Source organism: Verrucomicrobia bacterium S94 (assembly GCA_004299845.1).
Classification (GTDB): domain Bacteria; phylum Verrucomicrobiota; class Kiritimatiellia; order Kiritimatiellales; family Pontiellaceae; genus Pontiella.
Genome location: CP036201.1, coordinates 3,226,583 through 3,341,925 on the forward strand (window position 1 = coordinate 3,226,583; position 115,343 = coordinate 3,341,925).

Sequence of the window (115,343 nt, forward strand, 5' to 3'; positions counted from 1 at the left end):
CTTCCGTGTACCCGTGTTCTTCGGTATGCAGATCGAGCATAAACTGAATCAGCGCCCGCTCCAGCTTCGCCCCTTTTCCGGTAAACAGCGGGAAACCGGAACCGGAAAGTTTCGCCCCGCGCTCCAGATCGAAAAGCCCGAGTTCCGCCCCGAGATCCCAGTGCGGCTTCGGCTCAAATCCCAGTTCCTTTTTTTCGCCCCAGGTGCGAATCACCGGATTATCCTCTTCGGATTCGCCAATCGGCGTGGTGTCGGACGGCATATTGGGAATATAGAGCAGGCCCTCTCTGAGCTTCGCTTCAACATCCCGCAGTTCTTCGTCGAACGCGGAAATTTTATCCCCCATTTCCCGGACCTGTGTTTTGACCGCTTCGGGATCTTTGCCCTCTTTGATCATCAGCCCGATGCTTTTGGAAATTTTGTTGCGTTCCGCTTTCAGCGCTTCAACCTCGCCCACAATCTCGCGCCGGCGGGCATCCAGCGCCAGCACCGCATCAATATCCACATCGGCTTTACGGTTTTTCATGGCCGTTTTCACAGCATCGGCATTTTCACGAATAAATCGAATATCCAGCATTTTACATCCCCGGTTCGGTTGAAAAAAGAGCCCGTATTATTCGCCTAATCCTTCAGCGTTTGGAATGAAAAAGGCGGGGAAATTTCCCCGCCTCATACACAGCCTTTTTGTTTCGGAAACTAAAACCAGCCTTTTTTGCCGCTCACATAGGTGCTGACAAATTCCTCATCACTTTTGGTCAGATACAGAATACCTTCAATCAGACCGATAATCCCCATCACCCAGGCACCGAAACCGAGGGTCAGGAGGCTGACCAACAGCATAATGACGCCCTCTTTCGTGTAACCCAGAATGAATTTATGAATACCGAGACTTCCCAGAAGAATACCCAGAATTCCGGCCGGTATTTTTTTACTCGCATCTGCACTCATTTGAATTCCTTTATTTTGCGCCGGGAACACCCCCGACTGACTGAGGGAATGAAATGATTTTATTTTAAAGATTGTCAAGAATCGATTCCCCGGCCGCTTTAGCGGGATTTAGGAATTCATGTTTCCATACGGCCGTGCTAGCTTCTGAAGCATTTGAAAAGACAGGAAATCGAGCATGAATATTGATCAGGTTTACAGGCAGGTGGTGGAAAAAGTCCTGCGTGAGGGCAAACGGAAAACCAACCGCACAGGAACGGATACGATTTCCGTCAGCGGCTGTATGATTGATTATGACATGGCCAATGGATTTCCACTGCTCACCACCAAAAAAATGGCTTGGAAAACCCTGCGGGTCGAATTGGAGGGCTTTATCAAAGGCGTCACCGACAAAGCCTGGTTTCAGGAACGCGGCTGTAAAATCTGGAACGAATGGTGCACCCCCGCCAAAGTTCCCTACGGCCACGATGAAGCAACCCTGAAGGCGATGGCCGCCGAAAAAGACCTCGGTCCGATCTACGGCTTCCAGTGGCGCAATTTTAACGGACACTATGAATTCGGGTCCGCCGACTTTACCGGCGGGATTGATCAGCTGGCCAAGGCCATTGAAACCCTCAAAACCGATCCCGACAGCCGCCGCATTCTGGTGAACGCCTGGAACCCGCAGCAGCTCGATCAGATGGCGCTCGTGCCCTGCCACTATTCCTATCAGCTGCTCTGCAACGACGGCATCCTCGACCTGCTCTGGAATCAGCGTTCCTGCGATATCTTTCTCGGCATCCCCTTCAATATCGCGTCCTACGGACTGCTGCTCGAACTCATCGCCAGAGAATGCGGCCTGCAAGCCGGTAAACTGATCGGCTTCCTCGGCGACGCCCATATTTATGTCAACCACCTCGATCAGCTTAACGAACAGATGAAACGCAAACCCTTTGCCCCGCCGACGCTGAGACTCGAGGGATATGATTCCATTTTCGACTGGGAGTGGCGGCACGCCTCACTCGACGGCTACGAATGTCACCCGGCAATCAAAGGCGAGGTGGCGGTTTAATGAAAGCAATTGTTGCCCGCTCACAAAACGGCGTCATCGGAAAAGACGGCGGCCTGCCCTGGCACTGCAAAGGCGATCTGCAGTTTTTTAAACGCACGACCATGAACCGTAAAATCGTCGTCGGCCGCACCACCTTCGAAGGCCTGCCGCCGCTGAAAGGACGGGAAATTTTCGTCCTCACCCGTAACCCCGATGCCGCATTCAAAAACGCAACCGCCATTCATTCCGCCGATGAAATTCCGGCAGACGCCATCCTCTGCGGCGGCGCGGCTGTTTATGATTTAACCCTGGAACTTTGCGACGAAATCCTCGTTACCACCGTCAAACAGGACGTCGAAGGCGACACATTTTTCAATGACGCCTGGCTCGATGGGTTTTCCCGGCACGAAATCCTCGAAGAAACCGCCGAATATTCCATCGTTTCCTACCGCCGCATATCCTGAGCAACGTCCCGAACAGGTTCGGAATCGTTTGCACACCGGATAGCCACGACCTGTAGGCCGGGTGCCCCTCCCGGCGCACCGTTTATTCGATCCTTAAAAACCGGCCACGCGTTCGATCACCCAGAACATCGCCACGGTGCCAATGGCATAAGGCGGGATCCAGGAAGACCATGCCGGTATCGGCAGCCTGAATTTCTGTGCCACCCCGAGAAAAGAAAGGACCGCTGCAACAAACAGCAACTGACCGGCCTCAACACCGACATTAAAAAAGAGCAGCGCTGCGGGAATGGCGTGCTGCGGCAGGCCGATCTCGGAAAGGGCTCCGGCAAAACCCAGCCCGTGCAGCAGACCGAAGGAAAGCGTCACCAGCCAGGGCGATTTTTCGGTAATGCCGGGGCGCCCCTGTCGCCCATGGATAATTTCACACGCCACAAATACAATACTCAGCGCAATAATGGCCTCCACCGGCGGGGCGGGCACATGTACAAATCCTAATGAAGCCAAAGCCAACGTAATGCTGTGTGCCACGGTAAACGTCGTAATCGCTCCGGTCAGTTTTTTCCAGCCTTTCACCAGAATCAGCAGCGCCAGCACAAACAGAAGATGGTCCGTTCCTTCAAGAATATGCTCAAGACCAAGCACAAAATAGGTTCCGGCCACAGCCGCCTGCGACGGTGCCCCCGTAATGGAAAACTTCTGATCATCCGGCGTCAGTCGCAACGTCTGTTCGGAACCGTCTTTAAGCTGGATGCGGACGAGCAGATCATTGGTTTCCAGCTCCTGAATACCGATAGACTTATTCATCAAACCGTCAGGAATGGAAATACGCCACGTTTTAACGGTTCCGCCTTCGATAATCCGGGTGATGGGTTCGGAGCGTTCAACCGCGCCCTCGGGAAACACAATGGAGAAGGGTTTTCCGAACTCCGGAATACGCACCAGCACCCCGACATCGCTTTCGTGTTCGCGCAGCTCCAGATAGGCTGTATTCATTTCGTGGGCTGATGATGTGAAAACAATCAGCCATAATGAGCACAGGAAAGCATAAACCCCCATGCGTCTGATTCGATGAGGCCTTTGGGTATTGTTTGCCGCCATATTATTGCTCAATCTGCACGCCGTATTTGGATTCCAGGTCGTTGTAAAACCGATCAAGCTGTTGGAGTCGGATCTGGTTTTCCCATTCAAAAATAACGAGATTGCGGATTTGGTCCAGTTCCGGAAGCACTCCGTTTTCATCGCAGAACAGATCGGCGTTTTCGCAGAGATAAACGGCCAGCTCTTCATCGGTCGGCTCACGGACAACCGCCTCCTCTTCAACCATCAGCTCCAGTTTCTGGCGGATGCGCTGCCGGATAACCGGATCATTCTGATCAAGCCCCAGCGCCAGCCCTTCACGCACGGCAAGCTCTTCGCGGATGTGGTCGTGCAGAAGTTCCTGCAGTTCTTCAGCGGTCGGATCGCGGTTCCAGTCACGGGAAAACTCTTCCGTCAGCTGACGGACCGCGGACTCGGTAATCACCAGGCGTTCAGCCCGGTCCGGCCGGTTCAGCCAGGCATAGGCCCCGAAAAAGAGCGCGCCAAGCAGTACAAAATGAAGCAGAGGTTCTTTAAACAGTTGCATGCGGTCTTTAAACACCAAAGTGGGCGGATTTGCGATAGAATATCGCGGCTGAAAAGGATTGTATGCACCTGCATGCCACTTCATTCTAAACGGCTGAAACGGAGAGATGACCTATGAAAGCTATGGTGTTATATGCCAATGCGGGCAACGGCCACCGGCGGGCGGCCGAAGCACTGGCGGCGGTCTGTGAACAGGACCCTCGCTTTTCAGACGTCCGGCTGATTGATGCGCTGGAATATACCAACAAGGTTTTCCAGGAACTCTATGCCAACCTCTATATCGAAACCGTTAAAAAGGCGCCGGCACTCTGGAAATATATATTCAACGACACCGATCAGCCCTGGGTGAAGGAAAAGGGGCGGATGCTGATGCACCGCATGCAGAGCCTGCCGCTGGTGAAGGAAATCAGAAAATACCAGCCGGATCTCTGCTTCAGCACCCATTTTATGCCGTCCGACATTATTTCCACCATGATCCGGAAACACGGTCTGGCTACCGATCTGAATGTGGTTGTGACGGATTACTATGTGCACGCCTCCTGGCTGGAGTCGTACATCAGCCGGATTTATGTGGCCAAGGAGGAGAGCCGGGAACAGCTGCGCGTACTGAAATATCCTCCCAAGAGAATCGAGGTGCTCGGCATCCCGATTGATCCGAAATTTGAAACCCTTGGCGACCCCGCACCCTTTTTCCAAAAACATAACGTCGATCCCGGACTTCCGCTGATTCTCCTCAGCGCCGGCGCATTCGGCGTGATGTCCGGTGAAGATATGGCGCATATGCTCAGCGGCATCCGGCAGCCGTGCAACCTGGCGATCATCTGCGGCAACAATAAAAAACTGAAGGCCGCGATTGAAAAATATATCGGGGAAAATCCGGCGGAAAATATCAACTACCACGTCCTCGGCTTTACCACGGAAATGCATGAATGGATGGCCATGGCGTCGCTCTTCATCGGAAAACCCGGAGGACTGAGCACTGCTGAATGTCTGGCCTGCGGCCTGCCGATGCTGATCTGGAACCCGATTCCCGGGCAGGAGGTGTTCAACTCGGTGTATCTGCTCGAAAACGGCGCGGCATTTAGTCCTGATAACATCACCACACTGCCCTACCGCATTGACGAGCTGCTGAAAAATCCGGAAAAACTGGAGCGTATGCGCGCCAATGCGCGGGCCCTCGGCCGGCCTTCCGCCGCCCGCGATATTGTCAACAACGCGGTCGAACACATGAACGAAGGCATCATTCTCATCCCCAGAACATAATATTGCTGATGATAACATAGAGAACATTAACCGCCGGAAAGCGCAGTAAACGCGAAACTGAAAACAAACCCGGAAAAACCTTACATTCCCTTCGTTTTTTCACGGTTAAAACATGCTTATGAACACGTGTTTAAAATTTCCGGAAAACTTTGTCTGGGGCAGCGCGGCGTCCGGCCATCAGATCGAAGGTAACAACCGGCACTCTAACTGGTGGCACTGGGAACTGGCCTCCGAAACCCGGCCCAGTTCCGGAAGAGCGGTGGATTACTGGAACCGCTTCGAGGAAGACCACGCCCTGATGAAACAGATGGGCCTTCAGGCCTTTCGTGTCGGCATCGAATGGGCACGGGTGGAGCCCGAAGAGGGCCGGTTCGATGAAGCCGCCATTGCGCATTACCGCAGCATTTTCGAGTCATTGAAAAAACACGGCCTGAAAATCTGCCTGACCCTTCACCACTGGGTCGTCCCCGAATGGGCCGCGAAAAAAGGCGACTGGCGGAATCCGGAAATGGTGGATTGGTTCCTGCGCTATGTAGAGCGCATGGTTCAGGAATTCGGTTCTTTTCCGTATCAATGGATTACCCTGAATGAACCGATGGTGGCGGCGCTGGCCGGTTATTTTTCGGCCGACTTTCCGCCGGGCCGCCGGAATTATTTTGAATTGCGCCGGGTGGTTCGTCATATGCTCCAGGCCCATGCCGGAGCCTATCAGATTATCCATCGATACGACCCCGATGCGGAGGTAGGCTATGCCATGGCCTATCCGGATCTGCAAACGTGGGGATCCCGCGGGCCGGCCGGAGGGTACGAGCGGCTGGCCGCAGCCATCGGCCGGCGTTTTGTGAACGATGCCTGGGACTATTCCGTTAAAACCGGAAAAATGCATCCGGTTTACGGAAGAGGAAAAATCCCGGGCCTGAAAAATTCCATCGATTTCTGCGGGGTGAATTATTATTTCCGGATGACACTGCGCTTTTCTCTGAAACATTGGCGCACCGGTTTTATTGATCCCGAAGCCACGCCGGAGGGCATTGAAAAAAATGATTACGGCTGGCAGATCTGGCCGCCCGGCATCCGCACCGTTATTTCCCGCGTCTGGCAAACCTTTGGAAAACCGATTGTCATCACCGAAAACGGTATTGCCGACCGGACCGATGAAAAACGCGCCGCCTACATCATTGAACATTTAAAACAGGTTTACCAATGTCTGGAAGCGGGCATTCCGGTGCTGGGATATTACCACTGGTCGTTCATCGATAATTTTGAGTGGAAAGAGGGTTTTGATATGTGTTTCGGTCTGGTGGATGTTGACCCCGACGATCCTGAGCTGAAACGGAAACCCCGCAGAAGTGCCGAAATATACAGCGAAATCATCAAAAACAACGGCATCTGCTGTTAAGGTGTACAGGAGATAAATTATGACGGTCTGGATTCTTTTGGCAGGGCTGTTTCAGGTACTCGGAATTGTTTCGACCATCCATGTGCTGATGACCGGCCGTACCTCGCAGGGGACTATTGCCTGGGGCGTTTCGCTGAATACTTTTCCGCTGCTGGCCGTGCCGGCCTACTGGATTCTCGGGCGCAGTAAATTTGAGGGCTATGTGACCGCCAAACGGATGATCGGCTCCGATTTCGAGAAGGAATACAAAGGGCTGATCGACCGCCTGTCGAACTACCGGATTCCTGCGGAGGAACTGCCCGCCGGACTAAAGGCCGGTGAACTGCTGGCGGATCTGCCCCTTTTAACAGGCAATCACATCGAACTGCTCATCAACGGAGAAAAAACCTTTGAAAGCATATTGTCGGGAATTGAACTGGCTGAACACTATATCCTTTTCCAGTTTTTCATTGTGCATGACGACGAAATCGGACGGCGGATCGGAAAGGCCCTGGCGGAAAAAGCGCAACAGGGTCTTACGGTCTATTTTCTCTATGATGAAATCGGGAGCCATGATCTGCCGGCCGGATATCTCAGCAACCTGAAAAACGCCGGTGTTGCCGTACATGCCTTTAATACGCGGAAGGGCCCGCGCAACCGGTTTCAGATCAACTTCCGGAATCACCGCAAAGTGGTTGTGGCCGATGGAAAAACCGCCTGGGTTGGCGGACACAACGTCGGGGATGAATATCTGGGAAAACATCCGAAATTCGGAAACTGGCGGGACACGCATATTCGGATAACCGGTCCGGCCGCCCTTTCCGCCCAGCTCTCCTTCTGCACCGACTGGCACTGGGCCTCCGACGATCCCCTGCTTCACCTGAACTGGAAACCGGAACCCGCAGCAGAGGCGGACATACCCGCTCTTCTGGTTCCATCGGGCCCGGCCGATGAACTTGAAGCCGCGTCACTGATGTTTCTGCAGGCCATTAATTCGGCCACTAAACGCATCTGGATTCAGAGCCCTTATTTTGTGCCCGACGATGCCATCATCTCGGCCCTGCAGCTGGCCGCTCTGCGCGGCGTGGATGTGCGCATTCTGATTCCGGACAGCATCGATCATCTCGCGGTCTGGCTCTGCGCCTTTTCCTATTTCGACCGCGCCACGGAAACCGGTGCCCGGATTTATCGTTATACCCGCGGCTTTCTCCATGCCAAAACCATTCTGGTCGACGACAAAATCGCCGCCGTCGGAACCGCGAATCTCGATAACCGCTCCCTCCGCCTCAATTTTGAAATCACGGCGTGGATTTTCGACTCCGCCTTCGCTGCCGAAATGGAAGCCATGTATCTGACGGATTTTGAGGACTCCCGCCTCATGACCGCCGATGATCTGGACTGCCGCCCGTGGTGGTTCAAGCTGGCCGTGCGTTTCGCCCGCCTTACGGCCCCCATTCAATAATTCCGACATCGCGCATTCAACGCCGTACCGGAAACCCGGTCTAAACGTGCGAGAAAGTGCCGGGGGCTAAACGTATGTACCTGTTTGAAATCGATAAACCGAATAACAGTATGCACATCATGCTGGCGGATCATTTTACCGAAGAAGAAGCCCTCGAACTGCTCGAAAAATGCAAAGCCCGCATTGAAGAAGTGAACCCCGAGTACAAAATTCTGTGCGACCTGACGGCACTCGAAACCTTTGAGCACCCCGCAAAAATGATCTACCGCAACATCATGGATCTCTTTAATGCCACCGGTGCCAAAAAGATTATCCGTCTGTTTTCCGATCCGAGACAGACCTTCGGGATGAATATTATGTCGACCTTCCACTATACCGACGATGTCGAAATTGTGAGCACCGATTCGCTGCTCCACGCACTCAAGCATTTGAAATAAACGGCATCCTGTTTGTATTTCCGTCGGTCACTCTCAGGAAAACATGTAGTTCCAACCCATCTTTTCATTCTTTTCAAGTTTCCCTTTCATTCGTAATATCAATGACTTAAGGTCCTCGCCATTTTTAAGGGAGAGCTGACCATGAATGTACATTCCGCCATACAGAGCCACCGCTCCGTGCGGCATTTCGATCCGGACCACACCATGAGTGACCAGGAAATTGAAAAACTCCTGTCGCTCGCACTGCATTCCCCCTCCGCATTCAACATACAGAACTGGCGCTTTGTGATAATGCAGAATGCAGAACTGCGCAGGCAGTTGCGAAAAGTATCCTGGAACCAGCAGCAGGTCACCGACGCCTCCCTGCTGATCATTATCTGCGCCGACCTCAAAGCCTGGAAAAAGGAACCGATCCGCTACTGGAACTCCGCCCCGCTACCCGTGCAGGAATACATCGCCCCCGCAATCCGGCAATATTATTACCAGGAACTTGATCCGGTCCAGCGCGATGAAACCATGCGTTCCTGCGGTATCGCCGCCCAGACCATTATGCTTGCAGCAAAATCAATGGGCTACGATTCCTGCCCCATGGACGGATTCAGTTTTGAAGAAGTCGCTGAAATCATCAACCTGCCCGACGACCACGCCATCTGCATGTTCGTCGCCATCGGCAAAGCCCTGAAAAACCCTGCCCCGAAAAAAAGGATGTCCCTCTCCGAATTCGTCATGAGGAACAGCTTTTGACAAAATCGCACCACCAGCCCTTTCCATCTTCGGAAACGTTCTGCTATGTTGCGCCGATGCAGTCAAAACCCGTCATACAGATGCTTCCGGATCAGGTGATCAATAAGATTGCCGCTGGTGAAGTGGTCGAACGCCCGGCCTCGGTCATGAAGGAATTATTTGAAAATTCGCTCGATGCCGGAGCCACACAGATTGATGTGGAAGTGATTCGCGGCGGGCGGCAGTTAATCTCGATTACAGACAACGGTTGCGGGATGACCCGCGATCAGGCACTGCTATCGATTGAGCGGCACGCCACCAGCAAAATCCGGTCGGAAGCGGATATTGAAAACATCCGGACCATGGGATTCCGCGGTGAGGCCCTCGCGGCGATTTCCTCGGTTTCCCGTTTTACGCTCATTACCCGCCCGGAAGAGGAGCTGGCCGGAACCGAAATTCAGATTGCCGGCGGAAAATTTCTAAGCTGCGAGGATATCGGCTGCCCGGTCGGTACACGCATCGAAATCCGCAATCTTTTCTTTAATGTGCCGGCCCGCCGGAAATTTCTGCGGGCGGAACAGACCGAGCTTTCCCACATTCGTCAACTCTTTCTGGTCATGGCGCTTGCCCATCCGGATATCGGTATGTCGCTGAAGGTGGATGAGCGCATGGTCCATAACCTGCCCATGTCCGGAAAAATGGAAGACCGTATTTCGGAACTCTATAACCATGGATTTTTCGAGCAGCTGCGCGAAATCAGCCATTCGGATTCCGATTATAAAATCTCAGGCTATGCCGGCCTGCCGCAGACCGGACGGAAGGACCGGCAGGATCAGTATATTTTTGTAAACGGGCGCCCGGCTTCGGCGCCGGTGGTTTTCCATGCCCTGAACGAGGCCTACCATGCGCTCGTCACGAAGGGCCGTTATCCCGCCGTCTTTCTTTTCATCGAAATGGAACCTTCGCTGGTTGATGTTAATGTGCACCCTACTAAAAAAGAGGTCCGCTTCCGTAAACCCAATCAGCTGCGCGATGCCATTGTTGAAGCGCTTTCGAAGGCGCTGCGTGTTCAGCATGAAGAATTCAGGGTTCAGGATACGGGATCCCTTATTCCTTCGGACGATGAAAGGATCGATCTTCCTCCCCCTCGCCCCCCACCCCCACTCCCCCTCCGGCTGCCGTTCGCCCGAAGATTGAAACGCAGAAGCAGATGGAGGATATCCTCAGAAAACCGGAACCGCTGCTGGAGCGTAAGGCCGATCGAGTCAGGAGACTGGAAAAACAACGTCCCCGTTGTCCGGGCACGGAGAACCGTGTTCCTCCGGAAAAAACCGCCCCGCTTCCCCTCGCCGGCTGTCGAGGACAAACCTAAATCCCCATGGGGATGGTGTCGGATTGTCGGACAGATCGGCGGAAGTTATGTCGTATTGGAAACGGAAGAAGGCTATGTGCTGATGGAGCCGCGGGCGGCACATGAACGGGTACTGTTTGAAAAGTTTATTCACGCCGCACGTGCCCACGCGGTTCAGAAACAGGGTCTGCTTGCACCCGAAACCGTGGAACTGCTGCCCGCCGATGCGCAGATCGTCCGCTCACATATCGACATTCTGAACGAACTGGGTTTCGGGGTTTCCGATTTCGGCGGCGATACTTTCATGGTGGATGCGCTGCCGGTGTATGTGCAGGATAATCCGGTGGAATCAATGCTGATTGAAATTGCGCGGGCACTGGAAAAAGCCGGTAAAAAACGGGGTGCCCGGGAACTGCTGCAGGAACAGATTGCACAGACCGCCTGCCAGATGGCGGTACGGACTTCGGACCAGCTTTCCGATGCCGCCATTGAAAAACTCGTTGCCGATCTGGCCGGAACTGAAATGCCCTATACATCTCCACGCGGCCGACCCACGCTGATTTTTACCAGTTTTTCGGAACTGGACCGAAAGTTCAGCCGGAATTAATGTTTCCCGAGCTGCCGGAAATTTTTTGCGATTTTATAGCGGTGACGCCCCTCTTCGATCAGGCGTGTAAAATGCTTCCGTGCTTTGGCATAGCGTTCGCGCTCTTCCGGCGTAAAAGCATCGGCATTTTCGATCTTCAGCAGTTCGAACGGATCCTCCGCCATACGAAGCGTGTTGTGCAGCGACCGGATAATGTCATTCGCACGGCGCTGGTACTCTTCGGCCTGCAGAGCAAGCGAAGCCTGGTTTGCCCCGAGAAAACCGAAGAATGAATCGGACGAGTTTGCCGTCATGGTGCGCAGGTTCAACATGGAGAGTACAGCTTTGACGTTTCCCGCCAGAATGTTGAGAAACCGCCCGAATTGTTCGTCGGTATCATTTTCACCGGCTGTACGCCGGATGGAATAGCCGGCATGCTGCCGCGCCACACGCAGCAGAAAGAGAATCTCCTCGTAATCCTCCAGTCTGATTTCCGGACCTGTCGACTGCGGGGCACGCAGCATTTTCGCAGCGTGTTCAAAGTAGACATCGCGCCGTGCCAGGTGCACCGGGCGGTTCTGCTGGAAATGATCGATTGGTTTCACAGTGAAAATCTACCAGAAATCAGCAAAGGTTCGAGGTTAGATTAAGAATTTATCCCATCGGGGTATTTACAGCGGGCACCGCCCGGGCTGTGCCATTGATGATGGCGGCGTAGCAATAAGGCCATCAGCGGCGTCTTTTTTTCTGTTTTCCGTAACGATCATGCCAGAGGTGTTTAAACCACATACGACCGGTGGCCACAATAAGCAGAAGACCGGATATAATGATGGATATCGCAAAAATCAGATTGGCACGGCTGTGTGCGGGCAGATCCCCCGGATCGCGGTGGCCCTCCAGCCAGAACAGCAGTCCCAGAATGAAAACCACAATGGCTCCGATCATCGGAGCCGGTTCAGGCTTCATTTTGAACATCGGTACTTTTCCGCGACTGGGTATCATGAGGCTCTTTCGTTTTACTTAAATTCATCTATTAAGATACGTGAATGGCGAAAAAACAGACAGAATAATAACAAAAAATAGAAACCGCTGATTCTTTTCACCGCGAAGTTCCCGCAAACTGCTTTATTATTTCCACCAGATCCTGCTGTCGAATGGGTTTCGAAATATACGCATCCATACCCTGTTCCATGAATTTCTCGCGATCCCCCTTCATGGCGTGCGCGGTAATGGCCACAATCGGGGTTCTCCGGTCGTCGCCCTCCTGAGCTCGAATCATACCGGTGGCTTTGAGCCCGTCGAGAACCGGCATCTGAATATCCATCAGAATGAGGTCAAACCGGGGGCGCTCTTCAATGGGCATGACCAACCTGAGAAGATCAAGGGCTTCTTTCCCATTTTCAGCCAGCACAATCCGGCATCCCAGTTTCTCGAGCATTGTTTTGAGAACCCGCTGATTAAGTTTATTATCTTCCACCACAAGCACATCGAGATTCAGCCGCTCAGCGGCTTCCGCACGGTCGGCCGCGGCTCCGGATTTCTCCGGCGAAAACTGATCGATATGAGCGGTTATCGTGAAACTGAATTCCGATCCTTCGCCTTTAGCACTGCGCACTGTCAGGCGCCCGCCCAGCTGTTCGACCATCTTCCGGGAAATGGCGAGTCCCAGCCCTGTACCGCCGTAGGCACGTGCATGCGACCCGTCCACCTGAGTAAATTTTCTGAAAATCAGTTGCTGTTCCTCTTCCGATATTCCAATACCCGTATCCGAAACAGAAAACCGAATGGAGCATTCATTCCCGTGGCATTCAACCGGTTCGACCGTGAGTTTTACATGCCCTTCCGAAGTAAACTTGATGGCGTTCCCCAGCAGATTAATCAGAATCTGGCGGATCAATCCCTCGTCGGTGCAGACGTGGTGCAACGATTCTGAACACCTTACAATCAGTTCCAGGCCCTTTTCAGTTGCGGACGGGATAAACAGGGTCTGCAGCTCGCCGATCATTCTGCGGATATCAACGCTGCCGATCATCAGATCAAGCCCTCCCATCTCCACGCGCGACAGATCAAGTATCGAATTGATAATGCGCAGCAGATTGTTGGCGGAGGAAACAATCGTTTCCACATACTCTTTCTGCTCGGAGTTAAGTTCTGTATTCCGAATAAGCTGCGCCATCCCCAGCACACCGTTCATCGGTGTACGGATTTCATGGCTCATATTAGCCAGAAATTCACTCTTGGTCCGATTGGCATTTTCTGCATTTTTCCTGGCCGCTTCAAGTGCTTCAAGCAGACGCTCCTGTTCCGCCCGCTGCCCGGCAAGTTTGGTAACCATCTTATTCATTCCGCGACCGAGAATACCCAACTCATCGGTACTGCGGACGCGCTTGACCCTCGAACTGAGATCACCCTGCTCAATGGCTTCGAGGCATTCCGTAATGCACCGCAGCCGGGGACGCAGTATCCAGTGAGCCAGACCCGCACCCATTACAGAAATAAGCAGAATACTCGCCGTAAAACCGCTGAGAAAAAGGCGCACTACCCACTGTTTACGCCTGTGATTTCGTGCCCCGTCCAATGTGAGATACCAGGTCTTCGCCTGCTCCCCCGGCAGATGCAGAGGAACGGTAATGAAAATCCGGCGCCGGCCATGCTCTTCAGCAATTGCCAGCGTTGAATCATTTTCCCAACGGATCAGTCCCGGATAATTCGTAAACGCAGTGGCGTTTCCCGCTGTAGTCCCCTCCATATCACGGTCATCACTGTAAAGCACATTCCCCTCTTCAGTGGTGATGAAAGACTGAATGACCGAACTTGGAATCATACTGTTCAGCGCCTTCAGATCACGCGCCACTTCAATCGGCAGTTTTCCGGAACGCACAAGCTGCACAGGTACACGGGCATCTTCGAGCAGCTCATTATCGATAAGCATTGAAACCCGCTGAATATAGTAAATACCCAGCCCGAAAAGCAGAGTGGAGGCAGAAAGAAATAGAACCAGACTCTGTTTAAATGCGAGCGATTGAAAGAAATGAAACCGCTTTTCAAGCTGACTGTCTTTAGACATGCTCTCACATTAAATAAAAAACACTTATGCTCAATGTCTAAAACGTCAGATTTTACTGTAAATTTCAGTCCCGAATTTTATCCCAGCCACAGTATTCCGAGCAGAATTCCGCCAACTGTTCCGGCTTAAGGTCTTCCGGATTCCAGCGTTGCGAATCCGCGATATGTTTCCAATCGCTGGAAAGAACATACACAAAAGCCGTATCATCGCCTATGTCTGCTTCAATCCGGTCATATTGATCTCCTTCAAAATCGTCCAGTAATCGGAACTCCTGCATCGTAAGCCCGCAGTAAAGTACCCCCTCTACACAGTCCGCAGACGACGGGACAACCACCGGATAATGCTCTCCCTTCACGCGCAGCCGTCGATAGCCCCTTAGCACCGCCGCTGTTCCGGCTATCCGCCGCCCCGTCACCGACTCCAGAACCTCCGGCCACATCAATGTTCCATAGGCAAACAGATTCATATAGCTCATCCTTAATTGTTAATCGCTGAAAACCCATGTACGTTGATGCGGCCTTTTTAGCAATCCAATTAAGCTTTAACGAATCACGAACGAACAGAACAATGAAAGAGCGTAACCTTCAACCCGACTGCTGGAAATATGAACTGTCCGGAGGTTTTCAGGCCTGGGCGGGAAAAACCGATCGCGACAACGATCTGCTGAGTCTGAAAACCGCTCGCCCGGAAGAACTCTGGTTTCATGTTCACGGCGTACCCGGAAGCCACGTCATTCTCCGCCACCCCGCCGGAGAAAAACCCGGCAATGCCCTTATCCGCCAGGCCGCCGCCATCGCAGCCTGGCACTCCAAAGCCCGCAACGCCGGCAATGTACCCGTAAAATACACCGAAGCCAAACATGTCGGAAAACCCCGCGGCGCCAGACCCGGCAGCGTCACCGTCAAGCGCGAAAAAACCATCAAAGTCCGCCCCGCCCTTCCCCGCGAATAAAGTATATCATCCGTCTTCCACGATCGTGGGAATTGGATGATATACTTTATTCGCGGGCGCCGTCAGACCGCCTTGCCTAAGGTGCCAGCTCGACCTTGATCATGTAGAAACCGTTGGTGTAGCCCGCGCCGGCGGTATCCTCAAAGTTTCCCTCGGTCAGGCCGTTGGTCAGCTCAACAAACGGGGTGCCAGCCAGATCGTCAGTCCAGTAGACCGAGTAGAGGCGGTTACTGACGGCATCCCAGCTCAGGATGGTACCTGAGGCAAAATTGGATGCACTGGAGATGTGGAAATAGTCGAGGGGATCGTTGATGTCTGTGCCGGCAATCAGCTCATCCGCATCGTCCACACCATCTCCATCCGTATCAGAAGAAACGGCATACTCGTAGGCACCCATATCAACAGATGTGCCAACGATTCGGGAGTTGCCGTTCAGATCAACTGCAACCATCACATAAGCATTGCTTCCGACATCAATGCAGGGCGATCCTGCCGATAAACGGTAGTCTCCGGCCGCTGGGTTGATAAAGACCGGAGTATTGGTGATGTTACCGTCCGAACCATGCGTGACATCCGGTGAACAGGTGTTGTATGCGGATACGGAAGTCAGATCATCCGGCGTGATCGTGTTGTAGAAGTTACCGTATACAATACTGTTTCTTACGGTTGCGTCGTACACCCCTCCTCCAGAATAGGAGGAGGTCGTCCGGTTGGAAACTATCGTACAATTGTAGTATTCACCGCGGAAGCCGCCGCCCCCCTGCTGACCGGACACATTGTTCACAATGCGCCGAAACTATTTTATCTTAAAGTATTTTCATGCTGAATGTTATAGAAACCGCATTCATCCATTCATCTGATTCTGCTTACTGTTGATCCAGAGCCGGAAAAACCGGTCAGGAATCACGATGCCGCTTTCCTCTTTGTCGATGATATCCTTTTTCAGCAGCACATCCACCGCCCGCTGGGCATTGGACGAAGACCCGAGCTGATATTTCCGAATAAAATCCGAGGAAAAAACCTGCGTTCCGGCACCTTCAGCCGCCACACCTTTCAGCAGACGGCGGGCATTCCGGGTAAGCGAATCCCAGAGGTTCATAAACGCATAACTTTCACGCTGAAGCAGCAGTTCCGTGGCCTGGGCGATCATCTCTTCACGCACTTCACAGCCCACTTCACAGAGTTCCCACAGCGGATGGCAGAGATGCTGGGTATAAAAGGGATGGCCTTCGGTCAGTTGGCAGATCGCGGAAATCACTTCGGGACTGATCCGCTTGCCGGTCTCGGCAAACTTTCCGGCGATAAAATCCTGCCAGTGATCCTCAGCAATCAAACCGAGCGGATAGTGCGAACCCGAGCGGTACATCGGACGCTGTGAGTCCATGAACATCTGCCGGATCAGGTGTTTGCGGCTGCCGCAGAAAATATAGGCGACATCGGCCTGGTGCTGGATGGAACTGCGCAGCAGCCGTTCCACCGCATCACTTTCATATTCCAGAATCTGCTGAAATTCATCGAAAACAATTACCACACGTCGGCCTGTTTTTTCGGCAGATTTCACCGGCATCGCCAATACCTCTTCAATCAGGGGCATATCCGGACGTTTCTGGTCAAAACTGAAAGTTACCACAGGCTTTCCGTCGTCGTTGGCAGATACCGACGGCACCAGCCGGCTGAAAAAGGTTTTCGCGGTGTGCAGCAGTTTATCCGTCGTCGTGGCCATCGATTCCGAAAAGGCTTTGGCGCAGGTGAGTACAAACGAGGTCTCTCCGTCGGTTGGCCAAAGGTCGATATAAACCGTCAGGTATTTCTCTTCCGGCAGTTCCTTCAGCACCTTCCGGATCAGCGAAGTTTTACCAAGCCGCCGCTCCGAATAGACAAACAGCTTTTCGGCATTTTCCACCGACCGCCGCAAATCGGCGGTCTCCCGGGTCCGGTTACAGAATGATTCGCCGGACACCACACCGCCGTATTGAAAGGGATTTCTCATAGTACGCCTCCTGCGTTACGCAATGTGCGTAATAATGACAACAAAGTCAATTCAGCTTTTCGATGACCGGTGCTGCGCGGAATGACTGTTTTATGATTCCGGATTCTGACTACGCGTTATGCGTTACGCAAATTGCGTATCACACTCGTTTTTTATAATTTCCGATTTAACAGCATCCTCTCCCAGACGGTCCAGCATATGCCCGAGCCGCTCGCGGGGCCGCCCGTTCTCCTTGTAGAACTGCAGGGTTTTATCCACCAGCGCCAATGCCTGCTCTTCGGTTGGAAGGTGCGCGGCAAGCGGAATTCCGAGTCGCGGCCGTTTGCCGAGTGTACCGCCGATCAATACCGTATAGCCCCGGGAAACCGTCTGCCAGGATGCTTTCGGACAACGGACCGCACAGGCGCTGCAGTTGATACACTTTTCTGCGTCGCGAACATACTGTCCCTTTTCGTTGCGGATCGCATCGGCCACACAGAATGCAATACAGGCATCACACCCAACACAGTCCGCGCCGGCCCAGCGGGGAATACGCGTACCCATAATTCCGATATCCGCTTCGCGTGCTTTGCCGCAGTTGTTCGGACAGCCCGTAACGCCGAATTTCACTTTATAAGGCATTTCCATCCGGAAATAGCGTTCATCCAGTTTCGCGGCCACCGATTGGGTATCGATGGATCCAAAACGGCACGATGCCTGCCCCGGACAGGCAATGATAATGCGGACCCGGTTCCCTTCCGCCCCCATTTTCAATCCGGCGGCTTCCAGCACCGCCTGCGCCGCGTCGAGATCTGCACCTTGAACATGATGGATTTCAATCCCCTGCCGCGTGGTCAGATGAACGCCTCCGGTTCCGTATTTTTCCGCAACAACGGAAACCGCCTGCAGCTGCGCCGCAGTCAGATTTCCGCCAACCGCCCGTAACCGAAGCGCAAAGATCCCCTTCTGTTTCTGCCGAATAGCGCAGCGGTATTTCTTTTCCATCGTCATTTCCTTTCGCAAAGCCGGAGGTTGTAGACCCGATACACCGGCTTTTCCAGTAAACAGCCAGCCATTTGCTCATTTTATATTTTATTTCAATTGCAGGGTTGACTTTAGTTCGGCGTCGAACTATTAATACGCCTCATGACAGAGAAACCACATATCAATGGAATTATGGCGCAGATCGGCCGCATTCGGGAGCACGCCGCCCTGTTTATTGAACAGGGCCTGAAAGAAGAGAACATCAAAGGCATTCTCTCCGCGCACGGCATCGTCCTCTTTTTTCTCTTCCAGCAGCAGCACCCCGTTGCCATGAAGGAGATTGTCGAAAAAACCGGCCGCGTAAAATCCACCGTCACGGGCATGATCAATACACTGGAACACCACGGTTATGTGGAAAAATTCCGAAGTCCGGAAGACAGGCGCGTAATACTGGTTCAGCTCACGGAAAAAGGCCGGGAAATCCGCCCCGCCTTTGAACGCATATCAACCGGAATGCTGGAAAAACTCTATGGCGATATGCCGCAGACCGACCGGGAAAAGCTGATCGAACTGCTCTCACAGATTCTGGATAATCTGAAAAATACCTGAAAAACACGTCACATCCCCGAGCATAAACCAATACTAATTGTTCGGCCACGAACTTTTTAAACCAAACAGAACAGGAGCAAAAAAATGAAGATACTCGTTACAGGAGCAACCGGAAACCTCGGTCGTGCAGTTGTTGAAGCACTGAAATCCGAAAATATCACCGTCAAAGCCGGAGCGCGGAATCCCGAAAAGCTGAATACCGGAACGGAAACCGTCCGCTTCGATTTTAATGATTCGGAAACCTTCGCCCCGGCACTCGAAAGCGTCGATGCCGTTTTCCTACAGGCTCCACCGATGGATCCGGCGTCGCCCGAACTGCTTAAACCCTTTATCGAACGGGCCGCTGCATACGGCATAAAGCATATCGTATTCAACTCCGCTCTCGGCGCAGATGCAAACGAAGAATCTCCGTTGCGCCGTGTGGAACGCATCCTTATGGATTCCGGTGTGCCTTACACAATTACCCGCCCTAATTTCTTCATGGAAAACTTTTCCACCGGATTTATTGCGCCGATGATCGTACAGGCCAGTGCCTTTTTCCTGGCAGCGGACGATGCAAAAACCAGTTTTATTTCCGTAGAGGACATTGCCGCCGTCGCTGCCTCCGCTTTTGCACAGGGACTGACCGACCAAGCCTACAATCTGACCGGCCCGCGCGCCCTTGACCGCACCGAAGCGGCGGCACTCATCAGCGAAGCCGCCGGAAAAACGATTACCTATAAGGCCATTACGGAAGAAACGATGCTGCAGGGGGCACGTGATAACGGCATGCCCGAAGGTCATGTACAGTTTCTTGCTGCACTCTATCAGGCGGTCCGCAACGGCTGGACCGAACCGACGACGTCCGACGTGGAACAGGTCCTTGGCCGACCGCCGGTCAGCTTCGAGGAATTCGTCCGGAAAAATTCCAATGCCTGGAAATGATCAGACCGCACCGGAGACGGCGGCCTCGCTGTACGGACGCCGTCTCTCCGCTCAGGAAAGGAGATCTGAAATGACAAATAAATTAAAACAGGGAACCCTGCTGTCCGTTTTTATACTGTCTGCCTATGCCGCATTCGGAGGCACCCAGGTCGACCCTCAGATGGCACGGGATCTGTTGCATAGTCAGAACAAACAATTCGAGCAGCAGATTGTGAAGGTGGCCGACAACGTATTTACAGCCGTTGGATTCCACGGCGCCAACACTTCAATGATTGTCGGCAACGACGGGGTGATTATCATCGACACCCTCAAAGGACCGGCCAGCGCGGCGAAAGCCCTGAAAGCGTTCCGGGCATACAGCGATAAACCGGTCAAGGCCATTATCTATACCCATAGTCATGGTGACCATATCGGCGGGGCAGCCGCTTTTATGAAAAACGGCACGCCGGATATCTATGCCACCGCAGGTTTCGGTTCCGCCGAGGGCGGCATCAACAAAGATGTGAATCCGGTCAAGGGTAAACGGAATATCCGCCAGTTTGGGCGCAACTTGCCGCCGAAAGAACAGACCAACCGCGGTGTGGCCCCGGCCGGCACGGAAGATCACGACGGCGGCGAAGGTTTTGTGCCCCCAACCGTTCGGATTTCCGAGGATGGCTATAAAACGGTGATCGCAGGCGTTGAACTCGAGTTCTACCTCAGCCCGGGCGAGACCGACGATGCGCTGTTTGTCTGGATGCCGAACGAGAAAGTACTTTTTGCGGGTGATAATTTTTACCACTCCTTCCCCAACCTGTATGCCATTCGCGGCACCGTTTACCGGGATGTGCTGGACTGGTCCGACAGCGTTGCAAAAATGGCGACATTTAAACCGCAGCGTTTGGTTCCGGGGCACACCATGCCGATGCTTGATCCGGTTGCCGCAACTGCTGCATTGAAAAATTACAGTGAAGCCATCCGCAGTGTGTATGACCAGACGGTAGAAGGGATCAATGCGGGCAAAAGTCCTGATCAAATTGCGCATGAAGTAAAACTGCCGGCGCATTTGAAAGATCAATCCTATCTCATCGAGTTCTACGGTACCGTGCCGCATGCCGTTCGTGCCATTTATGCCGGCCTGCTCGGTTGGTTTGATGGCAATCCGACCACGCTCAATCCGCTCGAACCTCGTATTAAAGCCCGAAAAACGGCCGATCTTGCCGGTGGTACGCAATCGCTTACCAAACAGATGGAAGCCGCGCTGACGGCGGGCGATTACCAATGGGCACTCGAACTTTCCGACCATTTAAAATGGCTGGAGGATGGCGACCGGCAACTTGCCCGGAAAACAAAAATAACGGCACTGCGTGCGCTGGCGGAGAGGGAATACAACGCCCCAAACCGGAACTATTACCTGAGCTACGCCAATGAACTCGAATCCGGCGAACTGAGCGGAATCTGGTTTTAAACCCAAACCGTGTTCACCACACCTCCGCCCGGTGAGGGCACCGGGCCTACAACCGAACCCTTCGTGCCGGCTTCACCATTCCGGCAATCCCCCAAACCAAACCCGCCAACGCTGTAGGGGCGCCTGCACACACGACCCCAACAAACTTGAATCCGGCGAACAGAGCAAAGTATGGTTTTAATTTCGAACGGATCGGGTAATACCGCGTCTGAAGAAACTCGCCTGATGCAGTAAGATGCGGATTCTGTTCTGCAGGGATAAAATGGAGAAGGATATATGAAATCAAGAGCGCTGGTATCACTGTTTATTGCACTGATGTTTATCGGGATGGCCGTAACCGGCGTGTTGAGCTATATATGGAAATATAACCAGCGCCTCTCCGCCTTCCACGTGATCTTCAGTTTTTCATTTCTGGTGCTGGCGCTCTTTCATATTTTCAACAACTTCAAACCCCTGAAAAACTACGCCACCAAAAAGAAAACCCGATTTCTGCTACCGGTGCTGCTGGGCGTGGTCGCCGTTTATATCGTCGGGATCGCCTATTCCCTCTTCCCCTTTAAACAGATTGTAGGCTTCGGAAAATCATTGCGGAAGCAGGATGAAATCCGGAAAAAAACGGAATATGTCATCACCACAAAATCAGAGACCGACGGCCGTACTATAACCATCGACTTCCGGGCCGGACCGGAATACCGCTCGCAAACCACACGCCCCGACGGCGTAGTCATCACCTCCATTCCACAAGTCGCCGTCTGGCTGGAGGATGCCGACGGCACCTATCTGGAAACCCTGTATGTCTCCGGAAAATCAGCCACCGGAAACTACAGCGGCGGCAAAAACCGCCGGCCTGGTGCCCTGCCGGTCTGGAGCCATGCGCGCGGGATAAAATCGGCCGACGGCCTTTATATGCCCGATGCCGGCTCCGCCGTGGTCGACGGCCTCTCCGCCGCCACTCCCCTCACCAGTTTTTCGCTGCATTCCAAATATCCCGAAAAAAAGAACCTGAAACTGCTGGTTGAAGTGAACAAATCCTTTGACGACAACGAGTACTTCAATAAAGAAAACATCACTGATGACCCCGTTTACCTGAAAAATCCGAACGGACAGCCCTCTCTCGTCTATACCGCCGAACTGAACACAGAACCCTCCGTAGTACTCGCCAAACTCGTAGGGCACGGCCATATCTCGGGTGCTGACGGCGAAATCAACCCCGACCTTTCCAACATCACCACCGCCCGCCACATGTTCAAAGGCATCGTTATCGAAACCGAATAACCGGCGCCGGCACCGGGCCTGCAGCACGGCATCGTCATCGAAACCGGTTGACCGGGAAGGGCATAAGGAATTACCCTTCACCTTTATTTTCATGGAGGATGCATCATGGTCGTTTCATTTAAGCTTATTCGGAAAATCGGTAAAATGCTGCGCGGCGGCGCGGGGAAACGGGAAATTTTTCTCGGGGCGTTTCTGGGCGTGCTGATCGGGTTCAATCCGACGTTCAGCCTGACGCTGCTGCTGGCGGTTCTGATTACGTTGCTGTTAAACGCCAATGTAGGTTTTGCGCTGCTCGGTGTGGCCGTGGGTAAAATTCTGGGCTTTTCACTTTCTGTCATCACCTTCCACACCGGCTTTTTCATGATCCACAGCATGGGGCTCGAAGGCCTTTTCACCAAACTGGCCAATACGCCGGTGCTGGCCCTGATGGATCTGAATGTCTATTCCATGATCGGCAGTCTTCCCTTTGCACTGATTACCGGGATTGTTTTCGGTAAATTCATGGCGGCCACGGTCACAAAAATCCGTGAACAGATGGTGAAAGCCGCCGAACATGAAAAGGTCGGCAAAGCGGTCGGTAATAAATTTTCCCGTTTCCTGATGTGGCTCGCTTTCGGCAAACAGAAGGTTGCCATGTCGGATGTTCTGGCCAAGGAATCCCCGCTCTTCCGCAAATCCGGTATCATTCTGGTGGCGGTGGTGCTGGTCGTCAGTCTGCTGATGGATCTGCTGTTCGCCAATATGCTTGTTAAAAAAGCAATCCGGACGGCCATCGTGAAACAGACCGGTGCGCAGGTGGATATTGAAAAGGCGCACTTCAGTCTCGGCAGCGGTAAAGTCGGCATCGAAAACCTGCAGGTAACCGATCCGGAAAAACCGACGCACAACCTTGTTCAAATCCATCAGATGGTTGCCGATCTCAGCGTCAGCGATCTGCTGCGCCGCACCTATACCGTTGATCTGCTCGCCGGCTCAATCCTTAAATTCGACGTAGAACGCGAATCACCCGGCAGAGTTTTTGACATTCCGGGGGATCAGCCGACCGAAGAGGAGGAACCCCGGGAAGAGGAGCAGGTGGACGGCAAAACCCTCGACGACTATCTGGCTCAGGCCGAAAAGTGGAAGGGATACGGCGAAAAGGTATATGAATACCTGAAAAAAGCCGGTGAGCTCTATTCCGGCGAAACCGAAAAAAAAGCAGCAAAGGCCGACAAACGTGCCGCAGTGGACGAAGCCCGGAAAATCGGCTATCTGAAAGCGGCAGCCGACCTCGTGACCGACCACCCCAAACTGACGATCCGTAAAATCGAGATCGATCAGGTTGAACTCGGACCCGGCTATCCGCTCCAGAAGCTGGAAGGTACCGAAGTCTCCAGCCATCCGGGACTCAATGCCAAACCGACCATGCTGCGGCTGGTTCCCGAAGACGGCTCCGAACCCATGGCCGAAGTGACCCTGCATTTCGAAGCCCCGAACCTGATGCATACGCTCATGGCCCATGTGAAAAACATCGATATTGCCGACGTGGTGAAAACCGGGGATAAACTGAATATTGAAGAAGGGAAAGCCGATCTGTCGCTTAATGGTGAATTCTCAGCCGCAAATCTCGACCTTCCGTTCAGCCTGACGGTTCACGATCTGAAAACGGACAACGACATCCTCAACAGCCTCGGCAAACTGGAAATCCCCGGCAAGCTCTACGGCTCCCTGCTCCTGCCGCGGGTGAAGGTTGAATTCGACGAAAACCTGAAAGAGGCCGCTGTCGACGCCGCCAAGGAAAAGGCTAAAGCCGAGGTGAAAAAAGAGGCTGAAAAGCAACTCAACAAAGCCCTCGAATCCGACGGAGCCAAAGAGTTTAAGGATAAATTAAAAGGCATCTTCTAATGGCCGACTCCGTCTATCGCCACCAGTCTGTACTGGTTATATTACCGGACCGGATGGCGAACTGGATTGGTTGATGAATTTTACGAATCCTGAAAAATCGGATTTCGGCTTTGCTAAATTCATCCAATAGATCGATGCGTTGCATCCAGAGAAAGAAAACCTAACCCGGAAGGACTCTCACTAGATTCTATCCAACGTATGGGGACAGGTCAGGTATTCGAGCTCGTTAAAAATGAAGATTTAAAAAAAAACAGCATCATCGAAACAACCTATAAAGGACGAAACATGGACATTAATCCCGAACAACTCATCGTCTTACTTCTCATCGGAGGTTCCGCCGGATGGCTGGCCGGTCTGATTCTGAAGGGCCGCGGCCTGGGCCTGATCGGCAATATCATTGTCGGCGTAATCGGCGCATTCCTCGGCACCTGGCTGTTCAACGTGATCGGCATCCATATTGACGGGAAGTGGCTTGAGCCGCTCGTCGCATCGCTGGTGGGCTCATTAATTCTTCTTTTTACCGCAAGCCTGATTTCAAAAAAGTAAGCCGTGACGACGCTGCCTAAAAGTGTTCGGGCCTGGGACTCCTGCGATTTTGATACCATCTTCAAAGCCGAACTTCCAACACTTGAAAACGCGTTGCCGCTGCAGCAGGGACTGAGCTCGGGCAGTTTCGCGGTTGCGGATTCGGTCGAAGTGATGATCATCAGCCAGTCGTCGGATGAAGAGTTTATTCAGGTGAAGGTGGGATTATTTTATGAATCATTAACGCCGGGTTGCGCGTGCGCCGGCGACCCCACGATGGAAAGCGAACAAAACGAGCACGTCACCGTGCTCGTTTCGATTAACCGGAAAACCGCCGAAGCGGTTTTCCAATGTCTGGAAGATTAGGCTAAAGCCCGCAGGTTTTCAGGGCATCGGCATGATGCGCCACCCGAATGACGGCAATCGGTTCATTCAACTTCGTCGACACCGAAAATTCCGGTCGGCGCATATTCGTGTGTTTCGAAAAATGGCCGACATTCGGATCGACTCTGATTGCTTTCTGCAGTTCGCCGTCTGCATTCATGAATTCAATGTCCACGTGCCCCGCTAAACGGACTGTACTGCGCGCCGGGCGCAGGGTTCCGGTCACGGTTATTCCGGATGCGGTATTCGATACACGGACGTTGGTAATGCGAACCTCGCTGCTGGATTTCACTTCCAGCGCGGTTTCACCTGTTTTCATGGTGCTGCATCCACACAGGATCAGCGTTGCTGCGGTAACAGCGGAAAATACCGTTTTCATAATTTCTCTCCTGATTCAATTTCGGTTTCTGATGGCGGGATTCCGGAATCCGGAAATCAGGTCAGCAGCCGCACGGTTTTGAGTTCCGAGAGCACGTCATGAAGAACCGGCCGGCACGGCATGTGTAGGGCCGTGACAGCGAATACCGTAAAAAGCGGTTTCGGCGGGCAGGGACGGTATACGGAAACGGAAGAAAAAGTCCGCTCTTTTTCCACATCAAGGTCTTTGGGGCATACCGTTTTTTCACAGGCATGGCCACAGCATGAAAGCTCCGGAAGCACAATAGTTTCATCGTTGTGCTCCGTATGCCCGTCTGCATGCGTACAGCAGGGCATTGCCGCGAAAAACAGCCCCACCAGAACCAGAATGTGTTTAATGCGTTTCATGTTCAATGCGTGTAGATTAATACCATTTACTAAAACATTCCGGTCTTAATGACAGCGTTATTCCGCGCAGAGACGCTGAGAGCGCGAAGCCGTTTATGTCTGAATTTCTCTGCGGCCTCAGCGCCTTTGCGCGGGATCAGATTTATGCCGGATAGTTTTAACGTTTGGTATAAACCACTGGTTCAAAGTTGAAAAAATAAAAACCGCCCTGCAGTGTACAGGACGGTTTAGCAAACCGAATTCGGACGGTTTAGTCTTCGATGACGGAAAAGTCGTCTTTACCGACGCCGCATTCCGGGCATTCCCAATCGTCAGGAATATCTTCAAATGCAGTTCCCGGTGCGATTCCGCTGTCCGGGTCACCAACCTCCGGATCGTAGATCCAACCGCACACATCACAGATATATTTCTTCATGCTTTATACTCCTTGGTTCAAAATCGGCCTGAATATCCCCATCTTTTCCGTAGGCCGCAAGGCGATTCTCTCTGGAAATTCAACCCTGCGGCCAATGCTGCCTAATCCTCTTTCTTCTCGAAGAGATCTTTAGGAACATGGCAGAGCGGACAGGTTTCCGGCGGCTCTTCGCCTTCGTGAACGTGCCCGCAGACGGTACATACCCATTTCATTCATGAACTCCTTAATCTTTATACTGCTCGGCATATTTGCCTAATTCGCGCCCCGCTTCACGACAAATTTCAAGGAGTTCGGGGGTTGGAACATACTGCGAACGGATCGGTTCGCGCATGAGTTCGATTTTCATATCCTTCATGCGGTCTTCCACTTCGGAAGCCCCGCCGCGTTTCGACCAGCCGTAGGAACCGAAAGCAAAGCCTTTTTTGTTGGTCGGGCGCAAGCCGCCGAGATAGCAGAGCAGACCGGCCATATTGGGCATCAGTGTATTGTTGAGTGTAGAAGAACCGATGGCGACAGCGGCAGCATCGAGCACCTCGGTGGCAATGGTGGTGGAGTGTGTGGCATCCACACTGTAAAAACGCGCCTCCACTTCATACTCCTGCACTCCTTCCAGAATGGCCTCCGCCATTTTGCGGGTAGCTCCCCACATGGTGGCAAACATCACAATCACTTTCGGCTCCGGCTTACAGACGACCCATTTCCGATAAGACTCCAGTACTTCCTTAATATGGCTGCGCCAGATCACGCCGTGACTCGGGGCTATCATTTCAATCTCCAGCTCGGCGGCTTTATCCAGTGTCTGGGCAATCGGGCGGCCGTAAAGCATTACGATATTGGCATAATAGGCTTTCGCTTCCTGCAGAATCACATCCAGCGGTTCTTCATCGTCGAAACGGAAGGCCGTCGCAAAATGCTGCCCGAAAGCATCCATGGAAAAGAGCAGTTTTTCTTCGGACACATACGTAAACATCGATTCCGGCCAGTGCACCATCGGCGTATTGATGAAGCTCAGTGAACGTTTTCCCAGCGGAATTGTATCGCCGTCATTAACCACCTGCCATTTCCATTCCGCAGTATCATAATGTTTCTCCAGCGCATCTTTACATTTTGCATTGCAGACCATCACGGCATTCGGACAGGCCTTCATCAGGTCCGGAAGACTTCCGGAATGATCGGGTTCGGCATGATTGCAGACAATATATTTGATGGTATCGAGACCGACCCGGTCGGCGATGCGTTTAACCTGGTAATCGGCATACTGCCCCTTCACGCCGTCGATCACCGCATTGTATTCATCTTCAATCAGATAAGCGTTATAGGTGGAACCGCTTTCGGTTTTATAGCCGTGGAAATCACGGACCGTCCAATCGATATAGCCCACCCAGTTGATGCCTTCGCGTAGTTCGGTATTCATTCAGTCAGTTTCCCCAGTTAGATTCCTGCGCCAGCTGCGCAACCGTTGTTTTCTCAAAATAATCATGCACCTGCCGCGCCAGATCCGGCAGAAGCGCTCCGAGCACGCAGTCATTCCGCGGACAGCGCGCCTTGCCGAAAAGGCACGGTTTACACAGCATCGTGCCCTCCATCAGTTCATAGATCTCCAACAGGGTGATTTCCGCCGGATCCCGGGCCAGTGAAACGCCGCCGGCCGGACCGCGGCTCGATGCCACATATCCCGCTTTGGTCAGTTTCTGGTGCACTTTGGCCAAATGATGCCGCGACGCTTCGAACACATCGGCTATTTTTGCGGTCGTCGATACGTGATCCGGCTCAAGCGCCAGATGAACCAGAGAATGCATCGCCAGCGCCGTTGCATCCGAAATTTTTATAATATCCGCCATACCTTTTCCTGAATAAGCAATGGCGTACCTCTTTACCGAAACCCCGGCAAATGATCCATTTAGACTTCATCTAAATATCAACAACTGCCCGCCCCGGAACCGGATTCCTTAAAAAAACTGCTCCCCAAGCCTGCGGACAGGCCGTATAAAAACGCGACCGTTAACCTTCCATCTGAATCCGGATTATCAATGAACACACCTCTCAGACCGCTTGAATATGCCTACCGCAGCAGCCGTCCGCTGAAAACCATGCTCTACCTGCTGAACCGCCGGTGGTATCACTACCTCGCAATTGCCTGTCTTTTCGGCTTCAAATATCTTCCCGTCTGCCTGCTGCCGGTTTTCATTACCGGAATCATCAACGCCTTCACCGAAGAAAACGGACGCATCGACCGCCTTCCGCTCTGGTTCGGTCTGATGGCCCTTTCCGTTTTTCAGAATATTTTTTCCCATACCGCCTATATCTACATGCTCAGCCATGCCGTTCGTGAAATGGAAAACCGGCTTCGCAGCGCACTGGTTGAACGGCTCCAGCAGCTCTCCATTCCCTTTCACAGCCGCACCGAATCCGGTCGCCTGCAGGCCAAAGTCCTGCGTGATGCAGAACAGATTCAGACACTCTGCATGATGCTTGGCGAAGTCGGCATGTCCATCATCGTCGGGTTTCTTTTCGCCATCATCCTGACCGCCCTGCGCGCCCCGCAGCTGCTGCTCTTCTACCTGCTCATGGTACCGCTCTCCGTCGGCATCACCGCACTCTTCCGTCGACACATCAACCGGCAGAACAACGCATACCGATCTGAACTTGAACAGATGTCCTCCGAAACTGTGGAAATGCTAAACATGATCCCTATCGCCCGCGCCCACGGACTGGAAGATACCGCCGTCAGCCGCTCCCGTTCCACTTTCAGCGCTGTCAGCCGTGAAGGACTCAAGCTCGATTTCATCAACGCGTTTTTCGGTTCCTCATCCTGGGCAACCTTCCACCTCTCGCTCATCGTTGCCCTTGCCCTGCTCAGCTGGCTGTGCATGAAGGGCCGGATATCCGCCGGAGAAATCATTCTGTTTCAAAGCCTGTTTGCCATGCTGGTTGCCGCAGTCAGTCAATTGCTCGGCATGATTCCCCAGATTGCCAAGGGCATGGAATCCATCCGCTCCATCGGCGAAGTGCTGGAATGTCCCGACCTCGAACAGGATACCGGACGGGAAACGCTCGAAACCCTCAAAGGACGTGTCGATTTCGAGCAGGTTCATTTTACCTATGAAAACAGCGATCACCACAGCGTATCCGATTTCACCCTGCCCGTAGCACCCGGAGAATGCATTGCACTGGTCGGCTCTTCCGGTGCCGGAAAATCCACGCTCATCCAGCTGCTCATCGGTTTTCTCCGGCCCTCTTCCGGACGAATTCTCTTCGACGGCATCGATATGGCCGAACTCGACATGCGCACCGTCCGCCGCTTCATCTCCGTGGTTCCACAGGAAACCGTCCTCTTTTCCGGATCCATCCGCGAAAACATTACCTACGGCCTCAACCACGTCTCCGAGTCTAAACTCGGCGAAGTGCTCGCAGCCGCCAATCTGACGGCATTCATTGAAGAACTGCCCGAAGGCCTGGAAACCCGGATCGGCGAAGACGGTGCCCGCCTCTCCGGCGGCCAACGCCAGCGTATCGCCATTGCCCGCGCGCTGATCCGCAATCCCAGAATCCTCATTCTCGACGAAGCCACCTCCGCCCTCGATGTCGTTTCAGAAAAACTGGTGCAGGAAGCCATCGACCGCGCGGTACAGAACCGCACCACCTTTATTGTGGCCCACCGCCTCTCCACCATCCGTCAGGCCGACCGCATCGTTGTCATGCAAGACGGCCGCATAGCCGAAACCGGCACCTATCAGGAACTGCACGACCTCCGCGGCATTTTCTACGAAATGCAGCAGCTCCAGCACTGAACCCAAAAAGCCCGGCAATAAACCGGGCTCTCCAGAGATTGGAACTGTGATTTACGCCTTCAGCGCTTCCGCAATGGCGTCACAGACATAGTCGATGTTTTTACGGGTCAGACCGGCGACGTTGATGCGCCCGCCTTTCACGATATAAACCGACTTATTCACTTTCAGCCACTCGACGATTTCATCGGAGAGTCCACTGAAAGAAAACATGCCGCGCTGTTCTTTAATGTAGGAGAAATCCTGCTCAACACCGCGTGCCGCAAGACCATCGACCAGGGCTGCGCGCATCTCTTTGATCCGATTGCGCATGCCGGCCACCTCGCCGATCCACTGGTTGTAAAGCGCTTCATCCTCCAGCACCGTCAGCGCCGCCAAGCCACCGTGCGCCGACGGATTGGAATAGTTTACGCGAACCGTCAGCTTTGCGTGGCTGAGCGCAACCGCGGTCTCTTCGGCCGAGGGGGTGACGATGGTGAATGCACCGGTCCGTTCATTGTACAGACCGAAGTTTTTCGAGAACGAACTCGCCACTACAAAATCAAGGCCGGCGGCAGCAAATTTTTCAACGGCCGTGCGATCTTCCTCAATACTGTCCCCAAAGCCCTGATAGGCAAAATCAAGGAACGGCATCCAGCCTTTGGTTTTGGCGATTTCGACCACCGCATCCCACTGCTCCCCGACCAGATCGGCTCCTGTCGGATTATGGCAGCAGACGTGCATCAGCACAATATCACCGGCCGGAACCTTTTCCAGCGTTCCGATCAATGCATCGTATTTCACGCCTTTGGTTTCCGGATTGTAGTACGGATAGTCCGCAATCTCGTAACCGGCGGCACTGAAAATCCCTTTGTGATTGGCCCAGGTGGGCGTGCTTACCCAGACTTTTGCATCCGGCCGGAATTTTTTCAGCAGATCGGCACCGACACGCAGCGCACCGGTTCCGCCCGGCGTATGCAGTGTGGCCGCCCGGTTGGAGCGGATCACTTCGCTGTCCACACCGAACAGCAGTTTCTGAACAGCCGCGCCATAGGCCGGATTTCCGGGAATGGGGAGATAGCTTTTTGTGGTTTCGGTCTCGGCCAGCTTTTTCTCGGCGGTCTTGATGCTGTTCAGGATCGGGGTCGTACCTTCATCATCTTTGAATACGCCGACGCCGAGATTGACCTTGTTTGGATTTTCATCCTTTTTGAACGCCTCGGTCAGCCCGAGAATTGCATCTGCCGGAGCAGCTTCGATTTCTTTCCACATGTTTATCTCTCCGTAATTTGAATGATGGATAATAAAAAAGAGCCGCGGCAGCTCCACGACTCTCCCGTTCACGCATCAGGAATAATACTCATTGTACCAACGCGTAATCGTGTCTTCGTCCACTTTCAGAATACCGATTTCGCGCTGTGCATTTTCCGGTGAATCCGAAGCATGCGCGGCGTTAACCATAATATCGGTTCCGTATTCTTTACGTACCGAACCCGGTTCCGCTTTGCTCGGATCTGTCGGACCAAGAATGCCGCGAATTTTTTCAATGGCGTTTTCACCGGCATAAACCAGCACCATACTGCGTGCAACGCCCTCAGCCATGGTGGAATCCGCATCCACATCCGGTGCCCAGAGACCGGTCATGTACTGCATGATGCTGTAGAACTGGTCATCACCATATGCCGGACCTAATGTGCCTTCCAGGGCTTCCCGTACTTCGGCCGGCATTTCAAAACCGAATTCCTTTTTCAGCACCTCGCAGGCCTTATCCACGGCGCGACCGCCCAGTTTTTCACGAAGCACATTCTGGACAGGACCATAAAATTCCTGCGCCTGCGCCAGACTCATTTTCTGTACTTTCGTGCCGACCAGCCGAAGACCGGAGCGGGAGAAAATATCAATGATATTGCCCGGCCGGGAGCTCGGGAATGTGAAGTTATCGGGCTTGATAATCACCAGTGCCTGTTCCGCATCCTTTTCATCAGCCATACGGATGGTGTTATCCAGAATACCGCCGTCCTGTTCAGAAAACTCCGCCCAGAGCCCGATGGTCTTTTTCGCGATTTCAACCGTCGGTGCAGCAAGTACCGCCGGCTCAAAATAAGTCACGTTGCCTTCATTGTCCTTGATATAATCCCCGAACGTACCGCGGATCGTATCTGCGCTTTCGATGGAATCTTCAAATCCTCCGATGGCATCGCGCAGTTTCTGCACGGCATTTTCACCTTCGAACAACAGCATCAGAACGCGGTGTACCCGCCCGTCTTCCATCGGAGCCATTTCGCGTTCGATATATTCAGAAAGTACCTCGCGGATTTCCGGCCAGACTTCATCTTCGCTGCGGATCAGATCCGCATACCGTTTAACCAGTTCACGGCTCGGGCCGATCATACGGGCCGCAACCAGCTCCAGCCCGGTAGTACTCATCAACCGACCCAATACCCCGCCGGTACGCGATTTACGCAACGTGTACGGGGTAATTAATACATATCCAAGTTCCTTTGACATTTACATCCTCCTGAAGAATTGGTGCACTTCATACCGATCAACGTTTACAGGCTCAACCCCCAAATGAGACTTTATGGATAATAAACTCCAGCAAAAACCGCTTCCGGAAAAGGTTGTCCGGCGTCATGCAGAGCTTCTTGAAGAGCTTCTGCCGGACTTTTCAACCCTCGTTATCGACGAAGGCCGACCGGCCGATGCCCTGCTTCAGGGATTCCTCCGTTCGCGCCGTGAACTCGGCTCACGCGACCGCCGTTTTCTGGCCCAGGCCGTCTTTTCCTATTTCAGATGGTATGGCTGGAGCGTCAGAAAAATCGGACTCCCCCCCTCTGAAGCCTGCCTGCTGGGCAGTGCACTCGAATCCACAGCACTTTCGCAGAGTTTTCTCTATCTGGAAAAAAGGCTGCATCTGCCCTTTCCTCTGGAATGTATGGGCGATCTGAATGTGCAGCAGAAATGCAACCGCCTCAACGAACTGCTCGCCGACCGTAAGAATTTCCAGCCGCTGGAACTTTCCGACCTGGTGCTGCCGGAATTCGGAAGTGTGGTCGATCCTGATAAAGAGGAAGCCTGTATCCACGCCTTCCAGCAGCGACCGCCCGCCTGGATCCGTACACGATCCGGCGCGGAAACCATTACTTCCGCTCTCACCGAAAAAGGTGTATCGAGTAAAACGCACAGCCGGGTTGAAGCCGCCGTATCCCTTGATCCCGGAATCAGCCTTCAGCATCTGCTGGGCGATCTGTCCGGAAGGTTCGTTGTGCAGGACCTGGCCTCACAATGCGTCGGTCTCGTTGCTGATCCGCAAAAAGGCGGCGACTGGTGGGACTGCTGCGCCGGGGCCGGCGGAAAATCACTGCATCTGGCCGACCTGATGGAAGAAGGAAAAGTCCTCTCCTCCGATATCCGTATTCCTGCTTTGAAAGAGCTGAAAAAGCGCGCACGAAAATACGGTATCAGAAGTATACGTACACAGCCGTTCAATGCCGCGAATGATGAACCCTTTACCAAAACCTTCGACGGAGTGCTCGTTGATGCCCCCTGCTCCGGCTGGGGAACCTGGAACCGCAATCCGGATGCGCGCTGGCGCACTTCGCGCCGCGATGTCATCCAGTGTGCAAGCCGTCAGCTCAAAATCCTGAATAATGTGAAGTGGTGTGTAAAACCCGGCGGACTGCTGATTTATGCCGTCTGCACCTTTACCCGGCCGGAAACCGAAGAAGTGGTCATGAACTTTCTCGACCAGCACCGCGATTTCAAACCGGAACCGTTTACCCATCCGCTCACCGGAGAGGAAACCGAAGGACAACTGCAGATCTGGCCGTGGGAAGGTCCCGGAGACGGCATGTTTATTGCCCGCCTCAGAAGAGAGACTTAAAAAACGCCGCGAGGCCGAAGTCATGATACTTCAGCCTCCGGCACTTTGTTCTTTTCAATCCTCTAAAACATCCAGCGATTCAATATCGGTGTTTTCAAAGGTCAGTTTTCCGAGGCGCAGTGCCACAGTTTCAGCACAGGGGCACGGCAGTGCCAGGGAATCTAGCACAAGACGTCCGGTGAACTCCTCATCCCAGCCACGCAGCCGCAGCCTCACTTTTTTATTCAGCACAATGCCGAACTTTTTTTCCACCCGCCGGAACGCCGCCTTTTTTTCGTTATTAAACTGGAACCAGCCCTCCTCACCGAGATCGCGCGGAAATTCGAGCAGATCGTCGGCAGCAAAGTTAAAATCCAACTGGTCTTTGGGGTTCTGTTCCATAAGCCCGACAAAATAACCAAAAAGAAGACCGTTTGAAAATCGGCTTTCATTTTTTTCCAGTGTCTGGAAAATCAAGCATCTCATTCAGAAAGGTTTAGCCGGGTCAAAATGATCCAAAGCCGAACCTTTCAAAACATGCATTCACATTGCACAACCCGATATTTTAAAAGGATACTGAAATGAAGAAACTGATTACTCTGTGCTGCCTTGCAGCGTTCGCAATCGCCCTTTCAGGCTGTGTAACCCGCAGCTACATTGACTCCCCGAAAAACCGCGGGGCCGCCGCCGATGCCAGCCAGAAATACGGCTCCAGCCCCGGTGAAAAAGTAAAAAGCAAAAAACGGGTCTGGATCTGGCAGAAAGAATTCCGCAATTCCAACTAATTATACCCTTTACTAAAACATTCCGGTCTTAACGACAGCGTTATTCCGCGCAGCGACGCAGAGCGCGCGGAGCCGTTTATGACTGAATTTCTCTGCGTCCTCAGCGCCTCTGCGCGGGATCAAATTTATACCGGATAGTTTTAACGTTTGGTATTAGAGGGTCTAACGGGAAAATACCTTAACAGGACCACGCCTAGAAGAGGAGGCTGTTTCCCGGAAATCATTTCCGAACAGATGGCCTCTCTGATTTATCCATATACACACGGATGCTGCACTCAACAGCAGCATCCTTTTTCGGAATGTTGTCCGTCTTCGTGCCGGCTTTTTCCATGCGGTCCTCCTCCCATGTGATTCCACGCACAGGCTGATCGTATCAGCCGAAGGAGCCCATTCAAATGAGCGAAACTATTTGTGCGTGATCTTCAGACGTGGACAATATGAGCGCCGAAAAGAAAAACGGACCGTTTAATTTACATCTCTTCACGGACGAGCGTCTTGATTGAAAAAAGCTGCCGGTTGTCGTTTCCTTCTATGCTCCTACTCAACGAATAACAACCAGCGCACTCTACCATACCCAAAGCATTGTGGGGTTCAACTATGAAAGGACCGATCGCACCTCCACCACGGAGATTTATTACCTTGGGTCCCCTGCTAAGCAGCAACCGTGTCCACAGTGCCGATTCTGAAACACCTCTCTGGCGTAAACCGGCAAAACCCGTGACATCCGCGGGCTTTGCATTGATTAAAAAATGCTGATGCGCGTGGCTGTCTGCCCTATTAAATGCCGGGCATGCGGGATATCAAACCATGAACCGATTGCGTTTTGTCCAGATTCGTATGTGCGTTATGCCCGATGGAGTGCGCGCTTCGTTCTGGCGCTACGGGCGGAAATATCGATCTCGACCATTTCAAAATTTACCGGGTTGCAATGGAAAACCATCAAGCACATTGAAAAGGCCTGGTTGGAAAAGAAATACAAACGGGTACATCTCGTACGATACCGCCTATCCTGGCATTGACGGCAAGCGGCTCGGCTACATCACTGTCGTACGCGACATCGACTCAGGTACGGTGTTCTACATTGGTAAGGGGAAAGGCGGCGACCCGCTTAAGAAATTCCGCAAGCGTATTAAAATCAAGCCGAAACAGATAAAGGCTGTCTCCATTGATATGGCCAGTTCCTACAACGCATGGGTTTAGCAGCCTGTCCTGTATATCCCCGTCAACCGATTTCGTTAATCTATGGAGTGCAACCCTCACTGAGTCTGAGTTAAAGACTTGGCTTAAGAACTTTTTCTTCCGCGTTTGTTTTTCCGGATTTGTTGATGAGGCAAAGCGCAAATAAGCCGCTCCCCTTTTCCCTTTATTCTTCCAGGGATTGAAAAAAGGCGGAGGCTTTCTGGTAGGCGAAAGCAAGGGTAAGCAACAGCAGGCCGGTGCCGATGAAGGCACCAATGCGTTGCAGACCTTCAAGTTCGGAAGAGTCAACGATCAACACTTTGAGCGTGGCGAGCCCGAAAAGGATGAGGCCGAAATAGCGGTGCGGCGCAGTACGGCGTTTCATACCGTAGAGAATCAGCGCGAGTGCACTGAGGGCCCAGAGGATGGTGATCCCCATGGCGGCCCAATCGGTTTTGACACGGCTGATTTCAAGGCTGAGCAGGCCAAGGGCGGAAGCGAGCGGCGCAAGATTCATGAGCCCTAAAAAGGCGGGCAGGGTTTCGAACATCGGGCCGTGCAGTTTCCTGAGCCGGGGCTGGATGGTTCCGGAAAGCAGAGCAAGCAGTGTGAGCTGCAGCCAGATATAGCGGTTGAGAAAGGGCTCCGGTTCCACGGAAAAGTTTTCCACAGCCAGAAAGGCATCGATCAGCAGCATTTTTAAAGGCACGGCAAAAAGCAGTAATGCGCCCAGCCACAGAATGGATAGGCGCGGTGGACCGAACAGCACCAGTCCGGTTCCGGCGGCGAGCAGGATGCCGGAGGTGAGCAGCCAGCCGGCGGGACTGTCGGTACCTACCGTCCAGAAAACATCGGTGAAGAAAAAGAGTACGGTCGAAATCGCGCCGATGAGCCACGCTGCATCAATCCAGGGATCGGGTTCATTTTCATCCGTCAGGCGCGCCGCACATTTTCCCTGCAGCGCCAGCAGTCCGGCCGAAACAAGACCGACCGCAAAACGGGCGTTCAGGAAAAGGTGCGGCGGCTCGGCGTAGAATTCGAAATCCAGTACCATTACTTTAAAAATACCGATCAGGCCGAGAAAAAAGGCTCCGGCCTGCAGCGTGCGCGATTTTACGCGCAGGGCAAACCAGGCGAGTATCGCACCCTGAATACCCCAGCCCAGCGATACCCATTCGCCGTCGAACTGTACAGGCAGCGCCATCGCAAGAGCAAAGATGCCGCCGGAGACAAAGGCTGTGGTTTCGCCGGAAAAACGAGTGAGAAGTTTATGCGAAAACGCCGCCACACCGAACTGCAGCATCCCGAAAAGTGCAAAAGCGGTCCCGCAGCCGTTTTTTCCGGTATCGGAAAAAAGCCAGTACAGCATACCGGGCAGGAAAACAGAGAGCAGCGCCAGACGGATCAGATCGACGGTGCGGCCGCGCACACGTTGCTCGTTGCGGAGTTTGAGCAGCCCCAGGGCGGCAAACTCGAGGTAGAGTACCGTGAAAAAGAGCAGCCCGAGTATAAAATCGGCGGCGTTGAGCCGATCCATCCAGATCAGCGAATGAAGCACGGTGAAACCAAATGCCAGATTGTAGAGCCACTGCCACCGGCGGCGGACGCCCAGCAGAATAACCGGCACATTAATGAGCGTAACGTAGACCAGCGGAAACACGCCGGCATCGAGTTCTCCGCCGATCAACAGCGGAGTGACAAAAGCCCCAAGCACGCCGAGTACCGCGACGGACTGCGAGGCATAAAGCATCGCCAGCCCGAAAACCGCAGCAGCGGAAATAAAGAGCCCGACGCCGGCGGAAACGGCTCCGATTAGGTGATAGAAGGCGTAGGCGGAAAATACAGTAAAATAAAACAGGGCACTCCCGCCCCCGGTAAGCACCCGGGAGAATACCGTGAATTTTTCATCAAGCCGGCTGACCCAATGTCCCAGTCCTGCCAGTGCCAGACCGGAAGCCAGACCGAATAAAACGCGGGCGCCGGGCCCGAGCCAGGCATGCTGAATGGCATAGCCGACAAGCAGGGCAATGCCGATGACCAGAATAGCGATACCGATGAAAGCGGCGGCACGGCCGCCCATAAGGAATTCGATGCCCGGTTTCGGAGCAGTCGGTTTTGCTGCAACCGGTTTGACCTCCACAGAGGATTCCGTGGAAACCGTCGGGCGGGATGCTGTAGAAACCGGTTCCGGTTTTACAGCCGGGCGGGGCTTTTCCGGAACCGGAGCGGAGGAAACTGAGCGGATTCGCTGCGGCTGAATCTGCTCAGCCGATTGATTTCTGAGTTTGCGCTCCAGTGCATCCAGCTCGTTCCGAAGACCGGAAACTTTTACCAGTGCGATGATTGAAATAATGATCGGCGCAAAAACGACGCCGAATACCGCAAGTACAATGAGCCCTTCCATGATGATCCCCTTTGCAAAAGGGGCATTATCGTGGAACTGAGCGGGAGGTCAATGCAGGATCAGTCTTCTTCAGCGCGAAGTTCGAGCGAAATCACAATGGCGGTTTCATCGACAACCGGTTCCGCCGGCTCGTCTGAATCGCCGCACCCGGCACAGGAGGAACAGGACCCGGAACATCTGGAAAGTGCATAACGGATACGGCCGCCGGCTTCAAGCTGATCAAGCCGCACCTGCAGAGCGGCGGGATCCATCTCCAGCGAGGCGGCCAGATTCCCGACCGACATCATGCGACGCGGCGTGAGAACTTCCATTATCTGATCAAGCATTTTTCATTTCTCCGGTTGTTCTCTCCTCCAACCGTTGTCGCTTATGTACGCCTGACCTCGTGCGCAAACGAGCTTTTTTTTCCGGGGGAGCAGTTTGAACCCGGTCTTAAAAGCAGAGGCTTTTAAATCCTCGGCCGCTCGGTATACTGTGTTGCAGTACATACAGATGATTATACCAACAGGAGCCGCCATGTATAAAACCGTATTCACCACCCTGCTTTTCACTCTCAGTGCCGTGTTTTGCGCAACGGCCCGGCCGACGTTTGACGCGGATCGGGATCTGCTGATTGCCCAATATGACAGTAAACCCGACCCCGACGATCTTCATGCCCAGGCCGCGGCAGGATGCATGCTGCGGCATCCGGACTGGAAAAACGTCAAGGTTTTCGCGGTCGCCGGTGCCTACGGCATCCAGAAGGGCAACTACATGGATTCCTCGGCACTGTTCACCATGGTGTTCGGCGAAAAAAATAAAGGATGGACGGATGCGCACAATGAACGCGATGCTTCCGTTGAACGGATTAAAAAGCGGGCCGAGGCAGTCCTCAATAAAGGCGGAAAAGTCTGGGTGGCCGAAGCCGGGCAGTCGAACATCACCGCCGACTGGGTAAAAGTGCTGATAGACGACGGAATGAACGAAGCCATTGTTAAAACCCGCGTTATTGTTGTTCAGCACAGCAAATGGAATGAAGACCAGACCGATGCCGCCGATCTGGCTTATGTGAAACAGAAAACCACCTATTTTGCCCTCGATGACGGAAACGCTCCCTTTGGCGAAACCGGCTGGGGCGACCGCGGCGACTATTCAACTCCCGAATTCCGCAACAAAAGCACCGAATACATGCAATCGGCCAAACGCTCCGCCAATCCAAAAGCGTCGGCTTACTGGACCGAAGCGGAACGGATTATCGACCATTATTATCCCGAAGGCTTTCCTCATGAATGGTCCTTTATCAAACCGGGCGGGGTCGATTTTTCCGATACGGTGGAAATCTGGTGGATTCTGCAGGATACCCTCGAAAGCAACGACACCGCCGGATTCTGGAAAAAATATGTGATCCAATAATCCGCCCGAAATCACCATTCTCTTCCGCCGATTTGATAAAGCCGGATAAGCCGGACGGAGTGCTAACGATAAAAAAATATCGATTTAAGCTTTCCAAGCTTTGGACCGACCGGTATACCCCATTCCATATTTTTATATCGATTGCGAAGGCCTAAATGATGATTATTTTTATCTGCAATTTGTTGTAGGGTAAAAAATGCGGTGATAGTTTTCGCGGATTATAAATTTCTAACTGATTAAGGAGTAGAGATATGGCACGTAAGAAAATTGCACTCATAGGCGCCGGGCAGATCGGCGGGACGATGGCATTGCTCGCCGCACAGAAAGAACTCGGCGACGTGGTAACCATCGATATCGCGGAAGGTGTCCCGCAGGGCAAAAGCCTCGACATCACCCACGGCGCACAGGTAATTCCTTCTTCCGTAAACCTCACCGGTTCCAACGATTATTCGGCCATGAAAGATGCTGACGTCGTCATTGTCACTGCCGGTCTTCCCCGCAAACCGGGCATGAGCCGCGACGACCTGCTGGAAGTCAACTGCGGCATCATTAAAACCGTGGGCGAAAACATCAAGGAACAGGCTCCGAACGCTTTTGTTATCGTGGTCACCAATCCGCTGGACGCCATGGTGTACACCATGCAGAAAGTCACCGGTTTCCCGGCCAATAAAGTGGTCGGCATGGCCGGCGTACTCGACAGCTCGCGTTTTTCCTCGCTGATCGCTCTTGAACTCGGTGTGGCCGCTGAAGACGTTACCGCCATGGTAATGGGCGGACACGGGGACACGATGGTTCCGCTCATCCGCTACGCTACGGTCGGCGGAGTTCCGGTAACCCAGATGCTTCCGATGGATAAACTCGAAGCCATTGCAGCCCGCACAGCAAAATCCGGCGGCGAAATTGTCGGCCTGCTGAAAACCGGTTCCGCTTTCTACAGCCCGGGCATCTCCGCCATCAAAATGGCCGAAGCCTATTTGAAAGACAAAAAATCGGTCCTCACCTGCGCCGCACGACTCAACGGTGAATACGGTATCGACGGTCTGTATGCCGGTGTTCCGGTCATCATGGGGGCGGACGGCGTCGAAAAAGTCATTGAAGTTGAGCTCGACGAAACCGAAAAAGCGGCGTTTGATGTTTCCATCAACGCGGTTAAAGAGCTGACCGAGTGGGTTGAAAACAACTTTTCTGCATAATCGCAGTACCTGCAGTTGTGCCATGCCGCTCAAATTGAGCGGCATGGCTTTATTGTTTCATTAACTATTAACCAGGGGATAAAAGGGCATGGGTGCCTTTCATCAATTATTAATCGATCAGCCACTGATCACACTGTTTGCGGTCATCGCAACCGGGCTGCTGCTCGGCAATGTTAAAATCAAGGGTCTCAATCTCGGCAGTTCCGGCGTTCTGTTCACCGCACTGCTGGCAGGCCATCTGGGCTATGCCATTCCGAGCGGCGTCGGAAAACTCGGGCTGGTACTCTTCGTCTACTGTGTCGGCATCGGTGCCGGCGACCGGTTTTTTGCTTCACTCGCCCGCGAAGGGGCCAATCTGGCAAAACTGGCCGTTCTGATTGTCGGACTCGGCGCACTGGTCACTTATGGCGGAGCATCACTGCTCCACCTTCCGCCCGGTCTGGCCACCGGTATTTTCGCCGGAGCACTGACCTCCACACCGGCACTGGCCGCCGCAACCGAAGGACTCGCCATGCAGGGCGGAGGCGATTCAGTTTCAATCGGCTACGGTATCGCCTATCCGTTCGGAGTAATCGGGGTTGTTCTTTTTGTGCAGGTACTTCCCCGTATCCTGCGGATCAATCTTGACGATATTAAAGACGATTCTCCGAATACCGAGAGCAACCGGGTTCAAACGGTGCTGGTTGAAGTCTGCAATCCGAATCTTTACGGAACCAAAATTTCCGAATCCGGCGTGACCCAGTTTAACGCCGTGCAGGTGACCCGTGTTCTGAAAGACAACTGCCTCGTTCCCCTGAGCTACGAAGATGAATTTGAAGAAGGCCAGCATGTTCTGCTGGTGGGCCGTCAATCCGAAATGAAAATGGCCGTCGAGTTCATCGGTGTGAAAAGCGACCGCAAAGTCCTCAAAGATGCCGACAACGAACGGCAGGATATCGTGGTAACCTCTCCGGCATTCACCGGCCAGAAGCTCGGCGACAAAGCCCCGCTTCGCAACTACGGTGTAGTCATCACCCACATCAACCGTCTCGGTCTTGAATTTGTCCCGAATGCGGAAACCATTCTCGAACGCCACGACCGCCTTAACTGCGTCGGCGCGGCGGATGACATCAAAAAATTCGCTGTAGCCGTCGGTCACCGCGCCAATGCCATTGATGCCACCGACCTGCTCTCGCTTTCCGTCGGTCTGACCCTCGGCATTATCGCCGGTCTCATGCCGATCGGTTTTCCCGGAGCCTCGCCGATCACGCTCGGCCTCGCCGGCGGCCCGCTGCTGGTTTCCCTGATTCTCGGGCACTTCGGTAAAGTCGGCCGCATTGTCGGCTTCATCCCCCGCCCCACCCGCATGCTGCTGCAGGAACTCGGCCTCGTGTTCTTCCTGGCGAACGCCGGTGTCAAAGGCGGAGCCATGCTGGTGCCTACGTTGAGAGAACACGGCCTGATCCTGTTCCTGCTCGGTATTGCCGTATCATCGCTCCCGCTGATTGTAGCGTGGCCGATTGCCACGAAATTCTTTAAGATGAATGCCCTGCAATCCCTCGGCGGTATCTGCGGCGGTATGACCTCCACGCCAGCCCTCGGCGCCATTACCGCCAAAACCGATTCCACCATTCCGGTGGTCAGCTATGTTTCGGCCTATCCGGTTGCACTGATCATTATGATCATCGCTTCGAAAGTCCTGATCAAACTCATCGGCGGCGGTTAAGCCATTCCGGCCTCATTCGTTGCAAACGCCCGGACATTTCCGGGCGTTTGCTGTATCCGGATACCGCAAAACAGAGCACGCTGCGTTACCGGATGGTTTCCGGAATTTCGCGGTAGAACAGAATCAGAATAATAGCAATGCCGATCGCTTCGCTCAGCACCGCCTGCAGGGCAGGATAGGGACCGGTGAACCAGGCAAAAAGAGTGAACGAAAGACCTGTCACAGTGATAATACCGTAGGTAAACACGGCGGTAATGCTGAAGGCGTCCTGCCATTCTTCGCGTAAATACCGCAACCAGCTGAAATACTGATAGCCCATCAGAATAAAAACCGTATAGGTCAGCCAGGAATAATTCTCAAAGGTTTCGACCATCATAAAAGCATCATAGAATCCATGAATCGCAACTGCCAACACCAGTGTAACAGCCGCCTGCGGAATATCCTTTCCCCGATGATAAACCGCCCGGGCGAGGCTCAGACCGCACATGGCGGTCAGCGCAATATGCAGAAAATTGGCAGTGGCAAACCGGGCAACGGCACTAAGACCGGCTGAAGCGCTGAAATAATTGATATTTTCTTCAATCGCGAATCCAAGCCCCACCAATGCCGCAACGGTCAGGAGGACCAGATCGCTTTTGCTGCGCAGAAACGGAATCAGCGGAACAAACAGCAACAGCTTGATCACCTCTTCTTTCAACCCGATGGCCAGGCAATACAGCAGTTGATGATACACCCCTTCTCCTAAACCGAAGCCCATCTGATGTTCCTGCCAGAAAACCGCCAGCAGCGTGGCGTGCGCCGAAAGCGCACCGAGCAGCAGCGCCGGAATGACAAACTTCCAGACATTGGAAAACCTTCCATTGAAGCGGATCAGCACGGTGGTCCAGATGAATCCCGAAAGCACCGCCAGAACGACCGTTGCCGGAAGAATATCCTCATACGCCGCCGGAATCAGCGTTTTCAGAATCATCGGCCAGTCGAGTCGGTGAATCGCAATATCCTGCAGCACCCAGGCCGAGAAAAAATCGCAATAGTCATCCTCCCGGGCAAGCGCATCAAGAATGTCGTACCGCTGCAGCTCGAGATAGATTTCCACAATCCGCTGACGCGCGTAAGCGGGATTATACAGATCAATCTCGCGGTAAAGGGCTTTGAGCTCACCCTCGCTGTTGCCCGTATTTTCAAAGGCCACAGCCAGCGCATAGTTGGCATCCGGCGGGGCATCGCCGGCGGCCAAGGATTCCAAAGGCTTGAAATCCCCCTCGACACAGGCCGTCACTAAGGCCTCGGCAATCGCCTGCTGATGAGAATCCAGCGCTTCAATGGATGGAAGCCGCACGGGCGCATCGGTTTCAATATAATAAAAGAGATCGGCGATATGCAGTATCTTGATGTGAAAAGCATCGTCCGATTCCAAACACTCCACCAGAGCCTTTGTAATCCGGTTCGACCCGCCCCGGTCCTCCATCGGTTCATCGGCACCTCTTCCGATCGTTTCCAGGGAAACCGGCCGGGAGATGATTTGCTGATAGAGACTGAGACGGTCCGTATTCAGAAAACTGATTCCGGTGCCGAGGGCCAGCAGTATGGCCGCAAGAAAAGCGGAGCTTTTCAGCAAAAAAGAAACACTGCGCGTTTTCTGAAACAGTTTCTGTTTATTCATCGTATTCCAATACAGCTTCCCTGACCGTGTTCATTCATACCCGCCTTTCCAGCTGTTGGGAAACAAATCAGTTCCTGAAAACCGCCCGCACCCATTGTATCCCCTCTTTAAACCCTTTCCCGAAAAGACAGTTTGCGTAAACATATATTCCCTATTTATTCCATAATTCGCCTATATAAAAGGTTAGAAAATACCCGAAATTATCCCATATATACTAAATTTTTAGGATATTATGCAGATTCTACATTGACAGTTTGCGAAAACACTCCTATATGTTTTCGAAAACATAAAAAGGAGGAACAGATGCGTACTGCAACAGGATACAACGAGAGAATGCCGTCCCTTTTCAAAAAGCTGTTTTCCGGATTTAACGCCGCTGCGTTTCCTGTACTGCTGCTCGCGGCGGCTCTTCCGGGCCGGAATGCCGGCGCAATGAAAGCTGTACCGATGGAGGAAAACGAAAATTATGCATTCGGTATTTCCGGATATCTCCGAACCGGAATCGGCATCAGCAAAGGCGGAAACACGCAGGCGGCCTTTCAGGCACCGGGTCCGCAGAATAAATACAGCCTGGGCAATCAGGCCGATACCTACGGCGAACTGGAGTTCGACTATGTGCAGTATCTTTTCGATGACAAAAACAAAAACATCGAAGGGGTCTGGATGGTTTCCGGCTGGGAGGCCTTCGACAGCGATTCGATGACCTACAACCTGACCGAACAGCTCTACGGCCGCGCCAACAATCTGTTCGGCAATGAAATCGACCTCTGGATCGGCCGCCGCTTTTTCGAGCGCCAGGCCATCCACATGCTCGACCGCCAATGGAACAATCCCGGGCAGGCCGGCGAAGGCATCGGCATTGAGGGCCTGTTCGGTAACCGGCCGGGCGAACACGACCTGAAACTGACCCTCTTTCATTTTAAGGATGACGATGTCATTTCCCATAAAAACGGCGAACACAACCGGCTCCATACCTACGCCTTCGATGTGCGCTGGGTGAAATATGCACTGAATGACCGGTGGGATCTCAATGCCAGCAGTACGTACAGCGTACGCATGGAAAACGAGGAGCTGGGCTATGAGACAAAGCACGGTTTCGGGGTCTCAGCCTGGCTCGACTACCTGAACGGCGATTATTCCAACCAGGCCGGTCTGGTACTCCGCCAGGGTGCGAATATTCCGATCAACCACTGGGACAGCGCAGCGGTACGCGAAAATCCCGGCACCTACAACGGCGATCCGAACTATGTGGAAAATGATCTGGATAAAGCCTACAGCATCGAACTGAACAATAACTGGCTGTATGATAATAAAGAGAGCTGGGCACTGAATCTGGTCAGCATTCTGCAGTACCGCAATCACGGCACGGCACCCTATGAGGAAGGGTCGTCCCCTTCTGCGAACCTCGGCGATGACGAATTCTGGTTCAGTCTCGGCGGCCGTTTTATCTATTATGTCACCGAACAGTTCCGCCTCTCCGTACAGCTGAGCAACGACTATGTCAACAACCGCCAGAAAGACATCGCCGGCAACCTGAGCATGATCACCTTCACCCCCGAACTCTCTCTGGCGAAGGGATACTATTCCCGCCCGGTTCTGCGCCCGTTCGTCACCTACGCCACGTGGAGCAACGATTTCCGCGGCGAGATCGGCAACGGACCGGGCAGCGCGCCTTATGGAAACGACACCTCCGGCCTGACCGCCGGCGTACAGTTTGAAATCTGGTGGTAATTAAAAAGGAGGAACCATGAAAAACACCGTCCAACCCCAAACAGGAATCAACGCATCAACCCAAGGAAAATCCATGAAAACAACCCTTACAGCACTGATCACAGCCCTCGCCGCTTCCACCTTTGCACAGCAGTATTTCGTGCAATCCCCAGGCGGAAACAACACCATTGAAGTCTACACCGACGGCGGACTCGCCTACCAGATCCGTCACAACAATGTGATGGTCACCACGCCTTCGCCGATCAGCATCACGATCGACGGGAAAAAATATGGCGAAACCGCGATGGTCGCCGACAAAAAAGAGCGCAGCGTAGACCGCATCCTTAAACCGGTTGTAAAAGAAAAACGCGCCGAAATCCGCGACCGCTACAACGAACTCGAACTGACCTTTAAAAATGGATACGGAGTAATTTTCCGCGCATTCGACAACGGTGTGGCCTACCGTCTGTTCACAGAACTCGATGGTGAGGTCCTCGTGGAAGCCGAGGAAATTGTCTACAACTTTACCGGCGATCATCCGGCATCCGTACCGGTTTCCGACGGATTTTTTTCCCACTATGAACGCGGCTACACCAACCTCACCATCAGCGCACTCGGTGATATTATGGCCTGCCTGCCTTCCATGGTAACGCTGGAGCCCAACCTGAAAATCGCCCGGGAAACCGAAGTGAAGGTCGCCATCACCGAAGCCGATCTCGACAGTTATCCGGGATTTTATCTGGTTAAAGGGGCTGAAAAAAACCAGCTCGTTTCCACCTTCCCCCGCTATCCGAAGACCACTTATCAGCCGACCGACCGCGATATCAAGGTCGGCGAGCGCGAAAACTTTATCGCCCGAACCGCCGGTACCCGTGCATTTCCATGGCGTCTGATGGTGATTACCGATGAAGACCGGGAACTCATCAATAACACCCTCGTTTATCAGCTCGGTCCGGAGCAGGCAATTGAAAACACCGACTGGATCAAACCCGGAAAAGTCGCCTGGGACTGGTACAACATGAATAACATCGAAGGTGTTGACTTTGAAGCCGGCATCAATACCGAAACCTACAAATTCTACATCGACTTTGCTTCACAGTACGGCCTTGAATACATCATTCTTGATGAAGGCTGGTACGACATAAAAACCAACGACCTCCTTGATCCGGTCGATGCCGTCGATGTACAGGAACTGATTCGCTACGGGAAAAAGAAAAACGTCGGTATCATTCTGTGGGTCACCTGGACCGCCCTCGAGGAAAACGCGGATACCGCCTATGAAGCCTTCGCGGAATGGGGCGCCAAAGGAATCAAGGTCGATTTCATGCAGCGCGACGACCAGCCGATGGTCGATTTCTACAGCCGCTGCGCCGCGGAAGCCGCAAAATACAAACTGCTCGTAGACTTCCACGGTTCCTATAAACCCGCCGGCCTTCGCCGCGCCTATCCGAACGTCATCACCCGCGAAGGCGTCCGAGGTCTGGAAAACAACAAATGGGAAGGCATGTTCTCCAACCCGGAATACTGTCTGGAAATGCCGTTTCTCCGCATGCTGGCCGGACCGGTCGATTACACGCCCGGCGCCATGGCCAACGCCCAGAAAGAAAACTACAACGCCGTCTGGAACCGCCCGATGTCGCTCGGAACCCGCGCCCATCAGTTCGCCATGTATGTGGTTTACGAAAGCCCGCTGCAGATGCTGGCCGACGCTCCGTCATCCTATCTGAAGGAACCGGAAGTGATGGAATTTCTCGCTCCGGTCCCGAGCGTGTGGGATGAAACGGTCGTGCTTGATGCAAAATACAGCGACTATGTAGTCATTGCCCGACGCAACGGCGACACCTGGTATGTCGGGGCCATGACCGACTGGACCCCCCGCGACCTAGACGTTGATTTCTCGTTCCTCCCCAAAGGAAAATACACCATCGATATCTGGCAGGACGGAGCCAACGCCGACAAACGTGCCACCGATTACAAAAAGGTCTCCACCAAAATCAAAGCCGGCGAAAAAATGAACATTCACCTGGCTCCCGGCGGCGGCTGGGCAGCCATCATCCGGAAATAACAGGCCCATGCAGGCATATGCCGTCCGGAAATCATTCCGGGCGGTACTTTGATTCCGCACAAACAAACCTCTAATCTCCCGGCAATGAATCCCACCGTCATCCTTTCTTTCCTCGCCTTCACCGGATTCGTTCTGCTCTATACGCTGTGGAAAATGCGCGGCAGCCGGTGCAACACCCGGGACGGTTATTTCCTCGGCGGACGCAGCCTGACCGGCGGACGGATTGCCGGATCGCTGATTCTTACCAATCTCGGCGCCATCAGCTTTGTCGGGATGAGTGCACAGTCCTACACCCACAACATGAGCGTCATGGGCTGGGAAATCATTGCCGGTATCACCCTGGTTCCGGTGGCCCTGCTGCTGATCCCGCTCTATCTGAAACAGGGCATTGCCACTATTCCCGATTTTCTGGAAAGCCGTTACGACTCCGGCGTCAGAAAATTCGTTACGATTCTTTTTCTCTTTCAGTACATCATCAACATTCTGCCCACCACTCTCTATGCCGGTGCGCGCGTACTCGGCGAAATGCTCGACCTGCAGCATCTGTTCGGCATTTCCGAGTTCGCTTCCGTTGCGCTCATTTCCGCCGCAATCTGCCTGCCGGGCTTTTTCTATTCGGTCTTCGGCGGTCTTAAAGCGGTCGTCATCGCCGACTCCGTCAACGGCATCGGCCTACTGATCGGAGGACTGATGATTCCGGTTTTCGGTATACTCGCGCTTGACGACCATTTCGGCGAAGGTCTCCAACAGCTGCTGACCGTCGCCCCGGAAAAACTGCAGAGCATCGGCAGCACCTCCGATCCACTGCCCTTCTCCACCCTTTTCAGCGGCCTTCTGCTGGTGAACCTCTACTACTGGGGTACCGACCAGTCGATCATTCAGCGCACGCTTGGAGCCAGAAACCTGGCGGAAGGGCAAAAAGGGGTTCTGCTCGCCGCCGGAATCAAGCTGTTTACTCCACTGGTGCTGATTATTCCCGGCATCATTGCCTTTCATCTTTTCGGAGCACATGCAGGCAATCCCGATTCCATGTATATACGTCTCGTGCACACCGTACTCCCCCGACCGCTCATCGGTTTTTTCACCGCGGTCATGTTCGGAGCGGTTCTGAGCACCTTCAACGGTGTGCTCAATGCCTCCACCACCCTTTTTACGCTGAATATCTACAAACCGCTGTTCGGAAAGGATAAAGAAGACCGGCAGCTGGTTCGCGAAGGCCGGTTTTTCGCCGCCATCATTGCGGTAATATCCACCCTAATCGCCCCGTTCATCCTGTTTGTCCCCGAAGGTCTTTTCCAGTATCTGCAGATGGTTGCCGGTTTTTTCAGTGTTCCGGTTTTCACTATTGTTTTTGTTGGCTATGTATCCAAACGCGTGCCCCCAATCGCCGCGAAAATCGCCCTCACCGTATTTGTATCATCCTACGCCCTGATGCAGCTGGTATTCAAAACGCCGCTCCATTTTCTGCATCAGCTCGGCCTGCTTTTTGTTATCTGTTCCGGACTCATGTTCGTTATCGGTGCGGTCAGACCCCGCACATCCGACTACATTCTTCCACTCAACCACGCCGTTGACACCACCCCCTGGAAACACCGCCATATCGCCGCCGCAACCATTCTCTACCTGGCCGCCGGTGTCTATCTGCTGTTTTCCGACCTCGGTCTGCTTTCCGGAACCCCCCTTCCACTCACCGTCTACGGTGGTCTCGGCCTGATCCTGCTCGGTTTTTCTGTTTTTTGGGAAATAAAGAGATAGTACCACCTGCTTGTTTGCGAAAACACGGCGGTTTATACTGCCGTATATTTGATTTTAAGATCACAACCGAATGACCGGAAACATATGAATACCAAAGTTACTTTTAAAGATGTTGCCCGACTCGCCGGCGTTTCCACCCAGACCGTTTCCCGGGTCACCAACAACAGCGGTTATGTCAACGAAAAGACCCGGGCGAAGGTCCAGGCCGCCATTGATCAACTCGGTTATGTGCCCAACAAAAATGCGCAGCTGATGGGGCGGAAAAAAGCCCGCGTTTTCGGCGTCATCACACTCAATATCAGCTTCCAGGGCGCTTCGCGTATTGTTGAAGGCATTCGTAATGAAAGTAAAAAAGCCGGATATGCCATTTCTCTTGCTGTACTCGACGACGAACCGGACGCCCTGGAGCATGCTGTACGGGATATGAAATCGCAACAGGTCAACGCCATTCTGATCAATGCCCCGATTGCCCGGGAGCCGGCCGAACAGCTGATACACGATCATGCCCCCATGCCCTTTGTTTTCATAGACGCCCCCCTGGACGCGCAGGTAAATCACGTGATGGCCGACCACCGCGCAGGCGGCCGGATGGCGGCCGAACTCATGCTTCAGCAGGGGCGCACACGTTTTGCCTTCCTGAACGGCCCGGAACCGTCGACAGCCGCCCGGCTTCGCAGAGAGGCCTGGCTGGATGTCATTGATAAGGCCGGTGCCACACTCGTAGCCGAGGAAACCGGCGACTGGTCGGCCCGCAGCGGCTATACAGCAGGGGCAGCTCTTTTTTCCCGGGGACAGGCCTTTGATGCCCTGCTGATTGCCAACGACCAAATGGCACTCGGTGCTCTGCGCGCCTGCCGCGAACACCGGATCGATGTCCCGCGTCAGACTGCAGTCGTCGGTTTCGACGATACTGCAAACAGTGAATTTTTCTGCCCGCCGCTGACGACTGTCCGGCAGAATTTTCTGGAGATCGGTCACCAGGCAGTCACTGAAGCGCTGTCCTGCATTCAGCATCCCGGACAGCCTCCCATCAAAACCGAAGTTCCGGTTGAACTGATTGAACGCCAAAGCACCGCTCCCATAGAAAGCCCTGAAATCAAAGCGGCACGCCTTGAATCGCTGCTCTCGGAATTAAAACAGATGCTATAGATCTTCCGGTTTCCAGCCGAACCGGCACAGATCAACCCGGTCATTGGAAAATTCGATCCCCTCCTCCTCAAGTCGGGCCCGCTGCTCCTCGTAACCCGATCCGGGTTTCAGCGCAATCATTCCCTGGCGGTTGATGAGCCGCCACCAGGGCAGGTTTTCCGCTTCGCTGTAACTATGCAGCACCCGCACCACCTGCCGTGCCGCGCGTGGATTGCCGGCCAGCTCCGCGATTCCGCCATAGGAACAGACTCTCCCGCGCGGAATCTCGCGGATCAGCTCAATAATCTCTTCCGTAAACGGCTGCATGGCCTATTTCCGCTTATTTTCCCGGTGGGCCCGGGCAATTTCCGAAGGCGACGCGTGAAGCGCTTTTACACGGGGCAGATTCAGCCGGAACCGCAATGCAACAATCCGTGTGAGCAGGGTAAAACCGATCGTGATAAAAATCCGCACCCCTTCCGGCAGAGAGAACTTTCCAAGCAATACAAACATAAAGCCACCCAGCAGGGCCGCCGAAGCATAAAAACCGGTGGTCAGAATCGCAGGAATTTCGCGGGAAAGAAGATCCCGGATCACCCCTCCGCCACAGGCGGTGATCATGGCCATCATGGCAACCGTAAGCGGAACCGATCCATAGGCTTCAGCCTTGGTTGCGCCAATCGCCGCAAAAACGCTGAGTCCGACCGCATCGGCCGCCATAAGATAATCCCATCGCCGGGCAATCTTCGGCGCGGCCATGAAAACGATCGCCGCACCGGCAAGACAAATCAGAATATAGCCGGTATCGGTCAGTGCGGACGGCGGCGTAGCCCCCAGCAGCAGGTCGCGGATCATTCCTCCGCCCACACCGGTTGCCATCGCCAGCACTGAAATACCTAGAATATCCATTTCATATTTCACCGCACGAAAAGCTCCGGACACCGCAAAGGCAAATGTCCCGGCAATATCAAGGATATGAATCAGTTCCATAAAACAACAACTCTCTTTAATCGGACGGCTTTAAACATGTTCCGCCGGCTTTTCATTTGGACAGACTGAGCAGAATGCATAAAAAAACAGCGACCGGCAAGGGGGAGCCGGCCACTGTTCTCGAGACTTTGCAGTCTCTCAGGGCGTTGTTGGTATATGCGTAGACCTGCGGCTTCCGGATCCGTTCAAAAATTATACGGAAAAGGTTCCCGCAAATGGAAACCCCTCCTATTCTGTTTCCCAACATCTGGAACCCTGATTATGCTACCGTCCATTTTAACCACGCTATTCTGGAGCTACTGCCTGATCCCCGCACGGCAGTCTGTTGCACAGCTCGGCGAAAACGCCGCTAACTTCTGGCGACTGCTCGCCGGCGTTGCCGTTATGGGACTGCTCGCCGGTTTCGGCAGAATCAGTCTGGATCAGAATGCGTTTACCTGGCTGTTTATCAGCGGAATCATCGGTTTCGGTTTCGGCGACATCGGGGTCTGGTTTGCGCTCCCGCGGCTGGGCAGCCGCCTGACGCTGCTGATGGTCCACTGCATTGCGGCCCCGCTGGCCGGTCTGGCAGAATGGCTCTGGCTGGGCACCGCGGTCGGTGCCTCTCAACTGGCTTCCCTCCTGATTATTCTATGCGGAATCTCAATGGCACTCATTCCGGCACACGGAGAGGAGAAACCGGCGAAACGCCGCTACGGCTCCGGCATTCTCTTCGGCCTCCTGGCCGCCACCGGACAAAGTCTTGGCGCCGTCTGCAGCCGTAAAGCGTTTTCTGTGTTCGATGAATCCGGAATCGCCTCGGTTTCCGATTATATTTTTCTCGGAGCCTCCTCCGGGTTTGCCCGGCTGACCGGCGGCATTCTGATTGCCGGTTTATTCTGGCTGCTCAGCCGCTGGCACAAACCCTGGCAGAGTCCCCCGGACCCACTTCGCAGGAACGATCCAATGACCGGAAAAATCCGCAATGTACTGCTCTGTGCGGCGGCAGGACCGATTCTCGGGGTGATCTGTTATCAGTGGGCTCTGGCCACTACACCGAGTATTATTGTCCAGCTCATCGTTTCAACGTCACCGCTCATGATCTTACCTATGAGCTGGTTTATTGAGCACGACCGCCCGTCAAAACGCTCCCTGTTCGGAACCGTCGTGGCCGTGCTCGGCGTAGTGGTTCTGGTGTTTTCTTAAACCGTTATTTCCACTCGCTGATTTCCAACGTATTCAGCCAGATACCACGGCCTTTTCCGGAAGCATCCGAAAAACGGATTACCACCGGATCACGCCCATTACTTTCAACCTCAAATGAAACCGATCCGAACGGCGCCTCGTGCATCGCTTTGCCTTCCGTCACAACTGTTTCAATCGATTCGCCGGCTGTCTCAATCTTCAGTTTCCGCGCATAAGGCAGCTGATGAATCGCCGCATTTTTCTTTTTATCCGGATTCGGATCCATGCTGTCGGAATTATTGCGCGGTGCGTGGTGACCGGTAGTGATGCGGTATCTGCCTTTCCGAAGGTTGGAAAGTTCAAGTAACAGCCCGTTTTCATCCATGCAGAGTACGCCGTCGCCCCAGGCAAAACCGTTGCGACCCATGACATTCATTTCGCCCAGCCAGCGGAGCATTTCGGGATTGGTGCACCGCAATACCGCCGAAAAACCGCCTAGCGCCTCGAAGTCCTGCTTCGAATCCGTATTATCATCGCCCATCCACGGCGTCCAGCCGAACTGCACCAGCTGGGAATGACCGCCGATATCAATTTTAACCGATTCGAAATCATAAATCGGTCCGGCATTTTCGGCAATCATATCGGTTTCCGCTTTCACCGTTTTAAACACCGCTTTTCCGGATTTGAGCCCGGCTGCTTCAGCCGTTACCGTGACGGTACCCGGCTCTGTTCCGGCACGGATCAGCACAGGCGCATGTCCATGGCGTACGTGCGTCGGATTTGCTCCGATACCTTTACCCTCTCCAACAATGGAGGCAGGACCGTTTACCGAAAACGTAACGTTGAACGGTGTATCCGTAACCGGCGTGCCGTTCTGATCCACCACCTGCGCATAAGCCACAAGAATATCAGCGCCGTCAGCGACAACATTACGACCTCCCGTATCGAGAATCAGCTTTACCGCCGCCGGTTTTTCCGGTGTCCGGATGGACATGGATGAAACCACGTTCCCGTTTTCCAGTCCGTTGGCCGTCAGTGTTCCCGGTTTAAAATCATCGATCTCAAAAATAAACGGCGGTGCATTCAGCAGATTGTATTTTTCATCCGTCGATGGACCGCTTTTCCGATAGGGTTTCCCGTTAAGCAGCAGTTCCACCTCTTCGGCATTGCTGTAAACCTCCAGCGTGCTGACTCCGTTCGTCCAGGCACCTTCAATATACGTGAACGGTTCATCGGTCAGTTCAGCGCGATACCACATCGTTCCTTTTTTCGGCCACCGGAAAACAGTCATCATACCGCCTCGCGCACGATCCTGCGGCGTTTTGGTGGGATGGAAGGTGTAATAGGCATGGGCCGTCCAGGCAATCAGGCCGAGCTTCAACGGATCATCCAGATAATGATTTACCGCCTCCGGCCCGCGCCGGCCTTCCATCGCGAGCATCGGTTCTTTGTGATTCCAGTAATAATCCCCATAAATCATCTGCGCATAAATATCGGTTATGCCCGAATGCTGCGGACCGGTCCAGCGGCTGCCCTGCGAGGCGGTGAAACGGAATGGATCCTCCTGTTTACAGGCATTGTGGATCTGTGCCACCGGACCACGGTGGTTGATACCGGCTCCCCAGATGATCACCGCCGGGTGGTTATAATGATTCCGGATCATGATGCGCGCGGCTTTTTCCAGATTGGCGTACCACTGCTGATTGGTGGTGATGGAGATCCACGTCGGCGCTTCTTCATAGACCAGAATACCGAGTTCGTCACAGGCATCGAGAATTGCGTTATCCTGCGGGTAGTGTGCCGTCCGCATAATATTGAAGCCCAGTTCTTTGAACTGAAGCATATCTTTGTAATGCAGCGAATCCGGAAGCGCGTCCCCGATATACCCGTAGTGCTGATGCCGATTCATCCCCATCAGCTTGATCGGTTCGCCGTTCAGAACAACCCCTCTGTCGGTAATTTCCACTTTCCGGAATCCCATGCGGTTTTCCACGCAATCCACAGGTTTGTCTTCATCCAGCACCAGTGAATTCACCCGGTATAGATAAGGGTGATCGATCCCCCACAACTGCAGGTTTTCTTCAATACTTCCGATTTGATTAAAGGTGAAATCCGTCTGCGGCTCAACAATCTGTGAGTCCTCCAGTTTCAGTACCACAAGGCCGTCCGCATCGATCACCCGTGTAATCAAAGTGGTTTCCCTGGGAACATCATACGTATTTCTCACCGTGGTTTTAACATTCACGCTACCGTAAAGATTAACCGGATCCACCGTCGGCGTCGTGATTTTCACCCCGGCATCCATCGCCTCCCAGTTGAACGTAATATGCAGCGGATCTTTCTCCACCAGATAAACATCACGATAGAGCCCGCCGAATTTGATGTAGTCAAACGGTCCGGGATCCGGCGGCGTGGTTTCATTTTTCCGGTTATCAACCCGTAAGGTTATCTGCGCTGTTTTTCCGGGTTCTACATCATCTGTAATATCAAAATGGAACGGGGAATAACCACCAACCGCAAACCGGCCGGCATGCTTTCCATTCACCCAGCAGTCGGTCACCTGATGCGCCCCTTCAAACTCCAGAAAAATTCGTTTTCCTGGAGTTGGAAAAATGCGGATATCGCGACGGTACCAACCAACCTCTCGCATAAAGGTTTCCTGATATTTATCGTCCTGACAATCATTCAGGCTCATCGAGGTCAGTTCCAGCGTATGCGGCACATGAACCGTTTCCCACGATTGATCATTTGTATCCGATTTAAAAAATTCAGCATCCGGATCGCCCAGATGAAATTTCCAATGCTGATTAATCTTCGTTTTAACGCGCGGCGTTTCCGGATAGCCTTCCGGCAATCCGAACCCGGTTACAGCAGTCAGTCCCAACAGTAATGCAATCTGTATATTTTTCATCATCTCTCCTCATCGATATCTGCTTATGTTAACGCACACAAATGTACAGAACGGACAGAACAGGAAAAGATGACGCGGATCTTCTGCCCTCAGGGCAGCTGTACGCGGAAAAAACGCCCGGCGGTCAGATTCGTACTGAACGAGGTTTCGGAACCGTCGGTGGCTGTAACGGTTTGGATGACCGAAAAATCGTTGGTCAGGTGGTCTGCAGCAAGAATCCGGTACTGCTTCCCGGAAACGGAATTCCAGCTGAGCTCAATTTCGCCGGGATTTTGTGACCCCGGTCCGTTCATCGACAACCGGAAATACGAGGTCTTTTCGTTCGGGTCGGTTCCGATACGGTATTCCTCGGCATTGATGAATCCGTCGCCATTCGGAACGCTCCCATGATACTTTTTCAGCCATTGCAGTCTGACCATCGTTCAATTTTTTAAAGAATCAGAAATTACATAAAATATTTTAACATTAAAAATGATCATATTTTACATATTACTGTCAGCCGCCCGGACGCAAAAAAAACAGCGACCGGTAAGGGGGAAACCGATCGCTGTTCTCGAGGCTTTGCAACCTCTCAGGGAGTTGTTGTTGGTATTCAGGTAGACCCGCCGCCCGGCGAAGTGTTCAATAAAAAATCACATTTCCGGTCATTGAAATTTTCCAATGATTGGAACCGCTTTTTTGTATGCTGGATGAATCCATCGGTTTATCGTTCTCCCCTTTGTTACAAGGAGCAGAAAATCATGCGAATCGAAACCGATCTTAAACTGGGCTTCAAAGACGTCATGTTCCGGCCGAAGCGTTCCACCCTGAAAAGTCGCGCTCAGGTGGACCTCAACCGCGCGTTCAAATTCATGCACACCGAAACGGAATGGACCGGCATACCGATTATGGCGGCCAATATGGATACCGTCGGCACTTTTGAAATGGCGGCAACGCTGGCGGAACACAATCTGTTCACCGCCATCCACAAACATTATTCCCCCGAAGAATGGGGCTCTTTTCTGGCAAATGCTCCGGAAAACATCGAAAACCATATCGCGATCAGCACCGGCACCGGAGAGGCGGATTTCCGGAAACTGATCACAATAAAACAACAGAACCCGCAGCTGCGGTTTATCTGTATCGATGTGGCCAACGGCTACTCCGAACACTTTGTCTCGTTCCTGAAAAAAACACGTGAACAGTTTCCCGATAAAGTCATCATCGCCGGTAACGTGGTTACCGGTGAAATGGTGGAGGAACTGCTGCTGGCGGGGGCGGATATCGTAAAAGTCGGCATCGGTCCGGGCTCCGTCTGTACCACACGCGTAAAAACCGGCGTCGGCTATCCCCAGCTTTCCGCCATCATCGAATGCGCCGATGCCGCGCATGGTCTCGGCGGCCAGATTATCTCCGACGGCGGATGCGCCACACCGGGCGATGTCTCCAAAGCATTCGGTGCCGGTGCTGACTTTGTGATGCTCGGCGGTATGCTCGCCGGTCACGATGAATCCGGCGGCGAAACCATCGAACGCGACGGAAAAACCTATCGCCAGTTTTACGGTATGAGCTCCTCCACCGCCATGAACAAACATGCCGGCGGCGTGGCCAACTACCGTGCGTCGGAAGGCAAAACCGTGGAAATCCCTTATCGCGGTGCGGTGAAACACACGCTGAACGATATTCTCGGCGGAGTACGCAGCACCTGCACCTATGTCGGTGCTGCCACCCTGAAAGAACTCACCAAACGCACCACATTCATCCGCGTCGCCGAGCAGGAAAACCGGGTTTATGCCAAATAGATCAGAATTCCACAGTCGGAGCGGTGGCGGCTTCGGGTGCGGCTTCGAAAGCCTCTTTCTTTTCGAAACCGAACATACCGGCCATCATATTTCCGGGGAAACGGCGGATGCTGACATTATAGGCCGCGACCGCTTCATTATAACGCCGCCGCTCCACCGAAATCCGGTTTTCCGTTCCGGCCAGTTCCTCCTGCAGCGCCAGAAAATTCTGGTTTGATTTGATGTCGGGATATTTTTCAACCACCACCATGAGGCGGCCCAGCGCACTTTCGAGCATCCCGGCGGTCTTTACGCTCTGCTCCGTATTTCCGGCCGCTTTAGCCTCGCCCCACTGGCTGCGCAGGCGGGTGACCTCGGTCAGCAGCTCTTTTTCGTGATCGGCAAAACCTTTCACCGTATTGACCAGATTCGGAATCAGGTCATAGCGGCGCTGCAGCACGGTCTCGACGTTGGCCCAGGCTTTATTAACATGTTCCTCCTGCGCCACAAATCCGTTGTATTTTCCCGCCATACAGCCGCCCATGGACAGAATGCCCAGCAACAGAACAACACCCACAATTAAGGGAATCAGACATCCTTTTTTCATTTATTATGCTCCTTTATGAATTTCTGCATCAACTGCATCAATGACACATTCAATGGTCGATAAATAGGTGCTGAACAGTTTTTCAACATCGACCGATTTTGTTTTTTTTGTTCCGTCCTTCAAGTGCTGAACCGTCAGAAAGACCGACGGATCGAACGATAGATGCTCCCCCAGTTTTTCCAGGGCCTCGAATTTTTTCTGCGGAATTTCATCTTCGAACAGGCGAAGCGCCGCACGGAACAGCACCAGAAACGTGGAAAGCGACTCCACCATCAGATCCGCCACGGCTTTCGCTTTCCCCCCGGTCAGCAGATAAGCCTGCCGCAGCCGGATCAGCTTACCGCGCAGCTCGTGCTCAATCTGCAGTCGCAGATTTTCCGTATTGATGTCGAGTGCTGACACCGGATCTTCACCATACAGTATTTTATGGCATTCCCGGATATCAAGCAGTTCGATCGGAAACACATCCGTGGCCTGCTTAAGGCGCTCCGTGGTAAACAGCAGCGGTGCGGGATTCCCGGCTTTCGACCACGCGGCCGCCGCTTTTGAAAACGCATTCAGTGTTTCAACGCCCAGCTCTTCCGCAATGACCAGCACATTATAATCAGAACGTCTGCCGGCATGGTCGCCCGCCGCCGCCGAACCGTAAAGGACAACCGACTTGAGGTTTTGCGGACAGGCCTGTTTTAGTTCATCAACCAGTTTTTCAGGTGTCATTCTTCTCTCCTTGAAATACTACCATCCGCCGCTGGATCCTCCACCGCCCGACATACCGCCGCCGAACCCGCCGCCGGAAAAACCGCCGCCGCCGAATCCGCCGCCCCGGCCGCCTCGGCCGCCGCTGCTCATTAGAAGAAACAGGGCCAGATGCGGATGGCGAATGGCAAAAATGACAAAAGCTATACCGAAAATGAGTGGGAAAATCGGATTCTGCTTCCGGGTTTCACTGCGATGGCGTGATGCAGCATAACGCGCAGGCTGAACCGCTCCGCTGAGCTCCACGCCATATTCCTCCGCAATTTCGAGCGCCAGTGCCGCTACACCGGCTTCAATGCCGGTCCCCGGATGACCGGCTTTAAAATAAGGGGTAATAATATTCCGCCGGATGCGTCCGGCCGTAGCATCGGGAATCGCGCCCTCCAGACCGTACCCGACTTCGATCCGCATCTTACGATCACGCATCGCCGCCAGAAACATCACCCCGTTGTCTTTCCCCTTTTGTCCGACGCCCCATTTTTCAAACAGACGGTTGGTGAAGTCATCGATTTCGCCGCCTTCCAGGGACTGAAGCGTAACCACCGCGATTTCGGCGGAGGTTTTCTGCTCCAGCTCATCGATCATCGATTCAATTTTTGCCTCCTGCGCGGCAGGAATAATATTGGCATAGTCGTTAACCGCATGCCCGCGTTTCGGCTGCAGTTTCTGCAGCAGGGCATCCGAGGCATACACAGGAAATACCGCTGCAAAAAGAGCCCCGACCAGAACTAGAATTCGTATTGCTTTCTGCATGGTGCCTATCCTACTGCATGCCCTTCCGGATGCGATTACAAACCTTCCGCTTTTTTACACCGCGGATTCATTCCACGGCATTTTTGCGATAATGATCCGCAAAGTCATCCAGTGATGCCCGAACAACACGTGTATTCAGTGCTTCAAGGTCGACTGCGGAAAGATCAACGTCCCGACCCGATCCATCAATGACCGCAAGCCGGCTGATCCCGTCGCATTCGAATTCTTTGTAGTAGGATTTAAGCCGTTTTTCGTCCACCGGCTGATCGAAGCAGAAAAAAAGCCATTCCGGGCCGTTCCGGCGGCGGGCCAGCATCGGGAATTCCTGGCAGAAACGGGCGGCGGTTTCGTTACCTCGCTGCGGCTTAAACAGGATGGAATTCGGGCTGAATGTATCGGAAACACCGGCTCCCCATTTGCGTTTGAAACGAAAGGCACCGTCGCCCATGAACGCACGTGTTCCGGTAAAATCAACCACCTCGCAGCCCTGTTCCTGCGCATACTGGATGCCGAAATAATACACCGCACTGATCACCGCTTTCGGCGGCTTTTCAAAACATTCCGGCGCCAGACCGATCCAGAGAAAAAAGAGCGCATCATCCTCTTCAAACACAATCCCGCCGGCCAGCATGACATCATCCTTCAGTATTTTCAGCAGTGCACCTTTGCGGCCTCGGCGGATAAAATGACCTTTGCGGGCTTTGACCATTGAACCGCCGTGTTTACTGCGCATAAACGGCAGATACATCCGGTCATAAAAATCAGCGATTTCTCCCGGATCGGAAGTCGTTTCGGCGCGATAACCCTCCAGACGGATATACCGCAGATCCTGCCGCCGGATGGTTTTATGAAAAAGCCGCCGGGTTTCATCCCAGCTTTCCTCCAGAAAAAGCGCCATATTTACCCAGTCAGGCAGCTCCAGAAAACCGCCGTGCCGGTTGACCAGACCATGATAGGGCCAGCCGATATCGCAGAACACCAGATCAGCCTCCGATTCCAGCTTTTCAGCATGACGGCGAAATCCAAACAGCGTCGTCCGCTTTTCAATTACGGCTTCGAAGCGGTCAAAAATGGCCTTTTCGATGTATTCGCCGTTGTAGCGCCGCCCGATATAGAGCACCCGCACCGGAATCTTTTCACGGCGGGTGGTACCTTGAATAAGCATGACCCGGCAGCGCGGATCAAAAATCATTTTCATGGCCACGGGAAAATGCTCCCCGTATAACCGGATAAAGCTGACTGTGCGGCCTACAGCATTCCTGATTTTCACAAGGATTCTCATACGCCCGTTCCGGAATCAGCAATCCTGAAAAATGCCTGTAAAGAAATCATCGTGCATAAAGTAGATTTGCCTCTTTAACGTGTCAAGAACACCTGCTTCCGCTTCGTTCCCGGGTATGCGTTTTTCTCAAAAATCCATGCCGGCATTGCACCTTTCCGGCCGGTAACCATGTCCAGCAATTTCTTTCCATCCATGAAAGTGACTCCAGGCGTTTGAGTTGCATGAAAACCGTATAATTTTCGCCGACATAAAAAACATCGACAGTCCGAGATCCCGAAAATCATATCTCTTTACAAGGTAACGACTTTACAGGAAATTCAGGATACTGCATCTAAAATCAAGGAGTTGCACATGGATGTAAAAATTGAACCGATCACAAGCAATGCATTTGCTGAATATGGACAATGGATTGAAATGCCTCCGGCCACGGAACCTACCATTGCGGTTCCGACCGTAAATTTCTGGAAACAACAGGCTCTGCTCACTGCCGAGGGCGAACTGGAAGTCGGATTTCTGAATGTAAAAAAAACAGATATGGTTTTCGAGGAACTGGAAAACCACTTTGAAACACAGACCGGGCTGATCTGCCTTTCCGGCGACTGGGCCGTTGGCGTGGCTGCTCCGGGGGATAATCCTCCAAAAGCTTCCGATTTAAAAGCCTTTCGTATTCCCCGGGGTCAATTGGTGGTTCTCCATGAAAAGTGCTGGCACACCACACCCTATCCCGTGGAACACAATGAAAGCACCATGCTGGTGATCTGCAAAAAAGATTTTCTGGACGAAGACACCGTCTACGAAAAAATCGATGAGGAAAGTACGCTGATTCTTTAAACAGAGGCTTTGGTTTCCGGTTCGCTGACATCCGGCAGTTTGATTATATAGGCAACCGCCACCAGGGACAGCAGCCCCAGCAGCAGCACCGTTGCCGGGGCCCCCAGCCAGTCGCTGATCAGACCGATTAATCCACCGAAAAACATCAGCACGCCGATCAGCGTATTGGAAACCGCAACATAGGCGGCCCGATTTGATCCGGTTGCCATATCCACCAGATACACTTTACGGCCAAGGCGTACGCCGCCGTGCATGACATTAAGCACCAGAAAAATCACCGCCAGACCATAAGGATTGAGCGCCCAGCTCCATTCCAGTTCAACCGCGGCAAACGTAAACAGACCGAGCACCCCCGAACCGGCAGCGGCAATCGCCATGACCTGGCGGCTGGAACGGTCGCCCATATAGCCCCAGAACGGTGCTGACAGCGCGGCGGCAAGGCCGTTGGCAATGACCAGCGACCCCAGACCCAGCAGTTTCCCGCCGGCAAACTGCTGGGCAATCAACACATAAAACGGCGAAGCCAGAGCCACCGACAGCAACAGACCACGGGCAATCACGTAACGGCGGAATCCGCCATCGGTTTTCAACAACGCCATCTGCTGCAGTGCTACCGCCAGCGCATTCCCGCCGCCTTCAGTAGCCCCCGGCTGTTCCGCGATTCCTGAAAAAAATGCGGCGGCAATAATCCATAAAACACCGCCGGTCAGCAGTAGCACGGAAAATACACGCGGACCGGCATGAGCCAGATCAACCGTGCCCAGCCAGAGTCCGATCAGCAGCACTGCCACACCGGAAAGACCGGAACTCCAGCCCATCAATGCACCACGCCTGCTTTTGGAAACGGTTTTACCGAGCACATCTTTGGCGGATACCGAGCAGAGACCGCGGGAAACACTGAACAGAACCAGCATCAGAATAATGGTTCCACCCGCCGAAGCTCCTTCAAACCCGATGGCTGTCCAGGCCATACCGAAAAGACTGACCGCAGAGAGCAGCGCCCCGACAATCCAGACAGTTTTCCGAATGGCCAGTTTCCGTACCGCCGCGGCCACCACCAATTGCGGCAGCAATACCCCGCCCTCACGGATCGGAACCAGAAAACCGGTGAATACCGCAGGTACACCCAGCATGCCGAACAGCCAGGGAATGATCAGTTTGGCACTGCCGATTTCATCGGCTACTTTGCCGAGCAGGTTGGCGGTAAGATAAGCAAAAAAATTACGGGGCTGATCATTACAGGCTGCATCCGGTATATCCTTGCAAACACGGGCATCCTCTTCACCGGTAATGCGGTTGTAGAGATTTTCAATCAGCTGCTGTCTGTCCATAATGCGATCATTATATACGGTGGCTTTTCGGATTCCGACAGCACTTTATGCGATAACCAACAAACATACCGCCCGCGCATCCCTGAAAATCCTCTTTTAGGGCGTGTTAACACAACGGAAGCATGTCCACAGTCAGGGCGAAGTGGATGAACGCACAGAACATTACGTCGAGTTTCTCGAAGCGGGAGAAGATTCGACGGAATCCTTTTAAGCGGCGGAACAGGCGCTCCACTTCATTGCGCCGCTTGTACATTTCCTTGTCGTATTCCCAAGGTTCAAGTCGATTGGCCTTGGGCGGCACAACGGGAGTGAGGTCAAGATCGAACACCAGCTGCCGGGTTTCATCTCCTTCGTAGGCCTTATCCATCAATACATTGCAAATGCCTTCAGGGCGATCCTCGCCCCAGCTGGCCAGTAGTTTACGACCTTCCGGACCATCACCGGCTTGTCCCGGGGAAAGGGAGAAATCCAGTGCGATCCGGGCGTTGGCGGCGATCAAATGGATCTTGGTAGTCCAGCCACCACGGGACTTTCCTATGGATTGTTTGCCGTTTTTTTTAATGCGCCGGTTCCGTCGGGATGCACCTTGATCGAGGTGCTGTCGATGGACACCGCTTCAAGGTTGATCTTCACGAGCTGCTGTTTCTGCAGTTCATCGAACACGTTTGCGAGAACGCCTTTTTTTGCCCAGCGGTTCATGCGGGTGTAAATGGTGTGCCAGTTTCCAAAGCGAGAGGGGAGTCCGCGCCACTTGCAGCCGTGCTCGGCCACATAGAGAATGGCGTTTAAAACCTCGATATTGGAAAGAGTTACGTTGCCTCGCTGCACCGGCAACACATGGGCGATTTTGTCGTACTGGGCTTCGGTTATTTTCATATAAAGATAGTACCAGACTTGTTTTATATTGCAAGCATAAGTGTTAACAGGCCCTAATAAATCCGGATCTGTTCAGCCGTTTTGCGTCATTTCGCTCTGCGAAGCGGATGCCCTGTTTGGTCTGCAATACAGTTGCTCGAAAAGTTTTTTCAGGTCGGTGTAACCATGCTTCCGCTTGACCGGTCCGGCCAAGTGGCTTAAAATCTCTTCAGTTTGAAGAAAGCGTGATCAATGGGAGAGCACAGTACGACAGCAGTAACATCACATCCGGATCTTCAGCACAAACCGCCCGACGATCTTTTTGATACTCTCTACAAAACTGTTATGGATGCGGTTCTGATCTCCAGAATCGACGACCGTCTGGTATATATAAATCCGGCGGCGGAAATCCTTACGGGATATCGATGCGGAATGCAGCCGGAACTGAAGCTGCAGACGCTCTTTCCGGAAAAACCGGTTATTGGAATGTCCCGCACGACAATTGTCCGGCGTGATGGCGCTTCATGCTCTGTTCAGCTGAATCTGTCTGAACTCAGTCTTCAGGATGAAACACTTACCCTGCTCTTTATCCGGCCGGTTGCGGATGAAACGGTACCCTTCGCCTCGCTTTCCGAACCCCATTCCATGCAGCTTTTGCTGAAGCATTTAATGGATCACCTTCCGGACAACGTTTATTTCAAAGATCTCCACTCCCGATTCATTATGGTCAATCGGGCGTTCTGCAACCATATCGGTATCGACGCCGATCACATCATCGGAAAAACCGATGCCGATCTATTCACTAAAACCCATGCCGATCAGGCGCGTAAAGATGAACAGCAGATTATCTATTCCGGCCTTCCACTGGTGAATATAGAAGAGAAGGAAACCTGGGCGGACGGTCACTGCACCTGGGTTTCCACCACTAAAATGCCGGTGAAAAACACTGACGGAACTGTGATTGGAACCTTTGGAATTTCACGTGATATCACAGCGGAAAAAAATATGGAAAAGGAGCGGAAGGCCCGCAAAAGAGCCGAGAAAATCACAGAAGCCAAAACGCTGTTTCTGGCCAATATGAGCCACGAAATGCGGACGCCGCTCAGTGCTATTGTCGGTATCGGCGACCTGCTGATTGATACCCCGCTTAACGATGAGCAGAAAGATTACGTAAGGACGATTGAATCGAGTTCGGAAGCCCTGCTCGACATCGTAAACAGTGTACTCGATCTGTCTAAAATAGAAGCCGGTAAACTGGATATGGAATCCATTCCGTTCCATGTACGCAAGCTGGTACACAAAACACTGGATGTCATCAAACCGCCTGCGCTTTCCATGCACAATGTGCTCTGCCCCGAACTTGACGATGCCGTTCCAGAAACTGTTCGTGGCGACCCGGTGCGTCTGCGTCAGGTCCTGCTGAACCTTCTGAGCAATGCCAACAAATTTACCAACGGCGGGACGATCAAACTCCGGATGTCTGCGGAGCACCCTGATCTACAGCATGTACGCCTGCTCTTCGAAGTGACGGATACGGGCATCGGTATGAAACCGGAGCAGATTCCCAGATTGTTCCAACCCTATGAACAGGCCGATCGTTCCACAACCCGGAATTACGGCGGTACCGGACTCGGGCTGGCAATCTGCAATAAACTCGTTGAACAGATGGGCGGACAGCTCCGTATTACGAGTCAGAAAGGCCTCGGTACACAGATTCAATTTTCCATTCTGCTCGAAAGCTGTACCGATGATCCGGAGGATGAAGTAAAAACCCATGTAAATCCCGGAAGTCCGCACATTCTGAACCGCATTCTGCTGGTAGAAGACAACCGGGTAAACCGGGAGGTCATCCGGCGTATTCTGGATAAACTCGGCTATCACGCAGATATAGCCACTAATGGTGAAGAAGCGGTGGAGGCCGCGCAGAACCGGACCTATGATCTTATTCTGATGGATGTGCAGATGCCGGTGATGGACGGACTTGAAGCCACCCGGATCATTAAACACAAAAATGAAGACCGAAAAACGTGCAGCCCCCTGATTGTCGGCTTATCGGCACATGCGTTGAAAGAGCATCATGAACAGGCCGCTGCAGCGGGAATGGATGACTATCTGACCAAGCCGATCCGAATCAGGGACCTGCAACAGCTTTTCAGCAGATTCTGAAACTTCCGGAAAACGGACACCAGAACGCAGAACTGTAATCCTGATTCAGTTCCTGTGAAATTGCTTTGTCAGCTTATTCACATCTCCGCTTCATAAATCCAAATCCCCATGTTAGCGTGAAACAAATTTATCGTGGAGCAGCAGTATGGAATCCTTTGACATTATTATTATCGGTACCGGCGGCGGAACTAAAATTGCCCGCCCGGCGGCGGATCTGGGCTTTAAAGTCGCTCTGATCGAAAAAGAAAACATGGGTGGAACCTGCCTGAACCGGGGCTGCATTCCCTCTAAGATGCTGATTCATCCCGCCGATCAGATTCACCATATCAGACAGGCACATCGAATTGATATTGCGGCCGATCCCAATCCACGCATGCAGTTTGAATCACTGATCAAACGGGTCACGGAAACCGTGGATAATATTTCCAATGAACTCGCTCCGCCCTATGAAGAACATCAAAATATCGAGCTGATCCGTGGCGAAGCAACCTTTACCGGAGATCACAGCATTTCCGTGAATGGTCGTATATTATCGGCCGATCGTATTTTTATCGCTGTCGGCACACGCCCGCACATTCCTGAAATTCCGGGACTCGCCGGAACGCCCTATATGACCAGTCGCGATGCCTTGCGAAATACGGAATTACCCGAACGTATGATCGTACTGGGTGCCGGTTATATCGGCTGCGAACTCGGTCATGTCTACAGCACCGCCGGAACCGATGTTCATTTTATTGTCCGCAGCGAGCTGCTCCGGCGCGAAGACCGCGAAATCAAAGCGGAATTCCACCGTGTCTTCTCCGAAAACAATACCCTGCACGAAGGCTGTACCGCTGAAAATGTAGAGCACGACGGTTCAGTATTCAAAGTCACAATCCAGGACAGAAACGGCGCGAAAAAAATCCTAGAGGCCGAAGCCCTGCTGGTGGCCACCGGCGTTATCCCCAACACCGATGCGCTGGGCCTTGAAAATACCTCCATTAAAACCGATGAAAACGGCTATATTCCGGTTGACGGTCAACTCCGGACCTCGGTGCCCGGCGTCTATGCCATGGGCGATTGCAACGGAAACTATTTTTTCCGCCACACCGTCAACTGGGAAGGCGAATTTCTGATGCGCGTCCTTTTTGAACGCCCATCCGATGAAACCATCGATTACGGTGCTGTGCCCCACGCCGTTTTCACATATCCGCAGATTGCCGGCGTTGGAAAAACCGAAGATGAACTCATCAGGGAAAACGTCGACTATATCCGCGGATGCTGCCGCTACGAAAATACCGCCATGGGCCTCGCCCGTCAGGCCGACCACGGTTTCGTGAAACTGCTGATCGGGAAAAACGACCGCCGTATTCTCGGAGCCCATATTATCGGTGACGAAGCATCGGACATGATCCATATGATTATTGCACTGATGTATAAAAACGGAACGCTCGATGATCTGCTGAACATGATCTACATCCATCCCGCTCTACCAGAAACCGTGCGCGACGCCGCCCGCGATGCGAGAGATCAGTTTAAAAGTGCCTGATCAAAAACAACACGGAACCGCTCAAAATCCTCGATCTGCGGCAGATGGCCCAAATTATCCAGCTCATAGAGCGTCAGCTCCGGAATCAATTCTTTCATACGTTTGCCGAGCAGATCATAACGGCCAAGCTCATGCGTCATTCCCGGACGTTTCCAGTTCCGCCCCGGCCCCGTACGGTCGCGCGTACCCAGAATCAACACCGCCGGCACTTTGAGATTGGGAAATTCGGTAACAACGGGCTGCGTGAAAATCATATCGTAGGTTAAAGCATTCACGCGGGCCATGATTTCTCGATCCGGTCCCTGCACCCAGCCGACCAACGGATAGGTCAGCGCTTCATAGCGCGCATTCCAAGCCCCCGCATAATAGTTTTTCTGTTGATACGAACGGATAGTTTCAGCCGTTTGTTTGCGTTCATTTTCGTAGAAAAAGTCCACGTCTTTGTACTGAACAAATTTCAGATAATTTTCCAGACCGATCGGATTCACCAACACGAGCTTCAGTGTCTGTTCCGGATAAAGCAGCGAAAAGCGCGCGGCCAGCATGCCGCCCATGGAATGACCCACCACAATCGACTGTCCGATATGCAGCGAATCCATCAATGCTTTCGTATTGGCAGACAATGCCGCAAAAGAATACTGATAATCCATCGGCTTAGACGATTTACCAAAACCGATCTGATCGGGCATCAGCACATTGAACCCCTTTTTATGCAGATGCCGCGCAGTCTCTTCCCAGTACGCCCCATTGAAATTTTTCCCGTGCAACAGGGTCACCCACGGCCGGCCCTTTTCACTTTTCAAAACCATGTAGGCCATATTCAGGTCGCGGCCCTGCGACTCGAATTCAAAGGTGTGCACCTCAAACGGATATTCATATTCGGAAAGATACCGATCATACGAAAGATCCTTAATCTCACTCGCTCGGCCCGCTAAGGCGAAGGCGCCGAGAGTCAGCAGCAGTAAATGTTGTTTCATGTCAGTTTCTCCGTTCAGATAAATGGCATTGCAACTGAATGGAACCGCAGAAACCAACCGGCGTTCAAATATATTAAACTATAATAGCCATCAGCTTTGCAGCTTCACCAGAATTCGACGTTTCAAACGTGCGTTCAGCATGCTGGAAATCTTTTCATCAAGCCGTTCAAGACCGATTTCATCCACCATGTCCGGCAAAGCATCCGGTTTCCAGTCTCTGGAAATCTTTTCCCAGATGTTCGTCCGGTTTTCCATCGGGTATTCCGCGGAATCGATGCCGATCAGCCGAATACCGCGCAGAATAAAGGGGAAAACATTTACCGGGAGCTCCGCCGACCCAACCAGCCCGCAGCAGGTAACCGCTCTGCGAGGGATCAAATTTATACCGGATAGTTTTAACGTTTGGTATTATCCTTTCGCAATGCACTGATTATACGGGTGTCGACCTTTACGCAGTAACAACAATGATCCGTAGCATCCTTTCAGGTTTAACGTGGAGCTGCTTTTTTGTAGTTCCTCAAAAAAATGAGCATCGTCCTCACCTCGGGGTGAACATCCGATTATCGAAAACGGTCAGCTGCGTTTTAAGGAAAGCATGGAGCGGCCTTTTTTGTACAACGTGAGGGTGCCGGTGGATTCGGAGAGCACCAGCGAAAGCGCATTCGTGCAGGCAGTGATCGCCTGCCCGGCGGTGTGCCGGGCCCCGAGGCCGCCCTGCAGCTGATCGCCCATCACTTCGGCCCGAATGAAACTTCCGGCCGACATAATGACGCCGTCGCCGCGAATCACAAAGGCCCCGTCGATATGCGCAAACTCTTTGATGGTTTCAGCCAGACTTGGATCGAGAATATTTTTTTCGTGATCACTGTAGCCCTTGAAGGGATTAATGACCATCTGATGGCATTGATGCTGCACCTGTTCGTAGTCTCCGACCACAAACAGGGTTCCGATGGGTTTTCCTTCGCGGCCTTCGCGCGCGAGCTCCGAAGCCAGCGTGAAAATACGCAGCAGCACCTGAAAATCTATAGTCCCGGATGCAAGCTCTTCGCGCAGCGTAAGCGGTACACGCAGATCTTCGTTGACGTTGAGCAGGCGGATGGTATCAAGCCGCGCGGCATCGGAACTTCCATAGAGACAGACAATGGTGTCGTCGGGACGCAGCAGATTCCGGGAAAGAATGAGCAGCAGAGCAAAGTCGAGTGCGTGGCGTGGCAGTACGCCATGAAGCGGAATTTCAAAAAGGTGGTCAAAAGGCCAATCGGGCGTATCAAGCTGCTGGTGGGGATTGGTAACCAGTAACGTTTTGCAGTGCCCCGGATACCTTTCCACGAAATCGAGCCCTGCCGGTTGATCAGCCATCACCAGCAGGCAGTCAGCCCCGGTTTTTTCCGCCATACTGCAGGCCGAGGCATAGACCGCTTCTGTATCAGCCTGCCGGTCGGGATCAATCGAAACACCATCTGATGTTACACATTGGAGCAGTGACCGATATAATGCTTCCGCACTTTGGGCCGTAAGCAGCGAACGTGGAACCGTCCGGCACTGAAAAGTCCGGGCCAGCATCGCCAGAACCGATAGAAAATCATGCCGGTCGGCTTCATCGCCGATCAGCAGAATAACCAATTGGATACTGGACTGACTTGATGCCCCCCAGGAAATACCCTTCCGACTGAGCCCTACAGCAATCTTCGGCGATCCAATGCCCGGAAGCCGCGCATGCGGCAGTGCCAGCCAGTTACTGACGTTTGTGCCAACATCGTTTTCCCGAATCAGCACGGCTTCGAGTATCGCTGTTTCATCAAGATGCGGCTCTGTTTCACAAAACAGATGCACCAGTTCACCGATAGCGGATTTCTCCGTTTCGCTCTGCAGCAGGCAAACCCGCCCGACATTCAAATAATGGGCCAATGGCATAGCCGGATGATATCGTCTGCAGTACTCTATTCAAGTTCAATATGTTGCAGAGAAAACGGCGAGGTTAAAAAACTGCCCATATGGACGTGGGTCAGGTACGTCTTTTTGCCTTTTGAAAGATCGCGCCTGCAATCAATAAAGCGAGGCCGGGCAAAAGCCAGACGGACTGACGTTCGATGAAACCCATCCAGAAAAACGGAGAGGTGCAGAGCATCGCGATCCACATGACCCACGGGGATGCTGCCGCTTTTTTCCGGACAATGACGCGATAAAGCATATACGCAGGAAAAATCAGACCATACGCGCTCATGAAGAGGCGGTAAACGATTTCACCGGCAGTCAGGCCCTGATACATCGGAAGTTCCGGCACGAAAGCCCCGATCATTCCGGCCGGGATTAAAAGCACAGCCAGTCCTTTTTTTCGGGCACCAATACCTGGAAGAGTCCGGATGCGGTCGAGATGTACGGTAACGGTAAAGAACCACTGGCAGATAATATGGAGCAGAATTCCGATTGCAAGCAGCGGACTTAGCGGAAATATAATCCGCTCTCCATCTATTACCGTATTGAAAATACCCGCGTAACGGGTCGTCAGAAAAATCATAAACGGAAAAAAGAGCACAAAACCGATGGTGAACCCGAGCCGGCCTTTGGATGCGGTCTCCAGCTTCTGCCGGGCATGGTGAAAAGTGACATCGAGATAGGGACACAGCAGAAATCCGAAGAACATGACCGGCAGCATCCGGAACGGTTCCGCGGATGGTTTGGCGGATTGCACCAGCGTCGCATTAGCACTCTGGAGGCCGGATGAAAAAAACGTCCCCAGCAATACCGTCAGACTGAGCGCAAGCAATACCAATGCGGATTTCTGTACACTCCCGCGAAACAGCGCCCAGCCGATGAGTAATACGAAAGCACCGAAAACACCAAAACCGCCGGCAATCCAGATTCCAGGAATCTCAAGTCCCCTAAAAAGCAACCGGAATAGCCAGCTGATCCAGTAGCAATGAAACGCCAATGTAATAGCGGAAAACCACCAGACAGCCCCTGAATGTTTTTCAACAAAACGAACCGAATCAGAACCCGTTTTTATTACCCAGCCCATCGCGGCCGCGCCTATGACATTGGGCACCGCAAAAATCAGATAGCCGGGCCATCCCATTTCACGCAAAAGCAGAACCGGCAAAAACATGCCGATACACCAGGTCCACGAGCAGGCAAGATAGGCGCCCCACCGTATGGAATCACGTACCGAAGCTGGCCCGGCTGTTATGCTCATTTGCTTTTTTTTCTGCGCAGCCTTTTGGCCTTGTGATGCGCCTTAGGCGTTACATGAAACGTTGCCGTACATCGGCCGACCCGCTTGGGCTTCGCCGGTTTCCCACCCACCATTCTCGGCCGGCTTCCGCGTACCAGTGCCTGAACAATATCCATGCGAATGGCAATATTGAACTCTTTTCCCGTGGCCACCAGCTCATGGATATCGTCGAGCGGAGTCATCTGATATTCCGCCGGGCCCATGCAGGGGCGCAGAAATCGATAATCCAGATGTTTGCAAACGACGGTATAATCACCACCGCACACCTTGAAAATATAGTTTCCGCCGGCAATTTCTGAATTCCCCAGCAACGATGCGCCTGCCATGGCATTGTACCAGTTTTTATTAAACCGGCGGAAAGGCAGAATCGCCCGATGCTTCGTTCCATCCGACGCCATCGTCAATCCTGAATGAAAAGCATACGGAAGCCAGATCATGGAACACAAACGGTTCCAGAACAGGTTTCGGGTGGAAAGTTTGGAAATATACGCATCCAGACGTTCATATAACGTCAGTTTTTCTTCATGAATTTCGGGGGCTTCACTACGGGTGGTCTCTATTGTGTTTTCTTTATGATCAGGTTGTTCCATGGAATTCTTTTCGAGCTTCAAAACCGCACCGTTCTTCCGGCGGTACTACCGTTTATTGATCCGGTTTATTCATAATTTTTCGGTGAACGTTGATATTCGCAGACAAAAGCTTCGCAGTAAACAAAGAGCGCATACCTAATTTTTAATCTTCTTCCACCATTCCGGTTCATCCGCTCAACCCCCTGCTTTGCACAAAATATTTTTCCCGGATTTATTAATAAAAAGCGGTCCCCGCAAATGGCGCAAATCATCCTCTTTACAGGACCGGATACCAGCCTGTACCGCCGCGCTGTTTTGGCGGCTTCGGGGCCCTCAGGAAGCGGCGCGAGATGAAGCACATTCAAACTTCTTAACGCAGTGCTATTCCGGTCCCCACCCTTTAGCGGCTCTTTTCTTCAATGGTTCCGGTGTAGCGTTTTCGGCAATACTGATTGAATGCTTCTAGCAGTTTGTCGTGCGTATGACGTTCAAATTCATAGTTCCAAACCTCGATATAGCGCATACCGAGCTGTTCAGCCTGTTCAAAAACAGCAGAATACTCTCCAACCGGAAAACGATGCGCCTGATCCGAGCGGCCGATCACCTGACCGTAGATATCCCCGGGAAATTTTTCGATTAATTCTAAAAGATCAGGCTGATACGTGTTTTTTCCGGAAATCCACCACATACCGATCCCGACCTGATTTTTAAGCGCAGGATCATCGATGATTGCCTCCATGATTTTTTCCGGAACAGCACTGCTGCCGAGCAGCTCATGCACTTCAAACGCAACCGCCTTATTATTGAATGCCCGGGCGGTTGAGCGGATAGCGGTTAACGACGCTTCCGTCCAGATCTCAGCGAATTGTTCCTCCTCCCCGGAATCCAGTCCGGCGGCGGAAAGCAGACTGTTGTACGGTACTCCGTTAAAATGCCCTTCGATTCCGTTGCCGGTCATCTGCGGAACGTAAACCAATTTAAGCCGGTCATCCGTCTTATATTTTTCAGCCAACCCCTGCATCAGTATCCCCAGGCGCTGCTGCACAACAGGATCCCAGTATTTCGGCATTTTCACTGCCTGTCCGCGAAACTGACAATCGAAGAGTTCAATGTTCATCTCCGACACCATCCATTGCGGCGTATGTGACGCCATCGGTTTTCTGGAACGCTGCGGCCGATTCACGGCTTTTGTCGGTACAGCGGAACCGGCCTCAATGGATACCCAGCCTGCATAGACCGCCAGACTCCAGTTTCTGCCTTCCGGAAGAAGACCGAGCTGCCGTTCAATAGCCGAAAAATCAAACCGGCCCGGTTCCGGTTCCAGTTCAGCCCAGGTGGTGCGAACCAGCCCGCCCTGCAACTCGGGGTGATTCACCGCCCGCTCCGTCAGCATGCTGCTGTAACACCCCCACGGCTTATCCATCTGCGCCGCACGCCCGTTCAAACAGAGCACCGCCATAATCAGAATCATCAAACGCATATTCATTCCATGAAAACGAAGAATACCGCCGTTTTATTATACCGGTCTGCCGTTTTCTGCATGTACAGGTGCTGGAAATCAGTCGATATCCTCCAGATTGAACGGCGTCATCTGGTAGACATAATAGTTCAGCCAGTTGGCAAACAGCAGATGCGCGTGCGACCGCCAGCTGACTTTCGGCATTTTTGAAGGGTCGTCATCAGGAAAATAATTAGCCGGAATAACCGGATTCATGCCCTTGGCCAGATCCCGTTCATATTCCTCTTTCAACGTCAGCGGATCATATTCGGAATGGCCGGTCACAAAAATCTGCCGCCCCTGTCGTGCCAGCACAATATAAATTCCCGCCTCCTCGGATTCCGAGATAATAGAGAGCTCTTTGACCGGCTCAATATCCTCACAGCGCACCTCCGTATGCCGGGAATGCGGCGCAAGAAAACGATCATCAAACCCGCGAATAATCGGCTCCGTTGTGGTGCGGACCGTATGCTCAAACACACCGGAAATTTTGTTTTCAACTCCGTATTTGGGAATTCCGTAATGATGATAAAGCCCGGCCTGGGCCCCCCAGCAGATATGCAGGGTCGAAGTGACATGGTTATTCGTCCAGTCGAGAATTTCACAGACCTCTTCCCAGTACTGCACCTGCTCAAACTCCATCGTCTCCACCGGTGCACCGGTAATAATCATACCGTCATATTTGTTCGCTTTGATGTCAGCAAAGGTTTTGTAGAATGTCGACAGATGCTCCGGAGCCGTATTCTTCGGTTCATAAGTGGCAGTACGAATGAGATCGACTTCAACCTGAAGTGCCGAATTGGAAAGCAGGCGAAGCAGATGCACTTCCGTATTTTTTTTAATCGGCATGAGATTAAGAATCACTACTTTGAGAGGCCGGATATCCTGGGTCACCGCCCGGGATTCGGTCATGACAAAAATATTTTCCTGGTTCAGAACATCCGCAGCCGGAAGTCCATCCTGTATTTTTATAGGCATGTCTATTCCTTCCAATCCTCTCCCGGCCTTACGCAATATGAGAAACTGCCGGGCAGCTAAAATATAGCCGGGTAGAATCCGAAATATAACGGCATTAGGCAAATGACAAATTTCTTATATTTCAACTGTTGCAGCACCGGCGGTCCGGGGTCTTGTACCGAACTCAATTATCTGCCAAGTTGCGTACCGCATAATCAGAAGATACAGCATCAATAACCGGCGTGCCCATCCTGTACGCCATTCGGCAGACAACGGAGATCAGTTTTAATGAAAAAAATCAACAGTTCCCTGGTTACCGCGGCAGGATCGCTACTGCTTTCATCCACCGCCTTTGCCGGAAATACCGGCGAAGCCACACTCAGCGTCATGCCCCAATCCGACAAAGTTCAGCAATCGAACTACGGAAAAAACTCCTTTCAGCTCACCAATACCGGCAGCAAAAATATTGCCGAATTCCGGATTGACGTTACCACAGCCCTTTTTCCCGATATTGTCTTCGATCCCGAAGGGATCGCCGGCGACAGCGTAGCCAAACCGCTGCAGATCAATAAAAACGAAAAAACCGGCTTCGTTCCGGTCAAAAAGGCCAAAGGAAAAACCTATCTCGGCGAAGGCGGAGCCAAAGGCTATAAAGGCCTGCGCCTGACCTTTGATCCCTCGACCGACGGCGGCTTCAATCCCGGAGAGACCCTCGGCTTTTCTATCGATATGGATTCAAACTCGCTCGCAGGAACAGAAAAGGGTCCCATCGACCGCGATACCGCGCCTAAATGGGATTGCGGCGGCGTCTCCGGCGCGGAAATGATCGGTTCCACCTTTCGCGTTGTTTTTGAAGATGGATCGCAGGCTTCCGGACAGCTTTTCTCCACCAAAACCCAGGCCGGATCCCAGGGCGTTGCGAAACAGCAACCCGCTCAATCCTCATTGAAATTAAGCGTTAACGGTAAAAAGCCCGGCGAAACCGGAACCTATGATGACCAGGGCATCCGACTGACCATTCAGGGGGAAAAAGGCGCCCGCGTGCGCATTGTTTTGGCCAAAGGATTCATCCAGCCCGTCAGCGCGTACAGCAAAGATCTTGAAAAACAGCTGGAAAAACTGGCCGCCCGGGATTTCCCCGCAAATAATGCCGTGGAGCTGCAGTTCACCGACGTCACCCTGACTGGAAAACCGATGGATCTCTCCGGAAAATTCGACCTTGACGGTGTGGAAAAATACGATTTTTCAGCCGATCCCGATAAACCGTTCAGTACCGATGAAGACCGCCTTCCCCTCGCCATTACCGCCGCCGTGATCGATCCCGACAATAAAGACATGCCCATAGGCTCCGTCCTGCCGCCCATCTATCTCACCTACCGGTCAAATCAATAAACCTCCGTTTATCCGGCCAAACCGCCACCGCGTCCGAATGCCGGGATAACGCCTTAATTGTTTCATACATTTGAACAGAATCTACCGGCCGCCCCACTCTAACTACTAATTTTAGTAGTTATTAGTAATTATTAGTAATCAATCTTTCGCCCGTAAAATGAGGTCAATCTGATCAGAAGGATAATAGATAAAGCTGCGCCCGAACTGGCGTTTCACCAGTAATCCTTTATCCTCCAGATATTGAAGGTCGCCGCGGGCTGTTTCATAAACAATTCCGTGTGTGTTTTGATAAGCTTTGATTGAATACTCCGCACTTGGATTTCTCAGGGCATGGCCCAAAAGCGTAATCTGCCGATGATTAAATTTAAGCGACGAATTTCTCAGCATCATTTCAATCGACTGAACAGATTTAGTTTTTTCAGCAATGTAGTGGTGAAGTTCTTTGATGGCCTTCTGAATAATATCCAGATGATAAATGATAAAATAGGTCAGATCATTTTCATCGGTCTCAGTATGCAGGTATGCTCGGCCATACTTTGATGGTGCTTTTTTAATGATACTTGAAATCGAAATATATTCTGCCAGCCAATACTTTTGCTGAAGCATCGACCAATAAAAAAGGGCCCGCGCAGTACGTCCATTACCGTCCATGAAAGGATGATCGTAGGCCAGCCAGAAGTGCAGGATGATGGCTCGCACAACCGGATGAATAAAATACTCAGGAGTATTACCGTTTGCAAAATCACACATCGCCTGCATACGTTTCGGTAATTCGTTGCATTTTGGCGGGGTATGGAGCACCTCATTCGATAGGTTTTCATAAACCCGTACATTATCACTTGTTCTAAACCGGCCGGCATCATCCGGATTATCCATCGTATCTGCAGTTACCGTCCGATGTATTTCGAAAACCAGTTCAGGTGTAAGCGGCTGATCCTTGATTTCCCGAATCAATTGCATCGTCCGGTAATTATTGAGGATCATCTGTTCATTTTTATCCCGGGGAGTCCGCTTCTCACGCAGCATTTCCTTTGCAACTTTTCGGGTCGTCGTTGCCCCCTCCAGCTGACTCGAAGTAATCGCTTCTTCCGTCAACGAGTGTAAAAGATATCGATTTCTCGTTTGAGGATTCGTCAACCCCTCATCCGGCATCTCAATCCGCCCGCCGGCATCCTGATCAATGTGGTGAAGAAGCTCAGGAATTGGATCCGGTTTTGAAAAAATGAATGGCTCATGCCTTGTGTTAACCAACGAATCCAAGGATTTAACCTGTTTTTGACGGGCACTCTTTAACGCAAGCCACCATTTTTCATGGGTATATCCTTGGGGAGGATTTAACCGCCTAAGTTTGTCCCAATGAATGTACTCTCCCTTATAACAAACCTCTGTGTGCATTAATACATCACGCACAGAAGCCGGATTACCATTAAAATAATCTTCGAGGATTTCACGCCAATCCGGAGGAGTTGCAGGAATTTTCATAGCCAATACCATTTATTACTAATTAATACTAAAATTAGTAATATCGGATAATCTACCAGCACTCAACTACTAATTTTTCGGTTATTAGTAATTAGATTTTCCAAAGGATGAAAACAACAAAAGCCCCTAATTTTCGAGGCTTTTAAGGAAATTTAGGAAAAGAGATTAAAATCTACCTCCAAGATTACGTATTAAATCAATGGTACTCATGTAATGTACTCCTGAGCTACAGCATACATCAGGAATAAAGATTTTCTTTCTGCTCTTAGGATCTGACTTTTCCTGAGTAACTAGAGCGCGTCCCATTCATTGCATGAGCTTTATTCGCAGGGGTGTTCTTCTATAAAAATCCGAGCAAGAGAGGCTTTTTTGCCTCCCTTGCCGGAAAAAGACGCTTTATATTTCCTGTCCCAACAACAAAGAAAGGTAAAGCGCAGTGAGTATCATCCAATTTCAACCAGAGTTTCGTCCAGCACTTCCTGCAGTAAAAGGCCCAAAAGATTACACGGACTTCCTTGAGCGTATGGTTCAGATCGACTCGATTCTGATCTCATCGGGGCTCGAACACGAATTCATTAAGCGAAAGATTGCGGATACCCCTTCTGAAAAAAGTTGTCCAGCGCCTCAAACGCTCCAGCGGGCCCTGCGTTACAATATTCTGCTTGGCGTAACAACGGATTCGGTGAGGAAGCCTGCCGTACGCGTGGCCGACAGTCCTCTTCTGCAGTGGTTTACCTTTACTGGCTTTGTGGAGATTGCCAGGCCGGTATCCAAAAGCAGTATCGAGCGTTTTGAAAAAATGTTTGAAACTCAAGAGATTGAATCGCTTATTCACAGCCTGAACCAAATTATGATGGATCAGCGCAAGGCGGAGCTCCTTCTTCATCAGCAGACCGCTCTCAGGTTCGAAGAGATCTTTGCCGATACCACCTGCGTGAAAGCCAATATTCATTTTCCGGTCGATTGGGTCCTGCTCCGTGATGCCGCGCGTACACTGGTGAAGGCGATTATCCTGATCCGGAAGCAGGGGCTGCGCCATCGCATCGGTTCGCCGGAACAGCTCATGACCAGGATGAATAAACTCTGCATTGAGATGACGCATACCCGCAGGCGGCCCGATGCCAGAAAGGCGCGCAAAGCTGTTTTGAGAAAGATGAAAACGCTCGCAAAAACCATAGAGTCACATGCTCACAATTACCATGCTCTACTTGCCGGGCGCTGGCAGGAAACGGAGTGGAGTGAGCTTGAAAAAGAACAGGTCCTCAATCGTATGCAGCATGTTCTCGATATACTGCCGCAGGCGATTCATCAGGCGCACGAACGGATCATCGGAGAGCGCCGGATAAAAAATGCCGATAAAATCCTCAGCCTGTATGAAGACGATATTCATGTTCTGGTACGCGGCAAGTCCGATGCCGAAGCGGAGTTCGGCAACGCCCTTTATCTCGCTGAGCAGGCCAACGGCCTCATCGTTGATTGGGAATTTATAAAAGATCAGCCGAAGAGCGACAGCAGGCTCGTAAAGGAAAGTACAAAACGCCTGCAGAAAAATTACAGTCGCATTCACTCCTATACCGCTAACCGCGGCTTTGATGCGCCGGGAAATACTGTCCACCTGGAGGAGCAGCAGATCATCAACGCCATTTGTCCTCGATCCGTAACCCGGTTAAAAGAACAGCTTGAAGACGACGAATTCTGCAGACTCCAGAAACGCCGAGGCAGCACGGAGGCGCGAATCAGGCTGTTCAAAAATGCGTACCTCAACCGTCCCTTGAAAAGCCGGGGGTTCGCCAGCAGAGAACGCCGAATCATCTGGAGCATTCTGACGCACAACCTCTGGAAGCTCGCCGGGATAGCCATTGAGAATAAAAACGGGCTTCTTGCAGACGCGGCATAACCCGTTTGTTCATTCCGGCCAGGCTTACTCAAAAGACCCCTTGCGCCCCGATGTCGTCAAAAACATAGAAATGCACGGCAGAGGCGAATGCACAAGTCGTCCAGCTGCATCAAACTGACTTTTGCTTCCTGCCAGATTTTGAGGCGAAAACAAAAACAGATACTTTGGGACGGGCTCCAGCTACAATCTAAAGAAAATCTTCACCCTATCGGGAAGGTGCGCCCCGGAACGACCGCTCCGAACCGCAAAACAGCACGCCAAGGCCTTGGCGCGACCTATTCTCGCGTTTTCCCGGGTTAAATCCTGCATCGAGATGAATTATTTGGCTTCAGCAGAAAAGTCTTTCGTAGTTTTGCAGTCAGGCAGTGTTTTAACTCCGACAGGCTGCTAGACACATTGCCATCCCAAAATGCATAACTTACGAAACCGCAATATTCACCAGGCGGCCGGGAACGATGATGACTTTACGGATGGTTTTATCTTCTAGCCACTTCCGGACGTTTTCGGCAGCCAAGGCGGCGGCTTCGATATCCTCTTTCGACGCTTCGGAAGCCACCTTGATTTTGTCGCGCGTTTTTCCGTTTACCTGAACCACCAGCTCGATTTCATCGCGTTTGAGAGCCTCTTCGTTCACGGTCGGCCAGTCGGCATTCATAATGCCGGCACCGTGACCGAGTTCAACCCACAGCTCTTCGGCGATATGCGGTGCGAAGGGCGAAATCAGCAGAACAACGTTTTCGATGGCATCGCGGAATACGATTTTGGCCGATTCCGAAGAATCATCGGAAATTCTGAGATGATCGACGGCATTCATCAGCTCCATAATCGCGGCAATCGCGGTATTGAAGGTAAAGGCGCCGTCGAGACCGCGGGTGATCTGCTGGATCACCTCGTTGGTTTTGCGGTAGAGGTCGCGCTCGGCGTCGGCCATATCGGCAATCACCGGCTGTTTTCCTTCGACCGACTTCAGCAGATCGAGGTTTTCCGAAACCCGGCGCCAGATGCGCTTGAGGAAGCGGTAGGCCCCTTCCACACCCGAATCCTGCCATTCGGCTTCTTTTTCCGGCGGCCCGATGAAGAGCGTATAGAGACGTACCGTATCGGCACCGTATTTTTTGAGCAGTTCTTCCGGAGAAACCACGTTCCCTTTCGATTTCGACATCTTATACAGATTTCCATCGGGCCCCTTTTTGCAGATCATGCCCTGCGTAAAGAGGTGTTTAAACGGCTCTTCGAAATCGATCAGACCAAGGTCCTTGATGGCTTTGGTGAAGAATCGGGCATAAAGCAGATGAAGGATCGCATGTTCAATACCGCCGATATACTGGTCGACCGGCATCCACTTATTGGCGATTTCGGTATTCACCGCCTGGTTTTCATCCCGGGCACTGAGATAACGCAGAAAATACCAGGAGGAATCGACAAAGGTGTCCATCGTATCGGATTCGCGCCGCGCCGGTTTTCCGCACTTCGGACAGGTGCAATTCATGAAACTTTCGCTCGATTTAAGCGGCGATTCGCCTTCGGCTTTAAATTCTACATCGGTCGGCAGCAGAATCGGGAGGTTTTCCTCTTTCTCCGGCACGACGCCGCAGTCGTCGCAGTAGACCATCGGAATCGGTGCACCCCAGTAACGCTGGCGGGAAATCAGCCAGTCGCGCAGGCGGAAATTAATGGTGCCGCGGCCGAAGCCCTTTTCCTCGGCATATTTTGTCATGGCGGCGATGGCTTCGCGGTTCGGCATTCCGGTGAATTCACCGGAATCGACGCAGGTGCCGTCTTCGGTGTAGGCCGTTTCCATCTCCTCGAGCACAAGAGAATTGTCCGGATTCTGGATGGAAAGTTTGATCGGCAGGTCATATTTTTTCGCAAACGCAAAATCGCGAGTATCGTGCGCCGGAACGGCCATCACGGCACCGGTGCCGTACATCAGCACATAATTGCCGACCCACAGCTCAATCTTTTCACCGTTGTAGGGATTGATCAGATAGCGGCCGGTGAAAATTCCGGCCTTTTCCACCTCGTCGGCCTCGCGGTCAAGGTTGGTCAGTTTAGAACACTCTTTGATGAATTCGAGGATTTCGGCCTCATTCGGCATGCCTTTAATCAGGTTTTTCAGTTCCGGATGCTCCGGAGCGAGCGCCATATAGGTGCAGCCGTAAATGGTATCCACACGGGTGGTGTAGCAGGTGATTTTATCGATGTTGTCTGCCGCTCCGTCTTCGCGCGGAACAATATCAAAATCAACTTCCGTCCCTTCAGAACGGCCGATCCAGTTTTTCTGCATGGTTTTCACACGGTCGGGCCAGCCGTCGAGCGTGTTCAGATCGTCAAGCAGGCGCTGGGCATAGTCGGTGATTTTAAAGAACCACTGCTCCATCGATTTCTGGATGACTTCGGAGTCGCAGCGTTCGCACGCGCCGTCGACCACCTGCTCATTGGCGAGCACCGTGGCACAGGACGGACACCAGTTCACGTTGGAATTCTGTTTGTAGGCCAGGCCTTTTTTATAAAACTGAAGAAACAGCCACTGCGTCCACTTATAGTAGTCCGGCATGCAGGACGTGACTTCCTTGTCCCAGTCATACATACAGCCCCAGGCGCGGAGCTGCTCTTTCATTGTGGCAATGTTGGCTGTGGTGTATTCCGCCGGCGGCGTCCCCGTTTTGATGGCCGCATTTTCCGCAGGCAGACCGAAAGCATCCCAGCCCATCGGGGTGAGTACATCAAAACCCTGCATTTTCTTATAGCGCGCAACCGCATCGCCGATGATGTAGTTACGGCCGTGGCCGACGTGGAGCTTCCCGGACGGGTACGGAAACATCATCAGGCAGTAATACGGATTTTCCGCTGCCGCCAGATCGGTTTTAAAGTCGCCGTTTTCATCCCAGAAATTCTGCCACTTTGATTCAATTTCGTTAAAAGGATAGTCTTCGTTCATGTGCTTCGCCGTTAATAGTTAATGGTTATTCGTTAATCGTCTGCTCCCGGAACCGGGTCTTTAGCCTTTTTCAGATAGTTCATATATCCATTCGTCAATTTCACCGCATCCCAAACCAGTTTTTCACCTTCTCTAAACAGAGCTTCATCAATCAGCGCCTCATCTAGCGCAGTCTGCAGATGATCCAAAACCTCATAGGCCGACCCTCTGGCGTTACCGCAGAATTTAGCATTATCCAGATAATGGAACCGCCCGTGTCCTTCAGCAATATTGGCCGTGGTCGAACGGGCTACGCGAATGAGCTGATCGGCAAGCCGATATTTTTCATCCCGCGACAGCAAGGGCAGAATCCGGGCATGAACGAAGCGCCGCAGTTCGCGGCAGGCCTTCCAACATTTCAACTCCCGGAAATCCTTCATACCCTAACCCGATTAACCATTAACCAACTAACGATTAACAGCGAGCCGAATCCTTCGGATCGCTAAAGAACGCGAATATTAGAGATTTACCACCGTTTTTCCACTTCCAAAGGCCGGAAAAATCAGATGGAGAAAACATCCATGATTGGCTGGAGCTGACGGCGGGTGATCGCGAGGCAGCGAAGCATATAACCTCCGAAGGGTAATGGATTGAGTGCGCACAACATTTCCGGATTCGGACGGGTACTGGTTTGCGGAAGAACATCGGTGTGGTGCTGCTGGAAATCGAGAAACGGCTGCAGCAGTTCCGGATAGCGCTCCGCCGACGGTCCCAGAAGGTAGATGTTCAGCATCAGATCGAACGGGCCGAAAACCGCCGGGCTTCGGATATCGTCAACCGCCGGCCGGCAGCTGAATTTTTCCTCCACCACCGGAATATCATCCACCGCAATGGAAATCACTGATTCAAACTGCTCAAAAGAAAACTGTTCCGATGATTCGCTGCGGCCCGACTGCATCCAGTCGGCCAGGACCAGATCGGTAGTAGAGGAAATATTCCAGCGCTGCTCCTGACGAAACCGGGCGCCGGCGTGCAGCACCACCGGTTCCGGCAGAATGTGCACACGGGACCGGCTTCCGCAATCCGCGGTCAGCAGCTGCACCGCCCATTCTTTCGTTTCGTTTTTATAGACGTGGGTATTGGCCTGTGATTTCAGCAGCAGGCCGGTTTCCTCGCCGCACCGCACGTCGAGCCCGATCCGGTCGCCCTGCAGGATGCCGCCGCCATAGGAGGCCAGCTGAATTTCCACGGTATCGTCATGCACACCGGTTTCCATCAGCCGCAACGGCGCCCGACTGACCATGCGCGTCACCCGTGTTGCGGAGCGTATCCGGTCGAGTTCAAGCCTGCTTGTTTTCACAATCGGATTTATTTCCCCACAACCTGCTGATTGTACGCCGCACGGATATGTTCGATCACTTCAGAAATACCCACATTATTGCGGCACTGCGTGAACAGAAACGGACCGTCACCGCGCATCTTTTTAGAATCGCGCTCCATCACGCCCAGATCCGCGCCGATCAGTTCGGCAATATCGGTTTTATTGATAATCAGCAGATCCGACTGCGTAATACCCGGCCCGCCTTTGCGCGGAATTTTATCGCCGCCTGAAACATCGATGACATAAATCGTATAATCAGCCAGTTCGCGGCTGTAGTTGGCCGCCAGATTATCACCGCCGCTTTCCAGCAGCAGCCATTCAACCCTGCCGTCGAACCGCTCCATCAGTTCTTCAAGCGCATTAAGATTCAGCGAAATATCCTCGCGGATGGCCGCGTGCGGACAGCCGCCGGTTTCCACCCCGATAATCCGTTCAGCCGGCAGTGCGCTGTTGCGCGTCAGAAACTCGGCATCTTCCTGTGTGAAAATATCATTGGTCACCACAGCCAGACTCATTTCATCGCGCAGGGCCTCGCAAAGCGCTTTGGTCAGAGCCGTTTTACCGCTCCCGACCGGGCCGCCTATTCCGATGGTAAACGCCCGTTTTAAAAAATCGCGACGGAGCGGCACCTCGCGCTCGTCGTAATGCCCCGGATGTTCCATCACTTCGTGCGTATGCCCGTGCTCATGATGGTGATGATCATGCGAATGATGATGGTGGTCGTGCGTATGGCTCATACATGGTTCTCCTAATTTTGAAATAATTTGCTATAGAGGGATGGGTGCAGCATCTGTGCGATTTCAAGCATCGGAGTAAAACGCCGCACATCGCTCATTTTACTGTTTTCCGATGCTGCCAGCACCGCACTCATATCCTGCTCGAATTCCGACTGAATGGACTGTGCCGCCGAAGGCCCGATCAGCCCCAGCCGGACCGCGGCACTGATCTGGTCACGCAGCAGGGTAAACAGACAGAGTTCCTTCACCTGGGATTCCGATGCACCGGCCGCTTTCAGGCAGAGCGTCAGCAGCGGCAGGTAGTGCACCGCCGCCCCCGCATCCCTGAACTGTTGTTTAAAATCAACCTTTCCAAGGGCTGGAAAAAGATCGGCCAGTACACGATACCAGCCGCGTGCCTGGGCGATGGAGGCTTTGCGCATGGGTTCAGCCAGCATCATACGGTCGTAGCGAATAAAAACATCCGCATCGGGATTATGGAAAAACCGACCGATAAACGGCTGTTCAAAATGCCCCCACTGTTCCACGGCACTTTTCAGATAGCGAATCAGTTCGGACCGGGTACGCACCATGCCGCATTTAGCCGCCGCTTCAAGACCGCTGGAAAAAGCAAACCCCCCGACCGGCAGGGCTGAATCCGCCAGGTGCATCATCTGGATGGAGGTCAGAGCCATGAAATCAGAACAGTTGGTACAGCTGCGCCAGCGGCAGTTTTTCAGCAGGTTCGCAGGTGAGGTGCTCCCCGTCGACAGTCACTTTGTAGGTTTCCGGATCAATTTCAATATCGGGAAGCAGGTCGTTAAGCTTCATATCCTTTTTCGTCAGTCCCCGGCAGTTTTTCACAGCGGAAGCAGACTTGTTCAAATGATACCCGGCCACATTGTCCAGCGAAGCCTGCGAAACAAACACCAGCGAATTATTGGCCGGGGCCGAACCGAAACTGCCGAACATAGGCCGCGAAAAGAACGGCTGCGGCGTCGGGATCGATGCATTCGGATCACCCATCTGCGCCTGTGCAATCACACCGCCCTTAATGACGATTTCCGGTTTGCTGCCGAAAAAATCGGGGCGCCATAAAACCAGATCCGCCAGTTTTCCGGGTTCAATAGAACCGATTTCGTGGCTCATACCATGAGCCACGGCAGGATTGATGGTATATTTCGCCACATAACGTCGTGTGCGGAAATTATCATTTCCCGTCCCTTCATCCTCCGGCAAAGGTCCGCGCTGTTCCTTCATTTTATGAGCAGTCTGCCAGGTGCGGGTGATGACTTCGCCGATGCGGCCCATGGCCTGGGAATCGGAGGCAATAATTGAAAGGGCCCCCATATCATGCAGTATATCCTCCGCAGCGATCGTTTCGCCACGGATACGGCTTTCCGCAAAAGCAACATCTTCGGGAATCCGTTTATCGAGATGATGACAGACCATGAGCATATCGAGATGCTCATCGATCGTATTCACGGTATAGGGCCGGGTCGGATTGGTGGAGGACGGCAGCACATTGGGCTCGCCGCACAGCTTCATAATATCGGGTGCATGCCCGCCGCCGGCACCCTCGGTATGGTAGGTATGAATGGTTCGACCTTTGAATGATGCACAGGTGTTTTCCACCATTCCCGATTCATTCAGGGTATCGGTATGAATGGCCACCTGCACATCATACTGCTCCGCCACATCAAGGCAGCAGTCGATCGCCGCCGGGGTCGAACCCCAGTCTTCGTGCAGCTTCAGTCCGGCGGCTCCCGCTTCGATCTGTTCCGTCAGTCCCACAGGGCTCGAGCTGTTACCTTTGCCGAGAAAGGCAAAATTCATGGGATAGGCATCGGTGGACCGCAGCATCATTTCAATATGGGTTTTACCGGGTGTACAGGTCGTGGCATTGGTGCCGGTGGCCGGGCCGGTGCCGCCGCCGAGCATCGTGGTGAGACCGGAAGCCAACGCTTCGTTTATCTGCTGAGGACAGATAAAATGGATATGGGCGTCAAATCCCCCGGCGGTGAGAATCAGTTTTTCCCCGGCGATCACTTCGGTGGTCGGACCGCAGATCATATCCGGATTCACACCGTCCATCATATCGGGATTACCGGCTTTACCAATGGCATGAATGCGGCCGTTTTTGACGCCGATATCAGCTTTATAAATTCCGGTATAATCGAGAATCAGCGCATTGGTAATCAGCAGATCCAGCGCGACGTCCTGTGAAACTCCGGACTGCTGCCCCATGCCATCGCGCAGCACTTTACCACCGCCGAATTTACATTCATCACCGTAGACGGTGAGATCTTTTTCAACTTCAATCACCAGATTCGTATCTCCCAACCGTACTTTATCGCCGGTGGTCGGACCGAACATTGCGGCATAATTTTTACGCGGAATTTTCATCTGGCTTCCTCTTCGTGGTTGAAGCTTCGGTTACGAGCCAGCTTCAGGGCCGCCTCTTCCGAATCGGTGGACTGGATCAGCGCATTGCCGCCGCGCACGGTGGCCGTGCCGCCGATATCAACCAGCTCAACCCGTTTGGATTCGCCGGGTTCAAACCGGATCGCGGTACCGGACGGGATATTCAGCCGCTTCCCGAACGCCTTGGCCCGATCGAACAGCAGGGCCGGATTGGTTTCAAAAAAAGGATAGTGTGAACCGACCTGCACCGGCCGGTCGCCGTGGTTGAGTACAGTCAGTTCAAGGGTTTTCCGGCCGGCATTCAGCTCCAGTTCACCGGTCTCGCAGATGACTTCGCCGGGCATTTTTTCAATGATGTTATCCACCGGAATTCCGGCGTTGTTCCGGGTCAGACCGGAACCGTAAAGCGCCAGTTCCGGTTCCCCCTTTTCCCGGCAGACCGGCTGGTGCACCGTAATCAGTTTAGTGCCGTCCGGAAAGGTTCCTTCCACCTGCACTTCAGGAAGCATGGATGCCACCCCGTCCATTACATCCTCAAAACCGAGCAGTTTTTTTCCGCGTTCCATCAGCTCAGCCACGGAACAGCCTTCGCGAATGAATTCCAGCAGCTGGGCGGAGAGCAGGGCCACGGTTTCCACATAGTTGAGTTTCAGGCCGCGTGCATAACGTTTCTGCGCCAGAAACCCGGCATTATGCAGCATCAGCTTTTCAATTTCCCTCGGTGATAAATGCATTCCCGCTCCTCATTCCACACCTCCCCGGTCGAAGAATCCTGAGCCGGGCGGCCGGAAAACCGCCCGGTTTTCACGATCCTAGAAGGTTACAATAGATTCCAATGCAACGGTCTGGATGGTATCATCAGCCACCCCGTCTTCCAATATGTTATATTCCAGAACAAACGACAGATTGTCGGTCAGAACATAGGATGGAGCCACGGTGAATTTTATGTCGTCGTTCACATCGTTCCCGGCATCATCCTCAACCATCAGTCCACTGGTACGCAGGGTCAGCCCGAACTGATCCGTGAAGGTATAGTTGGCCATCAGCAGCCATCCGAAACCATCCGTACCTTCCGCACCCCAGTCGAACACAGCGTTGAATTCGGCTGCGAGCAGCAGCTGATCCATCGCATAGCTGGCCCATATATTGAGCAGAGACTGATCGTAGCCGGGATAGCTTTCTGTGGCCCCGCCGATTAAAACGGTCAGATCTTCAACTCCGGTGAATTTGGCACTGGCCTCTACACCGCCCCGGGACCCATCCTTATCATAGTTATCCCAAACGCCGGCAAGAACGGCACCGTATACAGAAAACCAGTCTGCGGCATAGCGTACTGAAGCCCCGTTCTGCATGCCCGGATATACCAGTGTTGCGGAATATGAATACTGGAAAAGGTTCGGCGCATGATAGGCTTCCCATCCGAGAGAACTGAGAAATTTACCCGCGGTAATGGTCACGTTGGATATTCCGGAATAGGCCATATAGGCCTGTTCAAGTTCGATGGAGTTCATCACACTGTTGGTGTCGCCGCTTCCGTTCACCCGGGCTTCAAAATAAACATCGTCGGTTAATTGTGAGCTGAATTTGATATTTGCGGCATCGAGACCGTACGAAGTATCCGTTCCGGCTTCCGAATCGCTGGCCGAAACCGACATATCAAGGTAGCCCGACACTTCAACCCCTTAATGGTGAAACCTTCATCTTCTGCACCAACTGCCACCGAGCCTATTCCGGCCACTACTGTGGCTATAATCATTCTTTTCATGGCTGTTCTTCCTTACTATGCTTTCTTTCCCTTAGTAGTGGTCGCGGGGTTGTCGCAATGGATGAACGTCAGACGTGAAGATACTCTTCCACAAGCTCTTCACGCAGATGGGTTATTTCATCCGCGGCAACCACGCGGCCGCGATTCATCAAAACGAAGCGGTCACAGAACTCCTTCACAAAATCCAGATACTGCTCAACAATCAGAATGGTCATGCCCTGTTCCCGGCTGAGGGAACGCAGCACCTCGCCGATCCGCTGAATAATATTCGGCTGAATGCCTTCGGTGGGTTCGTCGAGAATCAGCAGCTTCGGACGGGTAACCAGTGCGCGGGCAATCGCAAGCTGCTGCTGCTGTCCGCCCGACAGATCCCCGCCCATGCGACTGCGCATTTCATCAAGCACCGGAAAATATTCAAAGACCTCGGTCGGAATCAGATCCTGTTTCGAGGCCAGACCGGTCCGCAGATTTTCTTCGACGGTGAGTCGGGGAAAAATCTGCCGCCCCTGCGGCACATAGGCCATCCCCAGCCGAACGCGCTTATGAGGCGGAAGCACCGAAATATCGGTGCCATTAAAAGTCACACTGCCGAAGGAGAGTGAAAGCAGTCCCATAATATTGCGGACAAGCGTGGTTTTACCCACGCCGTTGCGACCCATAATGCAGACCATTTCCCCGACAGGCACCTCCATCGTTACCTCAAAGAGCGCCTGAACCCCACCGTACGAAAAACTCATTTTATCAATCTTCAACATGATCAGCGTCCCAGGTAGGCCTCAATGACTTCCGGATTATTTTTCACTTCTTCCAATGGACCTTCAGCCATAGACCGTCCTTCACAGAGCACGGTGACGCGCGAATCCAGCTGACGGACAAAATCCATATCATGCTCAATTACAATCAGAGTATGGTCTTTTTTCAGTTCCAGCAGCAGTTCCCCGGTCAGCTCGGTTTCGGCATCAGTGAGTCCTGCCGCCGGTTCATCCACCAGCAGCAGGCGCGGCTGGGAGAGAATCAATGAACTGATGGCCAGCCACTGGCGCTGGCCGTGGCTGAGATAGCGTGCCTCCGTGTCGGCATCATCGGCCAGTCGCACCCGTTCCAGCAGATGCATAATGCGGTCGTGTTCCACTTTGCTATTCTGTGCAATCAGCGTTTTAAAAACCCCCTTTGAACCAGGCAGCGAAAGCTCCATATTTTCGTAAACTGAAAGACTGTCGTATACGGTCGGGGTCTGGAATTTCCGGCCGATGCCCATGCGCACAATTTCGTCCTCCTTTTTCTTCGTAATCTCGGTGCCGTCGAACCAGACTTTGCCGGTGGTCGGCCGGGTTTTTCCGGTAATCACATCGCACATCGTTGATTTACCGGCACCGTTCGGTCCGATCACCACCCGCAGTTCGTTGTGCAGAATGCCAAGATTTTCGAGGTCAAGCGCCTTGAAGCCATCGAATACCGCTGTGATGCCCGACAGAAAAAGGAGATATTTTTTATCCCAAAGCTCATTCTGTTCGGGATTGTCGTTTACGTAATCCGGTGTTTTCAGATCCATCAGTCAAGCTCCGCCAGTTTACCGATAAGCTTCCGCCAAAGACCGACAATTCCATGGGGCAGCGCCAGCACGACCACAATAAACAGCAGCCCGAGCACAAACGGCCAGTAATCGGGTTTCCAGTCAAAACGGCCGATGCTCCACTGCGAAGTCATCATGCTGTAAAGCAGGTTGATCACCAGCGCACCGGTAACCGCCCCGACCAATGTACCGCGTCCGCCGACCGCCACCCAGATCACCATAAGGATCGACCAGCGCGCTTCCATATAGGAAGGGGTCATAATATTCGCCTGCGGCGTATACAACAGTCCGGCCAGCCCGGCCAGCATGCCGGCAAATACAAAGATGGCGGTTTTATAGGCATAGGGTTTATAGCCGGCAAACCGCAATGCGGTTTCGGAATCGCGCACCGCCAGCAGCACCCGGCCGAAACGTGTTTTGGTGATCAGCAGACAGATCAGATAGGCCCCGATCAGACAGAGCAGCGTAACCACATACAGCCCGATCTTTGTCGACGGATCGCTCAGGTCGTGCCCTGCAATGGTTTTGAAATGCGTCAGCCCGTTGGTCCCGCAGAGCTTCATCTCGTTTTTACTGAAAAACATCATGGCCGCAACCGTCAAAGCCTGCGTAAGAATCGAGAAATAGACGCCACGCACCCGACTCAGAAATCCGGCAAATCCAATGCACCCTGCAACCAGCCCCGGAAGCAGAATACCGAGAATAACCGTCAGCGTGAACGGTTTGAAGATCTGCCAGAACCAGGGCAGCACTTCCATGCCGCGCGTTTCACCGATTTTATACGGGTAAACCACATACAGCGCTTCCGGAATACCATTGTGCAACGTGCCCTGATGCGCCAGATGAATACCCATGGCATACCCGCCGAGTGCAAAGAAAAAAGCCTGACACAGACTGAGGATTCCGGTGTAGCCCCAGATCAGATCGAGTCCCAGCGCCACAATCGCCAACGCCATATAACGCCCGGCCATATTAACCGTTTCAACAGAAACCAGTCCGGCCTGTGCCAGCAGGGGCAGCAGCACGGCAATAGCCAGCACCACACCGGCAAACGATATATTCATCTGTCCGGCGGAAGTTCCGCAACGCGATCCAAGATGGATACCGGCCGGTTCATTCATCGTTCGCTCAGTCATCGGCCAACCTCCCTTTCGGAGCAAAGAGACCGGACGGTTTGAACTGTATGAAGGTGATCACCACGACCAGCACAATGATCTTGGCCCATACCGCACCGAAAAAAGTGCCTTCCAGCAGTTTATTCAACAACCCGAGTCCCATGCCGCTGCAGACCACCCCGGCCAGATTACCCACTCCGCCGGTCACCACCACGAGGAAGGAATCAACAATATAGTTCTGGCCCATATCCGGTGTGATTCCGCCGATGGTCGTCAAAGCATATCCCGCAATTCCGGCCAGACCGGAACCGAGCATAAACGTAAAACTGTCGGTCATCCGGGTGTTGATTCCCATCGAAGCCGCCATATCACGGTTTTGAATCACCGCCCGCATTTTAAGACCCAGCGAGGTGAAGCGCATCAGCGCCACTACTCCGCCCACACAGACCGCACAGAGAAAAAAGATGAAAATCCGGTTAAAGGAAAGGCTCATGCCCTCGGAAAGTTCAATGCCACCCTGCAGCCAGACCGGGGAGTTCGACGGCCGGTTGTCACCGAAAATCAGGCGGATGGTCTGAATCAGTATTAAACCGACGCCATACGTGGCGAGCAGCGATTCAAGCGGCCGTTTATAGAGCCGCCGCACCACCGTCCATTCAATCAGACCGCCGAAGGCGGCCGACATCAGAAACGCCGCCGGCAATGCCAGCACATAATAGATGCTGTTCGGGGAATCCGGCGTATGTCCGAAAAACAGCTGCATGCAGTAAGTCGTGTATGCGCCGATCATCATCATTTCGCCGTGTGCCATATTGATGACACCCATCATGCCGAAGGTCACCGCCAGCCCCAGTGCCATCAACACCAGCACGGAACCGGTGGAAATTCCGGAATTCAGAATATTGAACGTACTGATCAGTCGTTCACGGGCAGTAATCCGGGCCAGCGCGGTTTTCACGGCCGCCGCAACCCCGGGATCATCCATATTTTCGATAAAGGAACGGGCACGGATACTGCGGATTTTTCCAAGCTCTTTCACCGCCGCACGTTTCTCCTCTTCCGATCCAAACCGTAGCTGCAGCAGCGCCAGGCTTTCGTTGGCACTTTTACGGATATTCCGTTTCGGATCGGATTCCGAAAGTTTAAAAAGGGTTTCGCGAAGACCTTCAATATCCTTACCGAGCCCGGAGCGGCGCACCGCTTCCAGCCGCCGGCTGTGATCCGGCGCATGCAGCTCCAGCAGCATAATCGCATTCAGTACATTTTTTCGTTCGCGGCGCGACGGCTCAACCAGCTCCGTTTCCTCGATCGGAACAATCCGCACTGCACCGGATTCATCCTTCAGCGGTTCCCGGCTGAAGAGATCGCCGAGATGAACAAATTCATCCAGATCATCGTTTTCAGTAACCTCCAGCCCCAGAACCAGCTGATCATTCCAGAGATAAAGACTGCCCAGCCGGTAATCCCCGAGAATCCGAATCAGACGCTGATCTCCGGTTTCGACCAGTCTGGCCAGTGTAACCTTTCGATGATCCGCATCCGATGAAGCCAGCGCTTTAAGCAGATTTTCAACCGGATCCGCAACAGCCGTCATTCCGAAAAAACACAGCAGTCCGGTAAAAATAACGTTAAGTTTATTCATGAATTCCAGAGATGGGGAGACATAAGGCTGCCGGGACTCACGCCCCGACAACCCTACTGGAGGAGAGATTATTTTTTCGGACCGCCGGTCGGTGCCGGGAAGTTTCCGTCGGTATGCAGCAGTTTACTGTAGGAATCCGGCTCAACAAGACCGTCGGATTCATACACAATTTTGAACTGACCGTTTTTCAGAATTTCACCCACATACACCGGTTTATAGGTGTGCTGATTACTTTCATGAAATTTCTTTTTACCTCCGGGCGCGTCAAATTCGAGCCCGTAAAGTGCTTCGCGAACCGCATCCACATCGGTGGTTCCCGCTTTTTCGCAGCCCATGGCCCAGGCTTTAACCCCGAAATACGCCGCTTCGATCGGATCATCGGTCACACGGTCTTTACCGCCGGGCAGGTTGTTTTCCGCGCAGTATGCTTTGAAGGCTTTCACGAATGCTTTGTTTTCCGGTGTTTTAATGCTCTGGAAATAGTTCCAGGCGGCCAGATGGCCTACCAGCGGCTGAACATCCATTGCGCGCAACTCATCTTCTGCAACCGAAAAGGCCATAATCGGGCAGAGTTCCGAAGTCAGACCCTGGTTGGCAAATTCCTTATAGAATGGAACATTGCTGTCCCCATTGATCGTAGACAATACACAGGCATCGCCGGAGGCGCCGAACTTTTTGATATTTGCAACAATCGTCTGATAATCCTGGTGATGAAACGGAGTGTATTCTTCGTATATATTTTCGTCCGGTACGCCGACGCTTTTCAGATAGGCTTTCAGCACTTTATTGGCCGTACGCGGAAACACATAATCGGTGCCCAGCAGATAAAATTTGGTGCAGCCCATTTCCTTCATCATATATTCCGCCGCCGGAACCAGCTGCTGATTCGGAGATGCACCGGTATAGAATACATTCAGTGATTGTTCCTCGCCCTCGTACTGCACCGGATAAAACAGCAGTTCATTATATTCCTCAAAAACCGGAAGGCACGATTTACGACTGACTGATGTCCAGCAGCCGAAGGTTACCGCCACCTTTTCCTTGGTGATCAACTCTTTCGCCTTTTCATTGAACAGCGGCCAGTCCGATGCCGGATCAACCACCACGGCCTCCACTTTTTTTCCGAGAACACCGCCGGAGGCATTCAATTCCTCCACCGCCATCAGCACGACATCTTTAAGCGATGTTTCAGAAATCGCCATCGTGCCACTGAGCGAATGAAGCACACCGACTTTAATCGTCTCTTCAGCCTGGGCATCAGTCGCCGCACCAAAGCCGGCCATCGCAAGGACGGAGGCCGCAATGAAATATTTCCTGTTCATAAGTATCTCCTGCTTCTGGGTTAGGTTCAATCTTCAGCAAATAGTGCATCCGAGCCTGACCCTTTCGCAGATGACGTGCCACCAGAAGGTTATAAAATATGTATAAAATTATCATCTAAATCATAAATACCTTTTAAACAAGAAGTTAAGAAAAATGAAAAACACTTTCTATCCTATCGGAGCAGCGGTAATCCTACTCTTATATATTACATATATGTTTTATATCTATACATATGATTCATATATGTATTTACATTTATACAGCAACTCTTCCCGCGCGTTCCATCGGTCTCTCTTTCAGAAAAAAAGATAAAGAAACAATAATTATCCGGGGCACCCGTTTAATGAACACGAGCAATAAACAATTCAACCCCAGGAGATAAAAATGAATAACAAGGTATGGCAGACAGCAGGACTCATGATGGCACTCTTTGGTGCAGCCTATGTTGCAGAAGCACAGCGCCCCGGCGGACAGCGTCCGAACTTTGAAGAAATGCTGAAAAAATATGACGCCGACGGCGACGGACAACTTAGTGAAACCGAACGCGAAACCATGCGCAGTGAAATGCGCCAGCGCGGCGGTCAACGCGGAGAACGCGGAGAGCGCCCGAACTTCGAAGAAATGCTGAAAAAATATGACGCCGATGGCGACGGAAAGCTCAATGAAACCGAACGTGAAACCATGCGCAGCGAAATGCGTCAGCGCGGCGGTCAAGGGCGCCGAGGTCCTGGCGGCACTGCCGCAATGCTGAAAAAATATGATACCGACGGAAGCGGCGAACTGTCGGCGGCTGAACTCGAAAAACTGATGGAAGACCAGAAGTCCAATCCGGATGCCAAAGCAGAAAACGGACGTCCCGACCGCGGACAGGATCGCCAACGTGGTCCGCGGATGAACCGCGAAGAAGCCATGGCAAAATATGACACCGACGGCGATGGAAAACTCAGCGAAACCGAACGTGAAGCCATGCGGAATGATATGCGGAAAAACCGCAACTAAGCATTCCTTCAGAAAAGGCGGCTTCGGCCGCTGCCAGCACTCAGATTCTATTTTCTGAGTGCTTTTTTGTGCTGTAAACAGAATGACAATCAGCAATGCATGACTGCTGTCGCCGCCCTTTTTATATCCGGTAATAACCTCTACCGCGACCGGTTCCGGTTTGAAGAAGAGTTCCTGGAAGAGGAATTCGAATTTCTGCTGTTCGATGAATTCCGGTCCGACGACTGATTTCTCTGACCCCCGGGCTGAAAACCGCCTGCAATCCGTTCCGCCAGCCGGGCCCGTTGTTCAGGCGACATGGATTCCACCATGGAACGCATCTGCTGAAAAGCCTGTGCCCGCTGCTGCATGGAAGAGTTCTGCGGAGCTTTCCGTGCGGTATTTTTTGAATTGTTCGCTGTTTTCGATCCTCCCTGCTCGGTTACCGTCAGTAAACCCTGACCATAGCCCGCTTCCGCACTGTCCTTGACATGTTTGGAAGGGGTATAATCCACCAGATAGGTTTCCACCTCACCGGTGATGATGTGTTCTACTATCACACCCTCGAAAGTAATCTCCTTGATATCCCACTCGCTGAGAAAATCAACAATCGGTTTGCGCACATCCCGCGGATCCGTAATCCGGCTGATGACGGAATCCACGTCTCCTTTCCAGACCCGAAGATTGGCTTCTGGACGGTATTTAAGCGAAAAAACCGCACTGCTTTCATCACCGACATAAACCCCTTTCACCAGCAGATCGGGAAAGGTGTTCTGTCCGGTCGCTTTACGTTCTTTCACAAACAGGTGTTTTTCAACCACCTCCTCCATCGTAGGCAGATCGTTTCCGGGGTCCAGGTTTTCCGGAACCCGGACATCGTAAGCGGTTTCTCCATCCATCGATAAATCAATATCCAGCGGAGCACGTGCGGAAATGACAACCGCCACCGCACCGGCGGTACAGAGAATGCCCAGTCCGGGGATCATAAAACGGGTATATTTCAAATTCATTTTTCACCTCCGGCCTGACAGATAATCTGGATGGACATACGCAGCGACAGACGGGGTTCTGCAGTATCCGTGCTCGGACCACGCCGCCGTCGGCGGGTCCGCCTTTCGGACAATGAAAAATCCTGCACAAGAATCAGCGGTCGATAGGTTTCCAGACGGTGTATGAATTTCAGAATTTCCGGATAACGGCCCTCCCCCTTCAACTCCAGATTCAACTGATTGGCTGCAGCCCCCACTGAAGAACGTCCCGCAGTGGTTTCCAGTTCAAGATCGGGTCCGAGTTCGTTCAGCAGTTTAATCATGGCGGTCTGTGTGAGAATCCGGTTTTCAATCGGAGGAAAAAGCAGATCATCCGCTTCGCTCAATGCACTTTTCAGCTGCTCATGCTCTTCCTCGATCGCCCAGGCATCCAGCTCAAGCAGATACAGTTCTTCCAGCAGTGCCGCTTCATCCTGAAGCATTTCAAACTGTTCTTCACGAAACGCGGCGGCTTTTTTACCGGCCGGATACAGCACAAGTCCGAACAGCAGCACCCCGCTCCCGGCCAGTACATACAGCCGCTCTCTGCGCGACAATTTTGCCAAAGGATTTTTCATATTTTTATCTCCTTAAACTCACGCTGAGTTCAAATTCGTGATACTCCCCCTCTTTTCTGCCGATATCGGAGGTATTGAGCGTATCAACAAACGGCAGAGCCAGAACCCGTTCCGGCAGGCGGTCCGGCTCTTTCGAATAGCCTTTCAGCGTCAGCTGATCTTCACGATAGGACAGTCCGTTTAAATAGGTATCTTCAGGCAAGACTTCGGAAACAGCCTTCAGCATTTCCATGGTACTCGTACGGGATTCACGGATCCGTTCCAGCTGCACCAGCTGCTTGCGAAACGTGCGGTTGAGATTCCGCATTTCCTGAATTTCAGCTGTGGCGCGGTTCATTTCCTGAATCTCTTTGGCCACCTTTCTGCGCTGCAGCCAGGGCGCCCCGGACCGAAGGGCATAAGCGGTCAGCAATTCAGCCGTCAGCAGAATACAGAGCGCTGAAATCACCAGCGTACGCCGGCTGATCGGTACTTTCCGTTTTTTATCTTCAATCAGATTAAGTGTGCCATCAGGAACCACCGAGGCAGCCAACAGCACTTCAGCAAGGGAAGGCTGTTCTTCCGATAAGGCTGCAGCTTCGGCTTCCGGAATATCCAGCGGCTGAACCTGAAGACCAAATGCCGTACCCAGTTCATCCTCCGCTTCCGGCAGCGGTTCCGGTCCGGCAGTCAGAATGCGGCTGATACCTTCATCGCCCAGCCAGTTCTTATTTCGGGCCGCCATCTGCCGCGCAGCAGCAACCAGGCGTTGCGGGCTGAATCCCGGTACCGAACGCGGAATACACTGCGAATCCTGCAGAATATCCTGCCCGTACAGCCCCAGTTCAATATGGTCCGCATCCGCCAGAACCAGCAGCGTCGGAACCGTTGAAAGAGCAGGAGAAATCACAGAACTGAATGCAAGCGCCTCATCAATCGGAACGCCGGCCCGCTCAAACTGAGTCACAAGTTCGCATACCTCACCGCGCCGCGCCGCCGTGAGATTGAGCACCACCTGCTGTCCGTCGGGCGTATCAGCTGAAGACCAGCCCATCAGCCGTTCCTCCTCTGCCAGAGGAATATGACGCACCGCTTCAAAACGGATCATATTTTCAAGTTCATCCCGGGCGGCGGCCGGATAACGCAATGTGCGCTGAATAACAGCATTCCGAGGAATACACAGCATCACACGCGCAGGTGTTTTTTCCTCAGTGCTTATCCGTTCAGCAAGGGCTTCAAACAGTTTTTCATCCCGCGGAAACCGTTCAATAAACCGAATCTGTATGCCGAGCATACTGCGGTCGACAAATACGGCATCTACCGTTCGATCTCCGAACAGAATACACATCGTTGTTTTTGCACTCATAACCTGTTGTCCTCACTGACTGATCTAAATATCTTCCTCTTCCGGAACACCGTACGTAAGAATACGGTCAATCATCTCACCGGAGGCATTCTCCATCATATCCTCCAGTTCATAGCCCGCGTTATCGCCCTCACCCAACCTGAGCTTCACCAGAATGAAACGGCGTGGGAAAAAGGAGATTTCTTCCGGTTCCTCTTCAGAAACAATATCTTCGTCTTCATCCGACGATGCCGGAACATAGCCCTGGGCAATCAGATAGAGCGTATCGGGAAGTACGTTTATCTGTTCATATTCGAGCTCCTCTTCCTCATTCGTATCCACATCTTCCGGATAGGTGCCCTGCAGCACATACTGCGCGGAAGCCCTTCCCTCGGGACTGTTATCGCCAACCAGATACCACTGCAATCCGCCGCCCCGGATCATACCATCCTCAATACGGACGGAATGCCCTCTGCCATAAAACAGCTCCGGCGTTATCCCATAAACAAGCATCAGCTCTTCCGGAGAATCCAGCGGCCCGTTTTTTACATGGCGGGGATTATCCAATGCCTGATAATCGTCCTCCTCCATTCCGTTGGCGCGCGTGTTGCTGTCAGTGTCCGTCCAGTCGATAATACGGTCAACGAGCTCGCTGCGTTCAGTGCCCTCCTCCATATCGCAGGCAATTTCAAAAAGACGATGCCAGCCATTCTGTCCCAATTCATTCGGATCCAGGGCGGAAGGCTTATAGACCAACTGATATGAAAGCACACCGCGACCCAGTGCATACCCGGAACGGTAGGCCTGCAGCTCCTCAATGGCTGTTTCATAATCTTCGGTACCGGAAATCAGATAAGCATCTCCATATCCGTTGGCATAGAGTCTCGCATTATCCTGACCGATCTCCAACCGGGCCAGTGCCAGCGCACTGCGACAAAGCTGGGCATTGACCGCCTCCTCATAATTGCTGCCTGCCGCCTTCAGTTCGACATTCATATCCGAGCCGAAGTTCGCCACCAGCAGTGCCAGCACCACGGCCACTGAAAGAACAATAAGAAGTGCAGAACCCTCTTTCGGTTTTTCCGGCGACCTGAAATCAACCGATCTCAGCGTTCGGTTTTCAAAAAATGGACGTTTCAGTCTCATATACCTTTTCTTCGAATGCTGTAATCAAAACAGAGGGTTTCCCGCTCCATCTTCGGAAGTTTGATTTCCATCTCCACATAATCCGGCAGTTCAAGCGCGTAATCGCCTTCGATATCCTCCGCCTCCAGCTCAACTGGTTCGGGTTCACCGGTCATCCCCTCTTCATCCAGCTGCCAATGACGGAAAATGATGGCCTCCGCTTTTTCGATCAATTCAACCTCCTGCGTTGGCAGCTGTGCATCATCAGTAAACATCGCATTGTCGCCCCAGTCCTCACCCACCGGATTATCAATGCCCTGCAGAAAAGAAACATCGGTCAGCCAGAGACTTTGATATCCCGTTTCTTCATCGGTCCGCACCTCCAGTACAATCCAGTGCATATAGCCATCACGCTCTGTACCGAGAAAAGGACGCTCCAGACAGAATCCGACGGCGGTCTCCTCACCTCGGTAGCGGTAATCGCCCTCCGCTGAATCATACGAACCGTCCTCTTCAAGCATGGATTTTTCCTCCTGCGTAAGCTGCAGGGCCCGGGCATCGCGCAGCGCACCGCCCAGCACCAGTTCCAGCGATCGCATCCGGGTCAGATTATCCAGCGAAGCGATTCCCTGATCCACCGAATCACTGGCATTCCGCAGCACTCCGGCAATGGATCCACATAAAATACCCATCACCGCAAGCGCAACCAGAAGCTCCATCAAAGTAAAACCTTCACGGGCACCGCCTGAAAACCGTCCAGGGCTGAAAAACCGGAAACCGGAAACCGGAAACGTTTCACTCCTTTTCCGCGATCCTTCCGGCCGGTGACGATCTGTTTCTGCCATAACGATATCAGCCCGGTTTTTATTCATCTTCAAAAAGCTCTATTCCATTCAGCTTCACCTTATGCACCGCCTCGCCTTCGGCATCTTCACTCCAGGAAACAACCACCTCCATTTCGCAAGGCACCAGGGCATCGGTCTGACTCTCATCATCGCCATCCATCCCCGGCAGCGTATCCACATCCCTCTCCTCCACAGTAATCCGCCAGGAAAAACGCCCCTCTTCACCGCCGGACTCCGAATCGGGCACATAGGTTAAACGGCGCAATGCATTCATCTCCCGCGAGGCAATCCGAACCGCCATTGCATGATCTTCTGTATAACTGATATCTCTGAGGTTGTAGCCCAGCGCCGTCAGCATCCCCGTTACACCAACGGCAAAAACAACCAATGCAACCAATACTTCAAGCAGGCTGAATCCGTTACAGTCCCCTCGAAAATCATCCGGCTCTCTGGAAAACCTGTTCATGGAATCCGAGACCTTTTACTTTCAGATATCAGATGAACCACTTTCGGCCGGCCGGTGAGAATATCTGCGGAAATACTGAGCCGAATATCGTCATAAATCAGTGTAATACCGCCCCCGTTGCTTCCCCCGAAATGGGTAAAGGAAACGGCCGGCGGATCACTGCTTTCAACGGTTTCCGGATATGGATTTTCAGTCTGGAACCCGGATTCCTCCGTTTTTTCATCCGTCTGAATCTGATCCGCTGTGAAAGATTCGATTTCATAATCTTCACCAAACGCCACCACCTTTTCAAAAATACCGGTGCTGATTTCCGGAGCCTGAAAAAAGGAATTCTCCGTTTCCACCGTCTGGAAACGGCGTGCTTCAACCATACGTATCTCCCGGGTCTCGGAATCAATACGAAGATCAACCTTCACCTTACGGTTTATCGCCGCCATCCGGGCTTCCGTCATCAGCTGCATAATGTTGCGCCCTTCCTTGCGAAGCACATGTTTCGGTGAAGTCATGGCATCGATCGTCGGAATACTGATGGTGGTGATCACGATAACAATCGCCAGCACCACCAGCAGTTCCAGCATGGTAAAACCGGATTTAACATACCGAAGGTCTGAAGGCCTCAAGTCCAAAACCGAAGAGCAGACGAACGTTCTTTTATTCTCCTTTAACTGGCCTCTGACATACGGCATTTCAACCTGCTTAACGTTAATCCAGATTAGACAGATCCTGATCGAACTTCCCTTCTCCTCCTTCTGCCCCATCGGCTCCGTATGAAATAATTTCAAACGGTTCACCATCCGGACCCGGTGCGGTATAAATATAGTCATTGCCCCAGGCATCCTGAAGATGACGCTCTTTTTTCAGATATTTCGGGCCCCAGCTTCCATCGTCATCCTCCGGAGCTGTAATCAGTACTGACAGTCCTTCCTCCTCGGTCGGATACCGGCCCATATCCAGCTTAAAGCGTTCGAGCGCATTTTCCAGCGTAGTAAACGATGCCCGCACCGCCTTGACTCTAGCCTTGTCCTCCTGGCCTGAAAAATTCTGCACCGCAATCGTACCGATCACCATCAGAATCACCAGTACCACCAGCAGTTCCACCAGTGTAAAACCGGATCGGCTCTCTTTCTTTTTCTTCTGATTCATCATGTTCTGTCTCCTGTTCATTCAAATGCCGCATTTCAAAAGAGGGATCAACCGGCCGAAGTACTCATCGCCATAATCCCCTGCATCATGCCGATCACAATAAAACCGACCACCACGGCAAGAATCACAATAAAAGCCGGTTCAAGCACACTGACAAACCGTTCGGTGCTGGCCGTGACTTTTTCTTCATAACGTTCCGCCACTTTATCGAGCATCGTTCCGAGCTCGCCGGAATCCTCGCCCATGGAAATCATACGGGCAGCCAGTTCCGGAAAAAGCGGATCATTCTGCAGAACCGGTCCCATCGGTTTACCGCCCTGAACGTTTTCATACACCGAACGCATCAGTTTACGCAGTGCCGCATTTCCCAGCGTTCCGCCTGTAATCGAAATCGCCTGAAGAATCGGAACCTGACCTTCCAGTAATGCGGAAAGCATACGGCAGAAACGGCTTGTTTCAGCTTCGGCCAGCAGGTTTCCGAGAATTTTAACCTTCAGCAGTTTTGTACCCCAGGCCACTTTGCCCTCTTCAGTCCGCGTCCAGAATTTAAAACCGGCCGCAGCCAGAACTAGAAGCAGCGGACCCAGCCACCAGTACTGAATACTGAAATCACTGACAGCGATCAGCGCACGGGTGGAAGCAGGCAGCAGCTGACCGGTACCTTCAAAAAGTGAAGTCAGTTTAGGAATCACCACCATCATCATGACGGCCACAACCACAATCCCCATCATTAAAAGCAGCGCGGGATAAATCATGGCAGTAACCACTTTTGAACGCAGTTTCTGCCAACGTTCAAGCAAGGCCGCAATACGCCGCATAATGAGATCAAGCGATCCGGAAGCTTCGCCGCCACGCACCATATTGGAATAAAAACGCTCAAACACTTTTGGATGTCGTGCAAGCGCATCAGCAAAGGAGGCTCCGCCGGTGACATCTTTCCAGACTTCTGTCAGCACTTCTTTAAAACGTTCGTGCGAGCAGAGATCAGCCTGGGTTTTAAGCGCCTGCTCAAGTGGAATTTTCGCATCCAGCAGGGCCGAAGTCTCCGACGAAAATTCCATCAGCTGCTGTGTGGTAATCCGCCCGTTCAACGATTTCGAAGCCGATGAAAAACCGTCGGCGGAAACACTGTCGACAATATTGAGCACCACCAGCCCCTTCTGCTGAAGCTGCTGTACCGCCCGGGTTTCGGACGGAGCTTCAATGAAACCGGTCCGCGTTTCCCCGCCGGAGGTAATGGCTTTATATGAGAATTTTTTCATGATCCGTTGAACCGCTAAGCATCGAAATCAACCGGCTTTCATCCCCACACCAATCCGTCCTGTGACGGAGAACCCGTTTTATTATGCCCATTGAGTAACCCTCCTCACTTCCTCAACAGTACTCACGCCATCCATCATGGCCTGCCAGCCGCATTCACGCAGCAGTTTGGTGCCGGAGCGGCGGGAAAGTTCGCGGATCGGCCCGGCTTCGGGCGATTTCTGGATCAGTTCGCGCATTTCATCGTTCACGGTCATCAGCTCATAAAGTCCCACGCGACCATAAAATCCGGTTCCGTCGCAGACTTCGCAGCCTTTGCCTCGGTAAAGCCGGTATTCCGGAAGAACCGCTTCCGGAAAATCGGAAAGCTGTTTACCGCTGATGGTATAGGATTCAGCACAATGTGGACAGATGCGTCGGCAAAGCCGCTGAGCGAGTGACCCGGTGAGGGCTGAAGCAATCAGATAGCTTTCAACTCCCATATCAGCCAAGCGGGCAATGGAACCGGCGGCATCGTTTGTATGTAATGTGGAAAGCACCATATGACCGGTGAGTGAAGCCTGAATGGCGATATCCGCGGTTTCAGCATCACGAATTTCTCCAACCATGATAATGTCGGGATCCTGCCGGACAATAGAACGCAAACCGTTCGCAAAGGTCATTCCGATTTTGGGATTCATCTGAATCTGATTAATACCGCCGAGGCGGATTTCGACCGGATCCTCAATTGTGATGATCTTTACTTTTTCACTGTTCAGATGAGTAAGCGCTGTGTGCAGTGTGGTGGTTTTACCACTGCCGGTCGGCCCCGTAACCAGAATGAATCCCTGCGGCTGTTCCACCATTTTTGTGAAGAGCTTTTCTTCTCGTTCAGGCATCCCCAGACTGGAAAAATTGAGTTCCACCTGCTGCTGATTCAGCAGACGAATAACAATATTCTCCCCGTAAATCGTGGGTGTAGTGGCTACACGCATATCCAGATCATGCCCCTGAATCTGCATTTTAATCCGTCCGTCCTGGGGAATCCGGCGTTCAGCAATATCCAGTTTAGCCAGCAGTTTCATGCGTGAAATAACTGCGGCATGGTGCTTCTTATCGATTGATTCCGCTTCGTGAAGCACCCCGTCAACGCGATAGCGGACACGCAGATTATATTCCCCCACTTCAACATGAATATCCGACGCGCGTTTTTCAACCGCCTGAGTGATGATCAGATTCACCATCCGGACCACCGGCGCCTCCAGGGCAAGGTCGCGCAGATGCTCCTCTTCATCCCCCCAGTCACCGGCTTCAAACACCTCGGCATCCTGCATCATGGTACCAAGATTATTGGCGGCAAAATCCTCCACCCGAGCTAGTGCAGCATTCATTTCGGGAGTCGGAATCAGAAAAACCTGGAGTTCCCGGCCTTTATACAAACGGGCCGCTTCTATGGTCGACCAGTCGGTGGGATCGTCGGTGACCGCAATCAGTTTTTCATCATCCAGAACGAACAGCAGCCGATGCTCAACCATAAACGGATAAGGAAGATCCTCTTCGAGACAGACATGATCCGCGGGTTTACCCATTCCGCAGACCGGTACATCATACTGCTCGGAAAGCGCCCGGATAAGTTCCTGTGGCTGGAGATCACCGTTTTCAACCAGAATTTCTCCAAGCCGCGGAGTCCCTCCCCCTTCATGCTGTTTGCGGAGCGCGGCCTGAACGGCATCGCGGTTAACGGCGCCGTGTGCCACCAGAATATCGCCGATCTGACGATAAGCCATTATTCCGACTCCTTCTCTGTTTCCCCGGTTAAATCGGCATGTTCCATTTCAGATGGATCATCACTGAGATTGTACAATGTGCGAATATCCTTTTCGTCCATGGCCCCGAGGATTTTATGTTTGAACTCCTCAGTCAGCAAATCGGTTTCCTCACGGGTATCAACCACCCGCGGAGTCAGAATCATCAGAATTTCAGAACCCACTTTCGCGGTTTTGGTGCGACCGAAAACCCAGCCGATCAGCGGAAGCCGGCTGAGAAACGGAATACCGGTACGAACCTGCTGATCCGTCCGCTCAATCAATCCGCCGAGAATAAGGGTCTGGCCATCTTCAACCTGAAGATTGGAACGGATTTCACGGGTATAGAACGTGGGAGCATCATCATCCTCAGAATCCGCATCAAGCGAACGAACGGTCTGCTCGATATCCAGAGTGACCATACGGTAATCGTCAATTTTCGGTGTTACCGTGAGCGTGATTTTGGCATCACGATAATCATAGGAATAGTTTTCCGTACCGGAATCCGTGACACTGCTCTGTTCAATCGGAACCTCTTTACCGAAAGAGACTTCAGCTTCCATACCGTCACGGGTGAGTACCGTCGGTGAGGAGAGCACCTGCAGACGATCGTCATCCTGAGCAGCGTGAATTAACGCCATGGCTTTTTCATTGGCATTCAGAAGATACGTCAGACCATCGGATGCCTCGGACAATGCCGTGGAACCTGAAGTGATTTCGTTCAGCTCCAGACCGGCGGTCTGGGCTGCAGAATGGGAATGGTCTCCGGACCCGAGAACCGCCCATTCTATACCGAGATCCAGCGATTCGTCCAAAGTAACCTCCACCAGTACAGTTTCAATCAGTACCTGACGGCGAGAGCGGTCGAGTTCCTCGATGGTTTTGGCAATTTCCTTATGCATGCTGGCCGGAGCATTCACAATAAGGGTATTGGTGTCTTCATCGGAAAGAATGATCACCTCTTCATCCACCGTTATCCCCGCCGCATCGCCGCCGGGAGTCGATGGTGTATTTTTTGGTGCCGGCTGAGCGGAAGAAGCCTGGTTGTTATTTTTTTTCGCGTTGTTCGTTTTGTTGTCATTCGATGCATTCGCATTTTTGGTTACCGTTTTACCCAGTTCCTCTTCCTTCTGCTGTGCCTGGGTGTACAGACTGGAATAGAGATCATCCAGCGTTGCACCAATGGTCTCCGCCTCCACCACTTTGAGGCGGTAGATTTTAGTGACACGCTCATTGGTTCCATCAGCCCGGTCAAGCATCTGAACCCAGCGCTCTATTTCCGGAACCATCGCCTGGGTTGCATTATGTGCAACCACCATATTCAGCCGGGCAATAGCAAAAAACTGAACCGCGGAACCATCATATCCGGTGCGGCGGTAGAATATATTTGATAGCTCTTCCGCCACATCCGAAGCATCCGCATTTTCCAATACATACTGGACCAGGACAGAAGTGGGTACATCGACAATTTTCAGCAGATCCTGCATCTGCTGGAGCCAGGCCTGTGTACCGAGCGCAATCAGAACATTGGAATTGTCCATACCGAAAATCCGCTGCGGCTTGCCGGTAAAATTATTCAGAAAAGTCTGGGCGCTGGAAGCATCAATATTTTCAAGCTCAATAACCCCGATAATCGGTTTTCCATCCGGATAATCGGTTTCCTCACCGGCCCTGATAATCGGACGCAGGTCAGAAGGGGAAAAAACCCAAACGCGTCCGCGTTCTATGCGCTGAACCCCGGCGGTTTCCAGAATGGCATCAAACATTTCCAGTTTATCCGCCCGTTCCCATTCTGTGACATTCCCCGCCCGGATACTGACCTCCTGGGTCACGTTAACCGACGGCGAAATAATGAATTCCATACCTAAATCGCGGCAGAGAATCTCAATACAGTCTTTAAGCGTGATATTCTCCCAGTTGACGGCCACCTGCGATCCGGCGGTTTCCCGGGTCACACTGCTGCTGAGCTGCGGATTCGGTCCACTGTCGGTATTTGAGGAATTAACGGTTGAACCGCCCGGTGCAGCTGAACGCATTCCATCACCGGACATTCCGCCGAATCCCCCGGGACGCCGCCGCTGCTGTCCCTCCTGCTGCTCCTGAGCAGAAGCTACCGGAAGAATCCCGGTCAGAAGTACCCCTGTCAATACAACCAAAACGCCCTGTTTACCCTGCATGCTCTCATCCCTGTACTGGTTACCGGCCCATGTCTTTATGTGATGTTTCCAAACATCCCCCTAAAGACAGATCCACAACACAGATGATGCGGATCATCCATCAAAACAAAAAAAAAGACGGAAACAGGTTCCGTCTTATTGCAGTTTATTTCAGAATTTAAACCAATCAGTTGATCGTGATGGGTTTTCCGGTTTTCAGCATCTGTGGATTTTCCGGCTGATACGGTTTGATGAAAGCCTCGTGAAAATCATAGCCGTTCATGAAATCCTCAATGGAGTCCTCGTCGGTTTTTCCCAGCAAACCGGCATCCACCAGATTAAAAACAATATTGCCGAAATCGACACATTCATGAATCCCCCACTCCGACAGCACCCGTTTAGTAACCGGGCCGTATTCTTTCAGGGCATATTCCCGCATTCCTTCCAGCAGTTCCTGACCGGAAACATGGCGGGGTTTATCCAGTTTTTTCACGGTGTGATCCAGACCTTCCCGTACAAACATATAAGCCTGCACCGTATAACGCTTATCTTTAGCGAGAATCGGCTTCAATAATTCATGTAGACTAGGATTGTTCATAATTAAAGCTGTTGACGCAGTTTATCGGCCAGATCATTCATTTCATTCAAATCTTCATATTTCCCGGCATTCCAGTTCCAGTGATGCCCGTCATTCTCAAACCGCGGAATGACATGTACATGTATATGCTCGACCTCCTGTCCTGAAGCTTTACCGTTATTCTGCATGATATTGACCCCGTCCGCACCCAGTCCGTTCATCTGCGCTTCGGCAATTTTTTTAGCCGTAATGTGCAGTTTGGCCAGCACATCATCCGGCGTTTCCGTAACAGGATCATAGTGCTTTTTCGGAATCACCAGCGCATGTCCTTTGATAATCGGCCCGATATCCATGAAAACAAGAATTTCCTCATCTTCCCAGATCACCGTAGCCGGTATCTCTTTTTTAACAATTTTACAGAAAATACAATCACTCATGATTCTGCTCCGTTTTTTCAACCTTTTCAGGCTGCGGATCCAATGGCGGAGAAGGCCTGCGGTTGTTCAAATACAAATAACGCGCACCGATCCCTAGAATAAACAGCACACATATTACAAGAATATATAGTTTTTCCTGATTACTGATCCAGAACGCGGCCTGGAATGGACTGGGCTTTTTGTCTGACATGCGGGAAATGTAGCAGACCTTCGGACGATTTCTATTTCAAAACACCAAAGACCGGCCCTTCCATTATTTCCACTGCCGATCAATCTTTCTTTGCGGAATCCGTTTTCCATAAAACCGGTAAAAAAAAGGCGCCGACCGGAAAAGAGTCAGCGCCTTAAGTATGGGGAAGGAATGTATTACGGAACCGGAGACGTCTCTGGGGAACGTGATCGGTCTTCTCGTTTTTCATAGCCCGGAACCGGCGGCTTGCCATCGCGACGGCCATGTTCTTTCCAGCGGTTCCGCGCCTTATTCATAAACTGCCGGAATTTTTCTTTGCCCAGAATCCGCTCCATCTGAATCCGGTTTCGCGCCAGAATCTTCATCTGTTCCGCCTGCGCAGCGGTAACTTTATCAATCGCACGGAAGATTTCATCCTGAGGCGCGCTTTCCTCCTCCAGTTTCTTCAGCTTTTTCTTTTTATCTTCAATATTCAGATACGCCGCCCGCATCTGTTCTTTCATCTGATTCTGCAGCTCGGTTATTTCCAGCTTCTGCTCCTCGGTAACCCCGATTTCCCGCAACGTCTTTTCCAGCATCTGAAGCCGCCGCTCATTCATTTTTTCGCGTTCCTCGGCTGTCAGTTCCCGTCGTTCACCGCGACGTCCATTGCGGTCATGGCCGTTTTTACCGTATTCATAACGCTCATCCACCGCATCACGCGGCGGCTTATTGCTCTGACTCAACGCCGGCAGCACCAGCAAAACTGCACTGAATATCATTATCTTTTTCTTCATGGTATAACCTCCGGAACGAGTGTTCGGGTGTATAACGCAAAGTAGCAGGCTGCTATTGCCTACAAAAGTTCAAACTTTTTCGGGCAGGACGCCAGAAAACGAAATCCATCCTCAGTAACCACCACGGTATCTTCAATCCGGACACCGCCGAGACCGGGATAATACAGGCCCGGCTCAATCGTGATTACATTTCCGACTTCCAGAATTTCCCCCGACTTTCCAACCCGTGGACTTTCATGAATATCCAGCCCCACTCCATGACCGGTGCCATGGATAAAACCGACATGCCTCCCCTCTTTTTCCTCAGTCTGAAAACCGCGTTGTTCAAAAATTTCACAGCAGTTCCGGTGAATTTCATCCGCACAAATCCCCGGTTTCACCATCTTCAGGGCCGACAACTGCGCCGCCTTCACCGCATTATACAGCTTTTTAAGCTCCGGAAAAGCCGGACCGCGGCAGACCGTGCGTGTAATGTCGCCCCAATAGCCTGTTTTTTCGGAACGTGGAAAAATATCAAGAATGATCGACTGCCCGGCAAAAAGCGGACCGCTTCCTCGCTCGTGCGGATCGGTGCCCTGGTCGCCGCCGGCGACGATGGTTTCAACGCCCGAACAGTCATAATCGATCAGCGTTTTATGAATCAGCTGCCGGACCCTTTCCGAAGTCAGCTTTTCTCTTCCCTTATAAAGGACCCCGTTTTTACCGATTCGCGAAGATCCGATCAGTTCAATCCCCGCTTTCATGGCAGCCACAGCAGCGCGCTGACTTTTCCGGAGTTTGGAAATTTCGGCGGCGGTTTTGACCTTCCGCTCAGGACAGACCGGTTTCTTTTCAACGGAAATCCGAATCCCCTTTTTTTCCAGCGTCTTAAAAAGACCCACCGGAAAATCGGCCGGAACCCGGAGCCGGCGTACACCGGCCTGTTTCATCAGCGCCGGAATCTGTTCGGAAAAATCCCACGCTTTTTTTCCGGAGAGCCCGAGATCCTGCGGCGTGAAAACCTGTGTACCGGGAGTGGACTGACTGCATGCCCGCCCTTTTTCCATCGGCGAAACACAGAGCAGTCCGCCGGTGGCGGTTTTCAGATAAAGAAACGCATCCGGTGCTGTAAATCCGCTTAAATAGTGAATATTTGTGGTACTCGGGAATGATCCTGAGCATAAAATCAGACCTGTTAATTTATTCATCCGGGCACAACCTCCTTGAAAATGAAGCCTTATAAAACCTCCATGAATTGGAGGTACATTTTTGTTCTAACATTTCACCAACAATATGACAGCTATCTTGTGGTTGGTGCAGTTGTATCATCCACATTTTGTGGTTCCATTTTTTTTAGAGCTAAATATATCCAGAAAACTTGAGCTTAGGATCAGCTTACACTACCTTCCAATATTGCGTTACGTATCTGCGGAACAAGGGGAAGTATCTGCCTGTTAATAACTTGTCAATAACTGCAGGCAACCTGTTAAAGGGAAAGATTTAAATAAAAAATGAACAGAGATAGCTCAAAAATATGGGAAGAAGCCTGTAAACAGCTCAAAGGCATTCTTTCCGGCGATATTTATGATCGATGGATTGCGGTCATCCAATGTCTGGATATCAACGGACGGACTATGCGTCTTGCAGTGGCCAATGATTTTTATAAGGACTGGCTGGAGGAAAACTATTTTCCAATGATCCGCAAAGCCGTCATGGTGGTCAGCGGCGAAGAAATGGATATCTCGCTGGAAGTCGACTCCACGGCATTCGACAGTGCAAGAGAGGAAGCTTCCGCACCGGAACCGGCCAGCTCTCTCTCGATTCCCAATCCATTTGAAAAGAAAAAGACGAATCACAACCTGAATCCGAACTATACGTTTGATTCCTATGTGGTCGGTTCCGCCAACCAGTTTGCCCACGCGGCAGCCATGGCGGCGGCCAACTCTCCGTCACGAACCTATAACCCGCTCTTTATCTACGGCGGCGTCGGACTGGGAAAAACCCACCTGATGCAGGCCATCGGTAATCACATTATTTCCAAAAAGCCGCGCGCTAAAGTCTGCTACATCACCTGCGAAACCTTCACCAACGAATATATTGAAGCCCTGCAGAACAACAACGTGTCCAACTTCCGTAAAAAATACCGGAAAATCGACATGCTGATGATCGACGATATTCAGTTCCTTGATGGAAAACAGCGTCTGCAGGAGGAATTCTTTCACACCTTCAACACCCTTTTTGAAAGTCATAAGCAGATTGTGCTGACTTCGGACCGTACACCGAGCGAAATGGCCGGACTGGCACCGCGCCTGATTTCCCGTTTTGAATGGGGACTCGTCACAGAACTCGGAAAACCGGATGTGGAAACCCGAACCGCAATTCTGCGTAAAAAGGCCGAACTCCTGAACCTGAATATCGATCATGAACTGCTGGATTATCTGGCACAGCGTGTTTCCTCCAACGTACGGAGCCTTGAAGGCGCTCTGATTCGTGTGGCTACCTTTATGTCGCTCACCAATCAGAAGGTGGATATCCAGAAAGTGGAGGAACTCCTCCACGACCTGCTCGACAAAGAATCCGCGGCCGCGATCAGTGTGGATCTCATCCAGCGTACTGTTGCAGAACATTTTGACCTGCGTCCCCAGGATCTGACCAGTAAAAAACGTTCGAAGGATATCGCCTGGCCGCGCCAGATTGCGATGCATCTTTCGCGTACCATGACTTCACAGTCATTCCCGGTCATCGGCGAGCAGTTCAGCCGCAATCATGCGACGATTCTCTATGCCCACGATCAGGTATCCGAAAAAGCCAAAGACGACCGAGGCCTCCAGCAGACCCTCTCCATCCTGAAGGATAAGATCAATAAAAACGCTTCCAAGGCACTCAGCTGATCTTCTGTTTTTACTCCTGATATTACGTCTCTACGCCGCCTTCGTATCCGGAAGGCGGCCTTTTTTATGCATATTTCCGGAGCCTTGCACGCTTCTGTTCAGAAAATACGTGCGGCTCCATCCACTCTATAAACGACGGGAAAGGGTCTGTAAAAAGAAGAGAACGGCCTGACATACCTACCCGCAACAGATGGAACAGAACGGTTTCTGCAATACCGATTTTCCGGCTCGATCCCCTGCTTTCGTTCTCTTCAGCGACGGTTTCCGGGGCCTCACTTCTCCCCCGCGCCCCCTCTACTAATATTCCTGCTTCCTTTGGTTGGAAAATGCGGCGGTTTCAGGCATTCTTTTTACATTATTCGAATCCCGTTCGGAGTTCATGAGAAGCGTCGGGAAACGCTAACGGCCTGTTAATGAAAACTGAATAACCTGTGGAGTATCTGATGATGAGTTTAACAACTCGGTGTTGTGCACAGAACGCTCAGGTTATACCCAGTTTATCAACAGGGTTGTTATGTTTTTCAAACTTTTACTGGTGACGGGGTTACGAAAAATAAGTAGGTTTTCAGGCGGTTGTTCACAGACCATATTAATAGTGATTTTTATAAAATAGATATACTTATATTACAGGAGGCTTGTTAATGAAGTTCAGCATCGAGAAGGATCAGATTCTGGAAGCGCTGCAGAAGGTGCAATCGATCGTAGGTCAGCGCACCACGCTGCCGATTCTTTCCAATGTGCTGCTTGAGGCAAGCCACGGAAAACTCACCCTCACAACAACGGACATGGAGGTGAGTGTGCGCACCAGTATTGAGGCGGACATTGATGAAGATGGAGCCACTACCCTGCCGGCACGCCGTTTTTTCAGCATCTGCCGCGATCTTCCGAGTCATCAGGTGGATATCGGAGTGAGTAACGATGATGTGGCTACCATTCTTTCCGGTTCTTACAATTGTAAGCTGGAGGGGCTTTCGAAAGATGATTTTCCGCCGATGCCCACATTTGAAGAGAGTTTCTCCTACACGCTGCAGCAGGATACGCTGAAGGATATCCTGCAGAAAACCTCCTATGCGGCCAGTACGGATGAATCTCGTGCTATTCTGAACGGTTCTCTGATGGCTTTCCGGGACAGTAAGCTGACGGTGGTCTGTACCGACGGCCGCCGTCTGGCCCTGGTTGAACAGGAAATCGATATGCCGGACGATGCGGAAACCGATATTGTGGTTCCGACCAAAGCGGTTAATGAGCTGATCAAAACGCTGGGCGATGAAGGCGAAGCTCATATTAAAATGTCCTCCACGCAGGTGGCTTTTGAATTCGGTAATATCTTCATTATCTCTAAACTGGTGGATGGAACATACCCGAATTACCGCCAGGTGATTCCGTCGCAATGCGAGGAGCGCATCGCGATCGACCGTGAAATGCTGCAGAGTGCAGTGCGTCGTGTTTCGCTGATGCTGGACGATCAGGCGGCTTCGGTGAAAATCCAGATCACGGAAAACCGTATGGAATTGATGACCTCTTCTCCGGAGATCGGCGAATCGCGGGAAGCGGTTCCGGTGAAATATTCCGGAAAAGATATCACGATTGCATTTAATCCGGCCTTTCTGATGGCCCCGTTGAAACATCTGGATTCCGATGAAATCTATCTTGAGCTTTCCGATGAACTCAGCCCGGGCGTGATTAAAACGAATGTTCCGTTCCTTTATGTGATCATGCCGATCCGCGTGAGCTGAGTCCGGATGTGAGATGGAAATGAAAAAAGGACGGCATTTTCGCTGTCCTTTTTGGTCTCAGAAGAAATTCACGAATGAATATTCTGTTCTATAGTAAAATGGTTGCCGAACTAGGGGTCGAACCTAGACTAAGCGAGTCAGAGTCGCTTGTGCTGCCATTACACCATTCGGCAATGAATGAGGGCAGAAAGTAGCTATTTCCCCGGAGCGGATCAAGCAGGATTTATCGAAAAAATGCCGAATGCTAACCCGAAAAAAATTATCCGTCTGCTTGGTGTTGGATTTGATGCCGAGGATGGCCACGTCCGAATCACCCAGGGAGAAAACTATGATGTACTCATGGGCTCGGAAGAGAGTCATGAGTACATACAGCAGTTGATCCGTAAAATTGAGGACGCCCTCGCGGAGAAACATCTTACGCTGGATGATTTTACGCCGGATGAATTTGCTGAGTTCGTGAAAAACAATCTATAAAACACTGCAGAAGTTGGGGGATTGGTTCCTGATCTTACTGTTTTACGTTTTATCACGTCCAGATTCCTTCGATTTCCGATCCGCACTTTGTGCACTTTCCCTCGGTAAGCTGTATCGATACGATGCGGTAACCGTGCCTTCCAACCAGACAGGCTCCGCATTCGGGGCACCACGTAGACTCCCCTGCCCTATCCTGCATATTTCCGACATAAACAAACTGCAATCCGGATTCGAGAGCAATTTCGCGGGCCCGTAAAACCGTCTCCGGGGGAGTCGGTGGCAGATGGCTCAGTTGATACTGTGGATAAAAACGTGAAAAATGCAGGGGCGTTGATTTACCGAGCGTATTGACGATCCATTTACACAGCATTCCGGTCTCTTCTTCAGCATCATTAAGTGTCGGGATCAGAAGGTTGGTGATTTCCAGAAAAACACCGCTGGACTTCATGATTTCCAAGGCCTGGAGAACAGGTTTCAGGCGCGCGTCACAGATATTCCGGTAAAAATCGTCGGAAAACGACTTTAAATCTACGTTTGCAGCATCAACGACGGTACAAATTTCACGCAAAGGCTTCGGATTTATGAATGCGGCCGTTACCAGGACATTTTTCAGCCCTTTTTGGTGAGCGGTTTCACAGCAGTCTTTTGTAAATTCATACGAGACCAGCGGTTCTGTATAGGTGTAGGCAATGGACCGTATTTTTTTCCGTTCAGCGGTTTCGGCAATTTC

At 52.4% G+C, this 115,343-nt stretch carries 108 protein-coding genes and 1 tRNA gene (2 of these 109 running past the window's edge); 38 read left to right on the forward strand and 71 right to left on the reverse strand.

Features of this window, described 5'->3' with window-relative positions:
• Both EGM51_14170 and EGM51_14175 read right to left on the reverse strand, forming a co-directional pair.
• On the reverse strand, window positions 1-577 hold the start of the coding sequence (locus tag EGM51_14170) for a serine--tRNA ligase (GenBank protein ID QBG48488.1). Its footprint begins 692 nt before the window's first position; the window shows 577 of its 1,269 coding nt (coding positions 1-577); its start codon is at window positions 575-577; its stop codon lies off the left edge, out of view.
• A gap of 119 nt (window positions 578-696) precedes the next feature.
• Window positions 697-948 (reverse strand): TM2 domain-containing protein, encoded by a 252-nt coding sequence (locus EGM51_14175; GenBank protein ID QBG48489.1) that lies wholly within the window; start codon window positions 946-948, stop codon window positions 697-699.
• A gap of 175 nt (window positions 949-1,123) precedes the next feature.
• On the opposite strand from EGM51_14175, the gene thyA reads away from it, so the two are divergent.
• Window positions 1,124-1,996 (forward strand): thymidylate synthase, encoded by an 873-nt coding sequence (gene thyA / locus EGM51_14180; GenBank protein QBG48490.1) that lies wholly within the window; start codon window positions 1,124-1,126, stop codon window positions 1,994-1,996.
• A complete protein-coding gene (locus EGM51_14185; protein QBG48491.1) occupies window positions 1,960-2,439 on the forward strand; it encodes a dihydrofolate reductase in 480 nt (159 codons plus the stop codon). The genes thyA and EGM51_14185 overlap by 37 nt, the downstream gene beginning before the upstream one ends.
• A gap of 93 nt (window positions 2,440-2,532) precedes the next feature.
• Here EGM51_14185 and EGM51_14190 read toward each other — a convergent pair whose 3' ends face one another.
• The gene (locus EGM51_14190; protein QBG48492.1) at window positions 2,533-3,495 is read right to left on the reverse strand and encodes a HupE/UreJ family protein; all 963 of its coding nucleotides are present in this window, start codon (window positions 3,493-3,495) and stop codon (window positions 2,533-2,535) included.
• A 43-nt stretch (window positions 3,496-3,538) separates the two neighbouring features.
• Complete coding sequence (locus EGM51_14195; protein QBG48493.1) at window positions 3,539-4,147, reverse strand: hypothetical protein; 609 nt, start codon at window positions 4,145-4,147, stop codon at window positions 3,539-3,541.
• A gap of 29 nt (window positions 4,148-4,176) precedes the next feature.
• On the opposite strand from EGM51_14195, the gene EGM51_14200 reads away from it, so the two are divergent.
• The 6 genes from EGM51_14200 (at window position 4,177) to mutL (ending at window position 11,283) form a co-directional block, all read left to right on the forward strand.
• Window positions 4,177-5,325 carry a glycosyltransferase gene (locus EGM51_14200; GenBank protein ID QBG48494.1) on the forward strand — a complete coding sequence of 383 codons (1,149 nt, stop codon included), beginning with the start codon at window positions 4,177-4,179 and terminating at the stop codon, window positions 5,323-5,325.
• A 112-nt stretch (window positions 5,326-5,437) separates the two neighbouring features.
• On the forward strand, window positions 5,438-6,724 hold the full coding sequence (locus tag EGM51_14205; protein ID QBG48495.1) for a glycoside hydrolase family 1 protein: 1,287 nt from the start codon (window positions 5,438-5,440) through the stop codon (window positions 6,722-6,724).
• 19 nt (window positions 6,725-6,743) lie between these two features.
• A complete protein-coding gene (gene cls, locus EGM51_14210; GenBank protein QBG48496.1) occupies window positions 6,744-8,165 on the forward strand; it encodes a cardiolipin synthase in 1,422 nt (473 codons plus the stop codon).
• Between the two features lie 74 nt (window positions 8,166-8,239).
• Complete coding sequence (locus EGM51_14215) at window positions 8,240-8,602, forward strand: hypothetical protein (protein ID QBG48497.1); 363 nt, start codon at window positions 8,240-8,242, stop codon at window positions 8,600-8,602.
• A 141-nt stretch (window positions 8,603-8,743) separates the two neighbouring features.
• Window positions 8,744-9,346, forward strand: coding sequence for a nitroreductase family protein (locus tag EGM51_14220; GenBank protein ID QBG48498.1), 603 nt, complete (start codon window positions 8,744-8,746; stop codon window positions 9,344-9,346).
• On the forward strand, window positions 9,343-11,283 hold the full coding sequence (gene mutL / locus EGM51_14225) for a DNA mismatch repair endonuclease MutL (protein ID QBG48499.1): 1,941 nt from the start codon (window positions 9,343-9,345) through the stop codon (window positions 11,281-11,283). The genes EGM51_14220 and mutL overlap by 4 nt, the downstream gene beginning before the upstream one ends.
• Here the strand turns inward: mutL and EGM51_14230 are convergent.
• From EGM51_14230 to EGM51_14245, 4 genes are all read right to left on the reverse strand, one after another.
• Window positions 11,280-11,867, reverse strand: a complete 588-nt coding sequence (locus EGM51_14230; protein QBG48500.1) for a hypothetical protein — start codon at window positions 11,865-11,867, stop codon at window positions 11,280-11,282. The two genes, mutL and EGM51_14230, sit on opposite strands and share 4 nt — an antisense overlap.
• A gap of 124 nt (window positions 11,868-11,991) precedes the next feature.
• Window positions 11,992-12,228, reverse strand: a complete 237-nt coding sequence (locus tag EGM51_14235; protein ID QBG48501.1) for a hypothetical protein — start codon at window positions 12,226-12,228, stop codon at window positions 11,992-11,994.
• Between the two features lie 133 nt (window positions 12,229-12,361).
• On the reverse strand, window positions 12,362-14,329 hold the full coding sequence (locus EGM51_14240) for a response regulator (GenBank protein ID QBG48502.1): 1,968 nt from the start codon (window positions 14,327-14,329) through the stop codon (window positions 12,362-12,364).
• Between the two features lie 64 nt (window positions 14,330-14,393).
• Window positions 14,394-14,804, reverse strand: coding sequence for a gamma-glutamylcyclotransferase (locus tag EGM51_14245; protein ID QBG48503.1), 411 nt, complete (start codon window positions 14,802-14,804; stop codon window positions 14,394-14,396).
• Window positions 14,805-14,896: 92 nt separating this feature from the next.
• Here EGM51_14245 and EGM51_14250 point away from each other — a divergent pair, with 92 nt between their 5' ends.
• Window positions 14,897-15,280 (forward strand): DUF814 domain-containing protein, encoded by a 384-nt coding sequence (locus tag EGM51_14250; GenBank protein ID QBG48504.1) that lies wholly within the window; start codon window positions 14,897-14,899, stop codon window positions 15,278-15,280.
• A gap of 76 nt (window positions 15,281-15,356) precedes the next feature.
• Here the strand turns inward: EGM51_14250 and EGM51_14255 are convergent, their stop codons facing one another.
• From EGM51_14255 to EGM51_14265, 3 genes are all read right to left on the reverse strand, one after another.
• Window positions 15,357-16,064, reverse strand: a complete 708-nt coding sequence (locus tag EGM51_14255) for a hypothetical protein (GenBank protein QBG48505.1) — start codon at window positions 16,062-16,064, stop codon at window positions 15,357-15,359.
• 60 nt (window positions 16,065-16,124) lie between these two features.
• Window positions 16,125-17,270 carry an ATP-binding protein gene (locus tag EGM51_14260; protein QBG48506.1) on the reverse strand — a complete coding sequence of 382 codons (1,146 nt, stop codon included), beginning with the start codon at window positions 17,268-17,270 and terminating at the stop codon, window positions 16,125-16,127.
• Between the two features lie 123 nt (window positions 17,271-17,393).
• Window positions 17,394-18,260, reverse strand: coding sequence for a sulfite reductase subunit beta (locus EGM51_14265; GenBank protein QBG48507.1), 867 nt, complete (start codon window positions 18,258-18,260; stop codon window positions 17,394-17,396).
• Window positions 18,261-18,395: 135 nt separating this feature from the next.
• Here EGM51_14265 and EGM51_14270 point away from each other — a divergent pair, with 135 nt between their 5' ends.
• From EGM51_14270 to EGM51_14300, 7 genes are all read left to right on the forward strand, one after another.
• Window positions 18,396-18,842 (forward strand): MarR family transcriptional regulator, encoded by a 447-nt coding sequence (locus EGM51_14270; GenBank protein QBG48508.1) that lies wholly within the window; start codon window positions 18,396-18,398, stop codon window positions 18,840-18,842.
• Window positions 18,843-18,926: 84 nt separating this feature from the next.
• On the forward strand, window positions 18,927-19,766 hold the full coding sequence (locus EGM51_14275) for an SDR family oxidoreductase (protein ID QBG48509.1): 840 nt from the start codon (window positions 18,927-18,929) through the stop codon (window positions 19,764-19,766).
• Between the two features lie 70 nt (window positions 19,767-19,836).
• On the forward strand, window positions 19,837-21,213 hold the full coding sequence (locus tag EGM51_14280; protein QBG48510.1) for an alkyl/aryl-sulfatase: 1,377 nt from the start codon (window positions 19,837-19,839) through the stop codon (window positions 21,211-21,213).
• Between the two features lie 276 nt (window positions 21,214-21,489).
• A complete protein-coding gene (locus EGM51_14285; GenBank protein ID QBG48511.1) occupies window positions 21,490-22,488 on the forward strand; it encodes a hypothetical protein in 999 nt (332 codons plus the stop codon).
• A gap of 105 nt (window positions 22,489-22,593) precedes the next feature.
• The gene (locus EGM51_14290) at window positions 22,594-24,372 is read left to right on the forward strand and encodes a DUF2062 domain-containing protein (GenBank protein ID QBG48512.1); all 1,779 of its coding nucleotides are present in this window, start codon (window positions 22,594-22,596) and stop codon (window positions 24,370-24,372) included.
• A gap of 285 nt (window positions 24,373-24,657) precedes the next feature.
• Entirely contained in the window at window positions 24,658-24,918 is a 261-nt protein-coding gene (locus tag EGM51_14295) for a GlsB/YeaQ/YmgE family stress response membrane protein (protein QBG48513.1), read from the forward strand.
• A gap of 3 nt (window positions 24,919-24,921) precedes the next feature.
• Window positions 24,922-25,263, forward strand: a complete 342-nt coding sequence (locus EGM51_14300) for a hypothetical protein (protein ID QBG48514.1) — start codon at window positions 24,922-24,924, stop codon at window positions 25,261-25,263.
• A 1-nt stretch (window position 25,264) separates the two neighbouring features.
• Here the strand turns inward: EGM51_14300 and EGM51_14305 are convergent, their stop codons facing one another.
• The 5 genes from EGM51_14305 to EGM51_14325 all read right to left on the reverse strand — a co-directional run bounded on the left by EGM51_14305 (window position 25,265) and on the right by EGM51_14325 (window position 28,302).
• Entirely contained in the window at window positions 25,265-25,660 is a 396-nt protein-coding gene (locus tag EGM51_14305; protein ID QBG48515.1) for a hypothetical protein, read from the reverse strand.
• A gap of 56 nt (window positions 25,661-25,716) precedes the next feature.
• Window positions 25,717-26,046 carry a hypothetical protein gene (locus EGM51_14310; protein ID QBG48516.1) on the reverse strand — a complete coding sequence of 110 codons (330 nt, stop codon included), beginning with the start codon at window positions 26,044-26,046 and terminating at the stop codon, window positions 25,717-25,719.
• A 250-nt stretch (window positions 26,047-26,296) separates the two neighbouring features.
• Entirely contained in the window at window positions 26,297-26,461 is a 165-nt protein-coding gene (locus tag EGM51_14315) for a rubredoxin (GenBank protein ID QBG48517.1), read from the reverse strand.
• 223 nt (window positions 26,462-26,684) lie between these two features.
• Window positions 26,685-27,875, reverse strand: a complete 1,191-nt coding sequence (locus EGM51_14320; protein ID QBG48518.1) for an FprA family A-type flavoprotein — start codon at window positions 27,873-27,875, stop codon at window positions 26,685-26,687.
• Between the two features lie 4 nt (window positions 27,876-27,879).
• Window positions 27,880-28,302, reverse strand: a complete 423-nt coding sequence (locus EGM51_14325; protein QBG48519.1) for an Rrf2 family transcriptional regulator — start codon at window positions 28,300-28,302, stop codon at window positions 27,880-27,882.
• Window positions 28,303-28,491: 189 nt separating this feature from the next.
• Between EGM51_14325 and EGM51_14330 the strand changes: the two genes are divergently transcribed.
• Entirely contained in the window at window positions 28,492-30,252 is a 1,761-nt protein-coding gene (locus EGM51_14330; GenBank protein QBG48520.1) for an ABC transporter ATP-binding protein, read from the forward strand.
• A 51-nt stretch (window positions 30,253-30,303) separates the two neighbouring features.
• Here the strand turns inward: EGM51_14330 and EGM51_14335 are convergent, their stop codons facing one another.
• Both EGM51_14335 and EGM51_14340 read right to left on the reverse strand, forming a co-directional pair.
• The gene (locus tag EGM51_14335; protein ID QBG48521.1) at window positions 30,304-31,500 is read right to left on the reverse strand and encodes an aspartate/tyrosine/aromatic aminotransferase; all 1,197 of its coding nucleotides are present in this window, start codon (window positions 31,498-31,500) and stop codon (window positions 30,304-30,306) included.
• Window positions 31,501-31,575: 75 nt separating this feature from the next.
• Entirely contained in the window at window positions 31,576-32,736 is a 1,161-nt protein-coding gene (locus EGM51_14340; protein ID QBG48522.1) for a nucleoside-diphosphate kinase, read from the reverse strand.
• A gap of 73 nt (window positions 32,737-32,809) precedes the next feature.
• Between EGM51_14340 and EGM51_14345 the strand changes: the two genes are divergently transcribed.
• Window positions 32,810-34,111, forward strand: coding sequence for an RsmB/NOP family class I SAM-dependent RNA methyltransferase (locus EGM51_14345; protein QBG48523.1), 1,302 nt, complete (start codon window positions 32,810-32,812; stop codon window positions 34,109-34,111).
• Window positions 34,112-34,165: 54 nt separating this feature from the next.
• Here EGM51_14345 and EGM51_14350 read toward each other — a convergent pair whose 3' ends face one another.
• Entirely contained in the window at window positions 34,166-34,576 is a 411-nt protein-coding gene (locus EGM51_14350) for a hypothetical protein (protein ID QBG48524.1), read from the reverse strand.
• Window positions 34,577-34,671: 95 nt separating this feature from the next.
• Here EGM51_14350 and EGM51_14355 point away from each other — a divergent pair, with 95 nt between their 5' ends.
• The gene (locus tag EGM51_14355; GenBank protein ID QBG48525.1) at window positions 34,672-34,875 is read left to right on the forward strand and encodes a hypothetical protein; all 204 of its coding nucleotides are present in this window, start codon (window positions 34,672-34,674) and stop codon (window positions 34,873-34,875) included.
• An 807-nt stretch (window positions 34,876-35,682) separates the two neighbouring features.
• Window positions 35,683-36,075, forward strand: a complete 393-nt coding sequence (locus EGM51_14360) for a hypothetical protein (GenBank protein ID QBG48526.1) — start codon at window positions 35,683-35,685, stop codon at window positions 36,073-36,075.
• A gap of 163 nt (window positions 36,076-36,238) precedes the next feature.
• Here the strand turns inward: EGM51_14360 and EGM51_14365 are convergent, their stop codons facing one another.
• Both EGM51_14365 and EGM51_14370 read right to left on the reverse strand, forming a co-directional pair.
• Window positions 36,239-38,458, reverse strand: coding sequence for a DUF2339 domain-containing protein (locus tag EGM51_14365; protein ID QBG48527.1), 2,220 nt, complete (start codon window positions 38,456-38,458; stop codon window positions 36,239-36,241).
• A 59-nt stretch (window positions 38,459-38,517) separates the two neighbouring features.
• Window positions 38,518-38,784, reverse strand: a complete 267-nt coding sequence (locus tag EGM51_14370) for a hypothetical protein (protein ID QBG48528.1) — start codon at window positions 38,782-38,784, stop codon at window positions 38,518-38,520.
• A gap of 190 nt (window positions 38,785-38,974) precedes the next feature.
• Here EGM51_14370 and EGM51_14375 point away from each other — a divergent pair, with 190 nt between their 5' ends.
• The 3 genes from EGM51_14375 (at window position 38,975) to EGM51_14385 (ending at window position 42,748) form a co-directional block, all read left to right on the forward strand.
• A complete protein-coding gene (locus tag EGM51_14375) occupies window positions 38,975-39,850 on the forward strand; it encodes a hypothetical protein (GenBank protein QBG48529.1) in 876 nt (291 codons plus the stop codon).
• A gap of 251 nt (window positions 39,851-40,101) precedes the next feature.
• Window positions 40,102-41,043: a malate dehydrogenase gene (gene mdh, locus EGM51_14380; protein ID QBG48530.1), complete on the forward strand. Its 942-nt coding sequence runs from the start codon at window positions 40,102-40,104 to the stop codon at window positions 41,041-41,043.
• Between the two features lie 88 nt (window positions 41,044-41,131).
• Window positions 41,132-42,748, forward strand: a complete 1,617-nt coding sequence (locus EGM51_14385; GenBank protein ID QBG48531.1) for a YidE/YbjL duplication — start codon at window positions 41,132-41,134, stop codon at window positions 42,746-42,748.
• A gap of 85 nt (window positions 42,749-42,833) precedes the next feature.
• Here EGM51_14385 and EGM51_14390 read toward each other — a convergent pair whose 3' ends face one another.
• Window positions 42,834-44,411 carry a PrsW family intramembrane metalloprotease gene (locus EGM51_14390; protein QBG48532.1) on the reverse strand — a complete coding sequence of 526 codons (1,578 nt, stop codon included), beginning with the start codon at window positions 44,409-44,411 and terminating at the stop codon, window positions 42,834-42,836.
• Window positions 44,412-44,714: 303 nt separating this feature from the next.
• Between EGM51_14390 and EGM51_14395 the strand changes: the two genes are divergently transcribed.
• The 4 genes from EGM51_14395 (at window position 44,715) to EGM51_14410 (ending at window position 51,090) form a co-directional block, all read left to right on the forward strand.
• A complete protein-coding gene (locus EGM51_14395; GenBank protein QBG48533.1) occupies window positions 44,715-46,142 on the forward strand; it encodes a hypothetical protein in 1,428 nt (475 codons plus the stop codon).
• Window positions 46,143-46,215: 73 nt separating this feature from the next.
• On the forward strand, window positions 46,216-48,186 hold the full coding sequence (locus tag EGM51_14400; protein QBG48534.1) for a glycoside hydrolase family 97 protein: 1,971 nt from the start codon (window positions 46,216-46,218) through the stop codon (window positions 48,184-48,186).
• Window positions 48,187-48,270: 84 nt separating this feature from the next.
• The gene (locus EGM51_14405) at window positions 48,271-49,941 is read left to right on the forward strand and encodes a solute:sodium symporter family transporter (protein QBG48535.1); all 1,671 of its coding nucleotides are present in this window, start codon (window positions 48,271-48,273) and stop codon (window positions 49,939-49,941) included.
• Between the two features lie 84 nt (window positions 49,942-50,025).
• On the forward strand, window positions 50,026-51,090 hold the full coding sequence (locus tag EGM51_14410; protein QBG48536.1) for a LacI family DNA-binding transcriptional regulator: 1,065 nt from the start codon (window positions 50,026-50,028) through the stop codon (window positions 51,088-51,090).
• Here the strand turns inward: EGM51_14410 and EGM51_14415 are convergent.
• Complete coding sequence (locus tag EGM51_14415; GenBank protein ID QBG48537.1) at window positions 51,085-51,396, reverse strand: DNA methyltransferase; 312 nt, start codon at window positions 51,394-51,396, stop codon at window positions 51,085-51,087. The two genes, EGM51_14410 and EGM51_14415, sit on opposite strands and share 6 nt — an antisense overlap.
• Before the next feature lie 3 nt (window positions 51,397-51,399).
• On the reverse strand, window positions 51,400-52,053 hold the full coding sequence (locus tag EGM51_14420; protein QBG49319.1) for a trimeric intracellular cation channel family protein: 654 nt from the start codon (window positions 52,051-52,053) through the stop codon (window positions 51,400-51,402).
• 162 nt (window positions 52,054-52,215) lie between these two features.
• On the opposite strand from EGM51_14420, the gene EGM51_14425 reads away from it, so the two are divergent.
• Entirely contained in the window at window positions 52,216-53,244 is a 1,029-nt protein-coding gene (locus tag EGM51_14425; GenBank protein ID QBG48538.1) for a DMT family transporter, read from the forward strand.
• Window positions 53,245-53,248: 4 nt separating this feature from the next.
• Here the strand turns inward: EGM51_14425 and EGM51_14430 are convergent, their stop codons facing one another.
• A complete protein-coding gene (locus tag EGM51_14430) occupies window positions 53,249-56,134 on the reverse strand; it encodes a DUF4982 domain-containing protein (protein ID QBG49320.1) in 2,886 nt (961 codons plus the stop codon).
• An 89-nt stretch (window positions 56,135-56,223) separates the two neighbouring features.
• A complete protein-coding gene (locus tag EGM51_14435; GenBank protein ID QBG48539.1) occupies window positions 56,224-56,553 on the reverse strand; it encodes a hypothetical protein in 330 nt (109 codons plus the stop codon).
• A 321-nt stretch (window positions 56,554-56,874) separates the two neighbouring features.
• On the opposite strand from EGM51_14435, the gene EGM51_14440 reads away from it, so the two are divergent.
• A complete protein-coding gene (locus EGM51_14440) occupies window positions 56,875-57,915 on the forward strand; it encodes a GMP reductase (protein QBG48540.1) in 1,041 nt (346 codons plus the stop codon).
• 1 nt (window position 57,916) lies between these two features.
• Here EGM51_14440 and EGM51_14445 read toward each other — a convergent pair whose 3' ends face one another.
• The 4 genes from EGM51_14445 to EGM51_14460 all read right to left on the reverse strand — a co-directional run bounded on the left by EGM51_14445 (window position 57,917) and on the right by EGM51_14460 (window position 61,292).
• Window positions 57,917-58,501, reverse strand: a complete 585-nt coding sequence (locus EGM51_14445) for a LemA family protein (protein ID QBG48541.1) — start codon at window positions 58,499-58,501, stop codon at window positions 57,917-57,919.
• A 3-nt stretch (window positions 58,502-58,504) separates the two neighbouring features.
• Window positions 58,505-59,218: a nucleotidyltransferase domain-containing protein gene (locus tag EGM51_14450; protein ID QBG48542.1), complete on the reverse strand. Its 714-nt coding sequence runs from the start codon at window positions 59,216-59,218 to the stop codon at window positions 58,505-58,507.
• An 18-nt stretch (window positions 59,219-59,236) separates the two neighbouring features.
• Window positions 59,237-60,010 carry a TPM domain-containing protein gene (locus EGM51_14455; protein QBG48543.1) on the reverse strand — a complete coding sequence of 258 codons (774 nt, stop codon included), beginning with the start codon at window positions 60,008-60,010 and terminating at the stop codon, window positions 59,237-59,239.
• Window positions 60,011-60,077: 67 nt separating this feature from the next.
• The gene (locus tag EGM51_14460; GenBank protein QBG48544.1) at window positions 60,078-61,292 is read right to left on the reverse strand and encodes a hypothetical protein; all 1,215 of its coding nucleotides are present in this window, start codon (window positions 61,290-61,292) and stop codon (window positions 60,078-60,080) included.
• Between the two features lie 351 nt (window positions 61,293-61,643).
• Between EGM51_14460 and EGM51_14465 the strand changes: the two genes are divergently transcribed.
• The gene (locus tag EGM51_14465) at window positions 61,644-62,123 is read left to right on the forward strand and encodes a hypothetical protein (protein ID QBG48545.1); all 480 of its coding nucleotides are present in this window, start codon (window positions 61,644-61,646) and stop codon (window positions 62,121-62,123) included.
• Here the strand turns inward: EGM51_14465 and EGM51_14470 are convergent.
• Together EGM51_14470 and EGM51_14475 are read right to left on the reverse strand one after the other, a co-directional pair.
• A complete protein-coding gene (locus EGM51_14470; GenBank protein ID QBG48546.1) occupies window positions 62,120-63,454 on the reverse strand; it encodes an MFS transporter in 1,335 nt (444 codons plus the stop codon). The genes EGM51_14465 and EGM51_14470 overlap by 4 nt on opposite strands.
• A 106-nt stretch (window positions 63,455-63,560) precedes the next feature.
• A protein-coding gene (locus tag EGM51_14475) for an IS5 family transposase (GenBank protein QBG48547.1) occupies window positions 63,561-64,330 on the reverse strand; the annotation gives its coding sequence in 2 pieces (ribosomal slippage) (window positions 63,561-64,015 and window positions 64,015-64,330; 771 coding nt in all).
• Window positions 64,331-64,561: 231 nt separating this feature from the next.
• On the opposite strand from EGM51_14475, the gene EGM51_14480 reads away from it, so the two are divergent.
• Window positions 64,562-66,475 carry a response regulator gene (locus EGM51_14480; protein QBG48548.1) on the forward strand — a complete coding sequence of 638 codons (1,914 nt, stop codon included), beginning with the start codon at window positions 64,562-64,564 and terminating at the stop codon, window positions 66,473-66,475.
• Between the two features lie 145 nt (window positions 66,476-66,620).
• Complete coding sequence (locus EGM51_14485; protein QBG48549.1) at window positions 66,621-68,003, forward strand: dihydrolipoyl dehydrogenase; 1,383 nt, start codon at window positions 66,621-66,623, stop codon at window positions 68,001-68,003.
• On the opposite strand, the gene EGM51_14490 is transcribed toward EGM51_14485, so the two are convergent.
• From EGM51_14490 to metA, 7 genes are all read right to left on the reverse strand, one after another.
• Window positions 67,985-68,980, reverse strand: coding sequence for an alpha/beta hydrolase (locus EGM51_14490; GenBank protein ID QBG48550.1), 996 nt, complete (start codon window positions 68,978-68,980; stop codon window positions 67,985-67,987). The two genes, EGM51_14485 and EGM51_14490, sit on opposite strands and share 19 nt — an antisense overlap.
• A 90-nt stretch (window positions 68,981-69,070) precedes the next feature.
• Window positions 69,071-69,358, reverse strand: a complete 288-nt coding sequence (locus EGM51_14495) for a hypothetical protein (protein QBG48551.1) — start codon at window positions 69,356-69,358, stop codon at window positions 69,071-69,073.
• A gap of 195 nt (window positions 69,359-69,553) precedes the next feature.
• On the reverse strand, window positions 69,554-70,894 hold the full coding sequence (locus tag EGM51_14500) for a hypothetical protein (protein ID QBG48552.1): 1,341 nt from the start codon (window positions 70,892-70,894) through the stop codon (window positions 69,554-69,556).
• Window positions 70,895-70,985: 91 nt separating this feature from the next.
• Window positions 70,986-72,173 carry a hypothetical protein gene (locus tag EGM51_14505; protein QBG48553.1) on the reverse strand — a complete coding sequence of 396 codons (1,188 nt, stop codon included), beginning with the start codon at window positions 72,171-72,173 and terminating at the stop codon, window positions 70,986-70,988.
• Window positions 72,170-72,802: a hypothetical protein gene (locus EGM51_14510; protein ID QBG48554.1), complete on the reverse strand. Its 633-nt coding sequence runs from the start codon at window positions 72,800-72,802 to the stop codon at window positions 72,170-72,172. Before EGM51_14510 ends, EGM51_14505 begins: the two co-directional genes overlap by 4 nt.
• 379 nt (window positions 72,803-73,181) lie before the next feature.
• Window positions 73,182-74,261 carry a hypothetical protein gene (locus tag EGM51_14515; protein ID QBG48555.1) on the reverse strand — a complete coding sequence of 360 codons (1,080 nt, stop codon included), beginning with the start codon at window positions 74,259-74,261 and terminating at the stop codon, window positions 73,182-73,184.
• Window positions 74,262-74,339: 78 nt separating this feature from the next.
• Window positions 74,340-75,257, reverse strand: coding sequence for a homoserine O-succinyltransferase (gene metA, locus EGM51_14520; protein ID QBG48556.1), 918 nt, complete (start codon window positions 75,255-75,257; stop codon window positions 74,340-74,342).
• A 267-nt stretch (window positions 75,258-75,524) separates the two neighbouring features.
• Between metA and EGM51_14525 the strand changes: the two genes are divergently transcribed.
• Window positions 75,525-76,628: a hypothetical protein gene (locus tag EGM51_14525; protein QBG48557.1), complete on the forward strand. Its 1,104-nt coding sequence runs from the start codon at window positions 75,525-75,527 to the stop codon at window positions 76,626-76,628.
• A 138-nt stretch (window positions 76,629-76,766) separates the two neighbouring features.
• On the opposite strand, the gene EGM51_14530 is transcribed toward EGM51_14525, so the two are convergent.
• Together EGM51_14530 and EGM51_14535 are read right to left on the reverse strand one after the other, a co-directional pair.
• The gene (locus tag EGM51_14530; GenBank protein QBG48558.1) at window positions 76,767-78,122 is read right to left on the reverse strand and encodes a Fic family protein; all 1,356 of its coding nucleotides are present in this window, start codon (window positions 78,120-78,122) and stop codon (window positions 76,767-76,769) included.
• A 153-nt stretch (window positions 78,123-78,275) separates the two neighbouring features.
• Complete coding sequence (locus EGM51_14535) at window positions 78,276-78,416, reverse strand: DUF4411 family protein (GenBank protein ID QBG48559.1); 141 nt, start codon at window positions 78,414-78,416, stop codon at window positions 78,276-78,278.
• A 217-nt stretch (window positions 78,417-78,633) separates the two neighbouring features.
• On the opposite strand from EGM51_14535, the gene EGM51_14540 reads away from it, so the two are divergent.
• Entirely contained in the window at window positions 78,634-80,007 is a 1,374-nt protein-coding gene (locus tag EGM51_14540) for a hypothetical protein (GenBank protein ID QBG48560.1), read from the forward strand.
• A gap of 418 nt (window positions 80,008-80,425) precedes the next feature.
• Here the strand turns inward: EGM51_14540 and EGM51_14545 are convergent, their stop codons facing one another.
• The 13 genes from EGM51_14545 to urtA all read right to left on the reverse strand — a co-directional run bounded on the left by EGM51_14545 (window position 80,426) and on the right by urtA (window position 94,865).
• Entirely contained in the window at window positions 80,426-82,948 is a 2,523-nt protein-coding gene (locus EGM51_14545) for a leucine--tRNA ligase (protein ID QBG48561.1), read from the reverse strand.
• A 32-nt stretch (window positions 82,949-82,980) separates the two neighbouring features.
• Complete coding sequence (locus tag EGM51_14550) at window positions 82,981-83,367, reverse strand: four helix bundle protein (protein QBG48562.1); 387 nt, start codon at window positions 83,365-83,367, stop codon at window positions 82,981-82,983.
• Between the two features lie 122 nt (window positions 83,368-83,489).
• Window positions 83,490-84,287 (reverse strand): urease accessory protein UreD, encoded by a 798-nt coding sequence (locus EGM51_14555; protein QBG48563.1) that lies wholly within the window; start codon window positions 84,285-84,287, stop codon window positions 83,490-83,492.
• An 8-nt stretch (window positions 84,288-84,295) separates the two neighbouring features.
• Window positions 84,296-84,970, reverse strand: a complete 675-nt coding sequence (ureG, locus tag EGM51_14560; GenBank protein ID QBG49321.1) for an urease accessory protein UreG — start codon at window positions 84,968-84,970, stop codon at window positions 84,296-84,298.
• An 86-nt stretch (window positions 84,971-85,056) separates the two neighbouring features.
• Window positions 85,057-85,719, reverse strand: a complete 663-nt coding sequence (locus EGM51_14565; GenBank protein ID QBG48564.1) for a hypothetical protein — start codon at window positions 85,717-85,719, stop codon at window positions 85,057-85,059.
• A 4-nt stretch (window positions 85,720-85,723) separates the two neighbouring features.
• Complete coding sequence (gene ureC, locus EGM51_14570) at window positions 85,724-87,430, reverse strand: urease subunit alpha (GenBank protein ID QBG48565.1); 1,707 nt, start codon at window positions 87,428-87,430, stop codon at window positions 85,724-85,726.
• The gene (gene ureA, locus EGM51_14575) at window positions 87,427-88,182 is read right to left on the reverse strand and encodes an urease subunit gamma (protein ID QBG48566.1); all 756 of its coding nucleotides are present in this window, start codon (window positions 88,180-88,182) and stop codon (window positions 87,427-87,429) included. Before ureA ends, ureC begins: the two co-directional genes overlap by 4 nt.
• A 78-nt stretch (window positions 88,183-88,260) precedes the next feature.
• Entirely contained in the window at window positions 88,261-89,121 is an 861-nt protein-coding gene (locus EGM51_14580; protein ID QBG48567.1) for a hypothetical protein, read from the reverse strand.
• Between the two features lie 160 nt (window positions 89,122-89,281).
• Entirely contained in the window at window positions 89,282-89,968 is a 687-nt protein-coding gene (urtE, locus tag EGM51_14585) for an urea ABC transporter ATP-binding subunit UrtE (protein QBG48568.1), read from the reverse strand.
• A gap of 2 nt (window positions 89,969-89,970) precedes the next feature.
• Window positions 89,971-90,765: an urea ABC transporter ATP-binding protein UrtD gene (gene urtD / locus EGM51_14590; GenBank protein QBG48569.1), complete on the reverse strand. Its 795-nt coding sequence runs from the start codon at window positions 90,763-90,765 to the stop codon at window positions 89,971-89,973.
• On the reverse strand, window positions 90,765-91,922 hold the full coding sequence (urtC, locus tag EGM51_14595) for an urea ABC transporter permease subunit UrtC (GenBank protein ID QBG48570.1): 1,158 nt from the start codon (window positions 91,920-91,922) through the stop codon (window positions 90,765-90,767). The genes urtD and urtC overlap by 1 nt, the downstream gene beginning before the upstream one ends.
• Complete coding sequence (gene urtB / locus EGM51_14600) at window positions 91,915-93,543, reverse strand: urea ABC transporter permease subunit UrtB (GenBank protein QBG48571.1); 1,629 nt, start codon at window positions 93,541-93,543, stop codon at window positions 91,915-91,917. The genes urtC and urtB overlap by 8 nt, the downstream gene beginning before the upstream one ends.
• A 68-nt stretch (window positions 93,544-93,611) precedes the next feature.
• Complete coding sequence (gene urtA, locus EGM51_14605) at window positions 93,612-94,865, reverse strand: urea ABC transporter substrate-binding protein (GenBank protein QBG48572.1); 1,254 nt, start codon at window positions 94,863-94,865, stop codon at window positions 93,612-93,614.
• A gap of 385 nt (window positions 94,866-95,250) precedes the next feature.
• Between urtA and EGM51_14610 the strand changes: the two genes are divergently transcribed.
• Window positions 95,251-95,865 carry a hypothetical protein gene (locus EGM51_14610; protein ID QBG48573.1) on the forward strand — a complete coding sequence of 205 codons (615 nt, stop codon included), beginning with the start codon at window positions 95,251-95,253 and terminating at the stop codon, window positions 95,863-95,865.
• Between the two features lie 140 nt (window positions 95,866-96,005).
• On the opposite strand, the gene EGM51_14615 is transcribed toward EGM51_14610, so the two are convergent.
• The 15 genes from EGM51_14615 to EGM51_14685 form a co-directional block, all read right to left on the reverse strand.
• A complete protein-coding gene (locus EGM51_14615; protein ID QBG48574.1) occupies window positions 96,006-96,854 on the reverse strand; it encodes a hypothetical protein in 849 nt (282 codons plus the stop codon).
• Entirely contained in the window at window positions 96,851-97,450 is a 600-nt protein-coding gene (locus EGM51_14620) for a hypothetical protein (GenBank protein QBG48575.1), read from the reverse strand. The genes EGM51_14615 and EGM51_14620 overlap by 4 nt, the downstream gene beginning before the upstream one ends.
• A gap of 4 nt (window positions 97,451-97,454) precedes the next feature.
• On the reverse strand, window positions 97,455-98,795 hold the full coding sequence (locus EGM51_14625) for a hypothetical protein (GenBank protein QBG48576.1): 1,341 nt from the start codon (window positions 98,793-98,795) through the stop codon (window positions 97,455-97,457).
• A 24-nt stretch (window positions 98,796-98,819) separates the two neighbouring features.
• Entirely contained in the window at window positions 98,820-99,920 is a 1,101-nt protein-coding gene (locus EGM51_14630; protein QBG48577.1) for a hypothetical protein, read from the reverse strand.
• The gene (locus tag EGM51_14635; GenBank protein ID QBG48578.1) at window positions 99,917-100,777 is read right to left on the reverse strand and encodes a type II secretion system protein; all 861 of its coding nucleotides are present in this window, start codon (window positions 100,775-100,777) and stop codon (window positions 99,917-99,919) included. The genes EGM51_14630 and EGM51_14635 overlap by 4 nt, the downstream gene beginning before the upstream one ends.
• Entirely contained in the window at window positions 100,764-101,210 is a 447-nt protein-coding gene (locus tag EGM51_14640; protein QBG48579.1) for a prepilin-type N-terminal cleavage/methylation domain-containing protein, read from the reverse strand. Before EGM51_14640 ends, EGM51_14635 begins: the two co-directional genes overlap by 14 nt.
• Window positions 101,207-102,034 carry a prepilin-type N-terminal cleavage/methylation domain-containing protein gene (locus EGM51_14645; protein QBG48580.1) on the reverse strand — a complete coding sequence of 276 codons (828 nt, stop codon included), beginning with the start codon at window positions 102,032-102,034 and terminating at the stop codon, window positions 101,207-101,209. The genes EGM51_14640 and EGM51_14645 overlap by 4 nt, the downstream gene beginning before the upstream one ends.
• Window positions 101,913-102,356, reverse strand: coding sequence for a type II secretion system protein GspG (gene gspG, locus EGM51_14650; protein ID QBG48581.1), 444 nt, complete (start codon window positions 102,354-102,356; stop codon window positions 101,913-101,915). The genes EGM51_14645 and gspG overlap by 122 nt, the downstream gene beginning before the upstream one ends.
• A gap of 44 nt (window positions 102,357-102,400) precedes the next feature.
• Complete coding sequence (locus tag EGM51_14655) at window positions 102,401-103,615, reverse strand: hypothetical protein (GenBank protein ID QBG48582.1); 1,215 nt, start codon at window positions 103,613-103,615, stop codon at window positions 102,401-102,403.
• An 81-nt stretch (window positions 103,616-103,696) separates the two neighbouring features.
• Complete coding sequence (locus EGM51_14660; GenBank protein QBG48583.1) at window positions 103,697-105,379, reverse strand: type II secretion system protein GspE; 1,683 nt, start codon at window positions 105,377-105,379, stop codon at window positions 103,697-103,699.
• Window positions 105,379-107,574: a hypothetical protein gene (locus tag EGM51_14665; protein ID QBG48584.1), complete on the reverse strand. Its 2,196-nt coding sequence runs from the start codon at window positions 107,572-107,574 to the stop codon at window positions 105,379-105,381. Before EGM51_14665 ends, EGM51_14660 begins: the two co-directional genes overlap by 1 nt.
• A 166-nt stretch (window positions 107,575-107,740) precedes the next feature.
• Entirely contained in the window at window positions 107,741-108,151 is a 411-nt protein-coding gene (locus tag EGM51_14670) for a hypothetical protein (GenBank protein QBG48585.1), read from the reverse strand.
• Window positions 108,152-108,153: 2 nt separating this feature from the next.
• Window positions 108,154-108,567, reverse strand: coding sequence for an HIT family protein (locus EGM51_14675; protein QBG48586.1), 414 nt, complete (start codon window positions 108,565-108,567; stop codon window positions 108,154-108,156).
• Between the two features lie 366 nt (window positions 108,568-108,933).
• On the reverse strand, window positions 108,934-109,533 hold the full coding sequence (locus tag EGM51_14680; protein QBG48587.1) for a hypothetical protein: 600 nt from the start codon (window positions 109,531-109,533) through the stop codon (window positions 108,934-108,936).
• Between the two features lie 59 nt (window positions 109,534-109,592).
• Window positions 109,593-110,720, reverse strand: coding sequence for an aminopeptidase P family protein (locus EGM51_14685; GenBank protein ID QBG48588.1), 1,128 nt, complete (start codon window positions 110,718-110,720; stop codon window positions 109,593-109,595).
• Window positions 110,721-111,023: 303 nt separating this feature from the next.
• On the opposite strand from EGM51_14685, the gene dnaA reads away from it, so the two are divergent.
• Window positions 111,024-112,403, forward strand: a complete 1,380-nt coding sequence (gene dnaA / locus EGM51_14690; protein ID QBG48589.1) for a chromosomal replication initiator protein DnaA — start codon at window positions 111,024-111,026, stop codon at window positions 112,401-112,403.
• Between the two features lie 641 nt (window positions 112,404-113,044).
• Window positions 113,045-114,139, forward strand: a complete 1,095-nt coding sequence (gene dnaN / locus EGM51_14695; GenBank protein QBG48590.1) for a DNA polymerase III subunit beta — start codon at window positions 113,045-113,047, stop codon at window positions 114,137-114,139.
• Window positions 114,140-114,238: 99 nt separating this feature from the next.
• On the opposite strand, the gene EGM51_14700 is transcribed toward dnaN, so the two are convergent.
• Window positions 114,239-114,312: transfer RNA gene (locus EGM51_14700), tRNA-Gln, on the reverse strand.
• Window positions 114,313-114,373: 61 nt separating this feature from the next.
• On the opposite strand from EGM51_14700, the gene EGM51_14705 reads away from it, so the two are divergent.
• On the forward strand, window positions 114,374-114,613 hold the full coding sequence (locus tag EGM51_14705) for a hypothetical protein (GenBank protein QBG48591.1): 240 nt from the start codon (window positions 114,374-114,376) through the stop codon (window positions 114,611-114,613).
• A gap of 52 nt (window positions 114,614-114,665) precedes the next feature.
• Here the strand turns inward: EGM51_14705 and amrS are convergent, their stop codons facing one another.
• On the reverse strand, window positions 114,666-115,343 hold the 3' portion of the coding sequence (gene amrS, locus EGM51_14710; GenBank protein ID QBG48592.1) for an AmmeMemoRadiSam system radical SAM enzyme. Its footprint extends 294 nt past the window's final position; the window shows 678 of its 972 coding nt (coding positions 295-972); the start codon falls outside the window, past its right edge; its stop codon occupies window positions 114,666-114,668.

Bases quoted from the DNA above. Each gene is read 5' to 3' on its own strand.
- EGM51_14680 (QBG48587.1), bottom strand. From the start codon at position 109,533: ATGAAGAAAAAGATAATGATATTCAGTGCAGTTTTGCTGGTGCTGCCG.
- EGM51_14500 (QBG48552.1), bottom strand. From the start codon at position 70,894: ATGCCATTGGCCCATTATTTGAATGTCGGGCGGGTTTGCCTGCTGCAG.
- EGM51_14260 (QBG48506.1), bottom strand. From the start codon at position 17,270: ATGAGAAATCCCTTTCAATACGGCGGTGTGGTGTCCGGCGAATCATTC.
- EGM51_14275 (QBG48509.1), top strand. From the start codon at position 18,927: ATGAAGATACTCGTTACAGGAGCAACCGGAAACCTCGGTCGTGCAGTT.
- EGM51_14240 (QBG48502.1), bottom strand. From the start codon at position 14,329: ATGTCTAAAGACAGTCAGCTTGAAAAGCGGTTTCATTTCTTTCAATCG.
- EGM51_14625 (QBG48576.1), bottom strand. From the start codon at position 98,795: ATGAGTGCAAAAACAACGATGTGTATTCTGTTCGGAGATCGAACGGTA.
- EGM51_14185 (QBG48491.1), top strand. From the start codon at position 1,960: ATGTCACCCGGCAATCAAAGGCGAGGTGGCGGTTTAATGAAAGCAATT.
- EGM51_14290 (QBG48512.1), top strand. From the start codon at position 22,594: ATGGTCGTTTCATTTAAGCTTATTCGGAAAATCGGTAAAATGCTGCGC.
- urtD (QBG48569.1), bottom strand. From the start codon at position 90,765: ATGGATCTGAAAACACCGGATTACGTAAACGACAATCCCGAACAGAAT.
- EGM51_14320 (QBG48518.1), bottom strand. From the start codon at position 27,875: ATGAATACCGAACTACGCGAAGGCATCAACTGGGTGGGCTATATCGAT.
- ureC (QBG48565.1), bottom strand. From the start codon at position 87,430: ATGAAAATTCCGCGTAAAAATTATGCCGCAATGTTCGGTCCGACCACC.
- EGM51_14250 (QBG48504.1), top strand. From the start codon at position 14,897: ATGAAAGAGCGTAACCTTCAACCCGACTGCTGGAAATATGAACTGTCC.
- EGM51_14310 (QBG48516.1), bottom strand. From the start codon at position 26,046: ATGAAACGCATTAAACACATTCTGGTTCTGGTGGGGCTGTTTTTCGCG.
- EGM51_14365 (QBG48527.1), bottom strand. From the start codon at position 38,458: ATGGAAGGGCTCATTGTACTTGCGGTATTCGGCGTCGTTTTTGCGCCG.
- EGM51_14645 (QBG48580.1), bottom strand. From the start codon at position 102,034: ATGACTATATTTATACCGCACCGGGTCCGGATGGTGAACCGTTTGAAA.
- EGM51_14175 (QBG48489.1), bottom strand. From the start codon at position 948: ATGAGTGCAGATGCGAGTAAAAAAATACCGGCCGGAATTCTGGGTATT.
- EGM51_14385 (QBG48531.1), top strand. From the start codon at position 41,132: ATGGGTGCCTTTCATCAATTATTAATCGATCAGCCACTGATCACACTG.
- EGM51_14460 (QBG48544.1), bottom strand. From the start codon at position 61,292: ATGAGAATCCTTGTGAAAATCAGGAATGCTGTAGGCCGCACAGTCAGC.
- EGM51_14305 (QBG48515.1), bottom strand. From the start codon at position 25,660: ATGAAAACGGTATTTTCCGCTGTTACCGCAGCAACGCTGATCCTGTGT.
- EGM51_14530 (QBG48558.1), bottom strand. From the start codon at position 78,122: ATGGTATTGGCTATGAAAATTCCTGCAACTCCTCCGGATTGGCGTGAA.
- cls (QBG48496.1), top strand. From the start codon at position 6,744: ATGACGGTCTGGATTCTTTTGGCAGGGCTGTTTCAGGTACTCGGAATT.
- ureG (QBG49321.1), bottom strand. From the start codon at position 84,970: ATGGAACATCCGGGGCATTACGACGAGCGCGAGGTGCCGCTCCGTCGC.
- EGM51_14235 (QBG48501.1), bottom strand. From the start codon at position 12,228: ATGAAGCCTGAACCGGCTCCGATGATCGGAGCCATTGTGGTTTTCATT.
- EGM51_14205 (QBG48495.1), top strand. From the start codon at position 5,438: ATGCTTATGAACACGTGTTTAAAATTTCCGGAAAACTTTGTCTGGGGC.
- EGM51_14465 (QBG48545.1), top strand. From the start codon at position 61,644: ATGGATGTAAAAATTGAACCGATCACAAGCAATGCATTTGCTGAATAT.
- urtE (QBG48568.1), bottom strand. From the start codon at position 89,968: ATGTTGAAGATTGATAAAATGAGTTTTTCGTACGGTGGGGTTCAGGCG.
- EGM51_14360 (QBG48526.1), top strand. From the start codon at position 35,683: ATGAACCGATTGCGTTTTGTCCAGATTCGTATGTGCGTTATGCCCGAT.
- EGM51_14215 (QBG48497.1), top strand. From the start codon at position 8,240: ATGTACCTGTTTGAAATCGATAAACCGAATAACAGTATGCACATCATG.
- EGM51_14390 (QBG48532.1), bottom strand. From the start codon at position 44,411: ATGAATAAACAGAAACTGTTTCAGAAAACGCGCAGTGTTTCTTTTTTG.
- EGM51_14395 (QBG48533.1), top strand. From the start codon at position 44,715: ATGCGTACTGCAACAGGATACAACGAGAGAATGCCGTCCCTTTTCAAA.
- EGM51_14705 (QBG48591.1), top strand. From the start codon at position 114,374: ATGCCGAATGCTAACCCGAAAAAAATTATCCGTCTGCTTGGTGTTGGA.
- EGM51_14610 (QBG48573.1), top strand. From the start codon at position 95,251: ATGAATAACAAGGTATGGCAGACAGCAGGACTCATGATGGCACTCTTT.
- EGM51_14405 (QBG48535.1), top strand. From the start codon at position 48,271: ATGAATCCCACCGTCATCCTTTCTTTCCTCGCCTTCACCGGATTCGTT.
- EGM51_14510 (QBG48554.1), bottom strand. From the start codon at position 72,802: ATGGAACAACCTGATCATAAAGAAAACACAATAGAGACCACCCGTAGT.
- EGM51_14425 (QBG48538.1), top strand. From the start codon at position 52,216: ATGCGTAGACCTGCGGCTTCCGGATCCGTTCAAAAATTATACGGAAAA.
- EGM51_14535 (QBG48559.1), bottom strand. From the start codon at position 78,416: ATGGGACGCGCTCTAGTTACTCAGGAAAAGTCAGATCCTAAGAGCAGA.
- EGM51_14545 (QBG48561.1), bottom strand. From the start codon at position 82,948: ATGAACGAAGACTATCCTTTTAACGAAATTGAATCAAAGTGGCAGAAT.
- EGM51_14410 (QBG48536.1), top strand. From the start codon at position 50,026: ATGAATACCAAAGTTACTTTTAAAGATGTTGCCCGACTCGCCGGCGTT.
- EGM51_14280 (QBG48510.1), top strand. From the start codon at position 19,837: ATGACAAATAAATTAAAACAGGGAACCCTGCTGTCCGTTTTTATACTG.
- dnaN (QBG48590.1), top strand. From the start codon at position 113,045: ATGAAGTTCAGCATCGAGAAGGATCAGATTCTGGAAGCGCTGCAGAAG.
- mdh (QBG48530.1), top strand. From the start codon at position 40,102: ATGGCACGTAAGAAAATTGCACTCATAGGCGCCGGGCAGATCGGCGGG.
- EGM51_14470 (QBG48546.1), bottom strand. From the start codon at position 63,454: ATGGACAGACAGCAGCTGATTGAAAATCTCTACAACCGCATTACCGGT.
- EGM51_14525 (QBG48557.1), top strand. From the start codon at position 75,525: ATGAAAAAAATCAACAGTTCCCTGGTTACCGCGGCAGGATCGCTACTG.
- EGM51_14685 (QBG48588.1), bottom strand. From the start codon at position 110,720: ATGAATAAATTAACAGGTCTGATTTTATGCTCAGGATCATTCCCGAGT.
- EGM51_14415 (QBG48537.1), bottom strand. From the start codon at position 51,396: ATGCAGCCGTTTACGGAAGAGATTATTGAGCTGATCCGCGAGATTCCG.
- EGM51_14655 (QBG48582.1), bottom strand. From the start codon at position 103,615: ATGAAAAAATTCTCATATAAAGCCATTACCTCCGGCGGGGAAACGCGG.
- EGM51_14490 (QBG48550.1), bottom strand. From the start codon at position 68,980: ATGAAACAACATTTACTGCTGCTGACTCTCGGCGCCTTCGCCTTAGCG.
- EGM51_14330 (QBG48520.1), top strand. From the start codon at position 28,492: ATGAACACACCTCTCAGACCGCTTGAATATGCCTACCGCAGCAGCCGT.
- metA (QBG48556.1), bottom strand. From the start codon at position 75,257: ATGCCTATAAAAATACAGGATGGACTTCCGGCTGCGGATGTTCTGAAC.
- EGM51_14450 (QBG48542.1), bottom strand. From the start codon at position 59,218: ATGACACCTGAAAAACTGGTTGATGAACTAAAACAGGCCTGTCCGCAA.
- EGM51_14200 (QBG48494.1), top strand. From the start codon at position 4,177: ATGAAAGCTATGGTGTTATATGCCAATGCGGGCAACGGCCACCGGCGG.
- EGM51_14270 (QBG48508.1), top strand. From the start codon at position 18,396: ATGACAGAGAAACCACATATCAATGGAATTATGGCGCAGATCGGCCGC.
- EGM51_14540 (QBG48560.1), top strand. From the start codon at position 78,634: ATGGTTCAGATCGACTCGATTCTGATCTCATCGGGGCTCGAACACGAA.
- EGM51_14505 (QBG48553.1), bottom strand. From the start codon at position 72,173: ATGAGCATAACAGCCGGGCCAGCTTCGGTACGTGATTCCATACGGTGG.
- EGM51_14515 (QBG48555.1), bottom strand. From the start codon at position 74,261: ATGCGTTTGATGATTCTGATTATGGCGGTGCTCTGTTTGAACGGGCGT.
- EGM51_14630 (QBG48577.1), bottom strand. From the start codon at position 99,920: ATGAGACTGAAACGTCCATTTTTTGAAAACCGAACGCTGAGATCGGTT.
- EGM51_14295 (QBG48513.1), top strand. From the start codon at position 24,658: ATGGACATTAATCCCGAACAACTCATCGTCTTACTTCTCATCGGAGGT.
- ureA (QBG48566.1), bottom strand. From the start codon at position 88,182: ATGCATTTATCACCGAGGGAAATTGAAAAGCTGATGCTGCATAATGCC.
- EGM51_14220 (QBG48498.1), top strand. From the start codon at position 8,744: ATGAATGTACATTCCGCCATACAGAGCCACCGCTCCGTGCGGCATTTC.
- EGM51_14370 (QBG48528.1), bottom strand. From the start codon at position 38,784: ATGCTTGATCAGATAATGGAAGTTCTCACGCCGCGTCGCATGATGTCG.
- EGM51_14620 (QBG48575.1), bottom strand. From the start codon at position 97,450: ATGAAAAATCCTTTGGCAAAATTGTCGCGCAGAGAGCGGCTGTATGTA.
- EGM51_14430 (QBG49320.1), bottom strand. From the start codon at position 56,134: ATGAAAAATATACAGATTGCATTACTGTTGGGACTGACTGCTGTAACC.
- EGM51_14340 (QBG48522.1), bottom strand. From the start codon at position 32,736: ATGTCAAAGGAACTTGGATATGTATTAATTACCCCGTACACGTTGCGT.
- EGM51_14440 (QBG48540.1), top strand. From the start codon at position 56,875: ATGCGAATCGAAACCGATCTTAAACTGGGCTTCAAAGACGTCATGTTC.
- EGM51_14485 (QBG48549.1), top strand. From the start codon at position 66,621: ATGGAATCCTTTGACATTATTATTATCGGTACCGGCGGCGGAACTAAA.
- EGM51_14455 (QBG48543.1), bottom strand. From the start codon at position 60,010: ATGCAGAAAGCAATACGAATTCTAGTTCTGGTCGGGGCTCTTTTTGCA.
- EGM51_14315 (QBG48517.1), bottom strand. From the start codon at position 26,461: ATGAAGAAATATATCTGTGATGTGTGCGGTTGGATCTACGATCCGGAG.
- dnaA (QBG48589.1), top strand. From the start codon at position 111,024: ATGAACAGAGATAGCTCAAAAATATGGGAAGAAGCCTGTAAACAGCTC.
- urtB (QBG48571.1), bottom strand. From the start codon at position 93,543: ATGAATAAACTTAACGTTATTTTTACCGGACTGCTGTGTTTTTTCGGA.
- EGM51_14435 (QBG48539.1), bottom strand. From the start codon at position 56,553: ATGGTCAGACTGCAATGGCTGAAAAAGTATCATGGGAGCGTTCCGAAT.
- EGM51_14675 (QBG48586.1), bottom strand. From the start codon at position 108,567: ATGAGTGATTGTATTTTCTGTAAAATTGTTAAAAAAGAGATACCGGCT.
- EGM51_14335 (QBG48521.1), bottom strand. From the start codon at position 31,500: ATGTGGAAAGAAATCGAAGCTGCTCCGGCAGATGCAATTCTCGGGCTG.
- urtA (QBG48572.1), bottom strand. From the start codon at position 94,865: ATGAACAGGAAATATTTCATTGCGGCCTCCGTCCTTGCGATGGCCGGC.
- EGM51_14265 (QBG48507.1), bottom strand. From the start codon at position 18,260: ATGACGATGGAAAAGAAATACCGCTGCGCTATTCGGCAGAAACAGAAG.
- EGM51_14285 (QBG48511.1), top strand. From the start codon at position 21,490: ATGAAATCAAGAGCGCTGGTATCACTGTTTATTGCACTGATGTTTATC.
- EGM51_14345 (QBG48523.1), top strand. From the start codon at position 32,810: ATGGATAATAAACTCCAGCAAAAACCGCTTCCGGAAAAGGTTGTCCGG.
- EGM51_14640 (QBG48579.1), bottom strand. From the start codon at position 101,210: ATGAACAGGTTTTCCAGAGAGCCGGATGATTTTCGAGGGGACTGTAAC.
- EGM51_14660 (QBG48583.1), bottom strand. From the start codon at position 105,379: ATGGCTTATCGTCAGATCGGCGATATTCTGGTGGCACACGGCGCCGTT.
- EGM51_14350 (QBG48524.1), bottom strand. From the start codon at position 34,576: ATGAGATGCTTGATTTTCCAGACACTGGAAAAAAATGAAAGCCGATTT.
- EGM51_14665 (QBG48584.1), bottom strand. From the start codon at position 107,574: ATGCAGGGTAAACAGGGCGTTTTGGTTGTATTGACAGGGGTACTTCTG.
- EGM51_14400 (QBG48534.1), top strand. From the start codon at position 46,216: ATGAAAACAACCCTTACAGCACTGATCACAGCCCTCGCCGCTTCCACC.
- EGM51_14375 (QBG48529.1), top strand. From the start codon at position 38,975: ATGTATAAAACCGTATTCACCACCCTGCTTTTCACTCTCAGTGCCGTG.
- EGM51_14325 (QBG48519.1), bottom strand. From the start codon at position 28,302: ATGGCGGATATTATAAAAATTTCGGATGCAACGGCGCTGGCGATGCAT.
- EGM51_14445 (QBG48541.1), bottom strand. From the start codon at position 58,501: ATGAAAAAAGGATGTCTGATTCCCTTAATTGTGGGTGTTGTTCTGTTG.
- EGM51_14245 (QBG48503.1), bottom strand. From the start codon at position 14,804: ATGAGCTATATGAATCTGTTTGCCTATGGAACATTGATGTGGCCGGAG.
- thyA (QBG48490.1), top strand. From the start codon at position 1,124: ATGAATATTGATCAGGTTTACAGGCAGGTGGTGGAAAAAGTCCTGCGT.
- urtC (QBG48570.1), bottom strand. From the start codon at position 91,922: ATGACTGAGCGAACGATGAATGAACCGGCCGGTATCCATCTTGGATCG.
- gspG (QBG48581.1), bottom strand. From the start codon at position 102,356: ATGATGAATCAGAAGAAAAAGAAAGAGAGCCGATCCGGTTTTACACTG.
- EGM51_14565 (QBG48564.1), bottom strand. From the start codon at position 85,719: ATGGCTCTGACCTCCATCCAGATGATGCACCTGGCGGATTCAGCCCTG.
- EGM51_14355 (QBG48525.1), top strand. From the start codon at position 34,672: ATGAAGAAACTGATTACTCTGTGCTGCCTTGCAGCGTTCGCAATCGCC.
- EGM51_14670 (QBG48585.1), bottom strand. From the start codon at position 108,151: ATGAACAATCCTAGTCTACATGAATTATTGAAGCCGATTCTCGCTAAA.
- EGM51_14550 (QBG48562.1), bottom strand. From the start codon at position 83,367: ATGAAGGATTTCCGGGAGTTGAAATGTTGGAAGGCCTGCCGCGAACTG.
- EGM51_14480 (QBG48548.1), top strand. From the start codon at position 64,562: ATGGGAGAGCACAGTACGACAGCAGTAACATCACATCCGGATCTTCAG.
- EGM51_14190 (QBG48492.1), bottom strand. From the start codon at position 3,495: ATGGGGGTTTATGCTTTCCTGTGCTCATTATGGCTGATTGTTTTCACA.
- EGM51_14615 (QBG48574.1), bottom strand. From the start codon at position 96,854: ATGAATTTGAAATATACCCGTTTTATGATCCCCGGACTGGGCATTCTC.
- EGM51_14195 (QBG48493.1), bottom strand. From the start codon at position 4,147: ATGAAGTGGCATGCAGGTGCATACAATCCTTTTCAGCCGCGATATTCT.